Genomic DNA, 93,130 nt, shown 5'->3' on the forward strand with positions numbered 1-93,130 from the left:
CGGGCCGCCGTCTCGCCGACGCCGCGCGTCACCTCTCCGAGCGCTGCCACCGTCTCCTCGAGGCTCGCCGCCTGCTGCTCGGTGCGCTGGGAGAGATCGCCCGCCGCGACCGTGATCTCCGACAGGCCTGAGCGCATCGCGCCGACCGCCTGGACGACGTCGCCGATGGTGGCCTCGAGCTGGGCCACCGACTGGTTGAACTGGGCGCGGATCGGCTCGAACTCCGGCGCCACGGCCTCGCCCATGCGCACCGTCAGGTCGCCCGCCGACAGGCGCGCAAAGCCCGCCTCCACCGCATGGACGAAGGCGCGAAGATCGTCCGCCTTCGCGTTGTCGAGGGCATGCTGGCGTTCGGCGCTGGCGGCCTGCGTCTGGCGCGAGGCGTCGGCGTCGATCTCCAGCTGGCGCTGCGCGATGCGCGCTTCGCGCAGCTTCTCGACCGAGCGGGCGATCCGGCCGATCTCGTCGCCGCGATCCATGCCCGTCACCGTGCCGTCCGTGCGGCCTTCTGCGACGTCGCCGATCGTCTCGATCAGGGGCTTCAGCGGCGCCATCATCCGGCGCACCGTCCAGTAGTAGAGCGCGCCGACGAGAAGCGCCGAGACGATGCTGACCGCGATCAGCGTGCGCTGGAGGGTCTCGAGCGAGGCGAGGAACTCGGCCTGCGGTATGCCGACATAGAGGACGCCGATCGTCTCGCCGTTGGCGTTGCGGATCGGATCGTAGGCGGTGAAATAGGAGGTGCCGAGAATGTCGGCCTCGCCGCGGAAGGAGGTGCCGGCCTTCAGCACCGCGTCGTAGACGGGGCCGGCCGCCAGCGTCGTGCCGACCGCGCGCGAGCCGTCCGGCTTCTTGACGTTGGTCGCCACGCGCTTGTCGCCCATGAAGATCGTCGCCGTGCCGCCGACGAGCGCCTTGATGCGGTCCACCGCGTCGGACGCGTCGTTCAGCGGCGTGTCGTCGGCGTAGAGCACGTCGCCCCGCCGCGCATAGGTCTTGCCGTAGGACGACAGGACGTCCCAGGCGACGCGCATGTTCACCTCCTGGCGATCGCGCGCCCGGCCGACGGCGTCGGAATGGAGAAGGAAGATACCGGAGACGCTGACGAGAACCGTCACCAGCAGAAGGCTGAACGCCAGCATCATGGTCAGCTTGACCGGCAGCGATCGGTTGCGCAGCATTATGGACCCCACACGAAAGGAGGGTCCACGATAGATCGCGTGGGTTGAAGAGCCGCTAATGGCGTCAACTTCGCTGTGTCAGAAACGTACGCTTTCAAGATCCGTCGAACACGAAACAGCGATCGCTCCGGTGCGGCTGTCCCGGCCGGTCACACCAGCCGATAGCCGACGCCCGGCTCGGTGAGGACGCGGCGCGGCGCGCTCGGGTCGTCCTCCAGCTTCTGGCGGAGATGGCCGATATAGACCCGCAGATATTGCGTGTCGTGCTCGTTGGCCTTGCCCCAGACCTCGCGCAAGAGCGTGCGGTGCGTGACGACCTTGCCGAGGTTCTGGAAGAGGACGGTGAGGAGCGCGAGCTCGCGGCGCGTCAGGCGCACCTCGGCCTCGCCCTTGCGCACCACCCGCGCCTCGAGGTCGAGCGACAGGTCGCCGGCCTGGAAGGGCCCGGCGCTCGCGGCCTTCTGCCGGTGGCGCAGCGCGGCGCGCAGGCGCGCCATCAGTTCGCCGATGCCGAACGGCTTCTCGACATAGTCGTCGGCGCCGAGATCCAGCGCCCGGATCTTTTCCGACTCGCGGTCGCGCGCCGACAGGACGACGATCGGCACGTCCGAGACGAGGCGCAGCCGCTCGATCACCACGAGACCGTCGATGTCGGGTAGGCCGAGATCGAGTACCAGGGCGTCGGGTGCGCTCGTCGTTGCAAGCCGCAGCCCTTCCGCGCCGTCCGCGGCCTGGAGGACGGCATAGCCCTCGGCTGTGAGCGAGGGTTTCAGGAAGCGGTGGATCGCCGGCTCGTCGTCCACCACGAGAATCGTCGCACGGCTCATGCGCCCTCCCCGCCCGGCAGCCGGATCTCGAACACGGCGCCCTTCGTTCCCGGCTCCGGCGGCAGGAGCGCCAGCGTGCCGCCCTGGGCTTCCACGATCCCCTTGGCGATGGCAAGGCCGAGCCCCGCGCTGTCGCCGCCGTCGGCGCCTGTCGGCGCGCGGGCCCGCGTGAACTTCTCGAAGACGAAGGGCGCAAGATCCTCCGGCACGCCGGGCCCGTCGTCGGCGATGCGGATCGCGACCGTCGCGCCGTCGCGCCGCGCCGACAGCGTCACCTTCGCTTGCCCCCCCGCGTGGCGCACGGCGTTGCCGACGATGTTGGCAAGCGCCTGGTCGAGGAGGTTCCCGTCGACGAAGGCGAGGATGCGCTCGGCCGTCTCGACGAGCCGGAAATGCTGGGTCGCTCCGCGCCGGCGGGCGAGGTCGACCTGCCGCTCCAACGCCTCGGTGACGTCGATCCAGTCACGACGCACCTCGAGTGCGCCGGCCTCGAGCCGCGTCATCGACAGGAGGTTGCGCACCATCGTGTCGAGCCGGCTCGCCTCATCGCGGATCTCGGCGAGGAGGTCCTGGCGCGCGTCGCGCTCCAGCCGCTCCTCGTATTCGATGAGCGCGGTGGCCGATCCGAGGATCGAGGCGAGCGGGGTGCGGAAGTCGTGGCTGATCGAGGCGAGGAGGATGTTGCGCACGCGCTCGGTCTCGGCCGCCGTGCGGGCACGGCGCACTTCGGTCGACAGGAGCGCGCGGTGGAGCGCGGCGGCGGTCTGCTCGGCAAGGGCGGCAAGCAGCGTGCGCGTCTCGACGTCGAGCGGCCCGAGGTCCGCCGGGTGCTCCAGCCCCAGCGCCCCGACGGTCCCGTCGGGCGCCTGCAGCGGCAGGAACGACCAGCCGCTCGACGGCAGCGTGCCCGTCCCCGCGCCCGCCGGCTCGCCCTTCTCGAAGGCCCAGCGGGCGGCGGTGCGGGCGGGCGTGTCGAGCCGGTCGTCCGGCGGCCAGGCGCTGGCGATCGTAAGGTCCGGCCCCGACGGTCGCAGGATGACGCAGGCGCGCCCCGTCGCCGCGTTGATCTCGCTCGCCGCCGCCTCCATCACGCGCTCCGCATCGGCCAGCGCCGAGAGGGTGCGGGTGAACTCGTAGAGCCGGCGCGCGGCGCGCGTGCGAACGGCCGAGGCCTTCATCTGCTCGCGCGCCTGCCCCGCCACCGCCGAGATCGACACGGCGATGATCAGGAAGATCGCGAGCGCCAGAAGCTCGTGTGGGCGCGCCACCGTGAAGGTGCCGGTCGGATCGATGAAGAAGAAGTTGTAGGCCGCAAACGACAGGAACGAGGCGAGGATCGCCGGCCAGACGCCGCTGCGCAGCGCCGGCAGGAGCACCGCGAGGAGGTAGAGCATCGAGACGTTCGGCAGCGCCACGAAATGGCGCATCACCGAGCCGAGGAGCGTCGCGACGGCAACGCCGACGGCGGCCGTCGCATAGCCCGTGAGCGGCCCGCGATCCGGCATCGGCCGGCGCACCCGAGCCGCGGCCGTTTCCTCCGTCAGGACGTGGATCGCGATCCCCGAGGCCCGGCGCACCAGTGCGTCGGCAAGGTTCGGCCGAAGCGGCCAGGACCAGCGGCCGCGCGCGCGCGCCTGCCCGACCACGATCTGCGTGACGTTCTCGAAGCGCGCGAAGCGCAGGAGCTCGCCGGGAAAGTCGGTGCCGACGAGGCTCTGCGTCGCGGCGCCGAGCGTGCGCGCGAGCTGCAGCGCGGCCTCGACGCGAGCGGCATCCGCCGGCGCCAGCGACAGGCCGGGCCGCTCGATCGTGACCGCGAACCAGGGCGCGTCGAGCCGGTCGGCAAGGCGCTTGGCCTCGCGCACCAGGCGCTCCGGCGTGCCGGTCGCCCCGAGGCAGACGAGGAGCCGCTCGCCCGCCGGCCACGGGCCCTCGATCGCGCCGCCCTGCATGCGCTCCAGAAGGTCGCTGTCGACGCGGGCCGCGACCTGCCGGAGCGCCAGTTCGCGCAGCGCCGTGAGGTTGGACGGCTTGAAGAAGTTCTGCGTGGCGCGGGTGGCCGTGTCCTCGACATAGACCTTGCCCTCGGCGAGCCGCCGGATCAGCTCGTCCGACGGCAGGTCGACGAGCACGATCTCGTCGGCGACCTTCAGCGTCGTGTCGGGCACCGTCTCGCGCACCCGCACGCCCGTGATCCGCTGGACCACCTCGTTGAGGCTCTCGACATGCTGGACGTTCATCGTTGTCCAGACGTCGATGCCCGCCTGGAGAAGCTCGGCGACGTCCTGCCAGCGCTTCGGGTGGCGCGAGCCCGGCACGTTGGAATGGGCGTATTCGTCGACGAGAAGAAGCTGCGGGCGGCGGGCGAGCGCGGCGTCGATGTCGAACTCGGGGACCAATCGCCCCTTGTAGGGGATCGACTTGCGCGGCAGGACCTCGAGCCCCGCCAGCATGGCCTCCGTCTCCGCGCGCCCATGCGTCTCGACGATGCCGACGAGGACGCCGCGCCCGGCGCCCGCCGCGCCGTGGGCGGCCTGCAGCATGGCGAAGGTCTTGCCGACGCCGGGCGCGGCGCCGAGAAACAGGCGAAGACGGCCGCGCCCCTCCCGTTCGGCGCCAGCCAGAAGGGCGTCCGCAGAGGCGCGGGGTCCGTCTCCCTTGATCATCGCATGTCCGTTCCTGTCGGATCCGCCATAGCAGGTCGGGGCCCGGCGGTCTCCCGCCGGGTGCGTTCGCGTCAGCCGGCGGGCCGGTCGGCGGAGGCCGTCGGGGTCGGCGCGGGCGTTGTCGTCGCGGGGGCGAGCGCATCGAGCGCGAGGTTCACCGCCAGGACGTTGACGCGCGGCTCGCCGAGGACGAGGAGCGTGCGACCCGCGGTGTTGTCGGCGATGGCGCGGCGCACGAGGTCGGCGTCGACGCTGCGCGCGCCGGCGATGCGCGCCACCTGAAGCTCGGCGAAGGCCGGCGAGACGTCCGGGTCGAGGCCCGAGCCCGAGGTGGTGACGGCGTCGGCGGGCAAGACGCTCGCGCCGGTCGCCGCCTTCATCGCCTCGCCGTCCGTCTTCAGGCGCTCGGCGAGCTTGGCGCTGGTGGGGCCGAGATTGGTGCCCGACGAGGAGGAGGCATCGTAGCCGGTGCCGGCGGCCGACGGGCGTCCCTGGAGATAGCGGGCGTCCGTGAAGGCCTGACCGATCAGCGACGAGCCGACCGGCCGGCCGTCGCGGTCGACGAGGCTGCCCGACGCCTGCGCCGGGAAGACGGCGCCCGCGACGGCGGTCATCGCCAGCGGATAGGCGACGCCGAGAAGGAGAGTGAGGAGGCCGAGGAGCGTTGCCGCGGCGCGAAGTTGCGAGAGCATGGAAGCTGTCCTTGGACGGGGTTCAGGCGAGGCCGAGGGCGGAGACCGCAAGGTCGATGATCTTGATGCCGACGAAGGGCACCAGGATGCCGCCGAGGCCGTAGATCAGGAGATTGCGGCGCAGCACCGTCGCGGCATCCATCGCCCGATAGGGCACGCCGCGCAGCGCCAGCGGGATCAGCGCGACGATGACGAGGGCGTTGAAGATCACCGCCGAGAGGATCGCGCTCTCGGGCGTGGCGAGCCGCATGACGTTGAGGACGCCGAGCTCGGGGATCGCCGCGATGAACAACGCCGGGATGATGGCGAAGTATTTCGCGACGTCGTTGGCGATCGAGAAGGTGGTCAGGCTCCCGCGCGTCATCAGGAGCTGCTTGCCGATGCCGACGATCTCGATGAGCTTGGTCGGATCCGAATCGAGGTCCACCATGTTGCCGGCCTCGCGCGCGGCCTGCGTGCCGGTCTGCATGGCGACGCCGACATCGGCCTGGGCGAGCGCCGGCGCGTCGTTGGTGCCGTCGCCGCACATGGCGACGAGCCGGCCCTGGCGCTGCTCGTTGCGGATGTAGTTCAGCTTGTCCTGCGGGGTGGCCTCGGCGATGAAGTCGTCGACGCCCGCCTCGCCCGCGATCGCGGCGGCCGTGACCGGGTTGTCGCCCGTCACCATGACGGTGCGGATGCCCATGCGGCGAAGCTCGGCGAAGCGCTCCTTGATGTCGGGCTTGACGACGTCCTTCAGGTGGATGACGCCGATGTAGCGGCCGTTCTCGGCGAGCCCGAGCGGCGTGCCGCCGGATTTCGCGATGCGCTCGACGGCTTGGGTGAAGGCGGCGGGCTCCTCGACCTCGCGGCCGGCCGTCTCTCGCACGAAGCGGCGGATCGCGTCGACAGCGCCCTTGCGGATGGTCTTGCCCCCCATGTCGACGCCCGACAGGCGGGTGGCGGCCGAGAACGGGATGAAGATCGCCCCGTCCCGCGCCGTCTCGGGGACGGCAATGCCGTACTTCTCGCGCGCCAGCACCAGGATCGAGCGCCCCTCCGCCGTCTCGTCGGCGAGCGAGGCCTCGACCGCGATCTGGGCGGCCTCCGTGTCGGTGACGCCCGGCACCGCGACGAACTCGGACGCCATGCGGTTGCCGAAGGTGATCGTGCCGGTCTTGTCGAGGAGCAGCGTATCGACGTCGCCCGACGCCTCGACGGCCTTGCCCGACATGGCGAGCACGTTGTGGCGGATCAGGCGGTCCATGCCGGCGATGCCGATCGCCGACAGGAGGCCGCCGATCGTCGTCGGGATGAGGGTGACGAGGAGCGCGACGAGGATCGGCACGGACACCGCGGCGCCCGCATAGGACGAGAGGCCCGTGAGCGTGACGACGGCGATCAGGAAGATCAGCGTCATGCCGACGAGGAGGATGGTGAGCGCGAGCTCGTTCGGCGTCTTCTGCCGCTCGGCGCCCTCGACCAGCGCGATCATGCGGTCGAGGAAGGAGGAGCCGGGGGCGGCGGTGATGCGCACGACCAGCCAGTCGGAGACGACGGTGGTGCCGCCGGTGACCGCCGAGCGGTCGCCGCCCGCCTCGCGGATCACGGGGGCGGATTCGCCCGTCACGGCCGCCTCGTTCACCGAGGCGATGCCCTCGACGATCTCGCCGTCGCCCGGCACGAGGTCGCCGGTCTCGACGAGGATGTGGTCGCCGACCTTGAGGTCGAGCGCGGAGACGGACTGGATGGCGGTACGGTCTTTCGCCGAGGCCATGCGCTTGGCCATCGTGTCGGTGCGCGCCTTGCGCAAGCTATCCGCCTGCGCCCGGCCGCGCCCTTCCGCGATGGCTTCGGCGAAGTTGGCGAACAGCACCGTGAACCAGAGCCAGGCCATGATCTGGCCGATGAAGAGGAGCGGGTTGCCGGCGAGGAGGTCGCGCACGAAGAGGACGGTGACGACCGCCGCCACGACCTCGGTGACGAAGATCACCGGGTTGCGCATCAGCGCTGCGGGATTGAGCTTTTTGAAGGCGTCGACCGTGGCCCGGCCGACGAGGTCGGGCCGGAAGGTGGACGTTGCGGCCTTGGCAGCCATGGGAAATGTCCTTGTGGTCGGGTCCTCGATGGGGACCGACGAAGAATGGGTGACGGTTCGTGAGGGGCGGCCCGGCGTAGGGGCCGAGCCGCGCCAGGGTGTCGTCAGGACGTCGTCAGAAGGTCTTGCCCGCCAGCATCTGCACCTGCTCGGCGATCGGGCCGAGGGCGAGCGCGGGGAAGAACTGGAGGCCGCCGAGGATCAGGATGATGCCGGCCAAGAGCCCCACGAAGAGCGGCCCGTGCGTCGGGAACGTGCCGGCCGAGGGCGCGAGCTTGGTCTTGGCCACCAGCGAGCCCGCGATCGCCATCATCGGCACGATGTAGGCGAAGCGGCCGAGCAGCATGGCCAGCCCCAGCGTCGTGTTCCACCAGGGCGAGTTCGCTGACAGGCCTCCGAAGGCCGAGCCGTTGTTGCCGGCTGCCGACGTGTAGGCATAGTAAATCTCCGACAGGCCATGCGGCCCGGCGTTGCCGAGGCCCGACAGCGCCGCCGGCAACACCGCCGAGACTGCCGAGAAGCCGAGGATCGTGGCCGGCAGGATGAGGATCGCGAGCACCGCCATCTTCATCTCCTTGGCCTCGATCTTCTTGCCGAGATATTCCGGCGTGCGGCCGACCATGAGGCCCGCCACGAAGACCGAGATGATCGCGATCACGAGGATGCCGTAGAGGCCCGAGCCGACGCCGCCCGGCAGGATCTCGCCGAGCATGATCAAGACCATCGGCACCATGCCGCCGATTGGCGTGAAGGAGCCGTGCATCGAGTTCACCGCGCCGTCCGACAGGCCGGTGGTGACCGCCGCGAACATCGAGGACGCGGACAACCCGAAGCGGACCTCCTTGCCCTCCATGTTGCCGCCGGTCGGGTCGAGGCCGGCGGCGGCCAGAACCGGCGTGCCGGCGCTCTCGGCCCAGTAGCAGATCGCCGTCGCGGAGACGAGGAGAAGGCCCATGACCGAGAGGATGGCCACGGCCTGACGCCGGTCGCCGATCAGCCGGCCGAAGGCGAAGACGAGCGCGGTGGAGACCACCAGCATCTGCCAGATCGTCAGCGCGTTCGAGAGCGGTGTCGGGTTCTCGTAGGGGTGGGCGGCGTTGGCGTTGTAGAAGCCGCCGCCGTTGGTGCCGAGCTGCTTGATCGCGAGCTGCGAGGCGACGGGCCCGAGCGCCAGCGTCTGGGGCTGGCCTTCCAGCGTCTGAACGGTCGCCGAGGCTTCGAGCGTCTGCGGCGTGCCCATCGAGACCTGCCAGAGACCGGTCGCGATCGCGAGCGGCAGGAGGACGTAGAGCGTGGCGCGCGTCATGTCGGTGAAGAAGTTGCCGACGGTCTGGGCGCCCGAGCGCGCGAAGGCGCGCACCAGCGCGACGGCCAGCGCGATGCCGGTCGCCGCCGACAGGAAGTTCTGCACCGTGAGGCCGGCCATCTGCGAGAGATGACTCATGGTCGTCTCGCCGCCGTAGGACTGCCAGTTCGTGTTGGTCACGAAGGACACGGCCGTGTTGAAAGCGAGATGCGGCGACAGGCCCGAAAACCCTTGCGGGTTCAGCGGCAGGAAGGCCTGCGCGCGCAGGATCGCGTAGAGGAGCACGAAGCCGGCCGCGTTGAAGGCGAGCATCGCCAGCGTATAGGCGAGCCAGCCCTGTTCGCGCGCCGGGTCGATGCCGGCGAGGCGATAGAAGCCGCGCTCGACAGGGCCGAGAATGGGGGTGAGAACGGTCCGCTCGCCTGCGAAGACGCGGCCCATGAAGGCGCCGAGCGGAATGGCGAACGCGACAACGGCCGCGAGGATGAGGATGATTTGCAGCCAGCCATTGAGCGTCATGGCATCGGACTTTCAGGACAGGGGATCAGAACCGCTCGGGACGCGCGAGCGCGTAGACGAGGTAGGCGGCAAGGGCGAGGGCGACGGCGCCGCCGAGGACGAGGTCGAACATCGTCAGGCCCGAACGGCCCAGCGCGCGTAGGCGCCCATCAACGCGAAAAAGCCCAGCCCCACGGCCAGGTAGATCAGATCGAACATGCGAACCCTCCTTTCGGGATCGCCCATTCGATTGCGCCCGGTCGGCGTAAAAAATCCATATGAGTTTGCGAAGGCGGTGCGGTGCGCCGCGCCGCGGTCACGCGGCCGGGCGTGGCCAGCGAAAGGCCTCGATCAGGGCGCGCAGCGCCGGCGCGGCCTGCCGGCTCGGATAATAGAGGCGGCATCCGTCGAACGGCGCGCACCACCCGTCCAAAACCTGAACGAGACGTCCGGCGGCGATGTCCTCGGCGACGTCGTCCTCCATCATGTAGCCGAGACCGGCCCCGGCCCGGACGGCTCCTGCCGCCAGCCGCTCGTCGTTGACGATGAGCTGGCCGCCGACCTTGATGCGCACCGCCTGCCCGTCCCGCTCGAACTCCCAGGACAGCAGCCCGCCGCCGCCGACGAGGCGGTAGTTGACGCAGACATGGTCCTTGAGGTCGGCGGGCGTTGCAGGCGCGGGGCGGGCGGCGAAGTAGCCGGGCGTCGCCGCCACCACAGTGCGCAACGGCGGCCCGACCGGAACCGTCACCATGTCGAGTTCGACGCTCTCGCCGAGCCGGATGCCGGCGTCGAAACCGCCAGCCACAAGGTCCACCAGCCGGTCGTCCACCACCACCTCGACGGCGATGTCGGGATGGTCGAGCAGGAACTGCGGCAGACGGGGGCTCAAGATCGTGCGGGCGGCATAGGAGAAGGTGGTGAGGCGGAGCGTGCCGGAGGGCGCGTCGCGCCAGTCGGCGAGCGCCGCGATCCCGCCCTCCACCGCGTCGAGCGCCGGGCGAAGCGCGGCCAGCAGCCGCTCGCCCGCCGCCGTCGGCGCGACGCTGCGCGTCGTGCGCGCCAGAAGGCGGACGCCGAGCCGGGCCTCCAGCTGGCGCATGGCGTGGCTGAGCGCCGAGGGCGACAGGCCGAGCTCGGCGCCCGCGCGGGTGAAGCTGCGCGCCCGCGCGATCGCGGCGAACAGGGCGAGATCGTCGAGGTCGCCACGCCGCATTGATGAACCCCGCTCACAAGCCCTTGGCCGAGACGCATCCTAATCCGGCTCGGCACCGCCCGCTATGTTCGACTCACCTTACGACAGGAGACACAAATGGACCTCACCCATTTTCGCGCGCTCGGGCGCTCCGGCCTTCTCGTCAGCCCGCTGGCGCTCGGCACCATGACCTTCGGCGCGGGGCGCTGGGGCGCCGACGAGGCGGGCGCCGCCGCCATCCTCGACGCCTATCTCGAGCGCGGCGGCAACTTCGTGGATACGGCGGACATCTATTCCGGGGGCGCCAGCGAGACGATGCTCGGCCGCCTCGTCGCGGAGCGGGGGTTACGCGACCGGCTGGTGATCGCGACCAAGTCCGGCTTCCCGGAGAGCGGTGCGCCGCTGATGGGCGGCAACGGGGCGCGCCACATCCGCCGGGCCCTGGAAGGATCGCTGAAGCGTCTCGGCACCGACCGGATCGATCTCTACTGGACCCATGTCTGGGACCGCACGACGCCGCCGGAGGAGGTGCTGCGCGCGCTGACCGACGCCGTGCGGCGCGGCGACATCCTGCACTACGGCTTCTCCAACGCGCCGGCCTGGTATGCCGCCCGCATCGCGACCTTGGCGCGCGCCCACGGCCTGCCCGAGCCGATCGGCCTGCAATACGCCTATTCGCTGATCGACCGGGGCGTGGAACTCGAAATCCTGCCGGCGGGCGAGGCGCTCGGCCTCGGCCTCGTGCCTTGGAGCCCGCTCGCCGCAGGGCTCCTCACCGGCAAGTACGGCCGCGACAAGCTCGACGCTCATGGACCCGCCGGCGCCGTGCCCAACCAGGCCAGCGGCACGAGCGACGGCGGCAACCGGCTCGACGGCGACAACCCGTTCGGCGGGATGCTGTTCACCGAGCGCAACTTCGCTGTGGTGGACGAGGTGCGCAGCATTGCGGGCGAGATCGGCCGCTCGATGGCGGAGGTGGCGCTCGCCTGGGTGACGGGGCAGCCCGGCGTCTCCAGCGTCCTGATCGGCGCAAGCCGCGCCGAACAGGTGCACGCCAACGTCGCCTCGCTTGACGTCGCGCTCTCGGACGACCAACGCGCCCGGCTGGATGCCGTGAGTGCGCTGCCGATGATCAACCCCTACTTCATCTTCCAGATCCCGCGCGAGCAGCTCTTCGGCGGGGTGTCGGTCACGCCCTGGCGCTAGGCCTGCGTCTCACGCCCCGGCCCGCGTGCGCTCGGCCGCCCGGCCGAGCGTCAGCATCACGCCGGCGCCGAGCACCACGGCGGCGGCGGCATAGACGATGACGCCGTGTGGGCCGATGCCGTCGATCAGGAAACCGCCAATCAGCGCGCCGCTGGCGATCGCCACCTGGAACGAGGAGGACAGGAGCGCACCGGAGCTTTCGGCGAGATCGGGCGCCGCGCGCGCATTCCAGATCGAGACGGCCACCGGGAAGCCGCCGAAGGCGAAGCCCCACAGCGCGACGGCGGCGAACGCCACCGCCGGCGTTCCGCCGAACAGCGCCAGCAGGAGCGAGGCCGCGCCGATGAGGAGCGACACGCCGCCGGCCGCCCACGCCGGGCTGCGCGCCGCGATCATTCCGGCCACGGGATTGCCGAGAAAGCCGCCGACGCCGAAGGCGAGAAGCGCCAGCGAGATTGTCGCGACGTCGAGGCGCGGCACCTCTTCCAGGAACGGGCGGATGAAGGTGAAGCCGGCGAAATGGCCGGACACGACGATGATCACCGTGGCAAAGCCGATCAACACCGCGCGCCGCGACAGGGCGGCGCGGAAGCTCGCAAAGCCCGGGGCGCCGACCGAGGGCAGGCGCGGCAGGACGAGAAGCTGGACGAGGAGCGACAGCGCGCCGAGCGCCGCTGCGGCAAGGAACGTCGCGCGCCAGCCCCACAGCGCGCCGAGCGCGGCGCCGAGCGGCGCCGCGACGACGGTCGCGACCGACACGCCCATGACGATGATCGACATGGCGCGCGGCACGTCGGCCGGCGGCACCAGCCGCAGGGCCAAGGCCGTCATCATCGCCCAGAAGCCGCCCAGCGCGAAGCCGAGGAGCCCGCGCGCCACGAGGAGGACGCCAACACTGCCGGCAAAGGCCGTCAGCACGCTGGAGACGACCAGCATCGCCATCAGCGCCCAGACGATGACACGCCGGTCGAGCCGGCCGGAGCCGAGCACCAGAAGCGGCCCGGCGAGCGCCGCGACCACGGCCGTCGCGGTGATCGCCTGCCCCACCGCGCCGTTGGTGACGCCGAGTTCGGCGGCCATCGGCGTCAGGAGGCTGACGGGCAGGAACTCGGCGGTGACGAGACCGAAGACGCCGAAGGACAGGGAGAACACCGCGGGCCAGGCGGCGCCGGGTGTCTTGGTATCGGGCGCGGCGAGCGCCGCTTGGCAGGCGATGTCGGACATGGAGGATCGTCCCGTCATGATGCAGTGCAAAAAATCGAAGGCCGAACCTAGTCTCGCCGCTCTGGCGTTTCCATGCTAGGAACGCCATCATGCTTGATCGTTCGTCCAAACCTGTCGTCGACCCGATCGATCCCCTCACCGACATGCTGCGGGGGCTTCGGCTCGATGGCGTCGAGTACGGCCGGTGCCGCCTCCAGGGCGAGTGGGCCTTTCATTACCCGGCGCAGGACCACGCCCATTTCCATTTCGTGGCCGGTCAGGGCTGCTGGCTGCAGAGCCCCGACGGCGAATGGAGCGAGCTCTCGGCCGGCGACGCGGTGCTGGTGCCGCGCGGCGCCGCCCATACGCTGGCGAGCGCGCCGGGCATCGCGCCTCGCGCCTTTCCGCGCCGCGAGTGCCTCGCCATCTGCGAGAGCGTCTACGACTACGGTGCGGCCGAGCCGGAAGCGGAGGGCGTCTGCATCCTCTTCTGCGGCACCATGCGCTTCAACATCGACGGGCTGCATCCGCTCCTGCGGATGATGCCCGACCTGATGCGCGCCAAGGAACTGATGCAGGCCGAGCCCGCGATCCCGCACCTTCTCGACGCGATGATCGCCGAGTGCAGCCTCAACCGCGTCGGCGCGAGCGGCATCCTGGCGCGGCTCGCCGACGTGATGGCCGCGCAGATCATCCGCTCGTGGGTGGAGCACGGCTGCGGCGACGAGGCGGGATGGCTTGCGGCGGTGCGCGATCCGAAGGTCGGCCGGGTGCTGGCCGCGATCCATGCCGAGCCCGAGCGCGACTGGACGGTGGCGGAGATGGCCGCGCTGATGGGCGTGTCGCGCTCGGGCTTTGCCGCCAAGTTCACTGCGATCGTCGGCGCGACGCCAGCCCATTACGTCACGCAGGTGCGCATGCACCAGGCCCGGCAGTGGATCGCGCGCGACCGCATGCGCATCGCCGATGCCAGCCGCCGGCTCGGCTACGAGTCGGAGGCCTCGTTCGGCCGCGCCTTCAAGCGCGTCATCGGCACAGCGCCGGGCCGCATGCGCGCCGCGGGAACGGACGGCGCAAGGGCCTGAAAAGACGCTCGCGCACCGGCTGGAAGGCCGCCTCAGACGGGCGGCCAGGTCTTCAGCGTCATCGCCACCACGCGGCGCAGATCGTCCGGCGTCGCGCCGCTCGCGGCCTGGACCGACAGTCCCTGCGCCACCGACATGACGTAGCGTGCAAGGTCCTTCGGGTCGGCTTCGGGCGGCAGGTCGCCGACGGCTTTCCATTCCTCGAGGCGGCGGCAGAGGGCGGCCTCGCTTTCGGCCCGGCGCGCGCAGAGCTCCTGCCGGATCGATTCCGATGCTTCGCTGCAGACCAGCGCGCCCTGCACCATCAGGCAGCCCTTGGGTGCTTCCTCGTCCTCGCCAACGCCGGCAAAGGCCAGGAGCATCCGCTCCACCGCCCGGCGCGAGGTCGCCTCGTTGAGGGCGCTGCAGCCGAGGTCCGAGCGGCGCGACGCGTAGCGATCGAGCGCCTTGCGGAACAGCTCCTCCTTGTTGCCGAACACGGCGTAGAGACTGGGCTTGGCGATGCCCATCGCCTGCGTTAGGTCGGACATCGAGGTGCCCTCGTAGCCTTGGCGCCAGAACACATCCAGCGCGCTATCGAGGGCCTCGTCGGGATCGAACTCCCGCGGGCGGCCGGCACCCATGATCGCATCTCCTTGTTTTCGAACGCTCGGGCGAACCGACGTCAGATTTTTATACCTGTCGGTAAATTAGTCCGTTGACAGCCGGAAACCAAGCCCCTAATTCATTCCATACCAAACGGTAATGAACTGCAAAGGTTCAACGCCGGACGGGGCGGACGCGACAGCGACACCCCGTCAACACACGCAACAGCGCCGGATTGCAAGACCTGGCGCGCCGCGGGCGCATGCCATGCGCTCCGACCCAACGCCGCGAGACGCCGTCCGTATCCGCGCCCGCTCCGGGCCGCGGCCGGGCCGACGCGCGCCTCGAAACCCCAAGGAGTTTCTCCCATGACCCGCACGATCCTCTCCGCCACCACCGCCCTTCTCCTCTCGACCGGCCTCGGCCTGGCCGGCGGCCTCGTCCCTGGCTCGGACGTCGGCACCAGGTACGACGACGGCCTTGCCGACCGCTCGGTGGTGACCGGCGAGGCCGCGACCCGCTCGGCCGGCGGACGCGGCGAGGCCGCCACGGCCTTCGGCTACCCCGCCGCCCGCAGCACCCCGGCCGCCGCCGAGGCGCAGCCGGCCGCCAAGTCCCCTCGCGCGGTGGAAACCCGCGGAGCCCTCGTCCCCGGCTCCGACAGTTTCTGACCTCGCGCCCGTCCGCCCGCGAAGGTTGCGGCCTTCGCGGGCGGTTCTTACCGAGCGGCGCCCCCCGTGCCGCCCATCCCGTGGACCGACCGACGAGGAGCACCCCGATGTCCCTGTGCCTATCCCCGGACGACACCCGGATCGAAACTCCCTACACGGCCCTGACCCCGGACACGCTCGGCGCACGCCTGCGCCGCCTGTTCCTGTCGGCGGCCGATCAGGACACGGCCGAGCTGATGCCGGCGCCCCGGGTCGAGCGCTCGGCGTTCCGGAAGCCCACCCCGGGTCGCCCGGCGCGCGAGGAGATCAACGCCCTGTTGCTGTAGTGCGAGCGGCCGCGCCGGCCACGGCGCGGCGTCCATGAAAGGCGCGCTTCGAGCGGTACATGTTGCGGTCGGCGCGGGCGAGGAGCTGGTCCATGCCCTCGCCTGCGCGGCGCCAGGCGAGCCCCGTCGAAAAACTGAGAGGGACCTGCCAGGCTCCGCCCTCGTTCCCGTCCGCCGCACGGGCAAGACGCGCGATCAGGGCGTTGGCGCCGGCCTCGTCGAGCCCGGTGACGATCGCCACGAACTCGTCGCCGCCCATCCGCACCGCCGGACAGGTCGGCGGCAGGTGGTCGCGCAGGAGGCGCCCCATCCGGCGCAGGAGATCGTCGCCCGCCTTGTGCCCGAACCGGTCGTTGGCGCTCTTCAGCCCGTTGAGGTCGAAGACGGCGAGCGCGACCGGGTCGCCGCCGACCTCCAGGCGCTCCAGCGTCTCGGTCAGGAAGGTGCGATTGTGGAGGCCGGTCAGCGGGTCGTGCGTGCGCGCGGCTTCCAGCAGGCGAAGCGCCTGCTGCTGCACCGACACGTCCTCGACGCAGATGAGATAGGCGGCCCAGTCGGCCTCGTGGCCGGGCAGGAGCCGGCCCTTGTATTTCACGTCGAGAAGGCGCCCGCGCGCCGTGTAGTTGCGCGTCACGACGCTGGTGGCGACCTGGCCGCCCCAGAGCTGGCAGATCACCTCGACGAAGGAAGCAATCTGGTCCTCGCCGAAGATCTCGCGGACCTTCGCCATCAGCGCCGCCTCATCGGCGACCTCGTAGAGGCGCAGCGTCTCGCGGTTGACGGCCGTCACCCGGATCAGGGCGACGAGTTCCTCGACGCGCGCAGAATCGGCCGCGAGATGCGTGCGCAGGTCGTCGATCCCCCCAGCGCGCCACCTGTCGAGGCGCTCCTTGAGGAGATGGAGGTCCTGGATCCACATCGAGGTCGGCGCGTGCTCGAAGGCGAGCGCGCTCCGGTCCCGCTGAAGCGGGTCGGCGAAGGCCTGGCCGGGGTGGGCGGGGTCCGTCGGGCGCGCAGGCGCGTTGTCGCTCACGATCACCTTTCAACGCTCCAGATTCGGTCCCACGACCTGTTCTAGCGCGGCTTCGTTAGCGAGATGCCACCACGACGCGGTCAATCCTTGCGATCGAGATCCGGGTCGCAGCTCCGCCCTCGGCCAAACGGTTGGTGGTCGGGGAAGCCCGATGCGTCGCCGACCGGCGGCGGCGGCGGGCCAAGGGGGGCCGCCGGGCGGTCGCGCATGGTGTCCCGCCCGCGGCCCGAGCCCGGCTCAGCCCTTGCGGCTCTGGCGGGCGGCGTAGCGCGCGTCGCGCTTGGCCTTCTGCGCGGCCTGGTCGGCCATTGCCTGGGCGATCAGCTTGTCGCGTTCGGACACGGCGGCCTTCTCGGCGGCTTCCGCGGCGGCGGCGGCTTCGGCGGCGCGCTGCGCCTCGCGGGCCTCGGCCTCGGCCTTCTGCTGCTCACGCTTGGCGGCCTCGCGCTCGGCACGGGCGGCGGCGAGCGCGGCGTGCTCCTCGCGGCGGGCCTGCGCGGCCGGATCGTTCTGTTTGGCCTTCATCTTCTCGAGCAAGGCCGCCTTGGCATCCTTGGCCGCGTTGCGGCGATCGATGAAGTCCGTGCCAGTCTGTTTCAACGTTTCTCTCTTTCGCATCAAAGGGGGCCGCTAACGCTTTGCCGCCCGTCGGATCGGGTCGGATCATAGCATCCCGGCGGAATGTTTCGAAGGGGTCGGCCGGGACCCAAGAAGGTCGCCGGCCGATCGGATCAGGCCTCGCGCGCTGCCATGTAGGAGTCAAGCTTCTTTCGCGAGGGGCCGTAGCGTTTGATGATCGTCTTCGCCTCGCCCGGCGGAATTCCATACTTTCGGGCAAAGGCCTCCGGCTCGTAGGGTTCCTCGGCCGGTCTCGTGCGGGACTTGTCAGCCCCGCTCTTCTGTTCGGACATGGGTGTTCATGCTTTCCCCGCGTCAGTTCGCGGCAGGAGAGGGGTCGCTCGTCTCGTGCGGACCGTCGTCGTCACCGTCCGTCTCGCCGGGGGCGGCCTTGGATGCGGCCTTGGCCGCGGCCTTCTCCGCCTTCTTGGCGGCCTTGGCCTTTTCGCGTTCCCGGCGCTCGAAGTCGAAATTCGGTTTTTTCATGGGCGATCCCTCGGCCGGTGAGTCATCCCCTGCATATGGGGAGCGACCGACGGAAATGCGAACCGCAAAGCGAGCGAACGGGCTCGCGTCAAACAAAGAAGGCGCCGGGTCCGGGCCCGACGCCTTCGATAGTTGGGGCCAACGCAACACGCCTCAACCACTGGCGCGACATTAGCCCGGTCACCCTTAAGATCCGGTTTCGGACGGCGTGACCCGCCCGCCGATCAGCTCTTCTTCGAGGCGGGCGTCGTGCCGCCCTTCAGGCTCGGCGCGGCGGCGATCGTCTTCTCGACGACCTTCTTCGGCTTGCGGGCTTCCTTCCCGCCCTTGTTCTTCTCACCCATGATCTCGTTCCTCCGGTTGACGGCGGCGGAGCATGGCACGAAGCCGGGCCGGGGCGACAATCAATTCTTGAGGGCGCTCAGGCGCCCGCCACGAGCCGCAGCACCTGCCCCGGCCGCTCGTGCTCGACGAGCTCTCCGGCAAAGCGTTCGGCAAGCCCGGCAAAGCCGTCGATGTCGGTAAAGACGAGATCGCGCGGGGCGTGGAAGGGGCCGAGCCGCACGGCGCCCGCCTGGACGGCCAGCACCGGGTCGCCGGTTTCCGGCGCAAGGCACGCGTCGATGCGCGACACGGGCTCGGTGACGCCGCGCGTCGCCAGTTCCGCCTCGATGCGCCCGGCCAGCGCATGGAAGGCGAGCGAGGATGCCGCCTCATGCCAGAACACCGGCTCGTCCAGGCGGAAGGGCAGCGTCGCGGCATAGGTGTCGAGCCAGGACGCGCGGGTCGCGGCCATGGCGAGCTGGCGCGCCTCGACTTCGGCGTCCGGCAGGTCCCAGTCCTCGACCGGCGTCAGGCAGATGCCGAGAAGAAGGCCCTCCACGTCTCCCTCGCCCTCGCCGACCGTCGGCAGGCCGGCGCGCGCCAGCGCCTCGCGCGCCGCCGCCAGCCCCGCCTCGGGTGTATCGGCCTCGACCAGCGCGGCGAGCCCCTCGGTCAGCGCGTGGACCGTTGCCGGGCCGACGGTGTAGAGATCCACGGCATCCGGCGCGAGCACCACGGGCAGGATCGCGACCGCGCCGGCCTCCGGGAAGACGCCGGATTCGCGCAGGGAACGGGCGAGCGCGGCAAGGCTCTCGCCATCGCCGGCAAAGTCCGTGAGGGCGTCCGCCGTCCCGGTCGCCGCAAACAGGATCGGCTGGAGGTCGAACGTCCCTTCGCCGCCGTCCGGCAGGCGGGCCGCCATCCCGGCCCAGGCGGCCTGTGCGAAGACCTCGCGTCGGAAGGCGTCGAAGCCGCCGTCGAGGAGTTCGTCGAGTTCGGGTGAGAGGCGGGCAAAGGCCGCGTCGAAGCCGTCGAGGTCGAAGTCGATCTCGACCGTCTCCTCGGCGAAGAACGCTCCGGCGGCCTGGAAGATCGCCCGCTCCGCCGGCGTCTTGCCGCGCGTCTGCATCTGGCGCGCGAGCTTGGCCGCGAAGCGGCGATCCTGTCGGTTGGTCATGCCGCGGTCCTGAATAGTGTCCGGTCAGTCCCGGCTCGTTAGCATCCGGCGCGCGGCGAAGCATCCCCACGGCGGCCGTCATCAAAGCGCCGGCAAGGGAGGATCCCGTCGGCAGGCCAACACCGCTCAAGGACCGTCCGCCATGCGTCACCTCGCCCTCGCCCTCTTTCTCGCGCTCGCAACCGTCACGGCCGGCGCGGCCCATGCGTCGAGCGACGACGCCTGGGCGGCGTTCGATGCCCGCGTCGCGAAGGCCTGCCGCGAGGCGAGCGGCTTCCAGCGCGCCCGTACCTCGGCGATCGTCGGCTTCGACGACCGGGTCGGCCGCGTCGCCGTGCTGGTCGGCGATCGTGCCGGCAAGATGCCGCCGAAGCTCTGCCTCTACGACAAGCGCGCGCAGAAAGCCTATGTCGACGAGGCGGCGGGCTGGAGCGCGCCGATGACCGGCCGCTGATCCGCTCCGGTCCGGCACGAGAGGAGACGCGACCCCATGGCACGACGCATCGATCACCTCGTCGTCGGCGTCCGCGATCTCGACGCCGCGGCCGCGTTCTACGCGCGGCTCGGCTTCCAGGTCGGCGCCCGCAACCGCCACCCCTGGGGCACCGAGAACCGGCTGATCCAGTTCGGCACCTCGTTTCTCGAGCTCATCACGGTGGGCGACGATCCGGCCGCGATCCCGGCGCACGCACCACGCCGCTTCAGCTTCGGCGCCTTCGTGCGCGACGCGCTGGAGAGGCGAGAGGGCATCTCGATGCTGGTGCTGGACAGCCGGGACGCGGCCGCCGATGCCGAGCGTTTCGGCGCGGCCGACATCGGCGACTTCGAGCCGTTCTTCTTCCAGCGGCGCGGACGGCGGCCGGACGGCGGGGAGATCGAGGTGGCCTTCACGCTCGCCTTTGCCACGGACCCCGCGGCCCCTCAGGCCGGCTTCTTCGTGTGCGAGCAGCACCGGCCGGAAAATTTCTGGAACACCGCGTTCCAGCACCACCCGAACGGCGCCCGCGACATCGCAGCGGTGCGGCTCGCAGCGCCCGAGCCCGCCGCGCATCTCGGCTTCCTCCGGACTTTTGCTGGCGTCGCCGAAACGCCGGGCCACGATACCGCTGTTCCGCTCGACGGCGGGCGCATCGAGCTGGTGGCCGGCCCCGCGCCTGCGCGCTTCGCGGGCTTTGCCATGCGCGTGCCCGATCTCCTTTACGTAGCAGAGCGGCTGCGGTCCGAGGGGATCGCGTTTGACATGGAAGGCGGCCGGCTTCTCGTGGCGGCCGACGCCGCGTTCGGGACGGCGATCCGCTTCGAGACCGCCTGACGCCGCTCAGGCCAGATCGACCGCCGCGCCGCCGATCCAGACGCCCTTGAGAGCGAGAGCGTCGTCGATCCACACCATGTCGGCGCGCGCCCCGGCACGAAGGTGGCCGTGCGTGGCTCCGAGCCCCAGGAACTCGGCCGCATGGGTCGAGCAGAGGCGCAGCGCCGTCTCCAGATCAAGTCCGAGTTCGCGCACGAGATACTGCAGCGCTCCGATCATCGACAGGTCGGAGCCGGCCAGCGTCCCGTCGGCGAGCGTCAGCCGCCCGTTCTCGCGCCGCGCCTCGCGCCCGTTGAGGGTGAATACGTCCTCGCGCGAGCCGACCGTCGGCATGGCGTCGGTGATGGCGACGAGCTTGCGCGGGTCCCGCTTGGCCCGCAGCGCCGCGCCGAGGGTCGCCGGATGGACGTGATGCCCGTCCGGGATGAAGCCGCACCAGACGTCCGGCGAATCGAGCGCCGCGCCGACGAGGCCGGGCTCGCGGTTGCCGAGCTGGCTCATGGCGTTGAAGAGGTGGGTGACGCAGCTCGCGCCCGCCGCGATCGCGCCGTTCGCCGTCTCGTAGCTCGTGTCGGTGTGGCCGAGCGAGACGCGGATGCCGGCGGCGGCGAGCGCCGCGATCTGCGCGTTCGACACGCTCTCCGGCGCCACCGTCAGGAGGAACGGGCGCACGCGTGCCTCGCAGAGCGCGCGCAGGTCCGCATCCTCCATCCGCCGGATCAGCGCCGGGTCGTGCGCGCCCTTGCGCGCCACCGACAGGAACGGGCCCTCGACATGGATGCCGGCGCAGCCGGGCACGCCCGCCGCCATCGCCGCCTCGACGGCCGCGATCGCGGCGAAGGTCACCTCGGGGCGGTCGGTGATCACGGTCGGCAGGAGCGCGGTCGAGCCGGTTCGGGCGTGCGCGGCCGCGATCGCCCGGATGCCCTCGACGCTCGGCGCCTCGTTGAAGAGGACGCCGCCGCCGCCGTTCACCTGGATGTCGATGAAGCCGGGCGCGAGGAGCCCGCCCGGCAGACGCCGGGTCTCGACGCCGGCGCCGATCTCGCCTTCCGGCACCAGCGCCTCGATGCGCCCGTCCGACACGACCAGCGCGTGGCCGCTCCGGCGCGTCTCGCCGTCGAAAATGTCGGCACCGATGAAGGCGTTCGTCATCACAGCGTCTCCGTCACCTTCTTCAACCCGCGCGGCACGTCGGGGTCGAGGCCGCGCGCGCGCGCGACGCCCTCGACGAAGCGATAGAAGGAGACGAGCATCGACAGGGGTTCGGTCAAGGGGTGGCCGGTCGCCGCATGCGGCAGGCGCGTGCCCACCCCGGCATCGCCGACGGTGAAGAGTGCGGCGCCCGAGCCCGCGACGCGCTGGCAGATCTCGACGAGGCCGCCGCGCGCGGCATCCGCCGGCACGAAGGCGAGGACCGGGAAGCCCTCCTCGACCAGCGACACCGGGCCGTGCAGGACCTCGGCCCCGGAATAGGCCTCGGCGTGGAGCATCGAGGTTTCCTTCAGCTTCAGCGCCGATTCGCTGGCGACCGCAAAGCCCGGTCCCCGCCCGAGCACGTAGAGCGAGCGAGCGCCGGCCACGGTGCCGAGCGCCGCCGACCAGTCTGCAGCCAGCGCCTCGGCGAGCCGGTCCGGCAGGGCTTCGATCGCCGCCCCTAGCGCCTCGTCGCCGCTCCAAGCGGCGAGCACGGCGAGCGCGGCGACCACGGAGGTGACGAAGCTCTTGGTGGCGGCGACGCTCCGCTCCGGCCCCGCCTTCAGCGGCAGCTGCCAATGCGCGGCTTGGAGCAGCGGCGAGCCCTCGACATTGCCGATCGCGATCGTCTCCGCGCCGCCCTCGCGCGCCGCCCTGAGGAGCGCGACGATGTCGGGGCTGCGCCCGGACTGCGAGATGGCGAGCGCGGCCTGGCCGGCCAGCTGGAGCCGCGTGCCGTAGACCGAGACGACGGAGGGCCCGAGCGAGGCGACGGGACGTCCGGTGAGGATCTCGCAGGCATACTTGAAATAGGTCGCCGCATGATCGGACGAGCCGCGCGCGACGGTCACGGTGACGGCCGGCGACAGGTCGGCGAGACGCTGGCCGACCTCGGCGACGGCCGGCTTCGAAGCGTCGAGGAAGCGGCGCACGGCGTCCGGGATTTCGGCGATCTCGCGCGCCATCAGGCTGGCTTCGGTCATGGCGTTCCTTGCTCGGACAGGCTGAGTTCGGCGACGAAGTCGTAGGCGTCGCCGCGATACTGCGATTGGGTGAGCTCCACCGGCCGCCCCTCTTCGTCGAAGGACACGCGGGTGATCGACAGCGCCGCGGTGCCGGGCGCCACATCGAGAAGCGCGGCCTCGTCGGCGTCGAGATTGGCGGCGGTGATCCGCTGCAGCGCGCGCACGGGGTGGCGTCCGGCCGCGCGCATGGCGGCATAGAGCGAGGTCTCGACCAGCGCCGGGTCCGGCAGGATGGTGGCGGGCACGCAGGCGCGCTCGATGGCGAGCGGCTTGCCGTCGGCGCGGCGCAGGCGATGGATGCGGCAGACGAGATCGCCGGGCGAGAGGGCGAGCTGCATGGCTTCGACCGGCGTCACGCGCTCCAGCGCGCGCAGGAGCCAGTCGGACGTGGTGCGCCGGCCGCGTGTGGCCATGTCGGCGGAGAACGAGGTGAGGTGCGACAGACCCTGCTGCAGCTTGCGGTGGCCGCCCGACACGAAGGTGCCCGAGCCCTGCCGCTGCTCGACGACCCCTTCCTCGACCAGCCCCGTCAGCGCCTTGCGCACCGTCACACGTGAAACGCTGAAAGCCTCGGCGAGATCGCGCTCCGATGGAAGGGCGTCGGTGGGCCTCAGCTCGCCGCCTTCGACGGCGCCGCGGATGAGCGCCTGGAGCCGGAGGTAGAGCGGCCCCTCGCCCTCCGGCAGCGCGCCGGCCTTCAGGAGCGCGCTCATGCCGACCTGCCAGCCGTGCGGTAGACCTCGCGCGCCAGATCGATGCCGCCCTCCATCGCGTCGCCGGCCGGCTCGACCACGAGCGCGGCCAGATCGGGCGACAGGCGGGGGCGATAGCGCGGCGCCTGGCCCCCGAGAAGCGCGAGCGCCGGGCTTCCAAGCTCCAGCATCCGGCGCAGCATCGGCTCGATGTCGACGAGAGCGGCGGCGACCAATCGTTCGGCGGCCGGATCGCCGCGCTCGGCATGGTCCCAGACGAGGGGCGCGAGGGTGCCGAAGTCGCGCGGCAGCGCGGTGCGGGCGAACTCGACGATCGCCCCGGCGGAGCCGTCGAACCGATCGAGGACCGCCGCGCAGAACGGCGTCAGGGGCCGGGCCCCATCGAGCGCCATCAACGCCTCGGCCAGCGCCCGGCGGCCGAGATCGGCGCCGCTCCCCTGGTCGGAGACGAGCATGCCCCAGCCGCCGAGCAGCGTCTGCGCGCCGCGGGCCCGCACGCAGTAGGCGGTGCCGGTGCCGAGAATCGCGATGCCCCCCTCGCCGCCCGCAAACGCGCCGCGACAGGCGGTGACGGCATCGGTCTCGAGGCCGAAGGCGGCAAACGGCAGAGGACGCGCATGGAGCGCCTCGGCGACCGCGGGCACGTTGGCCCCGGCGAGCCCGAGCCCGACATGGCAGCGGGCGAGGTCGACGGCGCCGAGCCCGCCCGCTCCCAGCGCCCGTTCCGTTGTGGCGACGATGGTGGCGAGCGCGGCGTCGAGGCCGGCGAAGACGTTGGCGGTGCCGCCCTGCGCCTCGCCGACCAGCATCCCGTCCAGGCTGCGGACGCGCACGCGGCAGTTCGTCCCGCCTCCGTCGACCCCCACAAGCAACCCGTCGGCCATGCGATCTCCGCAGCAACCAAAACAATACCAATTGAGCTATACGGCATGAAGGGAGGCCGTGCCAGTCCCCTCCGGACGATTGATGCGAAACCGTGAAAACGGGTCAGAACCCGCGATCGCTGCGGTTTTAGCCGAGAGATTGCCCGCTTTGTTCGCAGCTGCGAAGGCCGTCGCAAAATCTTGCAGAGGTCCGCTGGACAAATGGTTTTACGTTGGTACGATCCCGGCAACAAAAGACAGGGAGGGGTCGGCTGAGGCCGAGCCCGTGATTCGAGGGGCAGGACGCGGGCGTGATCCAACGGGATCGCGACACCCTTGTCGTGTCCGCTTGAGGAACGGCGACCGGCCGGACGGCCCCTCCCCTTCGATCTCTCGACACCCTGTCGTGGCGTCGCGACCAGACGAGGAGAGTGCGACCTTGGCGACCGGTCTCCGCCGCACCGAACAGCGTCATCCCGAATCCCTCGGGCTCGACGCGCGGTCCTCGCAGGAGGTGCTGGCCCGTCTCCTCGACGGCCAGGTGCGGGCGCTCGCCAGCGTCGACGCGGCGCTGCCGGCGATCGCCGAGGCCGTGGCGCTGGCGGCCGATGCGCTCGATCGCGGCGGCCGCCTCGTCTATCTCGCGGCCGGCAGCCCGGCGCTGATCGCGCTCGCCGACGCGCTCGAAATTCCACAGACCTACGGCGAGCCGGCCGAACGATTCGCCGCGATCCTCGCCGGCGGGCTCGACATCGTCCGCGATTTCACCGGCGGGCCGGAAGACGATGCGGCGGCCGGGCGGCGCGACGTCGAGGCGGCCGGCATCGGTGACCGCGACTGCGTCCTCGCCGTCTCGGCCAGCGGCTCGACGCCCTTCGTCGTCGCGGGCCTCGAGGCGGCGCGGGACGCCGGCGCTGCGACGGTGGCCGTCGCCAACAACGCCGACGCGCCGATCTTCGCCGCGGCCGACGTCGCCATCCTTCTCGACACCGGGCCGGAAGTCGTCGCCGGCTCGACGCGCATGGGCGCGGGCACCGCGCAGAAGGCCGTCCTCAACATGATCTCGACCGCGCTCGCCGTGCGCCGCGGCCATGTCCACGACGGCCACATGGTGAGCCTTCGCGCCGACAACGCCAAGCTCCTCGAGCGCGCGGCGCGCATGGTGGCGGACGCCGCCGGCACCCCTCCCGAGATCGCCGCCGCCGCGCTGGAGAAGACCGGCGGCGAGGTGAAACCCGCCGTGCTTCTCGCAGCCGGCGCCTCCGACCTTTCCGACGCGCGGGCACGCCTTGCCCGCACGAAGGGCCACCTGCGCCGGGCCCTCCAGGAGCTCGGCCGATAACAAGACGCCCGAACGCTTCGGGCATGCAACAGGAGACGGGCATGACGACGACCATCCTCAAAGCCTCGGTGGCCCTGGCGGCGCTCGCCGCCCTCTCGGGTTCGGCCCTGGCGCAGACGACGCTGACCATCGAGAGCTGGCGCAACGACGACCTCGCCACCTGGCAGGACAAGATCATCCCAGCCTTCGAGGCGCAGCACCCCGACATCAAGGTGACTTTCGCGCCGACCGCGCCGACCGAGTACAACTCGGCGCTCGCCGCCAAGCTGGATGCCGGCTCGGCCGGCGACCTCGTCGCCTGCCGCCCGTTCGACGCCTCGCTCGGCCTCTTCCAGAAGAAGCAGCTCGCCGACCTGACCAGCCTGCCCGGCATGGAGAACTTCACGCCCGCCGCCCGCACCGCCTGGTCGACCGACGACGGCTCGCAGACGTTCTGCGTGCCGATGGCCGCCGTGCTGCACGGCTTCATGTACAACAAGACGGCCTTCGAGGAGCTGGGCGTCCAGCCGCCGAAGACCGAGGCCGAGTTCTTCGCCCTCCTCGACAAGATCAAGGAGAACGGCACCTACGTGCCGCTGGCCATGGGCACCAAGGACCAGTGGGAAGCCGCGACCATGGGCTACCAGAACATCGGCCCGAACTACTGGAAGGGCGAGGAGGGCCGGAAAGCCCTGATCGCCGGCACCCAGAAGCTGACCGATCCCGACTGGGTGAAGCCCTTCGAGACGCTCGCCAAGTGGGGCCCCTACATGGGCGACGGCTTCCAGGCGCAGACCTATCCCGACAGCCAGAACCTCTTCACGCTCGGGCGCGCGGCGATCTATCCGGCCGGCTCGTGGGAGATCGCGACCTTCGAGGCGCAGGCCGACTTCGAGATCGGCGCCTTCCTGCCGCCGGTCCAGAACGCCGGCGACACCTGCTACGTCTCCGACCATCCGGACATCGCGCTCGGCCTGAACGCCGCCTCCAAGAACGCCGAGGCCGCCAAGACCTTCCTCTCCTGGGTCGCCAGCCCCGAGTTCGCGACGATCTACGCCAACGCCGCGCCCGGCTTCTTCCCGCTGATCGACAAGCCGGTGACGCTCGAGAACGCGCTCGCCAAGGAGATCGTCGGCTGGCGGGGCACCTGCCAGTCCTCGATCCGCTCGACCTACCAGATCCTGTCGCGCGGCACGCCCAACCTCGAGAACGAGACCTGGACGGCGTCCGCCAACGTGATCAACGGCACCGAGACGCCGGCGCAGGCGGCCGAGAAGCTCCAGAAGGGCCTCGACAGCTGGTACAAGCCGGCCGCCGCCAAGTGATCGCCTGACCCGCGCCGGGAGGCGGCGTCCGCGCCGCCTCCCCTCCTTCCCGACCGGCCAGCCTTGAGGCGCCCCCGATGACGCAAGACCCCGAGGCGCCGATCCTCAAGGCCCGCCCGCGCTGGCACATCGCCGTGTTCCTGGCGCCCGCGCTCCTCGTCTACACCGTGGTCATGCTCGTGCCGCTGATGCAGACGCTGCTTCTGGCGCTCGAGAACGTGCGCGACGGAAACCGCGTCTTCGTCGGGCTCGACAACTTCCGCACCCTGTTCGGCGACCCGCGCTTTTCCGACGGGTTCTGGAACGCGCTGCGCAACAACGTCTATTTCTTCGTACTCCACATGCTGATCCAGAACCCGATCGGCATCGCGCTGGCGGCTCTCCTGTCGGTGCCGCGGCTTCGCGGCGTCGCGCTCTACCGCACGGCGCTGTTCCTGCCGACCATCCTGTCCTTCGTGATCGTCGGCTTTCTCTGGAAGCTCCTCCTGTCGCCGCTCTGGGGCGTCGCGCCCAACCTCCTCGGCTCGATCGGCCTGAAGTCGCTCTTCGCGCCCTGGCTCGGCCAGGAGGCCTATGCGCTGACCGCCGTCTCGCTGGTCTCGATCTGGCAGTTCGTTGGCATTCCGATGATGCTGATCTACGCCGCCCTCATCACCATCCCCGCGGAGGTGATCGAAGCCGCCGAATGCGACGGGATCACCGGCCTCAAGCAGTTCTTCAAGATCAAGCTGCCGCTGATCATGCCGACGATCGGTCTCGTCGGCGTGCTCACGTTCGTCGGCAACTTCAATGCCTTCGACCTGATCTACGCGATGCAGGGGGCGCTCGCCGGGCCGAACTTCTCGACCGACATCCTCGGCACCTACCTCTATCGCATCTTCTTCGGCTTCCAGCTCCAGGCGGGCGACCGCTACATGGGCGCGGCGGTGGCGACGGCGATGTTCCTGATCATCCTCCTCGGCGTCTCGTTCTACCTGTTCGTCGTCCAGCGGCGCATGCGCCGCTACCAGATGTGAGGCGGTCGCCGATGACCCCGAAAGCTCCCGCCCAGCGCCTGCGCTTGTGCTTCGTCCACGCAGCGCTCCTCCTCTACTGCCTGATCTCGGTCCTGCCGGTCCTCGTGATCGTCATGAACTCGTTCAAGACGCGCCGGGCGATCTTCGCAGCCCCCCTCGAGCCGCCGCTGCCGACCACGGCGAGCCTTGCCGGCTACCGCACGGTGATCGCGCAAGGCGACTTCCTCCTCTACTTCCAGAACAGCCTGACGGTGACGATCGGCTCCCTGTTCTTCGTGCTCCTCTTCGGGGCGATGGCGGCCTTCGCACTGTCGGAATACCGCTTCCGGCTGAACACCTTCCTCGGCCTGTTCCTCGCGCTCGGCATCATGGTGCCGATCCGGCTCGGCACGGTCGCGATCCTGCAGATGATGGTCTCGGCGGGCCTCGTGAACACCCTGACCGCGCTCGTCCTCGTCTACACCGCGCAAGGGCTGCCGCTCGCCGTGTTCATCCTGTCGGAGTTCATGCGCAACGTCTCGGACGACCTGAAGAACGCCGGGCGCATCGACGGCCTGTCGGAATACCGGATCTTCTTCGTGCTCGTCCTGCCGCTCATCCGGCCGGCGCTCGCGACCGTCGCGGTCTTCACCATGATTCCGATCTGGAACGACCTCTGGTTCCCGCTGATCCTCGCGCCTGGCGAGGCGACGAAGACGGTGACGCTCGGCGCCCAAATCTTCCTCGGCCAGTTCGTCACCAACTGGGAAGCGGTGCTCGCCGCGCTGTCGCTCGCGATCCTGCCCGTTCTCGTCCTCTACCTCCTGTTCTCCCGCCAGCTGATCGCCGGCATCACCGCCGGAGCCGTGAAATGACCGCCCCTCTCAAGGTCTTCGTGATGGGTCTCGGCCAGATGGGCCGCAGCCACGCGCTCGCCTACCATACGGACCCTGGCTTCGAGATCGTCGGCCTCGCCAACCGATCGCCGGTCGATCTGCCGGAGGCGCTTCGCGCCTATCCGATGCTGGCCGATTTCGAGGCGGGGCTGGCGCTGAAGCCCGACCTCGTCTCGATCAACACCTACACCGACAGCCATGCCGACCTTGCGATCCGCGCGATGGAAGCCGGCGCGCATGTCTTCGTCGAGAAGCCGCTCGCCGGCACGGTCGAGGATGCGCAGCGCGTGGTCGATGCGGCCAAACGCACCGGCCGCAAGCTCGTCGTCGGCTATATCCTGCGCCACCATCCGTCCTGGGTGGAGTTCATCGCGCGGGCACGTGCCCTCGGGGGGCCGTACGTCTTCCGCATGAACCTCAACCAGCAGTCCGCCGGGCAGGCCTGGGAGATCCACAAGCGGCTGATGCGGACGACCTCGCCGGTGGTGGACTGCGGCGTCCACTATCTCGACGTCATGCTGCAGATCACCGACGCGGCGCCGGTGGAAGTGCGCGGCATGGGCCTTCGGCTGTCCGATGAAATCGCCGAGACACAAGTCAACTACGGCCATCTCCAGGTGCTCTTCGCCGACGGCTCGCTCGGCTGGTACGAGGCGGGCTGGGGGCCGATGATCTCGGAGACCGCCTTCTTCGTGAAGGACGTGATGAGCCCCAGGGGCTCGGTCTCGATCGTCATGGACGAGGGCGCGAAATCGGCCGACATCGACACCCACACGAAGACCGCGCGCCTGCGCATCCACCATGCCGGGCTTGGGGCCGACGGCCTCTTCGAAAGGCAGGACGAAATGGTCTCGATGGCGGGCGAGCCGGGCCACCAGGCGCTCTGCGACGCCGAGCAGCGCTTCGTGCTCGATGCCATCCATGAGGACAGGGATCTCACCCGACACATGGACGACGCCGTGCGCTCGCTCGCCGTGGTGCTGGCCGCCGACCGGTCGATGCGCGAAGGAAAGGCCGTCCGCCTGTGAACGCTCACACCCCCCAGACCCCCGTGCATTCCCTGAAACTGTCGCGGATCGTGAAGACCTTCGGCCCGATCGAGGTCCTGAAGGGCGTCGATCTCGAGGTGAAGCCGGGCGAGTTCGTCGTCTTCGTCGGCCCGTCGGGCTGCGGTAAGTCGACCCTGATGCGGATCATCGCGGGGCTGGAGACGCAGACCTCCGGCACCGTCGAGATCGGCGGGCGCAACGTCGACGCCACCGTGCCGGCCAAGCGCGGCATCGCCATGGTGTTCCAGTCCTACGCGCTTTATCCGCACCTCACCGTCGCCGGCAACATGACGCTGGCGCTGAAGGAGGACGGGGTGCCGAAGGCGGAGCGCGAGGCGCGCGTCGAGAAGGCCGCCGGGCTCCTCCAGCTGACGCCGCTCCTGAAGCGCCGCCCGGCGGAGCTGTCGGGCGGGCAGCGCCAGCGCGTGGCGATCGGGCGCGCGATCGTGCGCGAGCCGCAGCTCTTCCTGTTCGACGAGCCGCTGTCGAACCTCGATGCGGCGCTGCGCGTCGCCACCCGCCTCGAGATCGCCAAGCTCCACCGCACGCTCAATGCCACGATGATCTACGTCACCCACGATCAGGTCGAGGCGATGACGCTGGCCGACCGGATCGTGATCCTGAACGGCGGGACCGTGCAGCAGGTCGGCCGCCCGATCGACCTCTACAACCGGCCCGACAACCTCTTCGTCGCCGGCTTCATCGGCTCGCCCAAGATGAACTTCCTGACGGGTCGGCTGGCCGAGGAGGCGGGCGCCGCAACGCTCGGGATCCGCCCCGAGCACCTGCGCGTCGACCCTGATGGGCCTTGGCCCGGCACGGTGCGCCATGCCGAGCATCTCGGCTCCGACACCTATCTCTACGTCGTCCTCGGCGACGGGCAGGAGGTGACGGTGCGCATTCCCGATGAAACCGCGATCGCGATCGACGACCGCGTCGCGCTCGGTCCCCTGCCCGGCCGCATCCATCGCTTCGACGCCGCGGGCCTTGCGATCCGCACCCCATGATCGCCTGCTTCGACATCGGCGGCTCGGCGATCAAGTCCGCGCGCGCCGGCTCGCCCGCCGATCTGACGGTGCTCGGCAGCCGCCCGACGCCGCTCCATGACTTCGACGCCTTCGCCGGCATCCTCGCGGAGATGATCGCGGAGGCCGGTCTTCCCGAGGGCGCGCCCGCGGCGCTGTCGATCACCGGGGTCGTCGACCCTGCGACGAGCCGCATCAAGGTCGCCAACATCCCCTGCATCGACGGGCGCGCGCTTGCGGGCGACCTCGCGGTGCGGCTCGCGCGGCCCGTCACCGTCGCCAACGACGCGGACTGCTTCGCGCTGGCGGAGGCCATGGAGGGCGCGGGCGCCGGCCACCGCGTGGTGTTCGGGGCGATCCTCGGCACCGGGGTCGGCGGCGGGCTGGTGATCGAGGGACGCCTTCTCCAGGGCGCGGGCGGCTTTGCCGGCGAATGGGGCCATGGCCCGATCGCCGCCTGGCGGGCGGGGACGCCGCCGGTCGAGGTGCCGCGCTTTCCCTGCGGCTGCGGCCAGACGGGCTGCGTCGACACGGTCGGCGGCGCGCGCGGGCTGGAGCGCCTCCATCGACACCTCCACGGGCGGACGCGCACGAGCCGCGAGATCACGGACGGTTGGATCGCGGGCGACGGGGCGGCGGCGCGCACGATCGACGTCTGGACCGATCTCGTCGCCGATCCGCTGGCGCTGGTCGTCAACTTCGTCGGCGCCGACGTGGTGCCGGTGGGCGGTGGCCTCGCCAATGTCCACGCGCTGATCGAGCGGCTCGACGCGGCCGTGCGCGCGCGCATCCTGCGCCGGACGCACGCTCCCCTCGTGGTGCCGGCCCGGTGTCGCTTTGAGCCCGGCCTCATCGGCGCCGCGATCCTGGCCTTGCGGGAAGATGCCGATGCCGCTGCTTGAGGTCTGCGTCGGCGATCCCGAAAGCCTGGACGCCGCGGTCGCGGGCGGCGCCGACCGGATCGAGCTGTGCTCGGCGCTGGAGATCGGCGGCCTGACGCCGACGCCGGGGCTGATGGCGCTCGCCGCCGCGGCGCCCGTGCCGGTCTATGCGATGGTGCGCCCGCGCGGCGGCGGCTTCGTGTTCTCGCAAGCAGAGCGCCGCGCGATGCTCGCCGACATCGCCGCCATCCGCGCGGCCGGGCTTTCGGGCGTCGTCCTCGGCGCCTCGCGCCCCGACGGCACGCTCGACCGCGACACGCTGGCGGACCTCGTCGGCGCCAGCGCCGGGCTCGGCCTGACGCTCCACCGCGCCTTCGACCTCGTGCCCGCGATCGAGCCAGCGGTGGATCTGGCGGTGGACCTCGGCTTCGAACGCATCCTGACGTCGGGCCGCGCCGTCGCGGCGATGGACGGCCTCGCCGATCTCGCCCGTGCCCACGCGCTGGCGGACGGACGCCTCGCCATCATGGCGGGGTCCGACCTGTCGGCGGACAACGTCGCCGCGCTGCTCGCCCGTGTGCCGCTTGGCGAGGTCCACGGCTCCTGCTCGGCCACCATCGGCCCCGACGACGCCAACGCGCAACGGCTCGGCTTCGGCGGGAGCCGACGCCGGACCGATGCGGGCGAAGTGCGCCGCATGAAGGCGGCGCTCGGCAGTTCCGGCTGAGGCGGACCGTCAGCCGGCCTTGCGCAACTCGGCCGCCGCCGGGTCGTAGGCGCGGCCGAAGCGGTTGGCGAGGAAGTCGGGAAGCGCGATCTCCTCTTGCCGGACGAAGCCGAACCGGGGCAGCCGCCCTTCGGCCAGAAGGTCGAGCACGGCCGTGATGCCGGCCGCCGTGGTGATCTGGATGGCGCTCATGCGCCGCCCGGCGACGACCCCGGCATAGATCTTGTTGGCATAGGTCTCCTGCAGGTAGCGCCCGTCGCGCCAGCCGCAGACGGTGACGAACACCACCACCACGTCCTGCATCGTCGCCGGCAGCGCGTTCTCGAAGAGGTCCTTCAGGACGTCGCGCCGGTTCTTCAGGTTGAAGTCGTTGAGGAGGGCCTTGATGATCGCCTGGTGGCCGGGATAGCGGATCGTGCGGTAGTTCATCGTCCGCACGCGGCCTTCCAGCGTCTTGGCGAGCGTGCCGAGGCCCCCCGACGTGTTGAACGCCTCGTAGGTGACGCCGTCGAGCGAGAACTCCTCGCGCTCCTCCATCGCCGGGACCGCGATCAGCCGCCCCTCGACGATCGCCTCGCAGGGCTCGATGTACTCGTTGATGAGCCCGTCCGTGCTCCAGGTCAGGTTGTAGTTCAGGGCGTTGGACGGATACTGCGGCAGCGCGCCGACCCGCATGCGCACCGAATCCAGGGTCTCGAAGCGCGCGGCGAGATCGTTGGCGACGATCGAGATGAAACCGGGCGCGAGGCCGCATTGCGGGATGAAGGCACTCGTCGCCCCGTCCGCCAGCCGCTCCACCATCCGCGTCGTCGCCACGTCCTCGGTGAGGTCGAGATAGTGGACGCCCGCCTCGCGTGCGGCTTCCGCAATCCGGCCCGTCAGATGGAAGGGCGCGGCGGACAGGACGGCAAAGCGGCCTTTCAGGGCGCTGACGACCTCGCCGTGGTTGAGGATGTCGAGCGCCAGGCCCTCGATCGCCGGGTGCTTTTCCAGCTTGGCGAGCTGCTCTGCGCTGCGGTCGGCGACCGTCACCTGCCAGTCGCCCGTCGCCGCCAGCATCAGGGCAATCGCGCCGCCGATCTTGCCCGCACCGATCACCATCACCTGCTTCGTCATGCCCATCCTCGCCTCTTCGACATCAAGGCAGTGTAAAGGCGAGGCCGGCGGATACGAGCGGCGGATTGCGCGATCCGTCGCAGCATCCTACGCATATCGACGACGGGAATGAACAAGGCGACCAGCTGGATGGATCTGACCGCAAAGGACCGGGACCTTCTCGCCCTCCTGTCCGAGAACGCCCGTCTGCCCGTGGCGACGCTCGCCAAGCGGCTCGCCGTGTCGCGCACCACCGTGCAGGCGCGCCTCGAACGGCTGGAGCGCATCGGCGTCATCGCCGGCTACGGTGTGCGCCTGTCGGACGCCTACGCGTCGAGCCTCGTGCGCGCCCACATCCTGATCACCATCGCGCCGAAATCGCTGACGCAGGTCACCGCCGCGATCGAGCGAGTGGAGGCCGTGACCGAGCTTCACTCGATCAGCGGCGCCTTCGACCTCATCGCGATCGTCGCCTCGCCCTCGATCGCCGAACTCGACCGGCGCATCGACGACATCGGTGCGATCGACGGGGTGGAGCGCACCCAGTCCTCGATCATCCTGTCGACGCGGCTCCGGCGACAGGGCTGACGCGGCATCCGCCTTCGGGGCCCGCGGCCTTCGGCGCCCGTGCCGGGCCGTTCAGGCGGGCCCGGCGTCGATGCGGATGCGAAGGATCGCGTAAGGCGGCTTCTGGAGGTCGGTGCCGCCGTTGTATTCCGGCCGGCGGTTGACCTGCGCCGCCGACACGTAGAGCCACCGGTCCTCGGTGATCACGATCGTATCGGCCCAGATCAGACGCGGGTCCGAGCCGAGCACCTCGACGGTGCCGTCGGGCAGGCGGCGCCCGAGCGCGTTCTGCTCCTGCAGCGTCAGATAGACGCGATCCTCGGCGTCCGCGCCGAGCCCGCCTGTCATCCCCTTCTCGCCGAGGTCCTCGACCCCGGCCGCGACGTTGGCATCGGTCTGCGCGGCGTCGAGAAGGCTGTCGGTGTCGACCGCGTAGAGCCGGCGCCCCATCAGCGGCGCCCAGTAGAGGCGCCGGCCGTCCGGCCCGAGGGCGATGCCGTTCGCCCCGCCCTGCACGGTCTGCGGCTTGCCGCCCCCCCCATCGCGCAGCACCGGCCGGTGCTCGACGAACTTCTGGACGCCCTTCTGCGAGCGCGTCGAGGCATGGGACCCAAGCCGGCGCACGACGCGGCCCGTGTCGAGGTCGACGGCGAGGATCGCCCCCTGCCCGTCCTGCCCCTGGTCGGTGACGAAGGCGCGCGCCCGCCCGTCCGCCGTATCGACGCGCAGATCGTTGAGGGAGGAGGTCGGCTCGACGCCGGGATCGAGCGGCACGACGCGCAGGACCTCGTTGGTCTCGATGTCCATCTGCACGAGTTTGGTGCCGCCGGGCACCGGAGGCCCCGAGCCGTTGGGCAGGCCGGCGTCGAGAAGCCACAGCTTGCCCGCGCGGTCGAAGACGCCGTTCGGCACATGGAAGAGGGTCGCCTGCGGGCGCTGCGGATCGGGCGTGTTGGTGCCTTGGTCGGGATAGGGCGTGACCGAGCCGTCCGGCGCCACCTCGCCGAGCGTGTAGGGCTCCTTGCCGGTGAAGCGCGGCATCATCACGAAGACGCGGCCCTTCGGCGAGATCGCAAGGCCCGTCGGGGTCGAGGGCGCGTCGGCAAGGATCGCGAGCTCCATCGCGCCCGCCTCACGCGCGGCCTCGGCCGCGGCGCCGCCTCGGGCGGCCGGGGCCGGGGACGGCGAGGTCTGGGCCTCGGCACGGCGGATGAGCGGAAGCGTCGCCGCCCCCGCGAGCGCGGAGACGAGGAAGCGTCGGCGGGCGATGGTCATGGCGGATCCTTCCCGTGGGGGCTGTGTCACAGGGCGAGCCCTCGCGCCTTCAGGTCGATGGCGTGGATGGAGGTGCCGGACGCGATGAAGAGCCGGCGGCGCTCCGCACCGCCGAAGGCGACATTGGCGGCGGGGCCCGGCGTCGCGATGCGCCCGAGCCACGTCCCGTCCGGATCGTAGATGCGAACGCCGTCCTCGCAGGCGGCATAGAGGCGGCCGGTGGAATCCACCGCCAACCCGTCCGGCACGCCGCTGTCGAGCGCGGCGAAGACCCGGCCCTCGTCCGGCCGCCCGTCGGCCTGGATCGCGAAGACGCGGATCTCGCGCGGGCCTTCGGGGTTCAGCGCCGCGCCGGATTCGGCGACATAAAGCGTCTGCCCGTCCGGCGAGAGCGCGATGCCGTTCGGCTGGTCGATCGTGTCGATCATGGCGTCGAGACGCCCGCCAGGATCGATGCGATAGACGCGCCGGGCAGTCTGCTCGGGTTCGGCCATCAGCCCCTCGTCGGGCTGGCGGATGCCGTAGACGGGATCGGTGAACCAGATCGCGCCGTCGGGCGCGAGCACGGCGTCGTTGGGCGAATTGAGCGCCTTGTCGTCGAAACGGTCGGCGAGAACCGTCAGGCTGCCGTCGGCCTCGCACCGCACCACGCGCCGCGTGCGATGCTCGCAGGTAACAAGGCGTCCCTCGGCGTCGAGGACGTTGCCGTTGGCGTTGTCGGACGGGTCGCGCAGCGCGTCCACCGTGCCGTCGTCGCGCAGCACCTGGAGCCGGTTGCGCCGGACGTCGCTGAACACGAGGCCGCCAAGCGCCGGCACCCAGCAAGGACCTTCGCACCAGCGCCCTTCGCCGTAGAGTTCGACGAGGCGTGCGTCGGGTTCGACGACGTCGGCAAGGCGCGGATCGCGTGTCAGAACCACCGGCGCCGCGTCGGCACGCCGGCCGAATGCGGCCACCGCCAGCGCCAGCGCCCCCATCTTCAGGACGGCCCGTCTCCCGTGCATGCCCATCCGTCGTCCTCGACCCCCTGGTTTGGCAGGGCAACGACGAAGCCGGGCTCTTCGATCCCGCGGCGGGACGCCGCCCCACCTCAGACGAGGGCGAGGAGGCTCCAGGCGGCGAAACCGAGGTTGACGACGAGGAGGCAGAACACGGCGAACGAGCCGAGGTCCTTCGCCTGTCCCGCAAACGCCGAGAACTCCGGCGACACCCGGTCGACGATGAGTTCGATCGCCGTGTTGAGGGCCTCCGTCGCCGCCAGCGCGAGGAGAAGCCCGCCCTGGATCAGGAGCACCGGCGTCGTGGCCCCGCCGAGCGCGAGGGCCGCGAGGAGAACGAGGCCGAGCACGATCTCGTGACGGAAGGCGGGCTCGGCAAGGAGCCGCAGGAAGCCCGCCAGCGAGTATCGGGTCGAGGCGAAGAGATGGGCGAGCCCGCGGAGCTTCTCGGGCGGCACGGGCGGCGGCGGCTGGACGGGCGCCTCGAGGCTCATCGGGCCTGGCCTCCGAGGTCGGAGACCTGCGACGGCGCGGCCGGCGTCCGGCAGGGCGCGAAGGCGTCGAGCGCCGTGTCGTAGACGCCAGTCTTCACATCCGCGAGGCCGAGCATCGTGTGGAAGAGATTGTCGTGGGAGAGCGGCGCGTCGCGACGGCCGGCGAGGCACCGGGCGTCGATGCCCATGGTCCGCGCGAAACCGTCGGAGAACCAGGCGATCATCGGCACATGCGTCTGCGTCGAGGGGGCGAGGATATAGGGCATCGCGTGGAGGTAGATGCCGTTCTCGCCGAGCGACTCGCCATGATCGGAGAGGTAGAGCATCGTGGTGTCGAGGTCGGTGCGCGCCTTCAGGCGGTCGATCGTCTCGGCGAGGTTGTGGTCGGTGTAGAGGATCGTGTTGTCGTAGGCGTTGACGATCTCCTCGCGCCGGCAGTTGGCGAACTCGGCGGTCTGGCAGGCCGGCGTAAAGCGCTCGAACGCTTGCGGATAGCGCTTGAAATAGGTCGGCCCGTGGCTGCCGAGCTGGTGGAGGACGATCAGCGTGTTGCCGGTAACGGTCTTCAGCTCCGCGTCCAGCCGGTCGGTCAGGATCTCGTCGCGGCACTCGCCGCCCTCGCAGAAGCGCGGGTCGGCCGTATCGGGCAGATAGGTGTAGGGCACGCGGTCGGCCACGTGGTAGGCGCCCGTGTCGTTGTCGATCCAGCGCACGTCGAAGCCGGCGCGCTTGACGACGTCGAGAAGGTTCTCGACCGAGCGGGCCTTCTCGTCGGAATGCCCGGCGCGCGTGAGGTTGGAGAACATGCAGGGCACCGAGACGGCGGTGGAGGTTCCGCAGCTCGACACGTCCGAGAACGACACGACGCCGCGCGCCTTAAGTTCGGGATTGGTGTCCTTCTCGTAGCCGTTCAGCGAGAACTGCTGGCCCCGCGCCGTCTCGCCGACCACGAGGACGGCGACCACGGGCTTCTGCGCCCTAGCGAGGCGGGGGCCGGGAACCGCGTCGGTGCCCAGCGGCGCGACGACATAGACCGTCTCCCCGTCCCAGTGCTGGGCGTACTTGACGAGGGCGGTGACCGGTGCGACCGGATTGAGGCTCGCCATCAGGTCGCGATGGGTGCGGAAGGTCGAGGCGTAGCTCGAATAGAAGGTCAGGACGATCGCCACGGTGAGCGCAAGGCTCGGCAGGATGAGCGCCAGATTGCGCCGCGCCTTCTGCCAGAACGGCCGGTGGCGGACCCGCACGACGGCAACGAGCGCGGCCGGAACGAGCCCGAACAGGACGAGATGGAGGACGAAGCCGGCGGTGAGGAGATGCCCTGCCTCCGCCGTCGTGGTCTCGGCGACGTTGGTGATCATGTCGCGGTCGATCAGGATGCCGTAGCTGTCGACATAGTAGGAGGCAACGGCCGAGATCAGGATCAGCGCGATCACCAGCGGCTTCAGGAGGAAGCGCAACGAGACGGCCGCTAGGATCGAGAACATCAGGAGGAAGAGGCCGATGCCCAGCGCCGCCAGATGCAAGGGGTGGTTGGTGAAGTAGAGAAGGCCCTTGCGCCAGAAGGTGCCGTTCAGCGCAAACAGGAGATAGGCCGTGGCGAGCGCTGCAAGGGTCAGGCTGCCGATGGTGGGTCTGGCAAGGCGCATGTGCGGCGTCCGGGACGGGTGTTGGTCACGGGTGCCCTCATAGACCGGCCGCCCCCGGCGTGACGTCGCCGGGATTATACGCTTTCGTATAGTGGGCAGGACGGGCGTGAAGCGGCGCGCGAAGCCCGCTATGGAACGGGCAGGAAAGGGAGACCGACATTGTGAAGGTGCTTCTGGTCGAGGACGACGCATCCACCGCGGCCTATGTCTGCAACGGCCTGCGCGAGGAGGGCCACGAGGTCGACCACGCGCCGCGCGGGGCACTCGGCCTGGAACTCGCCCTGACGCGTCCCTACGACGCGGCTGTGGTCGACCGCATGCTGCCCGACCTCGACGGCCTGTCGCTCCTGAAGGCGGTGCGCGCAGCGGGAAGGCGCACGCCCGCGATCTTCCTGACCGCCGTCGGCGGCGTCGACGACCGGGTGGAGGGGCTGGAAGCGGGCGCCGACGACTATCTCATGAAACCCTTCGCCTTTTCCGAACTGATGGCGCGGCTGAACGCGCTCGCCCGGCGCACCGCCCCGGAGCGGCGCGAGGAGACGGTGCTGGCGATCGCCGACCTCGAGATGAACCTCATCGCGCGCACCGTGGCGCGCGCCGGCCAGGCGATCGACCTGCAGCCGCGCGAGTTCCGCCTGCTCGAGTTCATGATGCGCAACCGGGGCCGCGTCCTCACCCGCACCATGCTGCTCGAGCGGGTCTGGCAGTTCCATTTCGATCCCAAGACCAACGTCGTCGAGACCCATGTCAGCCGCCTGCGCGCCAAGGTGGACCGGCCCTTCGGCGCCGAGATGATCCGCACGGTGCGCGGATCGGGATATCTCATCGATGCGCCTGCCTGACCGCTTCCGCACCATCTCGTTCCGCCTGTCGGTCGGCTACGGGCTCCTGTTCGGCCTCTCGGCCGTCGCCATCATGGCGGTCACCTACGTCGCGGCCAGCACGCAGATGCAGTCGATCGTACGCGCCTCGATCGCCGAGGATCTCGCGCTGTTCCGCCACGGCTTTCGCGAGGGCGGCGAGGGTGGGCTCGTCCAGGAGGTGAACGAACGCGTCGAGAGCGCGGCCGAGGACCGCTTCTTCCTGCTTCTCGGCCCGGACGGACGGAGGATCGCCGGCAATCTGCCGACCGCGGCCTGGGCCCTCGGCCCCACCACCGAGCGCCTCGCGCCCGCAACGCCCGACCGGGCGGAGGAAACCCGGGGCGACACGCTCTACAGCGAGGGGATCGCGCTCGGTGACTTCCGGGTGATGGCCGCCCGACGGTCCGACATCCTGGAGACGATCCGCTCCATCCTCCTGTCGGCGATCCTCACCGGCTGCATGGTCACGGTGGCGCTGGCGCTGGTCGGCGGGATCGTCGTCGGGCTCGGGCCCAGCCGCCGCGTCGACGCGATCGCGGCGACGACCCGGCGGATCGTCGAGGGACGGCTCGACCTGCGCCTGCCCGTGTCGGGCCGCGGCGACGAGCTCGACCGGTTGGCGACCGACATCAACGTCATGCTGGCCCGCATCGAGACGCTGGTGGAAAGCCTGCGTCAGGTCTCCACCGACATCGCCCACGACCTGCGCACCCCGCTTGCGCGGCTGCGGCAGGGGTTGGAGGGGATCGGGCGCACCCGCGACCGGGCCGGTCTGGAGCGCGCGGTGGACGCCGCGGTCGCCGAGACCGATGCCATTATCGAGACCTTCAACGCGCTCCTGCGCATCGCCCAGATCGACGCGGGCGCGCGCAAGGCGCGGTTTCGCCTGGTCGACCTGTCGGACCTCGCCGAGCGGGTCGCCGACGCCTATGGCGAGGTGGCGGTCGACGCCGGGCATCGCCTCGCGACACGGGTCGAGCCCGGCCGCACGGTCCAGGGCGACGCCGACCTCCTGACGCAGCTCCTTGCCAACCTCGTGGAGAACGCGATCACCCACATCCCCGCCCCCGGCGAGATCACGCTCGCCGTAGGGCGCGAGGCGGAGGAGATCGTCCTGGAAGTCGCCGACGACGGGCCGGGCGTGCCGCCGGCTGAGCGCGACAGGATCTTCCGTCGCCTCTACCGGCTCGACCGCAGCCGGTCGACGCCCGGCCACGGCCTCGGCCTCGCGCTGGTCGCCTCGATCGCCGAGCTGCACGGGGGGCGCATCGAGGTGCGCGACGCCGCGCCCGGCCTCGTGATGCGCGTCGTGTTTTCCGACGCTTCGGTGGAGGCGGCGCCGAAACCCGCACGGCTGGGAATCGGCGCGGCCTGAAGCCCGGCCCACCAACGCAGCTGAAGCGAACCGCAGAGACGAAAAAGCCCGCCGGATCGAACCAAGTATCCAGACACATTGAAAGTGAGTCACGTAAACCGCTGAAATCGTTGAATCGTACCTGGTTAAGTGATTCAAACGCCCTCGAGAACCAGCTTCAAGTGATTCAAGCGGGCGCTGCAGTCTCCTTGACGCTCGGGACCGGCGTTTCAAACGAGTCATTCGATCGTGGAAAATCGACTTCAAACGAGTCGGGCCATCGGCGTAGACGCTCCGAGCGAATCAAACGAGTCATGGCAGGGTGCCGCCCTCGAGGCGCCACCTCGTCCGACATCCGATCGGGAAGCGACCCTCCACCTATCCGGGTCGTACTCGGGCGCCGATCCGGCGCTCTTCGAGTGCCCTCAAGCGCCGATCACATCCTCGACCCGTACCAACTTGACACTTGCCAGATTTCTCCTTTGGGCTTAATTCAGATTTGCGCCACATGATGGCGGACGGTTTCTGGCGTTATCCTAATTCGAACCTGAGCCCTTTGGGTGGAACGTTCACTGGATCAAGGCACTGCCTCAGCCAAGTCGTCGAGGGCCTGTAGGCCTGCCAAACCGGGTGATCGCTCCCTTGAGGCGCGAGACTTTGGGGAAAGTGCAGTTGGCTCCACCAACTGATCGATGGAAAACGAAGATAACGTGTGCATGTATCGGGCGGACCTTCGTGTCCGCCCTTTACTTTTCCAGCTATCCCGTCACGACGTCGCTCGAGAAGACGTTGGCGTGGTCGCCCGAAACGAAATGCTCGCCCTTAAGCGCGCAATCGAAGCGCTCGCGCTGCAATTTCTGATTGTCTGCCTTCTGCACGTCGTGCTGGAACCCCGCGTCGATCAGTGGCGTGCCGAACCGGTAACGACCTTCTAGGACGTGGCGCAGACTTGGGGCGTCTGGCTTTCCGTCCGCATCGAGGTGCACGAGTCCCCCATCTTGACCGACGTTGGCCTTCGCGAACACCAGATTGCGTCTATCGACCGCAAACCGCTTCCTCGTACCGCCGGTACGGATGTAGAACTTAGACAACCGTTCGAACGAGAAACGCTCCGACCGTATTCCTCTTTCCACCTCTTCCAGCGTCGAACGTCCTTCCATGAAAGCACGGAAACGTTCCGACAGGTGTCCACCTTCGTCCAGTTGGAAGTTCCGCCCCGGCAGCAGGAGCGCATCGTCGCAACGGCGCGCCTCCAAGCGAAGTCGCATGGCTTCGGCAGGCCCCTGGGCTATCTCCTCCAGTGCCTGCCGTAGGATACGGTTCACCGCTTCCACGTCGTGACGCCAATGCCTACCACCGCGCCAGCCCCAATCGTCGATACGCAGGGCATGAGGCCATACGGCGTGGCCGAACACATCCCATAGCCGATCGCTTCCGTCGGCATGGACGTAGGCCACGACGATCCGACTGGGCGTCGGCACACCGTTACGATCACGCTCCTCGCGAAGTGCGAAGCGAGAGGACAGGATCCCGAGGTCGAGGATCGGACGTTCAACGTAGATGGCGTTGTCCGACGTCGGAAAGGTGCCGGCGACAGCGCTCCAGCGCGGACCGTCGCGATTTCGTATCGTTGCCGCAGCCACCGAGGCCGTCGACTCTGGAAGACCGGCGATCACGAGCAGAGGCGTAGGCCCTGGTGGCCCGCGCATCTCGCCACGCGAACGCACCCTTTCGGGTTCTCCCTTTCCCATGCCCTACGCGTGAGCCATCAGCACTTGCGCCACGTCGGCGGGAATGACCATGCGGTCCAGTATCTCCTTCGGCTGCGCAGCGATCAGCCGGCCAAGCGCATTCGCATGCGTGGTGGGTACGCGCAGATGTTCGCGGTGATGGAAATGGCTCGATGGGACATCGTTCTCGGTGGACCAGGCGAGAAACCTTCGCCACAACTGCTCACGCTCCTGCGGAGAAGCAGTTCGTAGCGACAGCCCCGGATGTCGGTATGCCTCCCCGATCAAGCGTTGATTGGGACCGAGTTCCGCCATCGATGAGACCTTCGAGTATCGGAATGGCGGGACGAGATCGATCGCCACCTGCTCGCCGGAGGCAATCCTTATGCAGAACGCGAGTTGAACCGACTTCGGCAGTCCGTCGAACTTCTCCGCGCTCTCACGCTGCGATGCTACGTGCTGCTGAAGCTCGAGAAGGATCGTACTGGCGATTGCGGCCGGAGCTACGACTTCACTTCCAGGAGTCGTGCCGACGATGCGAATGTCGTCTTCGCCCAGGGAGAGTATCGCCTCCTTCAAGGAGCCGAAGTCCTTCCGGAGGCTCGCGACGAGATCCTTGTTGCGCTGGCCCAGAGTAGATAGCAGCAGCGGAACCTGATGCCCGTCCGCGTAATGCTGAAGGACGATGGCGACGAGCCTCGCCAGCCCCTCATGATTCGCCTGGTCGCTCACGTTCACCTGCCCCCTCGATACTCCGCCAGACTAGTAGCGTGCGCAGCGCATGCGAAACAATACCGTTGTACAGGTGCGTCGTTCCCGTACGGGCGCTCCAAACGAGTCATCCCGGCCTCCGTGACGAGGGTTCGACCGAGATCCGATCGGCGGAGCGATCAGGTATTCGATCCGCCCGTTCTGAGGATTCGACGGCCGTGGGATCACAAGGGAGGCTTCAAGTTCAGTGGCAGGTCTTCGAGGCGGATGACCGAGAACGGCAAGCGGACCGGCGACGATCGTCGCCGTTCGGCGGATCCATCTTGACAGCCCACATTACTCCTTTAACGTGTACCGCAAGGGAAAGCATAGAAATCGTCATTCTCTTGGGCTGAGGACCATGGAATGGTTCGTTCTGGCTGGATATTGCTACTCTTCTCGACGCTTTTCCTACCGGGATGCGCCATACATCCTGTACCACAGGATTATGCGGGGTTAAGTACTTATGCGATCGTAGCCCAGTTTCGCTGCGAGATGCGAGGCGTCCTAAAAGATCGCGTCGTCAATGCAGTTAGATCTCGAAATCTCGACGCTTATCTCGCAGACGACTATGATAGCGGACGAATAGACATAGACGAGTTACGGCATAAAATTAGGGATCCCGACCTCAAAGGAGTTCTCGAGACCTACGCGAATGCGACCATACTCTACGACTTTGCTCTCAACATGACCGAACTCAACAACGTGAGCGGCTCCATCGAGGTCAAGCGGCCTTTCTCGAGAGGGCTCGATCTTATCGGAATCGGCGCCAACGCGGACCACAAGCGACAGAACACCCGGTCCTTCACGATAGAGGATACGTTCTTCAAGCTCTTGAAATACCCCCCTTCGAAATATTGCAGGGATACACGGAACGCACCGAACTTCGATTATCCAATCGCAGGACGCACGCGACTGGAGGATACGGTCAAGACCTTTCTCGATCTGAATCAGTCCGGCAACCTCGGAGATAAGTTAGGGGGCCCCGCGACTCCGACGCTCAGCGACGACCTGCAGTTCACGACGAAGTACGGAGGGAAGCTGTCACCGGATTTCACGAGGAACCCCGTCGACCTCGCTTGGAAGCTGACGAAGATCGGAGGTTCGTATGAGGCCTCCAGGGAGGACTTCCATCGGGTGACCATCGTCCTCTCGATGCCCGTGGCGGGGGATACGCCACTGACGATCGCGGAGACGAGGCGGAACGCACGACTAGCTCTTGAAAAGGCGAATGCCGAGAGAGCGCAGATCAGCCTCGAGCGCATATCGGATCGCATACCAGGTTTCTGAACTAGGAGGACGTCGAGCGATGCCTACAGACAAGAACGTCCGAAGCCTCTTGCAGGTGATGATGATCGCCAAGAGCATCATCGATGCGGGGAGGGCGGAGGAATTCGTCAAAGCCTGCTCGGGGAGGGATGATCTCTTCGTCTTGGCGACGGAAGCGGCCAGAGAGTTCATGGCAACCTTCTTGAATCAGAATTCTATCGATCCTTCACGCATGGAGATGCGGGGCATTGGATATGGCCAGGATCGATGCAGCTAGCCCCGATCCTTGGTCGGTCGACACGAATGGATTCAAGTTCATATTTCGACGCATTGGTCCTATCGAGGCCGCGACGCGATCCTTCAACTACTTCGTCGCATACCGTCTCCGTCGAAGGACGCGCACGTTCGAAGGCATCTACCCAAGGTCGAACGCCATGCCATCGCGACCAAGCTCATGGCCCCGACGGACTCCGCGAATTCGATCTTCAGGCTATGCTTTCGGATGGCTCCGTCCCTGTCCCACGACGACGAACGGAGCCATCAGAGGACCTTTTTGCGAACCGGTCGCGCACCACCCGTACTAGGAGGCCGACGGAGACACGCGCCGCCAAGCCTCATCGCGCAGACCTACCCATGACTCTCTCGCAGCGAGCTTGCCACCGGGTCGCCATAGACGCGCTCCGGTCTCGCCGACAACCTCGTGCGAGAAGTTGAGCGTCGGGCAGTCGTATTACTCGCACGCCGCAGCAGACCCGCATGTTCCGCCAGTAGATCCGCCAACTTGTTTCGTACACCTCGTTCGGAGGAAGATTGGACGAGCGAGCCATCGATCGTCGGTATGGCGTAGCACTCGTCCGACACGACGTTGTACAGCCCTACCCTGATGCCCTCGACGTGAAACGTCCGATATCCTCCGGGAAGAATGGCGATCTGCCGGGCATTCAAGACGAACATGCGACCTTCGCGAGTGGAAACCGTCGCGGCCCCCAGCAGTCCTTGGGCGCGATCTGCAGCCTTCACGTCGATGGTGATCTCCGTGATCGGGCTTCCCCGGTCCGCGCCGTTCGCGTCGATCTTCTCGTAGTGCTTGCGATAGCGATAGCTGGGGCCTGACCCTAGCCATCCGTGGCTGAAATTCAGGGGGTCACGTCAGACGCGACAAACGTCAACTTCCAGGTGCAGTCCGGCGAGATGGAGTCGGAGGGCTTCGAGATCCAGGCCACCGCCTCGATCGTCGATGGCCTCAGCCTGGTCGCCTCCTACACCTATCTCGATCTGACGTTCCTCGAGGGCGACAACGAGGGCAACCTCGTGACCGGCATTCCGCGCCACCAGTTCTCACTGTGGGGGAACTACGAGGCCGTGTCGGGTCCGCTCGACGGGCTCGGGTTCGGGCTCGGCGCCCGCTTCCTCGGCGCCACCGAGGGCAACGGCGCCAACACGCAGCCCGAGAACGGCGCGCGCATCCTGATCGACGCGTCCGCCTCCTACGACTTCGGCGCGGCGGACCAGAGGCTCGAAGGGGTGCGTGCTCAGGTGAACGTCAACAACCTGTTCGACAAGCGCGATGCCCTCTGCAACAACGGCTGCTTCTATCGCGAACAGGGCCGTCAGGTGATAGGCTCGTTGCGCTACCGCTTCTGAGCCCGAGGCGCGGATGGGAAGACTACCAGTTCTTCGCTGGGGCGCTGCCCCGCGAAGATGCCAAGAGGCAAGACCGCTGCTCGGGGCGGCGCGCCGACGGCTTCCGACAAGCCGTCGGCGCGCACCGTCTTGCCTCCGCTCGAACGACCGAAGCCCGGAGGCCACCTCATACCGGATCGACGACGATCTCGTAGCCGAACGTTACTGGAACGGGATTTCGGCGAGCCACCTAAGCCTCGATACGAACGCGGGAATGCCCGCCCCCCGTTCCTCGTCTGCAGAGTTCAATCGGGTTCGCCAAGTCTATCCTCGGCGAACCGTCGTGCACGGGCGGACCTAGCCACGCCCGATCCACCGGCGGGTCCGACCATAAGCGTATCGTTGATGCGGACGAAGACCGCACCTCCCTCCTCAAGGGCTGCGCGAATGGCCGCAATCTTGGAGCGCTTCGGATGCACCAGGCCATTTTCGAAGTCGTTCAACAGCTTGCGCCCACAGCCGGCAATGGAGCACAATTCGTTCTGAGACAACCCGAGCAACGCTCTAGCGGCTCGACATAGGGGACCGTCCAGAAGCTCGGGTTGATCAACGTGCGACATGCATATACCTCATCAGGAAATTCGGTATATGATACACCATGTATCAATCAATGAAGCATGCTGAATTGGTTTTCCACCGTCAACTCCGTTTCCTACAGTCTCGAAGGTAGCAGCCCGGATCGCTGAGGCGTTTCGCGTCTCGCGATGGTCCCAACGTGGCAACCGGACGCACGGGTCTCGGTGCAGGCTTCGCAAGTGCAGGTGAGGAGCGGCCGATCCGAAATCGGGCCGCCATCATTCCTCCGCTCGTTCAGCCTGATCTATAAAAATACACCATGATCCCCCTAGTTCATCACGTGGCGTCATTCGCCGTTCGACGTGTGTCGTCGGTACGGACATCCGCGTTGGATTTGAAAGTCATGCCTCCACAAGCGCACGATGCCGCAATTACGGACGTCGCGGGTCTTTCACGAATTACTCTCAGATGATCCCATGCTCGGTGCATCGATCGTCCCTTGGTCGGCTAGGCTCGCCTCCATGTCGTCGCACGGCTCCTTAACCATGCAGAAAATAATACACCGTGCATCATTTTTCGAGGCAACTTAGCCGAGGACTCGCTGTTCAAGGACCGTAAGAGCAAGCCAAGGGATGCTCGCGGCCGAGCATTCCCTGGCTCTCGCAACTCCAGCACCCGGAGAATCGAGTCATGGACACCCTGTCCCTCGCCGACTTCCAGACCGATAGCCCGATCCACCCGGACGCCGACGTCGTGTCGGACGAATTTCCCTTTCGGGCCTTCAGTCGCGCGCAGCGCGACCTCCTCGAACTCATCCCGATTCCCGGTGCGGCCATAGCGCTCGACGAGGCGCTCCTCGTCGTGGGGAACGATCATGCGCACCCGTACGGACAGATCATCGTCCTGATGAATCGCGGCGTCATCGACGCCGAATACGACGGCGACGTCATCGATCCCGAGATCATCCTGCGCAGGCTCTAGGCCTCGGTACCATCGACGTCCGGAAGACGCACGCGTCCTACCGCCAAACGGCGATCAACGGGAATTCACCATGTCCAAGATCCGTATGCCGCCGAGCGCGACTCGCTCGGTCGGGGAGTCCTGCGCGCATTCCAGCGTGATCGAACTCGACCTCCCGGTCCTCGTCGGCGCGGCCGTCAGGGCCGGACTTCGAAACGATGCGGACCCGGCGCTCCTCGCCGGCATCGTCACCGCACTGCGACGTCATGCGGTCCGTGGGGATCCCGCGTGCGAACTGCTCGCACCCTGGCTCGAACGCCGGATCGCGAACCGGAGCGACGATCGATGATCCGTACCTTCTACACGTCGCCGGCACTTCCGGCGGTCGGCGATCCCGTCCTCGCGGCCCGGATCCGGAAGCACCTCGTCCCGCCTCGCGACGACGAATATTCATCGGCGCCTCCGACGACGGACGTTCCCGATGGATTCGGCGCAGCGGGCGGTTGGGCGCGCCGGTTTCGCGAGGACATGCGAAACTACCTGGACGGCCGCTTGGCCTGGCGCGACGTCGAAGCCAGGATCGTCCTCGACGACGGGAACGGCGCTGGAGCGCTCGATCTGGTGGAGCGGGTCGCGGCGGGGTCGGGACTGCCGGTCCTGCGTTTCGGGCAACTGGATTTCCCGGATCCGGACCTTCCGTACTTGGACGGTATGGCACGCCTGCGCACGAGACTGTCGATGGCGTTCCTGAGACAGCCGACGTTCATCGTCGTCGAGCTCCCGCGACACCGCGCCGACGAACGCGATCCGCAAAGCGGTAGCGGTTCGCCCTTCGCGGAGATCCTGTTCGAGGTTCTCGAGGCGACGAAGCCCCCGGCGGGCTTTCCCGTCGCGACGGTCGTGCCGTCGGCATCGACGGTCCGTGCGGCGCTTCATCATCCGAGCCGACTGGGTCGGACCGTCATCGTGGGGTATCCGAGCGCACGCGACCTGGCTCGAGCGCTTTCGGACGAACTGGGTGTCCTGCCGGCCGAATTCGTCATGCGCTCGATCAGACACCTTCAGAACCGGGCCACCTTCGCCACGGTCGCACATATGGCGAGGGACATCCGGCGACGGGCTCGCGCGTTCGATAGACCGGTTCGGCCCGAGGACCTACTCCACGTCTCGCGCCGCGACGATCGCCCGGCCTCGGAGCGTCTGCGTATCGCGGCGAACGTCGCCGGGCGCCTGGTCCCGCTCCTGCTCGATGGTTCGATACCCGAGTTGGCGACGGTACTGGGCTCAATATCCCTGAGCAGGGAGGCCGGCGATCCCGATGGGCACGATCCGGCGACCAGCGCCATCGTCGACCAAGGGGAACTGTTCCGTCTCTGGGCGGGACGTGCTGCGGAGGAACTCATGACGGGATCCAATTGGACGACGAGGACGGGAACTCGCTGCCGCTCCGAGATCGACGGCCGCGCCTTCCCGGACATCGAAAGGGACCAGGTGGAGGTGGAATCCGCCTACGCCCACGCGGACGCGATCACTCTGATATCCGGACGGATCGCGGAGGTCGCGGAACTGACCGCGATGCTCCTGGAGCGGCTCTCGCTGGACCGAAACGAACTCGACGACTTCGCCCGCAGGACCGGACTGATCCGAGACGCACCCGCGGATTGAGCATGCGGTCCTCATGGAAACCAAACCATCTACCAGTTCGGTGCCGACAGCGGAGTACGACATGATCGACTATCTGTCCGAGTTCCAGTTCGACGAAGTCCCTGCGAGGGACGGCGGCAGCGCGGTCGACCGCCTCCGTCCATGTGCGCGTCACGTCTTCGAGAGATTATCGGAGGCCTCGCAGGTAGCAAGGGCGCGTCTCGCGGGAGAGCAGACGGCCTTCGTCGTGCTCGTGGTCCACGACCCCACTTGGTTGCCATCCGCTCGGGACGCCGTTGAATCGTTCCTTCGGAACCACGGAAAGGGCGACGGCCGGCATCACAGGAACATGATCCTGGCCGAGAGTACGAACCGTGAGGACCTTCCGATCCGGTCCATCACGCGACACCTTCACGAATGCTCCGTCGCCCTCTGCACGGAGAAGCCGATCTCGGCCATTCCCCAGCCGATCCTGGCTATCGCGGACTTCCTCCACACCGTGAGCCCTATGGAGGCATGCGACATGACGACGGTCCTGCGTCGCCGCTTCCCGAGTTGGTACGGTGAGTGGCCCGAGGATCATGCACCGCGGTCGCTGGATCCCCATTGGATCGATCTCGTCGTCGAACGGTCGTCCGACGCAGAGGTGGCAATAGCGACGCTCACCGGCTCCGACGGGTTCGGATCATCGGAACGGAAGGCGATCGGACCGACGGCGCGGACGATCGTACCGTTCGAGAGCATCGTGGGCTACGGAGCGGCGAAGGATTGGGGCCTGTGCGCCGCAAACGACATGGCGGCGTACGGGGCGGGCGACCTTCCATGGTCCGAGGTGCATGGGGGCGCACTGTTGACCGGCCCACCCGGAACGGGAAAGTCCATGTTCGCCGAGTCCTTGGCCGCACATATCGGCTGCTACTTCAGGGCGACGTCCTTCGCCGAGTGGCAGGCGACGGGTACGGGGCACCTCGGCGACGTGACGAAGAAGATGAGGGCGATATTCCAGGAGGCCGCGGAGAACGTCCCTGCGATGGTCTTCATCGACGAGATCGACAGCCTGCCCAGACGCAGTTCGGGCCATTCCCACTCCGACTACTGGAACGCGGTCGTGAACTGCCTGCTCGAATTGCTCGACGGTGTCGGCCGCAAGGACGGGATCCTGATCGTCGCCGCCTGCAATTCGCCCGATGGGCTGGATCCAGCTCTCGTACGCTCCGGCCGCTTGGATCGCGTATTCCGGATCGGGTTGCCCGACGAGCATGCCCTTCGCGGCATCCTCGCGGCGCAGCTCGGTCCAACGGTCGCGCGCGAGGAGATCGAACCAATATCGACCTCGCTGGCGGGAACCGTCTCCGGGGCCGACGCCTCGCGGATGGCGCGCGAGGCGAGGAGCGTCGCCAGACGCGCCGGAAGATCGGTTACGTCCGCCGATCTCGCTGCCGTCGCGCTGCCGGCCGAGACGCGTCCCGCCCCCATCGTGTGGAGAGTAGCCGTCCATGAGGCCTCGCACGCTGTCGTCGCCATGGCGACCGGCCAGCTTCCGCTCTCCCTCTCGATCGTCGCGAGCGAGGACATGGGTGGCAAGGTGGTATTCCAGCCTCGTTGGGAAGCGAGGACGGTCGATGACTTCCGCCGTGTGCTGATACCGATCCTTGCGGGACGGGCCGGCGAGGCTCTCATCCTCGGAGAACCGTCCGCCGGAGCGGGAGGTGGCGGGGACTCCGATCTGGCCATAGCGACGCGCTATCTCGCTACCCTCGATGGATCGTCGGGCTTGGGCACCTCCCTCGCGACCACCGATGCGGCAGATGGACAGTTCGTCGAACTGCAGCTTCGACGGATCGACGCGGAGGCACGATTCCTTGTCCTGCGGCACCGCGAGAAGATCGTCGAGCTCGCTCGCGAGGCGATGACTCACCGCGTCTTGGGCAGCCGTGCCCTCAAGGCATTCGCCGAGCGTCATGCCTTCGAGGTCTCCACGACACCACCGTCCCCGAACAACCGAGACGAAGACGAGCTGAAGCTATGAACGATCGCAAGCATGCGTCCTTCGACGCCGTACTTCCCTCTCGTCTCGCCGCATCCCAGGCCGGACGCCGTCTGCACGGCCCGCGCCTCGAGAACCAGGCTCGCGAGCTCGAGGCCACTGGCCTCTATCGCATCCTGCGACGCCTACAGCCTCGCCCCGACCTCGGACCGGACGATCGCCCGACGGACGGCATTCGTAGGACCGCCATCGTCCTCGACACCGAGACGACCGGACTGGACCCAGAAACGGACGAGATCGTCGAACTCGCGATGATCGCCGTCACCTACGACGACGACGGCATCCGCGACGTGGTTGAGAGGTTCGAAGGCCTGCAGGAGCCGACCATTCCCTTGTCGGATGAGGTGCGCCTCATCACAGGCCTCGATTCGGATCGGCTGGCAGGGCAGCGGATCGACGTGGCGGGCGCCGAGGCCTTCGCCGAGCGTGCGGACCTCGTGATCGCACACAACGCGGCCTTCGACCTCGGCTTCTGCCGCAGGCTCCTGCCGAATCTGGCCAAGCGCCGCTGGGCATGTTCGGTACGGGACATCGACTGGAAGTCGTTTGGTGCCGAGAGCTCGAAGCTGTCGTCGGTTCTCGCCCGCGTCGGGATGTTTCACGATGCGCATCGGGCGATGGCCGACTGCGATGCGCTCGTAGAGGCACTGGCTGCGGATCGCTGGTCGCGGTCCGAGCGAAAGCCGTTCCGCCAGCTGCTGAGGCAGGCGAGCGAGCAGAAGGTGCAGATCGTAGCCGTCGGACCGACCTTCGACTGGCGCGACCAGCTGAAGTCGCGCGGCTATAGATGGTGTCCCGGCTCTCCGGGAAGGACTAGAGGCTGGACGATCGTCCTGGCTCGGAATGACGCGGAGCGGGAACTGATATGGTTGAACTCCACCGTCTACGCTCGCGACGGCGCTCCCATCGTCACCGGCCTCGAACGGATGGACCGAGCCGATGAAGCATAGTTCGTCACGATGGTAAGGCGCGGCGGCACCTTCGACAGCCCGTTGCTGGATCGATTCGAAAAATTAAGGCAGCATTCGCTCGAGTAGACCAGATGCGCAGGCGCAAGTGATGACGCACCACTGGCTGACCGGTACATTCGTCGTCGTGTCGTTTCCGAGCGTAGCTCAGCTCCGTCGACACGCCGGACCTGGAACACTCCGGATTGGACGTCGCTACCGCCTTCTCAACGCAGCTCCTTCTCGAGCACTGTCTTGACCTCTTCATAGTCTTCTATATCCAGATAATCGTTCAGAACCGCAAGAGTATACTCAAGAAACTCCCTGCGTATGGACATGCGAAATTGCTCGTACTCAGAAGTCTTCGGCTTTTCCAACAGGCTGACGCGTATCTGCGAGATTTCTTTCGCATGCGATTTCAGCCGAAGCTGCTCGGCAGATGGGGCGCCATTCGAAGCCTTTTCGATGTCCTTATGCAGTTTATCTCCGTCGGTGAGGATTTTCCGCGCTTTATTCGCACTGAATTTTTTGCGGTGACTACCGCCAGGTAGTCTTCACGGAGTTTCGTGGCTTTCTGGTCGATGACTTCGATCGAAGTTCTGTACTCCCTTGATACTCGACGCGCCTCCGCCGTGAGCTCCTCGCATATCGCGCTGACCTCTTCTCGGATCGCGAGCCAACGTGGATCCTCCTCGAAGTTGTCCCTTCGGGCGTTGGGCACCACGGCACGCGGGTCGACATGGATCTCGCCCATGAACCAGCGTGACCACCTCGCGAAAGGGTCGCGCACCTGATTCGTCGTCGGCACAGAGGCGATCAGGTCGCTTCCGTCGATCTGGATGTTCCTCAAACGGAATCGAATGCCTCCAACGGCCTCGTCCTGGTATTCTCCGGGTTTGGACTTGTGACCGATCCATCCCCACCAGGCACCGGTCCGACCAGCATGAACGCTCACGTCGTCCAGCGGGACGTCGTCCGTATCATTGACGCCGAGCCTGGATCGGTATGGCTTATGGATCACGTGTTCCGTGACGGGATCACCGCTCCGGACCACGATTCCGACGTGAGGCATCGGCACGCGTTCGAGCATGGTTTGCGCGTCGTCCTGAAGTACCGACCAATCCGCCTTCGGCTCCAGGTCATCCCCGCCATCGAGCAGATCGACGGGATCGTACGACTCCTCGACGAAGGGGGTCTCGGCCTCGTCGGCTTCTCGCAGGATCCGTTCGCGAAAGGCCATGAAGTCGGGGTGGAAGTCGACCGGAGCGACTTGGGACAGGAAGGTTCCGAGCTGGAGCGGGTCCGTTGCCTCGGCGGGTGCGTTGCGCATGCCGAGTAGCGACACCTCGAAGTAGTGGTCCGCCGGTTGAGACGTCGGGTTCTGCTCGAAGGTCGTACAGTCGGTGATCAGATCCGCTGCAGGCTTACGTCCCGCGTCCAGCATACCGCGACGCAGGGCTTCGCAGTCGAATTCGACGACGGTCTCCAGTTCGTCACCTGCAGCCTTCGTCCTGAACCGAAGCGTCGTTGCAAAGGCGATGCCCGCAAGCCGCCCGATACCTCGGAAACCCGCCTGCCTCGCCCGTTCCTTCCGCGATGCACCCACGGCGGTCAACGTGTTGACGGCGATCCGGTGCGGTAGTCCCATCCCGTTGTCGAGGATGATCAGGTCCTTACGGTCGGACGAGATCGTGAGACTAACCCTACCTGCTCCTGCCCGAAGAACCTTCGAGGCAATAGCCTGCTGTATGCCGTCGAAGCTGTTCTGTACGTACTCTCGGATGGCGTTCCTTCGCTCGCCGTACATGCCGGTAGTGATCGACTCCAGCAGGAACGAGCCGATCAGCGGTGACGGGACCGGCCTGCCCTTCCTGCGCTGTCTGGTTCGGACGGGTCGGGTCATTCCAACTCCACTCATCTATCGAGTTCGATGCCGGCGAATTCGGGTACCGCCACGACGACGTCCAGATTCGTCTCTGTTTTGATTAGACGAAGCGGTAGTAGGTGGAAGCGGGCCACGATCTCGAGAAGGGACCCGACGGAAGCTTTCACGATCCCCCCCGGCTCACCCAGCAGCCTCGCGAAACGCAGTTTCTCATCCACCTGCAACGTGGTGATCAGATCGCGTCCGTTCATCTTGATCGCTTGCAGGTCAGCCGGCGCCTTGTTGTCCGCCGATGGTTTCGCGAGCACCTCGATCTCCAGCATACCGACGTCGCCGGGTCTATGGAGCAGACGTCCGTCGTTCAGCAGGTCGCCGAGCGCGGTCGCGGGAGCACGCCCCTCGGGCGTGGTCGCCAACCCGAGCAGCATGAGGCCCAATGCCGATCCCGAGGGTGTCCGCATGTCCAATCGGTCGTCTAGGTAGAGAGCGCTCAGGGCGCCGAAGTAGAGCGGATCCCGAACCGCCGGTGGCAGAGCCGGCGCATCGTCGCGCAATCGCGAAACAAAACCGAGGGCAGCGGCATCCCCTCTCTCCGCCGCATCGAACGTCGCTCGTCCGAGCGCGACCAGCGCGGCAGGATCCCAGCTTTCGAGACGTTCGAGATCCAAGCCTACCAGCATTGCTGTGCGGGTAGCGGCATCGCCCGTCGCCAACCCGGCGACGACGCTCGCTGCCGGCTCCCCGGGAACCGCAGCCGCCTTCAGTAGGTCGATGTCGAGGAGGGCTGGATCGAACTCCTCGTATTCCGCCGCGGCGGTGTCGTCCTCATCGGGCGAGGGAGCGAATTCGGAGACCTCGCCCAGCAGGCGCGCCTCGGCGCCGAAACGCCTCGCCCAACCTAGCACGGCCTTCTGCTTCTTCTCCGATTCCGGAAGATTGATGTCCAAGGCGGCGGACGCGAGGTTGTCGGCCGCCCGGCCACTTCGCTCGACGACGACGGCACAGTACATGGGGTCGAGGAGGACCAAACAGCCCGCTCCCCTGTCGAACGCCTCGCGCGTGAGCAGCGGGTGGGGTGCCGGAATGGGTTTAGGTCTTCCCAACCGCTTGTGGACATCCGGTGGGAGACCCGCATGGCCATGGTGGTTCTCGAACCAGTCGTTCTTTCGGTCCGCCGTCAGGATGACGGTCGCCGCCGCCTCCAATCGTCCGGCATGTCGAAGCACCTCTCGCCAGAACGCGAGGTCGCCGAAGCTGTTGTCGTCGCCGCCCGTCTGCTCCGATCCGCCGCCGTTTCCTCGGCTCGTTCTCTTGTGCGCATCCTTGAAGCCCGGAGGTAGAGAGCCACGGTTCCGGACGATCTCGTCATGGTCGATATCGGCGATCACCTCGTGCAATGGACCGGACAACAGCCGCGCGTCGACGTAGTCCGCCACGTCTTGGACGGAGGCTTCTACGTGCGTCGATCGCTCAACCAGTTTCAACATGGAACGAAGAGGCTGCACGGTGCGACGAAACTCATCGAGAAACATCGATCCGCTACCCTTGAAACCGAACATTTGGTCGGAACGGTACACGCGAAGCTTCTCGTAGACGTTTCCGGCCGCGACGTCGAACGCACGGATCTCACTCTTCAATTCGGTCGATACCGTCCCCTTGATTCGATGCTTGTGGAACTCGTGTGCGGCCCAGAGCGGCACATGGAAGCGCGACGAGCCTACGTGAGCCTGCCAGCCGAAGAATTCGTCCCGCGCCTCCTTCCCCACTTTCGCCATCCACATGAGGAACGAGGCGTCGAGATAGAAGTGCGTCCGCTCGTCCGTCGTCAGATCAGCAATTCGCTTCAGGTAGGCTTCGACCGGTTCGGGCTTGCGTCCGACCAGCGGCCCGCTCCAGATCGGTGCGACGCGTGACCGGTCGATCTGAGGCGGTCTGCGTCCGACCTGTGATGAGCGCATCCTTCGACCTGGCCTTCCCCGACAAGATTCGACGGCGACCTCTCGCCGATGGCCCGGCACGCCGGAGGCGGTACCAAACCGGCGATGCCGCGCATCTACCGATAGCGCGGCGTTCGTTAAGAAGCTTACGCATCGGTTCGTTCGGACACGCTCCGCGCGCATCTCCAACGCCGCCTCGTACCGCGGACGCAGGTCGGTCTGGATGGCGTCCGACAGGGACGAGCATCAGCGAAATGCCGCTCGACGGGTATGCGTACGACTTCGCCGACCGATCCATGAAACCGGCGTTTCCACGAAGGCCACTCGGGCAAGCGCGTTCGGTATGGCGACCCTGCAGTCGGAGAATAGGGTCGCCATGCTCCCCGCGCAGAGCGAAGAAGGGTCGTCCGCCTATCCGGAGATACGCCGGACGATCCGGTCGACGAGCGCCTTGGCGGACGCATGATTGGTCGAGCAGTCGTAGATCAGCCCGATGATCTCCCGATAAGTATCCCGCTTGGTTTCGCCGAGATGCTGGAAGGGATCGTCGGCCTCCATCCCGCGAACGCCGGATAGACGCCCATCGACCTCCTCGAGTGTCTCATTCATACGCTCGCGGTCGGCGGCATGCAGAACGTCCGTAGCGATGGCCCTCCGCATGCGGACGATACCTCCCCTCGCCGCCGCCAACTCACGCGCTCGACGCGCTTCGTCCAGACCGCCCTGCGTGGCCAGATCGAGCCGTTCGCATACTTCGCGCGCCGCCAGCTCGAATTCGCGAAGTCTCGTGCGACGGTTCGAGCTCGTCCGGCATCTGCGAGCGACTTCCCGGCCGATGGGCGACAACTGATTCACGATGTTGGCGTAGTGAGCGTTCGCCTCGAAGTCGTCTCGACGACCGTTCGGCACGATACGACGGTCGAAGACATGGACCTCGCCGACTGTCCATGAATTGAACCGCTCCTCGGGAAAGATCCCCTGTAGTACGGTGTGGTCCCCGATCTGGACGTTTCCCATGCGCACGCGAACGCCCTTGACCAACGCTCCCGTCGGGATCGCCCCCTGGTAGTCGTGGTGCGCAAACCAACCGATGGCGCCGAGGCCACCATCCAGACCGGGCAGCTCGACGATCTGCAGGTCCTCGATGGTTCCATTACCGGCACCCAGCGGAATCCTGTCGCGGTACGGACGCGTGAGTGGGTCTCCCCCGTCGATTCGAACCTTCAACTCCTCGATACCTCCACCTGCGCGCAGCCGGGAGGCGATCTCCTCGGCGTGACGAAAGGAAGGACAGAAGGGAACCGGAGCGACCTGCGACAGGAAGGCCGATACGGTCTCGACGTCGAGTAGGCGATCGCCCCGCTGCCTTGCGATCCTGCCGATCTCGACCTCGAAGAAGCGGTCGGGAAACCCTTCGACGTCCAGGACCCGCACGTCGACGACCGCCGCCACGATGCTCGCGAGGTCATGAGCGGATGGGTCCTGCATCGCACTTCTTATGCGACGCGCATCCCATACGATCTCGCTGATCGAGTCCTCTCCCTGCGCGCGCGTACGAAACGTCAGAGTCTGAGCGTAGCCGAGCGCCGCCAGACGACCGACGCCTCGAAACCCCCTAGCCCTGGTCCCGCGTTTCGCGCTACCGCCGATACCGAGGAGTCGCGCTTGTACTTCGGCCGCCGGTATGCCGGTCCCGTTGTCGCGAATGCGGACCGTCCGCGCCGCCTGATCGATGTCGATGTCGACCTGCCCCTCCTGATCTACGGCCAACAGACCACGCTCGCGTGCCATTTCGATCGCGTCGGCTGCGTTCTGAAGATACTCTCGGTAGGCGGTCAGCGGCTCGACGTACATCGAACTCGAGACGAGTTCGAGGACGTCTGCGCCGATCCGGACCTCCTGGATGTTCGGAGCGCTCCGCGGCGGCGTCGGGTCGGTTCTCATGCGGTCTCCATGGATGTTTCGACGATCGTGCCGGCGGCATCCTCCTCGTAGTCCAATCCGGCATCCTCGACACGTTCGTCGTCGGGCAGCCCGACATCGGCGATGCCTGGTCGATCGGACCGCCATACGCCGGCCCATGTCGTCTTTGGGTGCGGGACGTGGAAGGGCAGGACCGTTCGGACAGCCGTGGAGCTCGTCTGTTCAGGCAGCCGGTCGAAATGCCGAGGATCGCAGCTCGACAGAAGCGAGACCAGCTCAGCGCGGTCGCCATCGGATAGCTTGGCGACCGCCTTGCCGTACTCCTCGAACTCGGCACGCCCAGGTCCGAACTCGTACCAATCTCGATTGAAGATGAAGTCGTGGGGCATGGCGAGGATGCGAAGGTAGTCCTGATAAGTGTCCCCGAAGGCGCGACGGAAGAAGTCGGGCTCGCCGCTGACGACGCCGTGCGTCGCCTGAAGCACGATCTGCATCGAGCGCAATTGATAACGCGACCACTTCTCTCCGATGTGCCCCCGGTCCGGACGGTCGGTTGGCTGGAAGCGCATAGGGAACGACCAGATGCGAACGCCTAGTTCCTCGTTCAACGTCACGTTCAGGCGCATGCGCTCGAACAAGTCGTCCGGTCCATCGTGAAAGTTGTAGAGCATGTAGTTCGACAGCTCCGTCAGCCCGAAGCTGTGCGCGATGCGAACTGCCTGCTCATACGGCTTGCGCACCCCCAGATGATCGAAGGCGATGCGAAGTGGGCGCAGCGCGATGGTCGAAAGCTCGCGTAGGAACATCGGATCCTTGCACAGGATACGGGCGTCGACACCCTGGTTGAAGTCGACGCGGCGGGAGACCGGCACGCGCTGTCCCTCCCGTTGCAGCTTCGCGCCCGGGGTGAACCCGAGGTCCCGGATCTCGGCCATGATGTCCTTGAAGCGCCCCGAAGCGACGACGTTGTTGTCCATCAGGATCAGATCCTTGCGCGGACCGTAGAGCTCGTCGATGGAACGGACGACATCTGTCAGGGAATCGGTGTCGCGCTGCATGCCCTCGAGCTTGGGAACACCACAGAAGTGGCACTTCCGAATGCAGCCGCGCGAGGTGTAGGCGAAGTAGGCGTCGCGCACGGGGTAGCGGTAGTCGATCTGGTCGAGGATCGAGTAGTCCGGAATCAGGTCCTCGATGGGACGCCCCGATACGTCGTCGGAATAGAGTTCCTCGGCGAAGTCATCCAACTGAAGGGACTGCGCGGGCGACGTCGACAGCAGGCCCTTGATGAAGCGCACACCATGCCAGCGCTTCTCGCCCAGGAACCGCCCATGCATCAGGGACGCGGCGATGCCGCCGACGAACACCTTGTCCGCCTGACGATTGGCGACCTCGAGCGCGAAGTCGATCGTCTCGGCGATCTTGGGATACTCGAACGAGAAAAGCGTCGTGACGTAGATGCGGTCCCATGCCTGCGAGAGGACCGAACGGTCCCGCCCCTTCACGAAGCGGACGCGATCCCGCTTTCCTCGCGGCCCATGGTACTGCGCGATCTTCATGAGACCGAGCGGCGGGTACTTGTTCTTGTAGTCCGGCTCGATGAGTAGGATGTTGCGGTCAACCATGAACGAGCCTCAACGCAGGACGCCGACGGGATGACCTGAGTATCTCGGCGGCTTTCTTGGCGCCGCCCTCCCCTCCTAGACCGGCCAACGGTCCGGAGTTCGTCCAGTCGAGGTCGGCGGCGAACTCCGCCAGCGCGACGGCGAAGGAACGAGCATCCATCCTCGCATCCACGCCCCCCTCCGCTACGATGTCCGCCGCGATCTCGGTCAGTGCGTAGACGCCGACGCCCTTCGTCACCAGACTCCTGCGGGGCTTCGAGAACGCCTCCGGCATCACGGTGGCGACGGCGATCCAGAACTCGCGGGAGAGGCGTGCGACCTCCTCGGCCGAACGAGGCTTGAGACGTCGAACGAGGATACGACTCGCCTTCTGCATCGTACGAAGGGAAGCGCAGCGGTCGAGCCCCGACACGCGCACGCCGCCGAGGTCCAGCCTGTTGTACCAAGGCGACGAGGGCTCGTTCTTCAGATGGAGAGCGACCAGGAGTTCCGGCTTCTCCGTCGCGAGATCGGCACAGAGCTGAGCGTCGTGGAAATCCAGCAGACTGTTGGATAGACCCTTCGCCTTACCGTTGATGATGCCGAAGACGACCATCTCTTCGCGCTCGGACAAACCCACGAAGCACATGAACGGCAGCTCTACGTCGATGTCCGCCAAGTGACCCAGTCTGTGCTGGCAGTCCACCTGCGACAGACTTCGCTCACCCTCCTGCAGCACCAGCGAGCAGGAACCGTGTCCCTCGACTATCCGCCATCTTCCGATTGCGTCGTCCCGCAGATTGAAGGTCAACGGAATGGTCGTGCTGCCCGCATCCTGGACGTATCGCCTGAAGTCGAGACTGTGACGAGCGTTGAGACGGCGCTGGTACCCAGTCCCCGAAGCCTCGTCGAGGACATCGGCGAAGCTGTGTCGATACAGAACGCGGCTCGATGCGAACCCCAGCAGCACGGGACGGTCGATCGATCGCCCCGCAACGCAACTCAGCACCGTCGACCGTTCTTGGCCCATGTTCTGCACCGACATATCTGCATCGCTAGGATGCAGATAGCAGGGTCAGGGGCAAATGTGGATCGGGGGGAACAAAGAATTTTCGCCATTAGCCGGAGCCTGTGGCGGCGACCGCAAGCGTCTGGACGATACGGGCGATCGGTGGTTCCGAGTTCGGACCCGGCGAGAGAGCGGCTTCTCCTTCCGTCGATTCACACATCGTCCAGATCGTCCGCATGGGGTGATCGGCATATCGCTCGAGACGAGCGGAAGCTTCGGTACGATCGTCCACCGTGTCATCGATCATCGATAGTCGCGCGTTCGCTGGAGGGTCGACCGCTCCTTCGGGGCATCGAGGGCGTCCATCGGACGTGTCGATCCGGTGCGATCCGTCCTGCCTGGAACAGGACACGATCTCTGGCACCGCACGCTATCAGTCGTCTGATGAGATCTGGAGGATCAGCTGCCAGACCGTCGCGGTGCCTTCCACCGGCTCCGACCGAAGTCGGTCGAGCCGCATCGCCGCGATGGCGGCGACGGCAGCTGCCTCCTTCTCGATACGCAGGGCACGAGCCTCGGAGATCCTCGCCTGTCGGTGATCGTTCGACGCCTCGGCTCGTCTGCGTGCGGCACGAGACCTCGTCTCCGCCTCGGCTCGACGCCACTCCTCCTCCACCAGGACGGTCCTTTGCTTCGTATCGGCGGCACTCGGTGGGTGGACCCGCATGTCAGCAGCCCGATCCCTACGCCGCCTCGCCGCCTCCTGCAGCCTCTTGGTGGAGTTCGATGGCTTGAGGGCCGAGCGAGCCCGAACGCGACCGTTCTCGGCGCGTGGGTCGAGCACTGCCTCGACATGCCGGATCGTTACGCGTTCGAGACCGTCCGTCGCAAGATCGAACACGATACCCTCCACCACGAACCGCAGCGGAGCGATACGGCTGAACCATCTTTCGTCCGCTCGCAACGACGCGCGAGCCCGACGTCTCAGGTAGGGTGCGTCGCGTGGATCCACCCCGGACAGGATGGCGTCGAGCGCACCGACGTTCTCGTACGGTAGCATGGACCGACGGGCTGCGACCGTGACGAGCAACTCGCGCCGGTCCTCCAATGCGCGATGGCCAGGTGGATATCGTACTGACACCACAGGTATGTGGTCCCGTGCGAAAACTCGTTCGGCACATCCGATCATGGCCTCGCAGAGTTGCTCGTGCAGGGGATCCCCGTGGTCGAGGAAGCAGAGGGGATAGGACTTCCCCTCGCGATCCGCCGCCGTTCGCAAGGGCGGGTCCGCGATATGCCGGCGGTGTATCAGGAAGGCCTCCATCCCCGTGTACGGGGTGGCCCGTCGGTCGCCTTCGCGTCGTCGCTCGAACCGTTCGAGAACGAAGGGTCGCTCACCGACACCGTCTGCGGAGGCAAGGTCGCCGTACCACGCGGTACTGTAGCGGGCGTTCTCGACCAAGCTGTCTCTCAGCCCTCTTCTGTAGTCGATCAACCGGGATGCACCCAGCATCTCCAGCCACGCGGCAAGTCCCGCTTCCTCCGCCTCGCGCCCACGGGATATCTCACGAGCAGGTGCAAGAGTACCGGACAAGGGTGCCCGGTACACCATGCGACCATACAGCTCTCTTGCTGCTTCGGGCGTGTAGGGATCGAACGAAGCGAGAAGGGATCTCTCCAACTCACCCGTCCCGTCGTGATTCATGCGAGCCAACTCGGAGAGTGCCTCCGTCTTGCGCCTTCCGGACGCAAGATCCGCGAGTAGCGCGTCGATGGTCCCCGCGCGTTCCACGCTCATCGGAGGCAATGGTCGTTCGAAGATGCCCAGCTGCTCCAATCCATCGACAATGTCCGCCTCCGGCGAGCCAGCCCAGGTGATGACATGAATGCCGATCCGTCCCTGTCCACGACCGGTTTCCGCTGCACGCCCAGAGCCCGAGCGCAGACGGTCGAGACGTCCTACCAGCTGATCGATGCTGCGCACGTTCCATGGGCAGGAGTAGAAGACGAGGTTCTCGCACCCATGGTGCAGATTGAGACCCGACTCCGCCCAATCTCCCAGCAACAGGATATCGTCGTCGCCGCGTACGAAGCCGCCGACCCCGTCCACGTTGCGACGAATCGCTCCCTCGACGTCGCTTGCGTTCTGCTCGCCACGAGATAGACGCCCGACGCGCAGCCGCCTATCTCCCTCGGTGGCTTCCTTGAGATAGCTCGGAAGGATACGCTCGAGGCGGGCCACCGTGTCGTTGTCTCCGGCGACGATGAGGATGCGTGCATCCGAAGCCTCCCCCCGCAGCGACGCCATACGATCCAGCAGAGCGTCGAGTCGTGAATCGCCCACTTCCGGATCGCCATTTTCAGCAGGAGCGTGCAGACCTGCGGGAAGCGAGGCAAGGGCTTCGCGCGCTGCACGGCCTACGCGATGGAGTGCCCGAGCCCTGCTGGTCGCATCGCCGTCATGGACTTTGGAAAGCAATCGACGGGCCGTGTCCGCGAGGGCGGTCTCACGGGCGAAGGGTGGAACGTCCGCCCGGACATAGTCTCGCCTCGGCATGTAGTCCGGCCAGTCCGTGCGCGACCAGCGACAGATGCGACGCCCGAAGGCGTCGCGCTCGAACGCCATCGTCCCGTCGGCCCCAGCCGCGATGTCCGACACCGCTCGGGATTCGTCGTCACGGATCGCCCGTAGCGGATCGATCTGCGTACCCGGACGCAGAGGCTCCAGCATCGACATGAACCACTGCAGCATATCCGGACGTCCCAACTCCGGCGACGCGGTCAAGGCCAGGAACTGGGGGAAGGGTCGAGCACGCGCCAACGCGTCGCGCTGTGCGACCGTGAAGCTCTGCGGCTCATCCAGGACCAGGAGGTCGTAGCGCTCGGGCCCATCCTCCAGATACGCACCCAGCGCAGATGGCTTGATCAGGCGTACCGGATCGTCGACGGGACGATCGCCTGCTTCATCGTCGAGAAAGCTTGCTCTGGAATGCCCGCGAGTCGTCAGTTCCTGCAGCCACTGGTTCGCGAGATGGTCCGGCACGACGAGTAGCGTGCGATGCGATGAATCCTGCAGACGCAAGGCGTTCAGCAACATCAGCGTCTGGATCGTCTTGCCCAGCCCGACGCCATCGGCGAGCAGGTGCCGCAGTTCCGGCGCGTCGAGGAGGCGGCAGACGTTGGCGATCTGGTGTGGAAGAGGATCTGCGGCGACGCCCATCGCACCGAGAAGAGCAAGCTCCCGCTCCACTCTCCGCCGCAACCCCTGCAGTCCGTGCACCATGGCAGCGTAGGGATCGAGCGAACTCACGTCTGCTCGCTCTCGTCGCCGATGCGTAGACTGGCGTAGCGGATGGCTCGGGCCGTCATTCGATCCTCTAGCAGACCGAGCGCGACTTGACGCCACTCGACTGCCGAGAACGCTCGCGGGTCGAGCCAAAGGGATAGGGCAGAGAGGATATCGACTCCCGACAGGCGACGCGACTGATAAACCGCGGATCCTCGATCGATCCGTAGGGCCGAGACGATGCGTGCCACCTCCAGCGACTCGACGGTCGCATACTCGAGCTCACGTAGTGCCGTCGCAAGTCGCGGCGGCAGGATCATCGCGGCAAGAGTGGGCCGTGCCCGAGCGGCCTGCGCACGAGACCACGCTTCGCACCAATCCCCTACGGGGTTGCCGGTATCGGTATCGACCGGTGGAAGGGACCTCGCGGCCCGCGATGCGGTCAGTTTTCCCCATGCTTCGTCGACGCCAGCGTCGAGCGCGGTCGCCTCCCGATCCCCTAGGTCGATCGTCGCAGGACGCCCGAACAGATCGCTGAAGGTCGCGAGCGAACGAGCAAGAGCATAAGGTAGTTCGGAAACGTCCTCCGGCTCTATACGCTGTCCGGCTTTCCGCAAGTCTCGGATCTTGACTAGATCCAATGCGAGGGCGGCTTCGGAGAGGCGCATGGCGAATGGACGCACGGACGGAAGTCGATCTTCCTCCTCCACCCATGCCGGACCGCAGAGCGTGCTCAATACCGCGCGCTCTGCGGCTCTCGCAGCGAGCCGAGCCTCCATCTCCGAGATCGCATGGATCGGACGGGCGCAACGCCAGCCGAGCCAAGCCTCGATCTCGGTCGATAGCCCGCGCGATGCATCGGATGCATGGAACCTGCGATGGATCATCGGGAGGGAGGCGACATGCGACCTATGGAGGCGTCGCGGTCCGGCGACGAGGTAGTGCGGTGCCGTCATCCCCTCTACCATGTGGAGATGGGCGCCTTCGCCGATGGGTGCCGGACTCGGTAAGGCGAGTGGGTCCGCCGCCGGGACGTACCGAATCGGAAGCTCCTCCGAGAAATCGAGGGATGTCGCATGCCATCCGTCCTCGCCCTCGTACCAATTCATCGACGGCTCCGGATCGGCAAGGTCGAGTACATGACGACCGGAGCCCCAACTTACGATCAACGTCGCCGCCCTCGTAACTCCCGTCTCGGCTTCGTATCGACGAAGTCCATCCGAGAGCGTGGCAAGTCCGGATCCGGTCCCGCCGATCCGACCCGGGACGGCGGAAAGTCGGTCGCGTGCGTGGAGGACGGGGTGTCCGGTCAGCCTTAGTTCCAATCGCACCTCGACGTTCCGCAACGACGTTGGCCAACGGGCGGCGCGTCGGTCGTCCGGAGGTGACGACAGCGCGACGAGAATCGCCAGTCGCTCCTCGCGAAGATCGGCGAGCGTCGGCGCACTGGGCTCGGTGCGCGTCGCGATGAGAGCCGGTGGTGGGGCAACGATGTCGAATCGTAGGCTCGTGTTTCGCCTCCCGCCATCCTGGTCGAGGTAGCCGATGGTGATCTGACCGGCTTCGTCGGGAGCCAGGATCGTATGATCGCCCGCGGAGAGCACGTCGCTCCCGCCCCTGGACCGGCCTGGGAAGCCGATGCGTAACGCTGCGTGCGCCACGAGGTCGACAGGAGGACCGAGGGCGTAGGTCCGAGCTCCGAGGCGTACTCCACCTCGAAGCTCGAAGGGAAACTCGATCGATCCGTCGTCCTTCGTTGCGGAAGCATTCGCCTCGCGTGCATCGGCGCCGAGGCCCGATGCGACGTTGCGACGTCGCTTGCGTTCGATCCTGGCGCGGACGAGAGTGTCACGAGCATCCGGGGACGCCATCACGTCCCGTTGGAGGCGCTGGACGATACCCGAGGATAACCGAACGTCGGGCGTGTCCAGCAACGACGTGGCGACGGCGTGGACGCGACCTTCGCTGTCCGCCCAGTCGACCAGTGCTCGACTTCCACTACGTCTGCAGCCCTGCTGCACGGCGCCGAGGAAGGTGCTGTCCACCGCATCCAACACGACCGCTTCGAGGATCGCCACGCATAGACCAGCGTGGATCTGGCGCGGTACTAACGCGTTGCAGAGCGGCCAGGCGATGTGGCGAAACGTACGGGTGAACGGATTGTCGTCCGGACGAGCCAAGCCTACGGCTCGGTGAGCATGCTCGTGATGCCGGCTCAAGTCATCCCGGTCTGCGCCTCGAAGGGGTAGGCCGAGCACCGCCTCGAGTCGTGGCCAGTAACCCGAGAAGAGACCCTCGTACGAGTAGCCGATCTCGGCGGCGAGGGCGATCAGAGGCCAGGCTATCCCGAGCCCGATCCCACGACGAACGCGAATCCGCTCTGCGACTAGCGACTGCAGCTCCGAGACGGCAAGAACGTCCAGTCCGTGTTCGATCGCGTACACCGGCGCACCGTCGCGCTCCTTGGACAAGGCGCGGTATCGTAGCTCCAAGCGTTCGTTGAGCTCGTCGTAACTCGGCATGCTACAAGCGTGTACCATTCCCACGTGTGATTCGCTTGCTCGTGACGACCGTGGAATGAAGAATGCCGATTCCTTGTGTCCGGGGTTCGTTTGGTCGATACGTTCGGTAAGGCAGTGGCCGCGACGCCCTCTCCCCAAGCGTCGGGTGGTGACGACGATGCGATGTCGCTCGCGGGGTCGATCGTGGCGATCTTGCGCCTGACGGGCGCGGCGACCGGTCCCGATCTGGCGGAGATGCTCCGCAGGCAGCCCGACAGGGGTTTTACGGAATGCATCGATGCCTTGACCGCGAGGGGCGATATCGTCCGTCACGATGGCATCGAGCGACCTATCTACGTGGTCGCAGAAACAAGAGTTCACCGACTCGCTGGACAGTCGATCCATATCGGTCCACGCGATGAAGCAAGGGTGCGGGTCGACGACTGGGCGGACGATGTCGAGACCTTGCACGATCTGCTGGGCCCCCCCTCATGGCGATACGCCGCCCCGACGCTGACCGAGTACGTTCGACGATCGGGCGCCTCGTCGTCCGGAGAGAGAGACGGGTGGGTCGCCTTTGCGCAGACCCCCTCGAGCGCATCGATACTCGCTCAACCTTCCGAGAACCCGCCCGAGCAGATCCAACGATTGGCGGCACTGACGGCGGACTGGACGGTCGCGGCTCGGTCCGCCCTGGACGAGCCATTGCGGATCTGGGCCGGTTTCGGCGAGGGCATGCGGGAGGATCCCGCACAGGCACGCATCGCGGTCCTGCCGTCCAACACCCGTGCCATCGTCTCGGCTGGTCCGGGAGCGGGAAAGACCCACACGATCCGCGAGCGCCTGTCGCACCTCGTCGAAGCCGGCGTACCCGCTCCCACGATCACCGTGATCGCCTATTCGCGTGCTGCCGTGGCGGAACTCCACACGCGCGTACCAGCGATGGAGGGCGAGCTGGTCGACATCCGCACCATGGATTCGGTCGCAGGTCTCTTCGTCGCGCATGCGACCGAGGACGTCGGCGATACCGACTACGAGAGTACGATCCAGCAGGCGATCGAACTTCTCTCGCGCGACGACCGCACTGCCCGACGCTGGCTCGAAGCACGGCGGCATCTGATCGTGGACGAGGCACAGGACATCGTCGGCCCGCGCCGCACCTTCCTGACGATGCTCCTGAAAGGCTTGCCCGAGGACTGCGGCGTGACCGTCTTCGCCGATCCCGCGCAAGCTATCCACGGGTATGTCGAACGCCAGGCCGGACGACCCGATCCGGTTCCGATGGACGAGCTCCTGGGCGCGTTAGGGTTCGAGAAGGCCGTTCTCTCCGGGAACCATCGCACCACCCGGCCGACGCTCCGGCGCATCGCCAGCGAAGGACGACGGATCCTGAGTGCGTCCACGGATGGTCATGCGGCATTGAGGGAGATGCGTGACCTCGTCTCGCGGCTCGCTGACGGCGTGCCACCCGGCCCGGCCGAAGCACGCCCTCTCGCCACGTTGGCGCTCTTCCGTAGCAGGGCGGCTGCGGCGCGCCATGCAGCCCGGATGGGCGACATCGGCGTTCGCGTTCATCTTGCGGGAAGTTCGAAGGACGTGGAATTCGCGATGGCGCCTAGCTGGCTGGGTCGAGCGATGACGGATCTGCAGGGGCGCGGCGTCGATGCCCTCGTCGCAGCCGTGGCCGCGGACCCTTCGCTCCCCCCTGCGAGCACCCTCGCGGATGCCCTCGCGGTATCGCTGGTCGCCGGGCGCTACGACACGGCACGCATGGCCGAGGCGCTGCGTACGGGTCGGGCACCACCGGTCCAGCCGTCGTCCACGCCGGTCGCATCGACGATGCATGCAGCGAAGGGTCACGAGGCGGACGAGGTCGAGCTCAATCTACCGGAACCCCGCGAGGACATGTCCCAGGAAGAGGCGGAGGAGGAGGCGCGCGTCCTATACGTCGGCGCCACCCGAGCTCGCCGGCGGCTCTACCTTGCGCCCGAGACGGGCACTATGCGTCGCGAGGGCATGCGGTTCTGGAGGGTACGCGCCAACGGCGTGCAGGTGCAGGTGCGGATGGTCGATGCGGTCGATGCACTCGTCCTCGCGGAACCGGAGGGCCCAATTCGAGCTCCCCTCCTGCGGTGGGCGCGAGAGGGTGGATGGGGGCTGCACGCCGAAGGACGAGACGGCGACCATCGGCTCGCATCCTTCGGCGCGGAGTTCCATCGCGACTTGGCTGCCATCCGCGAACGGATCGGTTCGCCTCGTCTCGCGTCCGCCGCACGAGGTAGCCTCCGGGTCGAGTGGCGTACGCTGGCACGTGGCGACGCGCTCGTCGTGGCACCGGTCGCCGAAGGTTTCGTCTGGATCAATTTCCTTCGCACGAGGACATCGTGAAGAACAATCACGCACCGGGAGAGCCCGACGCTCCCTTCCGTCTGCTGCTCGACAGGCTTGCCGAGGATCTAGTGGGTCCGGTGCCCCTCGAAGGTCCGTTGCCGGATATCCCTTCGGAAGCCTTCATGACGGGCATACTGTTCCCTCGATCCTCCCGAAGACCCGTCGACGACGAGACCGGCCGATCGATCTCCGACATCGTGATCGATGCCAGGGAAGAAGCGACGGAAACCGAACGCCCGGCGCGCATCGAGACGGCAGCGAGACCTGCCGCCGCCGGTCTCTCCTTCGCTCTGGCCACCCGGAGCATGGAGGAACCGGCCGTCGTCGTTCGGATCGAAGGGGCGCGATACGAGAACCTGGGCAAGCCGGACGAGGATGCGGCGGACGGCGCTCCACGGCGAAGCGGTCCATGGTCGCGACGCCCGGTCCGGATCGAGGATTACCTTGTCTCGGTACGAGAGGACGGCGAACTCGATCTCTCCAAGGAGACGGGCATCGCGGAGGCGCGAGGATTAAGGCTTACGATCGTCCAGTCGCCCGGTCATGCAGACGCCGACGAGGTGGTACGGGTCGTCACACTCGTAGTCCACAACCAGGGTGCGGGCTCCGGAAAGAGCCTCGACCGCTTCGAGCAGAACGAGCAAGCGCTCTTCGAGTTTCGCATGACGGTACGCCCGTTCGATGGTTCTCGCTTGGTCGGACGACCGTTGCGCGGACGTGGGGAGGACGGCGAGGAGGACGAGCGTGCGGCGGCGCTTCTCTGGCGGGATGCGGTAGAGTATGCGGTCGGTCACACGTGCGCCGCGACGTGGGACGATTCGAACGGCATCGTCGAGGAGATAGCGACCGCATGGTTGCCGGCGACCCGGGTATCCGACGTCAGCGCCGCTGGCCATCCCTGCTTCTCCGAGGTGAGGGCGCGGCTCGGAGCCGATTCCCTGGCAGGAGACGGTCGCGCCGCGTTGGAGACCTGCGATGCGCTGGTGGACGCCTACGAGAGCTGGATCGAGCAGACGCGGAACCGCATCCCCGAACTGAACCTGACGCAGACGCTCGAGGCGCAGGCGGAAGCCCACCTCGGGACATGCCTATCCGCTGCAAGGCGAATGCGCGACGGCATAGACACTCTTCGAGGGGATCCTGCTCTGCTGAAAGCGTTCCAGCTCGCGAACGCGACCATGGCGAGGCAGCAGGAATGGAAGAACGGAAGGCTCCCGGACACGGAGAGGCGCTCCCTCGTCTGGCGGCCGTTCCAGTTGGGCTTCGTATTGCTCTCCGCGGCCTCCTCGGCACTACCCGACCACGACGACCGCGACACGATGGACCTCATCTGGTTCCCGACCGGCGGCGGCAAGACCGAGGCCTACCTTCTACTGACCGCCTTCGTGATCTTCGCTCGACGGCTGAAGAGAGGGGATGCCGGCGCGGGCGTCTGCGCCATCATGCGCTATACGCTGAGGCTCCTCACGCTCCAGCAGTTCGAACGCGCAGCGGCGATGATCTGCGCCGCGAACCTCGAATGGGCCCGAGAGGGATTCGACGCCAGGCAGACGCCCGTTTCGTTGGGGCTATGGCTTGGAAGCTCGACGACGCCCAACAGTCGAGAGGACGCGGTTAAGCTCCTGAACGGCGGTACGATCGACGATATCGGCCGACCCGATCGTCTCAGGGATTGTCCAGCCTGTCATGAACGGCTGACTTGGCGCACCATCGGAGCTCGCATCGAAATAACGTGCGCGACGGACAGATGCGAGCTCGGTCAAGCGGGTCCCCTCCCCATCCATACCAACGACGAGGACGTCTATGCGGAACAGCCGTCGCTCGTCATCGGTACGGCAGACAAGTTCGCCCAGATCGCGCGCAAACCCAGGACCTCTTCCCTCTTCGGGGACGGCTTCCGCGATCCCCCCGATCTCATCGTGCAGGACGAATTGCACCTCATCTCTGGGCCGCTGGGAACCCTGAGCGGTCTCTACGAGACGGCCGTCGACATTCTAGCGACGAAGGATGGCCGCCCGCCCAAGGTGATCGGTTCCACGGCGACGATCCGAAGAGCGGCCTCGCAGGTTCGCGCGCTGTTCGCTCGAGATACGATGCAGTTCCCTCCCCCCGGCATCGACGCAGGCGATTCCGCCTTCGCGGTCGTCGAGACCGATCCACGAAGACCCGGACGTCTGTACGTGGGTATCTCGACGATCGGTCATTCGAAGCCAGAGATGCTGCAGGCGGTCTGCGCCTCTCTCCTTCAGTCGGCCTCCGTTCTGGAAGGGGCCGAGCGTGACGCGGCCTGGACGCTCCTCGGATACTTCAACTCGCTCAAGGAGCTCGGGGGATCGGTATCGCTGATGCAGGTCATCGCACCCGAGACCATGGAGCGTCTTGCTCGATATCGCAGCGAACCCGTACGGCCCGTCGACGAACAGATCGAGATCACAAGCCGAATCGGATCGGAGAAGATCGGCGAGACGCTCGCATCTCTGGAAAGACGACACGACGAGGATGGTGCGGTCGACGTCGCCCTGGCGACGAACATGATCTCGGTCGGCGTCGACGTCGGTCGTCTCGGCTTGATGGTCGTCGACGGCCAGCCCAAGGGTATCTCGGAATACATCCAGGCCACGAGCCGGGTGGGGCGTGGATCGACGGCAGGCCTCGTCCTCGGGGTCTTCACCGCGTACCGACCCCGCGACCGAAGCCGCTTCGAGACGCATGCGACATGGCACTCGGCACTCTACCGCGACGTAGAGGCGACCTCGGTCACGCCATTCGCTCCGCGAGCTCGCGACCGAGCCCTGCACGCGCCCTTCGTCGCCATCGCGGCGCATCGCCATCCTCAGCTCTGGAGGAGACCTGGTGGTGCCGAGGAGCTACGCGATGCCCTGGAGGAGATCGTGGACGAGATCGTGGCGAGGATCGGCCGGCTAGGCGAACAGGAAGCGGTCGAGGCAGTCGACGCGCGAGCCGATCTGATGCGGTTCCTGGATCGGTGGTGTCGGCGCGACGACCTGTCGGTCTGGTGGCACGATCAACTGGAAGCGGCGTTCCTGATGTCTATGGAGCAATCGGTGAACCGACGGGCAGCGGGTCTGGCGGCAAGAGACGCGACACCCACTCCGAACAGCATGCGGGGCGTCGAAGCAGTTGTGAGAATCGACTTGGAGGGTCATTGAGATGCCTACGGGGAATGGTCCGAAGCTCGGCGAACTGCGCCGAGCGCAGTTGGTCTCGACGCATGGTCCCGGGGCCGTCGTAGACTATCTCGCTGCCGGCAATGCACCAGTCTCGGGCATCACGATGGGGCTCGACGACTGGAACCTGGCCGAGTGCCGCCGTCTGGTGGATCCCGTCCTGGAGAGCCTGCTCGGTGCCGTAGCGCTCTACGAGCCGCCCGTGACCCTCGGGGGCGGCTCGGACAAGCGAGTCCACGCTCTGCCGGCGTCGCGGTTCCCGCGTTGGCAGGAATGCCCCGAATGTGGGCGTCTACGCGATCGGGATCGTTGGCAGACCGTCGTCGGAACGGCAGGGCTCTTCTGTGGCCACTGTAATCCGGGGAAGCATCGTAGGATCGCCGTCGTTCCGGCTCGCCTGATGGTGATCTGCGAACGCGGACATCTCGGGGACTTCCCTTGGCTGGATTGGATCAAGCATGCCGATTCGTGCAAGCGGCACGGCAAGCTGCGTCTGGTCTCTCGAGGGGCTGGACTTCGGAACTTGTGGGTGAACTGCGACCAATGCGGTGAAGGGCGAAACCTTCGCGACGCCTTCAACCACCTCCAACTCCGGGAAGCGGGCGGTGGCTGCAGGGGCGAGCGGCCCTGGTTGGGAGCGGATGCCGCAGAAGGCTGCGATGCCCGATCGGAGGAGATCACCACGGCCCTCAGAGGCGGGAGCAATCTCTATTTCCCCTATATCGCGTCGGTACTGACGATCCCTCCTTGGTCGAGCGAGTTCAAGGGGCTGCTGGAACGACACGATCTGTGGAGCGAGATCCGCAGTGCGATGGAGGACTTGGAGGAGGACGGCGACGAAAAGCACTTCGACGGCTGTCTCGATAGGATCGCTCGCCGCCTGGCACGTGCGTTGGATCCCGATGTAGCGGACATTCCGGCAGCTCGACGGAAATTGGATGCGATGATCGCAATACTGAAGGATCTCCCTGGTCCCGATACGGCTGACGGGGACGTCGCGCTGCGGCGAGAGGAGTGGCGGCAGTTCAGGGACGCGACAGGACCAGGGGACGAGACATTCCAGCTGCGGCGGGAACGCGTACCGGAGGAGCTGAGCCGATGGGTATCGGCAATCGTCCGGGTTCCAAGATTACGCGAGGTGAGAGCGCTTCGTGGCTTCACTCGTCGATATCCCCATGACGGGACGAGTCGACAAGATATCGCCCCCCTCTCCCGCCGAGCCAGATGGCGCCCAGCGATAGCGACTTCCGGCGAAGGGATCTTCGTCGCCCTGAAGGAGGAGGAGGTAGCGAAGTGGGCAGCAGGCGAAGCCGCCCGAGACCGTGCTCTGAGACTCCACGAGGAGTGGGTGGCGTCGTGGCGTCAGCGCTTCGGACATACGGACGAGACGCCGCCGCAGGCCGTCACACCGCGCAGCCTTCTCGTCCACGGCCTGTCGCATGCACTCATGCTAGAGCTGTCGATCACCTCGGGCTACGGCTCCGCCTCCCTTCAGGAACGTCTCTACGTCGGTGAGGGGGAGGAACCGATGGCGGGGTTCCTGATCTACACCGCCACGTCGGACGCGGAGGGTACGCTGGGTGGGTTGGAGCGCGAAGGCATCGGCGAGAGGATCGCCCAGACGATGCTCCAAGCTGTCCAGCGTCTGAAGTGGTGTTCGTCGGATCCCCTGTGCATGAAGGGGGTTAGCACGACCAGCGATCCGCTCAATGGCGCGGCGTGCCACTCCTGTCTGTTCGTCTCCGAGACGTCGTGCGAGTTGTTCAACCGGTCGCTCGACCGCGCGATGTTGGTCGGTGGTGCTGGAATTCCCGGCTACTTCGGAACCCCGATACGGTGCGAACCCGCATGACTGAGACTGCCCCCGACCATCGGGCGCCGACGTGGTCGAGGTGCCATCTACTAGTGCCAACAGCGCCGCAACTCGCTGGTGCGCGCGACGCCGAAGAGACGACGGGGGTATTGCAGACCCTCTTTGCACTCCGGCGTCGGGCGGACATCGCAGTGCATCCTCGGACATCGCACTTGCGATGTGCCAATGCGTGGAGGCGTAGGAGGGATGGTCATCAGCTCTGTATCGAATACCGGCGCGTGTCGAACGGCGTTGGAAAGGGTCCCTTCATCGGCGCGCTAGGAAAGGGCTGATACGTACGTGGAACGGTCTGTTCGGTAAGGTATCCGCCGCTTCATTCGCCATCGGACCGTAGGGCCGTATACTTGGCATGCCGGAGAGACCCTGAAGCGCTGACCTCGACGAGATCCGCGATGCCGATCCCTCGATCGAGTTCAGCGCTCCCTGGCGCTTCGAACCGGACGCCCTTGTCGACATCGATGCATCGTCCATCGTAATCATCGCGCATCGGCACCTCCCCTTCGCGAGGTCACCAGATGAGGCCGCCCGTCGTCATGGCGTTCCAGGAAGAGCCTACTCCCTTTCGCCGAGATCCAAGTACCTACGACGACGGGACTTGCCGCGCTTATCCCCACCAATGGCGCCTATCATCTGGAAGCGACCCATCCAGGGTTCGATTTCGCATCTGAGGTAGAGGTGATGCATCGCTCCAGTAGGATCGGGCCCAAGGACGTGAACAGGACCTATGCCAGCGGCCTCGAGGGCGGGTCGTAGTGTGTGGAAGGCGACGGGCGATCCTGCGACGATCTCCCTGGCGGACGCGTATAGCTGCCTGAAACGCGCGACCCCCTCGAGGTCGATCTGTCCCCTCTCGCCCAGTAGGCCGCTGGAGACGACTAGGTTCGCCAAGGCGTTCGAGACGCCGAGCGCGGCTCGCACACCTTGTAGATCGAGCTTGCCCCTATGGTTCCGTAGAGGTCTGGCGATCGCCTGCAACGCCGTAACCTGGCCGGTGGCGATCTGGAGCCTGCCGACCAGGCTGGAACCCGCCTCGTCCCTTCGCATCACCTCTATCCTACCCTCGGCGATGGCGGCGAAGATCGCTCCCCAGTCGGCCAATCCGCCGACGGCCTCGCGCACCACGAGGGACAGCCTCCTGGAACGCTCCCCTTCTTGCCGTGGGAGCGTGGTGGCGGCCTCGACGTCGCGTACGAGCCGATGCAGGTCCTCACGCGAAACGTACGTAGCTCCTTGCCGCAGCAGCCTCCGCGACGGATCGTCGAACGGCGGCAGGCGGCCGTCTTCGACCAGACCGCGCACCTCCGGCTCGAGGATGCCCAGTATCCCTACGACAACACGCAGCGCGATTGCCTTCTCCCGTCCCGCCACAATCCCCGCCAGTTCGCTACGCTTGAGTAGGATCGGGCTCTTGTGGGCATCCGCTCGCATCGAAAAGACAGTTCGGTCGTCCACGAGCCTCTGGAGGAGCCGATCGCCGACGACGAATTCCCGGGACGCCTGCCGCCTGGGTACGAGATCGACGTCGCTTCGATACTCCACGCGACGAACGAGTCCCTCTGCGACCTCGTCCGAACGCGCGAAGCTAGCGTCCGCGGCCTCTCGCACCACCCTTCGAATCTCGGCCGGCAGCGTCGTGACGGAGCCGAGCATGACATCGAGACCACCGATCTCCTTTCCACGCCCGAACGAGCCCGGACGCGTCGATCGGACCGCTCGAACCTCGTCGACGAGCGCATCGACGGAGTCCGGCCACCGAAGGAGGGAACGAAAGCCCACCGCGACCTCGTCGGGCGTGAATCCTATATCCGAACCGGCCGTCGGCGCCCGGACGCCCTCCTGCGCAGCGTGTTCCCGGCGGACGCGCAGCAGGAAGTGGAGGACGTCGAGGATCCGGGCACGGGCCATAGACGCGAGCGACTGCGGGAGACGCGACATCGCTTCGTCGGCTCGGGGTCCGGCGAAGAGGAGGTCGACCGCCCAGCCGACGGCCTCCTCATCGACGTCCGGGAAGACGTGCAGCGGATAGTCTCGCAGGTCCACCGTGGGCAGGCCAGTCTCGTCGACGCAGAGTTGGCACTTGGTGGGGCCCAGCGACCTTCGGTAGTCCAATCGTCGATCGCAGACCGGGCATCGATCCCGCAGGGGCTCCAGGGATTTCGGACAGAACGACAAGAGACGCGAGTCCCAGATGGCGTGATGCCATGGCTCCCGTCGCAGCGTCAGCGACGAGACCCGGCGTACCTGCACCAGCGACAGTGCCCTGCGGACGACCGACGGATCCCCTCCGCATCCATGTGCGCCTCCAGCGAGAGCATGGAGGATCTCGCGCGTCGTACCCACGAGCCTCGCTACCGCGGCCAGGGCGTCGGGCGAGAGGGACACCACCGCCCCGGCGTAGCGCGTCTCGATACCCGCCAGCGAGAGCGCGAGGGCCGTGTTCGGGTAGACGTTCACGGACATGACGCGCGTGACGTAGCCCATCAGGCTCTCGCCGGGGTGCGGGCTCGCCGTCCAGGAGAATGGACGGATCGATGCGAGGGGCAACGCGGTCGCGGCGCGGAACGGATCGGGACTCATCCGACGCTCCCCGAGGCGTTGACGTTGTCCGCCCTGGCGATCGCGGCCTTGGTGAACGCCGCCAGCGTCAGGCAGGCATCGTCGTCTCGGCTGTAGTGCTCGATGGCCATCTCGATGATCTTCGAGGCAACCCCGACGTAGCCCTTGGTATGCAGGAGGATCGTATCTAGGAAGATGCCCTCGGCCAGTCGGGAGTACGCATCGAAGACGCCCGCTCGGACCATCGCGTCGTCCAGGTTCGCCAGGAAGCCCATGAACTGCTCCCTCTCCTCCTCCCGATCGCCGTCGAAGCGGTCAAATACAATCTTAGGTTGCGCTCGATTCCCGACCTGGATATCCGCCAAGGCGCTGCGGATGTGATGCTTCTCTCCGATGAGCACGATGGCGAACTGACTTCTCTGGACGATCCTCTTCAGCGCGTTGTGCAGCGTTCCCTGATCGAGACGCTTGGAGAGGTGCTGGGTCTCGTCGATGGCGACGATATGCGTACCGTGCTCGGCCGCCAACCTGATCGCCCGATTCTGTAGTCGCTGCTTTGGACCCGATGGCTCCGGATCGCCGAAGGCGCGCAGGATATCGCACCACAAGTCGCGGATCGTGGCTTCCTCCGTGAGGCTGACCACGATCATCGGCAGGCTACCCTTCTCAACGTCCGAGGCGGGGAGGGTATGATAGGCGAAGGCCTTGACGGCGGTACTCTTCCCGCAGTGGGATGCTCCCGTGATCGTCAGGATCGAACACTCCGGCAGTATCGACGGGATGCCCTGCGCCAGGCGCATCTCGTGCATCCGCTTGTCGTTGAGCGTGTGCCGGTAGAGAGCCATGAGGCGCCTGCCCACGTTCGCGACGGCCGGCGTCTCGATCACGATTGGGCGGAAGAGCGCTAGCCTGCGCTCGGTGACGGTCAGGTTCATGCCCTCGACCATCCTACGGAATGCGACCATATCAGCTTCGGTCATGACTCGACTTCCATGCGTGCTTCTTCAGCAGTTCCTCGGTGCTCATGCGTGTCCTGCCAGCTGAGTTGCCGTTGGCCGGCACGGGTGAATCTGCCTCGACGGGCGGGGCGAACGCCTCCTGGATCGCCTCGATGGTGGTCTGCGGCGTCGCGGGCCGAAGGAACCTCTCCGTCCGGGGGCGCTCCTTCGGTCCCTCCTTCCGACTCCTGGCGGACTTCTCGGACGCCTTACGCCCCCCTCTTCGGGCCTGCGGCGGGGTGAAGCCGCCATCCGTCCTGTCGGGCTCGGCCAGCTTGGCCACGACGTCGTACGAGCCCTGCCCCGACGTCGTGGGCCGACCGTGGGCCTCGACGATGGGTCCATCGCCGTAGGACTCGAGAAGGGGCACGACCTTCTGGCGGTCTCGGACGGAGAGATCGGGAAGGTCGCCCTCGATCATGCGACGGACACTGTCGCGGACGGCCCAGCGCTCCGCGTCCGAGACGAAGCTGAGATTCTCCTTCTGGGCGAACGCCCGGAGCATGTCCGCATGGCCGAAGGAGAGGCCTCGGGCATACCGCGGCGACGTATTGGGCAAGGTCACGTAGCGAGGTGGATCGGCTCTGGCGTCGAAGACATGGATCTTGCCGGCATCGAGAGCCGAGTACTTGAACTTCACCTCGGCCTTGCCGCTCGAACGAATCCCGCGGCGCTGCGAAGTCACGGGTTCATGTCGCACGAGGGATTGCAGGAGAGTGCTCGTCGCCTCGGGATCATGGAAGCGATGGCCGCGAAACCTCACCCCCTCGCGCGTGACGGTTCCCGTCTCGTACGTTCCCAGCACCCGCTCCGCCTCGGCCAGATCGCCCACGATGGTCCGGCCGAACTTCTGGATGCCTTCTCTCCAGGCCCGTGCGGGTTGCATGCCGATGCCGTCGTGGACCTCGTGATGGTACATGTCGACGACGGTCGCGATCAGTTCGCGAAGCTTGCCGAGACCGATGCTCGCCTTCACTTCGGGGTCGATGTCGAGGAGCCGCATGACGTCGGGCTTGTAGGGGACACCACCTGGGAGCTTATGGAACAGCATCGAGTTGAGCGTCCCCCAGAATCTCTCGCCGATCGACTTGGCTTCCGGCGTCGTGATCGGAGCGGTGTCGGCGTCGATCCCGATGCCCGTCAGCGCATCCCGCGCGGAAACGCCGACCTGCCGCAAGGCGTTGTCCCACAGGATGCAGTTCATGCGGCCATAGCCGTCGTGCGGCCTGTGAAGGTGTGGATACGTGCTCTGGATCCATGTCTTCGGACGTAGGGCGTCGAGGATGCAGCCCATCAGACCGCCCATCGTCTCGCCCTCGAACGCGACGTGGATGCCCAGGATCATCCGCGTGCACACGTCGACGATGACCGTGATGACGGGGCGACCGAGCGGCATCCTGGTCTCGTCGTCCACGACGAGCCAGGTATCGACCTTCGTCGCGTCGAGGACCGCCGCGTCGAGCGGGGCCTCCGCAGTTATGCCCTCGGTCACGCCGACCAGGCGCGCGCGAGCCGTCTGCAGTCCGAACTTCCTGGCCACGTTCTCGAAGGACGCGGCCCCGCGGATGCGGCGGCGGATCGTCTCGCCGGAAGGCTCCTTCCCTTCGTCGATCGACGCATCGACGGCGAGGCCGAGGGTCTCGCGCAGCCGTACCCTGAAGAACCCTATGGCGTCGTCGATCGTCCGCTGGGCCTTCGCGTAGTAGAAATCCACCGACGCAGCGATCACGACCTCGGCGCCCGCCACCCAACTCCGTCGCGAGGCGCGTCCTCTCGGCGCGTCGAACATCAACTCGAGCGGTCTATCGCCGCGCTCGCCGCGCGAGACGATGTCGCGCCGCAACTGCCCGACCGAGACCCTGACATAGCCCTTCTCGAAGAGCGTCGCGTCGATCGAGGCCAGAAACAGAGCCAACTTCCGGGAGCTGAGGGACGTGCCGGCGCGAGCGTCCCAGGCGCGCAGAACGTACTGGCGTCCCATCGCCTTACGCAGACGCCTGTCGTCCTCGGCGAATGGGGGTGTCACGGAGGAGGACGACGTGATCCTCGCGATGCGGCCTTCGCCATACTGCGCCTCGAAGGCGGGGATCGTGAGGACGACGGGCTCGCCGGTCGCGAGGTTCCGGAAGATCAGTTCTTCGCCGTTCTGCTCCTCGAAGGCCGCCTCGACGATACCGATCCTGCACCGCGACCACTTGCGGAGGGTCAGGGGCCACGTCACGGCGTCACCCCCAGACCGATCGCCGGTTCGTCAGCACGGACGGCACGCACCCTCGCGTCCCCGGGACCGGCGAACGGCGTCCGCGTGGCGATCCGCCGGATCGTCAGGGCGTCCAGTATCCGCTCGGCCCTAGGGCCGTCTCCGAAGAGCGAGAGAGCCTCCGCGAGCGGAATTCCGTTCCGATGCGTCTCGAGACTCCTGCGCAGTCTCAGGAGAGGCATCTCCGGGACGGCGACGTGACGCGACGAGAGGATGCGTTCGATCCTGCGAAGATCCGGACGCGCCTCGATCTCGTCCTCGCTCACTATCGCGAAGCGCCAGCCGAGCCGATCGTAGATCTCGGCCGCACGAGCCACCTTAGCGCCGTAACGGGGATCGCGGAGCCAACGCCTGTCCTTCCGGCTCTTGACCTCCAGGACCTCGTGCGAGCCGTCGGCGAGGCGTCGCTCGACGTCGGGCACATAGACGAGGGCAGGCACAGAGGTCCGTATCTCGAGACGATGCGGCTGCGACATGTACCAGACCACGCCTGGGTCGACCTCGCAGTACGCGATGACCGTCCGCTCGAGAGGGCTCTCCCAGTCGATGGCCCTGCCGACCTTGCTCGAGGAGACGTATCCGGAATGATGTCTGCGGAAGCCGCCCTGGATCGGGCGGATCGGCCCGCCCGACGGATCGCGGACGATCACGGCTCGGGCCGTCGCGGCCCAACGGCGCAGGAGGCGCTCGTCCGGACGCTGCAGGGCCGCAGCCTCCCGAAGGAGGTCGTCGAGCGTGGAGGAAGAGGGGGCGTCGCGACGTCGTACGTCACGCCAGTCTTCGGGCATGCGTTTGTCCCTTCCGGGACGCGCCGGCCGACCGCCCCGCGCTTGACCCCTGGACTGGGATGAGCGACGATGCGATCGACTGGGCATTCCCAGTTCGAGTGATGATGAGCGAACCGTTCTCGTACCGCTGAAGCATTAGAACGGCTCGGATTTCCGACGCGTCGCCTGCCAGGGCGGCGCGTCGTTCGTTTCTAGGGTCCTCTCCTCCTCACGCGTCTCTCTTCGAAGATTCGAGATATATCTTGGTTGAGATTGTGAAACGGGCGCAACCGGGTTGACTCGAAGAGGCGATTAGGATTCAAAATCAAAGGGTTAGTTAACCCGCTGTTAAACTATGCGAATCAGCCTCAAGTGATTCGCGACCATACAAAGCGTTTTCTCCGTAGTGCGACAAAATGCCCGTTCTCGCTGTTGGAATTGGAGGTTGGCGCTGACCTTACGTTCCCTTGTGCGGTGACCGCCGAAGGTCTTCCCGAGATTTCAACAGTCTGTTCGACCCCATACCCGCGCGGGAAACACGAGTCTTTTTCCGCGCGAGCGCTCGAGAAACGCACATCATGTATTTTTGTTCGCCAGCCATCCGACGCTAACTCGATATGGTTGACGACCGGCTGCGACAGCAGCGCGCGACCCGACGCGAGCGTCTCCGTATCGGCGAGCTCCATGTCACTGCCATTACCCCTGCCGCGAGATACCTCCAGCATGTCTCGGGTCGCCCTGCGACTGGCCTACCGGAAGCCCCAGACCGTCGCCCTGATCGCGTCGATGAGGTGCTCGAACGGATCGGCCATCGCCTCGACCGGCGGCATCCGAGGCGGCGGCGCAGTCACCCTCGCCGCTTGTGCACGACCATCGTCCGTTCCCGGTAGCGGATGCCGGCGAATTCGCGGTGCAGGTTCGTCAGCCAATGCGCGATGAGACTGACGATTTCCCCTATCCGCTGGATCCGCCCTCTCACGCCCATCATCTCGGCGCCGAGCATGGTCCGGCGGTTCGCCTGAAATACCTTCGTCCGGACGAACGAGCCGCAACGCCGATCTCGCTCTCGATAAGGATGACGATCAGGCCCCTTGCACGGATCTCGTTGACGGATCCTCAAGCTCTGCGGCCCAGGATCGATCCATGACGACATTCAGCGACTGGTGTTCGCACTTCACGGCATATCTCCTCAGCCTGCCGACAACGGATCGCTCGACCCTAGAGGCACGCTACCGCAACCTACTCGACGAGAAGAGACTTGGAGGGGCTCACCTGCTCTTCACCTCCAGTCTGGTGACTGCCTTCGACGCGGTCGTGACGTCTGGAGTTCATCCTCAGGAGGCTGCGGCCGAGTCGTTGGAATCGACGGTCCAGGAGTACGCGGCAAGCGGAAAGCTCGAATTCCTAATCCACGCAGGTCGCCGTCACGATAGGGTCTACCACTACGCGACCGCACGAAAGATCCTGCAATTCGGCGGCATAGGAGACTTCGACAGGGACGATCCACCAGCGACGTTTCGTGTGACGAGTGGTCTACTCTACGACGGCACCGACAAGCGCGTCATCTGGGTCACTCCGGACGATGTGCCGAATGATCCGGACGAACTGGCGCAACGTCTAGGTCTGCCGCATTTCTCGAACGACTTCGTACTGGAGTTCCAGCTGGACGTATCGGACGTGGATGCCTTCGTTCCCACCTGCTTCGATGCCGGCCTCTACGAAGCCTGGATGATCGGCCCAGTGGCGGAGCAGCGGGTTCATGGAAGGACGCGTCACACGCAGACGGGTCAACGGATGCATAGAGAACTCGTCGTCGATCTCCAGACCGCGCAGGGCGGTTTCTCCGATGCCACCTTCATCCCCAGTGGCGCGACACCGACACGTGTCGCACCGATGAATCCCGACTATATGGTGGGGCGATGACTGGAACGATCTCGGCACCCCCTATCGCGCCTATGCTCTCCGATCTCGCACGTTCGCTACTCGAGCAAGTACAGGACGACGTAGCCGATCGTCCGTTCGAGATGCGGTCGGGCGCCGACGTGCTGATCGAACGCTATGGGACCTCGGTCAAGGATCCAGACGAACGCGATCGTCTTCAGAACGGCTTCGACCAGATCGTCGATTACCTCGTGCGTTGGGGTGGCTCCGAAGCTGGACCGATCCGTCAGCATCCCCTGCGCATCGCTGGGATGCTCTCGTTCGCCGCGGTCGAACTCGGACTTGCCGTGAAGGCCCGGCCGTTGTTGAACCTCGTCGTCTCACATATGGAGTCGGGCGAAGAATACGCCGGCAAGACGAACGATGCCAGATTGGTTCTCAGAGCCGTCGGCAGGTTGGATCCGAAGCCGGAGATGCAACTGGTATGGGCGACCCTAACGCGTCACAAGGACCTCGGCATCCGGACGCTCGCGTACCAGAGCCTGGTACTCATCGACGTCGACTCCGTGCTGGCCGCGTTGCACGTGGTCGATGCCGCCGGCGTCAATAGAGGCCTCGTGGCGCACCGGATCCTTCGGGCCTGCGGTAGTGCGGAGGCGGTGCGCGATCGTCTCGAGTCCTCGTTGGCCGCCTGGGAGCACCGTATGCTCCTGGCCGAGATGCTGGTCGAGACCGGTGAACTCTCGGCTGCCGCAGTGGTCCAACAGGCACAGCCCGTGTACCGACTGGTGGACTCTGCCGTGTCGATCATGAACCTCGTCCGGGACCGTCAGCCGACGAGAGCGAGGCCATTAGCCCGACGCTCCATCGGTCCAGCCCAGAACGTCACATCGGTCCCGAGGATCGACGTCGAGGTGAACTCGTTGGTCATGGTATGACGTTTTCACGTTCGTCCGGTTGGATCTCCGTCTCGTCGCTGAAGGGGGGCGTCGGCTGCACGACCGTTTGCGCGGGTCTTGCGATGGCGATGGCGCGGTTCGGCCTTCGGGTCCTGGCGGTGGATTGGGACACTCGCCAGCCGAGCCTACATCGACTCCTGGGGTTGAGGGACGACGCGATCCACACCCGACGTGGCGCGGTCGACTATCTTCGCGATTGCATGAAACCGCGCAACGACGGCGAGCCCCTCGATCTCGCTCGCTACGTCTACGAAAGCATCCCACTGCCCGATGGTGTCACCGGAACGATCGACGTGATGCCGGCGGGCGCCTTGGATCGAGACTACTGGAAGACGGTACGGGATTTCTCCTGGGACGAATTCTATGCGGAGTCCGGGGGATACGGAGCCATGGAAGCGTTGCGATTGGAGACGACCGACCGCTACGACGTCGTCCTGGCCGATGTCGGAACGATAAGGGAGGACGCCGCGAATGTCGCATTGCTGCAGCTTTCCGACGTGGCAGTGATGATGTTCCAGGCCGACGATACGATGATGGCGGCGACGGTGAATGCCGTTACGCAACTGCGCCACCATAGCGGACGTATGCAATGGGGACGACCGATCCTCAGATGTCTCCTGATCCCGGCGCGTATCGACCGATCAAGCGACCGGTTGCGAGGTTGGCTGTACAAGTCCTCTATCCAGACACTCCTACGTCAGAACGACGATGGTTCGGACGACATTCGGACGGAAGCGATCGAGAAGAACGCAATCGGTCTCGAACCGACTCTCTCCATCGGCGAAACCGACGTGCGTTCGGCAGAGTTCGCCAGCTTGGGAAATCTGCGTGACCAGCTCACCGGGATCGCGACGACCATCCTCTCCGGGAACGGCGTCCTAGACCATCGGGTCGACGATGGCGAGAACTGGGATTGAGGCTGGATGTCCGCAGGCCCGACCGTCGAGAAATCGTGCCCGAAAATTCTCGCTCCGTCCGGACCAGTTCCACGGGTCAGGACCAATCCCGATGCCTGTGAACGCCGATCCGGTCGGTGGCCGAGGTGGCATCCGTGCTGAGATCACCTCTTCCCTAACGCCTTTCAAACGAGTCACCTGCGCCTCTTCAAACGAGTCAGGTTCGGTTTCAAACGAGTCGTGATTCTCTTCAAACGAGTCGCGATCGCCACCAAACGATTCTCGTTCTCGATCAAACGAGTCAGAATCTGCGATGATCGGCGTCGAAGCGAATCGCCGGTGTGATCGACGGCTTCGAGACACCCGACAGCACGACTGAATCGCTCGTTGCCGGCGCTAGGAGAGGCTGGATGCAGATAAGGAACTGATTTTGAAAGAAGATTTGGTGGGGAGATGAACTAGAACGACGAAGTGAGCCATCCCATTTCCAGGGATGGCTCACTTAATCGTGGAAATGACTCACTTTGCGTGTGTCATTGACTCACTCTGCCCGTGGCCGGATACCAAGACGGTTGATCCAGCGGGCTTGAACTTGGTTGCGGGGGCAAGATTTGAACTTGCGACCTTCAGGTTATGAGCCTGACGAGCTACCGGGCTGCTCCACCCCGCGCCATTGCCGAAGCGGCCTGGCCGCCTGCGGTGAAGTCGATATAGGCGAAACCGACGGGCGTGAAAACCCCCACCCGGCGAGTTTTTGACAAAAAGACGACAGTGCTCTCGCAAGCGGGGGCCGCGAGCCGGGCATGTCCTTGATCCCGCCAGACTATCGGGAACGGCGCGCGATGCAAGCGGCGCTCGCTCCCGTCGCCCGGTGTGTCGGTCAGTCCCGCAGCATCCGGCGCAGCACCTTGCCGACATTGGTCTTCGGCAGTTCGTCGCGGAACTCGACGTCGCGCGGCCGCTTGTAGCCGGTCAGGTTCTCGCGGCACCACGCCTTCACCGCCGCCTCGTCGACGTCGGACGCCGTCTTGACGACGAAGAGCTTGACCGCCTCGCCGGAGGTCTCGTCCGGCACGCCGATCGCGGCGGCCTCGGCGACGCCCGGCATGCGGGTCACCACGTCCTCGACCTCGTTCGGATAGACGTTGAAGCCGGACACGTTGATCATGTCCTTCTTCCGGTCGACGATCTTCACCCAGCCGCGCTCGTCCATGATGCCGATGTCGCCGGAACGGAAGAAGCGCTCAGTGGTGAAGACGCGCGCGGTCTCGTCGGGGCGCTGCCAGTAGCCCTGCATCACCTGCGGCCCGCGGATCGCGACCTCGCCGCGCTCGCCGATCGGCAGCTCGGTGCCGTCGTCGTCGAGGATCGCGACCTCGGTGCCGGGCACCGGCAGGCCGATCATGCCGGAATAGTCGCGCGTCATGACCGGGTTGGCACAGGCGACGGGCGAGGTCTCCGACAGGCCGTAGCCCTCGCAGATCGCGCAGCCCGTCACGCTCTTCCAGAGATCGGCCGTCGCCTTCTGCACCGCCATGCCGCCGCCGACCGACAGGCGCAGGTGCGTCCAGTCGACCGAGGCGACGTCCGGGTGGCGCGCGATCGCGCCGAACAGCGTGTTGACCGCCGGGAAGAGATGGAAGCGGTGCGCCTTCAGCTCCTTCAGGAGGGCCGGCAGGTCGCGCGGGTTGGGGATGAGAAGGTTGCAGCCGCCGGTGTGCAGCGACAGCATCATGTTCACGGTGAAGCCGAAGATGTGGTAGAGCGGCAGCGCGCAGACTGTGGTCGGCTGCTCGCCCGCCGGGATGGCGTCGAGCACCGGCTGGTGCCAGAGCCGGGACTGCACCACGTTGGCGACGATGTTGCGGTTGGTCAGCACCGCCCCCTTGGCGACGCCCGTCGTGCCGCCCGTGTACTGGAGGACTGCCGGATCCTCGGCGCCGCGCGGCGCGGCCCGGAAGCCCGAGCCTGTCTTCAGCGCGGCCTTCCAGCGGACCGAGCCCGGCAGGCTGTAGGCCGGCACCGCCTTCTTCACATGGCGAAGCACGAGGTTGACGATGGGACCCTTGAGGCCCGGCAGCATGTCGCCGACGCCGGTCACCACGACATGCTCGACCGGCACTTGGCCCCGGCAGGCGGCCAGCGTCGCCGCCATGTTCTCGAGGATCACGATGGCCCGTGCGCCCGAGTCCGTCAGCTGGTGCGCGAGCTCGCGCGGCGTGTAGAGCGGATTGGTGTTGACCACCACCATGCCGGCCCGCAGCACGCCGGCGAGCGCCACCGGATACTGGAAGACGTTGGGCATCATCAGCGCGACGCGGTCGCCAGGCTGGAGGCCGATCGACTGGAGATAGCCCGCGAACCGCGCCGAGGCGCGGTCGAGCTCGGCATAGGTCATCACCGCACCCATGAAGCGGAAGGCGGGCTTGCCGGCATGGGTCCGGAAGGCGTCCTCCAGAAGGCCGGCGATGCTCTCGAACGGCAGCGGACCGGTCTCGTGCGGAATGCCCGCCGGATAATGGGCGAGCCAGGGCCTTGGCATGCGTTGATCCTCCCCTTTTTCCCGTGAGGCTAGCGCAGGACGTCGCAAAGCGAAACTCCGGCCACTTACGTTAACGTCAATTTTCTGTTTCCGGTCTCCGTCGACAGACCGTCGCAGGCGCGGCGCGCGCTGCGAAAACCGCTGCACGGGGCTCGCGCCGGGCGAGCGCACGGCCTATCTTGGCCTCATCCCATCCGATATCGGACCGCCATGCCCGTTCACGCTCTCGACGACGTCGCCCCCGCCATTCCCGGCACCGCCTTCGTCGCACCCGGCGCCCATGTCGTCGGCGACGTCGTGCTCGGCGACGAGGTCGGCATCTGGTTCAACGCGGTGATCCGCGGGGACGTGGCACCGATCCGGGTGGGCGCGCGCACCAACATCCAGGACGGCGCCGTGCTGCATGCCGATCCGGGCTTTCCGCTCGAGATCGGCGAGGGCTGCACGGTCGGCCACCAGGCGATCGTTCATGGCTGCACGGTCGGCCGCAACACGCTGATCGGCATGGGCGCGACGGTCCTGAACGGCGCGCGGATCGGCGCCAACTGCCTCGTCGGCGCCGGGGCGCTCGTCACCGAGGGCAAGGACTTTCCGGACGGATCGCTGATCGTCGGCGTCCCGGCAAAGGTCGTGCGCGCGCTCGATGCCGCCGCGATCGAGGGCCTGCGCCAGTCGGCCGAGCGCTACGTCGCCAATGCCCGCCGGTTCCGGGCCGGGCTCGCGACCCTTTGAGGCAAGACCCGTCCGCATGACCCCTCCACAAGCCGGCGCGGCCCCGACGCGCGCCCTCTTCGACGGCGGCCTTCCGAGCCCACGCGAGGCGCTCGCCCGCGTCTTCGGCCATGCCGACTTCCGCGGCCGCCAGGGCGAGGTCATCGGCCATGTCGTCGGCGGCGGCGACGCGGTCGTCCTGTTTCCGACCGGCGCCGGCAAGTCGCTGTGCTACCAGATCCCGGCGCTCTGCCGGCAGGGCACGGCGATCGTCGTCTCGCCGCTGATCGCGCTGATGCGCGACCAGGTGCAGGCGCTGACCGAGGCGGGCGTGCGGGCGGCCGCCCTCAACTCCTCGCTGACGGAGGAGGAGCGCACCGAGGTTCGGAGAGAGCTGATGGCCGGCCGCCTCGACCTTCTCTACGTGACGCCCGAGCGCATCGTGACGCCCGGCTTCCGGCAGGCGCTCTCGCGCATCGAGATCGCGCTCTTTGCCATCGACGAGGCGCATTGCGTCAGCGCCTGGGGCCATGACTTCCGGCCCGAATACCGGGCGCTGGAGACGCTCGCCGACGACTATCCGGCCGTGCCGCGCATCGCCCTGACCGCGACGGCCGATCCCGCGACGCGCCGCGACATCGTCGAGCGCCTGCGCCTCGAGCACGCGCCGGTCTTCTCCACTTCCTTCGATCGGCCGAACATCCGCTACGCCATCGTCGAGCGCGACGAGCCGCGACGCCAGCTCCTCGCCTTCCTCGAGGATCATCGCGGCGCCTCGGGCATCGTCTACTGCCTGTCCCGCCGCAAGGTGGAGGAGACGGCCGAATGGCTGAACGGACAGGGCATCCGCGCCCTGCCCTACCATGCCGGCATGGACGCCCGCGTAAAGGACGCGCACCAGGATGCCTTCCTCAAGGAGGAGGGCGTCTGCCTCGTCGCCACCGTCGCCTTCGGCATGGGCATCGACAAGCCGGACGTGCGCTTCGTCGCTCATCTCGACCTGCCCTCCTCCGTCGAGGCCTACTACCAGGAGACGGGGCGCGCGGGCCGCGACGGCCAGCCGTCCGAGGCCTGGATGGCCTACGGCATGCAGGACGTCGTGCAGCGCCGCCGGATGATCGACGAGGGCGGCGCGGAGGAGCAGATCAAGCGCGTCGAGCGCGCCAAGCTCGATGCGCTTCTCGGCATCTGCGAGACCGCGGGCTGCCGGCGTCAGGCGATCCTGTCGCATTTCGGCGAGAACCATCCGGGCGGCTGCAAGAATTGCGACACCTGCCTCGTGCCGGTCGAGACCTTCGACGGCAGCGAGGACGCGATCAAGCTGATGGCCGCCGTCTACCGCACCGGCGAGCGCTACGGGCTCGGCCACGTCATCGAGGTCCTGACCGGCAAGGACACCGAGAAGGTGAAGCGGGCCGGCCACGACGCCATTCCCGTCTTCGGCGCCGGCAAGGGCGTCGAGCCGCGCACCTGGCAGTCGATCGCCCGCCAGCTCGTGGCACAGGGGCTCCTCACCGTCGACCATGCCGCCTTCGGTGCGCTGGTCCTAACCGAGGAGGCGCGGCCGGTGTTTCGCGGCGAGCGCCGCGTGGTGCTGCGCCGCGACCGACGGCGCAAGGCGACGCGCCTTCAGCGCACCGGCCATGTCACCGAGGGGATGGACGAGGAGTCGGCGGCGATCTTCCAGGCGCTGCGCGGCGAGCGCGCGCGCATCGCCCGCGAAAAGTCGGTGCCCGCCTATGTCGTCTTCTCCGACGCGACCTTGCGCGCCATGGCGGAGCGCTGTCCGCACGACGACGACAGCTTCCTCGCGGTTCCGGGGGTCGGCGAGGCCAAGCGCGAGGCCTATGGCGACCTGTTCCTCGCCGTGATCCGCCGCGCGACCGGCGGCGGCTGAGGCTGACCCGAACGGCGCGGGGGGTAGGCAGTGCTTTCCCCATCGCGCATGTCACGTTAAAGGCCATGTACGACGCGCCCTTGCCGCGCCGGCACGCGCCCCCTCGGCGCGCGCGTCCCCGAGACGACGGAGCCGCTTCGTGACCCGCGCCAACCCGCTTCTCACCGGCATCCTCCTCACCATCGTGGCGGGGGCGCTGTTTGCGGGCATGGATTCGCTCGGCAAGCATCTGTCAACCCTCCTGCCGGTGATGCAGGTGATCTGGGGCCGCTATGTCGTCCAGACCGTGGTGATGACGGCCTGGCTCGGCGCGACCACGGGGACGCGCTTCCTGCGCACATCGCATCCCATCCTGCAGCTGACGCGCGGCCTCCTCCTCCTCGCCTGCACCTTCCTGATGTACGAGGCCCTGTCGCGCGTGCCGCTGGCGGACGCGACCGCCGTGCTCTTCTTCAGCCCGATCATGGTGACGGTCCTGTCCGTCGCGCTGCTCGGCGAGCGGATCGGTCTCCATCGCATCGCGGCGGTGCTGGCCGGCTTCTGCGGCATGCTCCTGATCCTGCGGCCGGGGATCGGCAGCTTCCACCCCGCCCTCTTCCTGGTTCTGGCCGCGGCGGTCCTCAACGCGGTCTACCTGATCCTGACGCGGCGCCTTGCGGGACGCGAGGATGCCGCCTCGACGCAGTTCAACACCACCGCCTTCGGCACCGTCGTCATGTCGGCCGTCGTCATTCCGGTTTGGCAGACGCCGGATGCCGCGACGATGGCGCTACTCCTTGCGATCGGCCTCCTCGGTACGGTCGGGCACTTCCTCCTCGTCTCGGCCTTCCGCTACGCCTCCGCCTCGCTGCTCTCCCCCTTCCTTTATACGCAGGTGCTGGTGGCCGCGGGCGTCAGCGTCGTGCTCTTCGGCGATCCCCTGCATGGGGCGACGATCGCGGGCACCGCCGTCCTGGTCGCGAGCGGCCTCTACATCTGGTGGCGCGAGAACCGGACGCGGCGCACGGCGCGTGAGATCGATCCGGCCGTGCGTGCCGACATCCACCCCGGCGACTGAACCCCGTCCGAAACGACGAAGGCCCGGACGCTGTCGCCGCGTCCGGGCCTTTGACCGTCGATCGCGGTTTTCGCGCCTACCAGTTCATGTGCGCCTTGACGACGAACTCGCGACCCTGCCCGTAGGCACAGGTCAAGGCGCCCTGGCAGCCCGACACGTAGCGCTTGTCGAAGAGGTTGTTGACGTTCAGCGACAGGCCGCGGTCGTCCCGCTCGTAGCGAATCGCCGCGTCCACCAGCGTCGCGTCGGGCACGGTCAGCGTGTTCTGGTTGTCGGCATAGGACTCGCCGACATAGCGAAGGCCGAGGCCCGCCGAGAGCCCTTCGAGGGAGCCGCTCGTCACCGTGTAGTCGGCCCAGGCGGAGGCGGTCACGTCCGGGATCAGGAACGGCTGGTTGCCGATGAGGGCCGGATCGATGTCGTCGGTGATCTCGAGGTCAAGCGCAGTGAAGGCGGCCGTCAGCTTCCAGTTCTCGGTCAGGTTGGCCTTCGCCTCGAGCTCGACGCCGCGCGACTGCACCTCGCCGATCGGAACCGGCAGGAAGGTCAGGGGATCGGTCTGAACCACGTTGCGGCGGGTCAGGTCGAACACGGACGCGGTGAACGTGCCGTCGAAGAAGGTCGGGTCGTATTTCACGCCCGCCTCGTATTGCTCACCCTTCTGGTTCTCCACCGGCCGGCCGTCACCCGCGGTGCCGATCTGCGGATTGAAGAAGGTTGCGACCGAGACGTAAGGGGTGATGTCGTTTTCGAACTCGTAGGCGAGGCCCGCGCGGCCGGACAGCGCGCCCTCGTTGCCGTCGTAGTCGGCGTTCCCGGCGAGGCGGTCGTCGCGGTCGATCCAGACCCGGTCGTAGCGCGCGTTCAGCGTCGCGATGACGCCGCCGATCTTGGCCTGCTCCTGCGCATAGAAGCCAAGCTGGTCGAGCGTGATCGTCTCGTCGATATAGGGCGCGAAGAGCGGCGGCAGCGGCGTGCCGTAGCGCGGGCGGATCGGGTCGAGCGGCGCGGCCGAACCCGACGCCTGCACCTGATCGATCCGGTAGTGCTTGTAGTCGAGGCCGGCGAGAAGTGTGTGATCCACCGCGCCCGTCGCGAACGCCATCGTCGCCGAGTTGTCGGTCGTTAGCTGGTCGGCCGTGGTGTCGTGCGCGAAATTCAGACGCCCGAGGATCGAGTTGGCATCGACGGGTTCGGGCAGAAAACCGGTACCGGTCGCCGGATCGTAGAAGCCGAAGGTGTAGGGTCCGAACTCCTCGCGCTCGGTTCGCGCATAGCGCGTCTTCGAGCGCAGGGTGAGGCCGTCCCCCGCCTCCTTCTCGAACTCGTAGCCGAGGAGGGTCTGGCGGCCGACGAACTTGTCGACGTCGGGTTCGCCATAGAACAGGTCGCGGGGGATGCGTCCGAACGGGGCATCGACCACGGTGCCCTCATAGGGGAAGAAGCCGTTGGTGTGGCGCAGGTTGTCGTACTGGAAGAAGCCGTAGAGATCGAGGCGCGTCTCGGCGTCCGGCTCGTAGGCCACCATCGGCGCGATCATGCCGCGAAAGTTTTCAGCATAGTCGGTCTGCGTCTCGCCGCCCTTCACGCGCCCGAGGACGCGGATGCTCCAAGGCCCGTCCTCGGCGCCGAGCTTGTCGCCCATGTCGAAGGCGAAGGAGCCGTTGGGATCGTCGGTGAGCGACCCCTCGACATAGCGGAGCCGCTCGCCCGTCGCGCGCTTCGAGATCTGGTTGACGATGCCGCCGGGGTTCGAGCCGCCGTAGAGGACCGACGCGGGCCCGCGCAGGACCTCGACGCGCTCGAGCAGGAACGGATCGATCGAGAAACCGGCAAAGCCGTATTGGTAGAGATTGAGGCCGTCGAGATAGACACCGGTCTGGGTCGCGTCGAAGCCGCGGATGTAGAACCAGTCGGTGTCGGAATCGAACCCGAAGGGCTGGGTGAAGACGCCCGCCGTATAGCGCAGCGCCTCGTCCACCTTCTGCGTGCCCCGGTCCTCGAACTCCTCGCGCCCGATCACGGAGACCGATTGCGGCAGTTCGGCGAGCGGCGTCGAGGTCTTGGAGCCCGTGGTCGTCGCGCGGGCGACGTATCCCTCGACCGGCGCGGTCCCCGCAGCCTGCGAGCCGGAAATCCCATCGCCCCCCGTGCCGGCGCCCTCGACCACGACGGTGTCGAGCTCGACGGTCGCGGTCTGCGCTTGGGCGCCAACCCCGAGACCGAGGGCGATAGCGGTGGTCGTCAGAAACAGGCGAGAGGAGGGACGCACGGGCAACTTCCAGATGGCAGGATGGCTTCCCCTGCATCCCAAGGAATATATGACTCTTCAAGTCATGATTTTTCCACTAAGTCGCTGAGCGCCTCCCCTGTGGCCTTCGCGCATCAATCACGGTCGGCATGCAAGGGAACCTGACGGCTGCGTTCGGCGTCCCCTTCATAACGAGGGGATGACAGGCAAACGCATGAGCGAGCGAATTTCGAGACTGGGTTTCCCGGTCAAGGTGATGGGGAAGCCGGACCTCAAGAGCAACGACGCGCGGCGTCCGGCGAACAATCCGCATCTGAAGGTGTCGCTGGATTACATCGACCGGATTCTTGACTACTGCGGTCGGAACGATGTTGGGCTGTATCGGATGTCGTCGGACATTGCGCCCTATGCGACGCATCCGGACATGCCGCA

At 67.1% G+C, this 93,130-nt stretch carries 75 protein-coding genes, 1 tRNA gene and 1 pseudogene; 35 read left to right on the top strand and 42 right to left on the bottom strand.

Annotation, left to right across the window (positions count from 1 at the left end):
• From BM175_RS17205 to BM175_RS17240, 8 genes are all read right to left on the bottom strand, one after another.
• Positions 1 to 1,181: methyl-accepting chemotaxis protein (locus BM175_RS17205; protein ID WP_139224676.1), on the bottom strand; the 1,181-nt coding region annotated here is incomplete at its 3' end.
• A 149-nt stretch (positions 1,182 to 1,330) separates the two neighbouring features.
• Entirely contained in the window at positions 1,331 to 2,008 is a 678-nt protein-coding gene (locus BM175_RS17210; RefSeq protein ID WP_090965213.1) for a response regulator, read from the bottom strand.
• On the bottom strand, positions 2,005 to 4,674 hold the full coding sequence (locus BM175_RS17215; protein WP_090965215.1) for a sensor histidine kinase: 2,670 nt from the start codon (positions 4,672 to 4,674) through the stop codon (positions 2,005 to 2,007). The genes BM175_RS17210 and BM175_RS17215 overlap by 4 nt, the downstream gene beginning before the upstream one ends.
• Positions 4,675 to 4,745: 71 nt before the next feature.
• Positions 4,746 to 5,366, bottom strand: coding sequence for a potassium-transporting ATPase subunit KdpC (kdpC, locus tag BM175_RS17220; protein WP_090965217.1), 621 nt, complete (start codon positions 5,364 to 5,366; stop codon positions 4,746 to 4,748).
• A gap of 22 nt (positions 5,367 to 5,388) precedes the next feature.
• A complete protein-coding gene (gene kdpB / locus BM175_RS17225) occupies positions 5,389 to 7,443 on the bottom strand; it encodes a potassium-transporting ATPase subunit KdpB (RefSeq protein WP_090965219.1) in 2,055 nt (684 codons plus the stop codon).
• Positions 7,444 to 7,558: 115 nt separating this feature from the next.
• Complete coding sequence (kdpA, locus tag BM175_RS17230) at positions 7,559 to 9,268, bottom strand: potassium-transporting ATPase subunit KdpA (RefSeq protein ID WP_090965221.1); 1,710 nt, start codon at positions 9,266 to 9,268, stop codon at positions 7,559 to 7,561.
• A 25-nt stretch (positions 9,269 to 9,293) separates the two neighbouring features.
• Entirely contained in the window at positions 9,294 to 9,380 is an 87-nt protein-coding gene (kdpF, locus tag BM175_RS23365; protein WP_082505146.1) for a K(+)-transporting ATPase subunit F, read from the bottom strand.
• A gap of 183 nt (positions 9,381 to 9,563) precedes the next feature.
• Positions 9,564 to 10,463: a LysR family transcriptional regulator gene (locus BM175_RS17240; RefSeq protein ID WP_090965223.1), complete on the bottom strand. Its 900-nt coding sequence runs from the start codon at positions 10,461 to 10,463 to the stop codon at positions 9,564 to 9,566.
• Positions 10,464 to 10,559: 96 nt separating this feature from the next.
• On the opposite strand from BM175_RS17240, the gene BM175_RS17245 reads away from it, so the two are divergent.
• Complete coding sequence (locus tag BM175_RS17245) at positions 10,560 to 11,648, top strand: aldo/keto reductase (RefSeq protein WP_090965225.1); 1,089 nt, start codon at positions 10,560 to 10,562, stop codon at positions 11,646 to 11,648.
• A 9-nt stretch (positions 11,649 to 11,657) separates the two neighbouring features.
• Here BM175_RS17245 and BM175_RS17250 read toward each other — a convergent pair whose 3' ends face one another.
• Positions 11,658 to 12,872 (bottom strand): MFS transporter, encoded by a 1,215-nt coding sequence (locus tag BM175_RS17250; protein ID WP_090965227.1) that lies wholly within the window; start codon positions 12,870 to 12,872, stop codon positions 11,658 to 11,660.
• Positions 12,873 to 12,961: 89 nt separating this feature from the next.
• On the opposite strand from BM175_RS17250, the gene BM175_RS17255 reads away from it, so the two are divergent.
• Complete coding sequence (locus tag BM175_RS17255; RefSeq protein ID WP_090965229.1) at positions 12,962 to 13,936, top strand: AraC family transcriptional regulator; 975 nt, start codon at positions 12,962 to 12,964, stop codon at positions 13,934 to 13,936.
• A gap of 32 nt (positions 13,937 to 13,968) precedes the next feature.
• On the opposite strand, the gene BM175_RS17260 is transcribed toward BM175_RS17255, so the two are convergent.
• A complete protein-coding gene (locus BM175_RS17260) occupies positions 13,969 to 14,559 on the bottom strand; it encodes a TetR/AcrR family transcriptional regulator (protein ID WP_090965231.1) in 591 nt (196 codons plus the stop codon).
• A gap of 330 nt (positions 14,560 to 14,889) precedes the next feature.
• On the opposite strand from BM175_RS17260, the gene BM175_RS17265 reads away from it, so the two are divergent.
• Positions 14,890 to 15,192 carry a hypothetical protein gene (locus tag BM175_RS17265; protein ID WP_090965233.1) on the top strand — a complete coding sequence of 101 codons (303 nt, stop codon included), beginning with the start codon at positions 14,890 to 14,892 and terminating at the stop codon, positions 15,190 to 15,192.
• A 107-nt stretch (positions 15,193 to 15,299) separates the two neighbouring features.
• A complete protein-coding gene (locus tag BM175_RS17270) occupies positions 15,300 to 15,518 on the top strand; it encodes a hypothetical protein (RefSeq protein ID WP_090965235.1) in 219 nt (72 codons plus the stop codon).
• On the opposite strand, the gene BM175_RS17275 is transcribed toward BM175_RS17270, so the two are convergent.
• From BM175_RS17275 to BM175_RS17290, 5 genes are all read right to left on the bottom strand, one after another.
• Positions 15,499 to 16,551, bottom strand: coding sequence for a GGDEF domain-containing protein (locus BM175_RS17275; RefSeq protein ID WP_139224677.1), 1,053 nt, complete (start codon positions 16,549 to 16,551; stop codon positions 15,499 to 15,501). The two genes, BM175_RS17270 and BM175_RS17275, sit on opposite strands and share 20 nt — an antisense overlap.
• A gap of 237 nt (positions 16,552 to 16,788) precedes the next feature.
• A complete protein-coding gene (locus BM175_RS17280; protein ID WP_244546055.1) occupies positions 16,789 to 17,151 on the bottom strand; it encodes a DUF6481 family protein in 363 nt (120 codons plus the stop codon).
• Positions 17,152 to 17,282: 131 nt separating this feature from the next.
• A complete protein-coding gene (locus BM175_RS17285; protein WP_090965241.1) occupies positions 17,283 to 17,462 on the bottom strand; it encodes a DUF3606 domain-containing protein in 180 nt (59 codons plus the stop codon).
• A gap of 22 nt (positions 17,463 to 17,484) precedes the next feature.
• Positions 17,485 to 17,655: a hypothetical protein gene (locus tag BM175_RS22790; RefSeq protein WP_175526890.1), complete on the bottom strand. Its 171-nt coding sequence runs from the start codon at positions 17,653 to 17,655 to the stop codon at positions 17,485 to 17,487.
• Positions 17,656 to 18,076: 421 nt separating this feature from the next.
• Positions 18,077 to 19,156: a hypothetical protein gene (locus BM175_RS17290; RefSeq protein ID WP_090965243.1), complete on the bottom strand. Its 1,080-nt coding sequence runs from the start codon at positions 19,154 to 19,156 to the stop codon at positions 18,077 to 18,079.
• Positions 19,157 to 19,298: 142 nt separating this feature from the next.
• Here BM175_RS17290 and BM175_RS17295 point away from each other — a divergent pair, with 142 nt between their 5' ends.
• Both BM175_RS17295 and BM175_RS17300 read left to right on the top strand, forming a co-directional pair.
• The gene (locus tag BM175_RS17295; protein ID WP_090965245.1) at positions 19,299 to 19,610 is read left to right on the top strand and encodes a hypothetical protein; all 312 of its coding nucleotides are present in this window, start codon (positions 19,299 to 19,301) and stop codon (positions 19,608 to 19,610) included.
• Positions 19,611 to 19,646: 36 nt separating this feature from the next.
• A complete protein-coding gene (locus tag BM175_RS17300; protein ID WP_090965247.1) occupies positions 19,647 to 20,468 on the top strand; it encodes a VOC family protein in 822 nt (273 codons plus the stop codon).
• A gap of 6 nt (positions 20,469 to 20,474) precedes the next feature.
• Here BM175_RS17300 and nagA read toward each other — a convergent pair whose 3' ends face one another.
• The 4 genes from nagA to BM175_RS17320 are packed head-to-tail and all read right to left on the bottom strand — an operon-like array spanning position 20,475 to position 24,287.
• The gene (gene nagA, locus BM175_RS17305; protein WP_090965249.1) at positions 20,475 to 21,623 is read right to left on the bottom strand and encodes an N-acetylglucosamine-6-phosphate deacetylase; all 1,149 of its coding nucleotides are present in this window, start codon (positions 21,621 to 21,623) and stop codon (positions 20,475 to 20,477) included.
• Entirely contained in the window at positions 21,623 to 22,648 is a 1,026-nt protein-coding gene (locus BM175_RS17310) for an SIS domain-containing protein (RefSeq protein ID WP_090965251.1), read from the bottom strand. The genes nagA and BM175_RS17310 overlap by 1 nt, the downstream gene beginning before the upstream one ends.
• Positions 22,645 to 23,403 carry a GntR family transcriptional regulator gene (locus BM175_RS17315; protein ID WP_090965253.1) on the bottom strand — a complete coding sequence of 253 codons (759 nt, stop codon included), beginning with the start codon at positions 23,401 to 23,403 and terminating at the stop codon, positions 22,645 to 22,647. Before BM175_RS17315 ends, BM175_RS17310 begins: the two co-directional genes overlap by 4 nt.
• Positions 23,400 to 24,287: a glucosamine kinase nucleotide-binding domain-containing protein gene (locus BM175_RS17320; RefSeq protein WP_090965255.1), complete on the bottom strand. Its 888-nt coding sequence runs from the start codon at positions 24,285 to 24,287 to the stop codon at positions 23,400 to 23,402. Before BM175_RS17320 ends, BM175_RS17315 begins: the two co-directional genes overlap by 4 nt.
• Before the next feature lie 418 nt (positions 24,288 to 24,705).
• Here BM175_RS17320 and BM175_RS17325 point away from each other — a divergent pair, with 418 nt between their 5' ends.
• The 8 genes from BM175_RS17325 (at position 24,706) to BM175_RS17360 (ending at position 32,485) form a co-directional block, all read left to right on the top strand.
• On the top strand, positions 24,706 to 25,608 hold the full coding sequence (locus BM175_RS17325) for an N-acetylmuramic acid 6-phosphate etherase (protein WP_244546056.1): 903 nt from the start codon (positions 24,706 to 24,708) through the stop codon (positions 25,606 to 25,608).
• A gap of 41 nt (positions 25,609 to 25,649) precedes the next feature.
• On the top strand, positions 25,650 to 26,912 hold the full coding sequence (locus tag BM175_RS17330) for an ABC transporter substrate-binding protein (protein WP_090965344.1): 1,263 nt from the start codon (positions 25,650 to 25,652) through the stop codon (positions 26,910 to 26,912).
• A 77-nt stretch (positions 26,913 to 26,989) separates the two neighbouring features.
• Positions 26,990 to 27,928 (top strand): carbohydrate ABC transporter permease, encoded by a 939-nt coding sequence (locus tag BM175_RS17335; RefSeq protein WP_090965259.1) that lies wholly within the window; start codon positions 26,990 to 26,992, stop codon positions 27,926 to 27,928.
• An 11-nt stretch (positions 27,929 to 27,939) separates the two neighbouring features.
• A complete protein-coding gene (locus BM175_RS17340; RefSeq protein WP_090965261.1) occupies positions 27,940 to 28,782 on the top strand; it encodes a carbohydrate ABC transporter permease in 843 nt (280 codons plus the stop codon).
• The gene (locus BM175_RS17345; protein ID WP_090965263.1) at positions 28,779 to 29,831 is read left to right on the top strand and encodes a Gfo/Idh/MocA family protein; all 1,053 of its coding nucleotides are present in this window, start codon (positions 28,779 to 28,781) and stop codon (positions 29,829 to 29,831) included. The genes BM175_RS17340 and BM175_RS17345 overlap by 4 nt, the downstream gene beginning before the upstream one ends.
• Positions 29,832 to 29,854: 23 nt before the next feature.
• Entirely contained in the window at positions 29,855 to 30,859 is a 1,005-nt protein-coding gene (locus BM175_RS17350; protein ID WP_090965265.1) for an ABC transporter ATP-binding protein, read from the top strand.
• On the top strand, positions 30,856 to 31,779 hold the full coding sequence (locus BM175_RS17355) for an ROK family protein (RefSeq protein ID WP_090965267.1): 924 nt from the start codon (positions 30,856 to 30,858) through the stop codon (positions 31,777 to 31,779). The genes BM175_RS17350 and BM175_RS17355 overlap by 4 nt, the downstream gene beginning before the upstream one ends.
• Positions 31,760 to 32,485 (top strand): copper homeostasis protein CutC, encoded by a 726-nt coding sequence (locus BM175_RS17360; protein WP_090965269.1) that lies wholly within the window; start codon positions 31,760 to 31,762, stop codon positions 32,483 to 32,485. The genes BM175_RS17355 and BM175_RS17360 overlap by 20 nt, the downstream gene beginning before the upstream one ends.
• Positions 32,486 to 32,494: 9 nt before the next feature.
• Here the strand turns inward: BM175_RS17360 and BM175_RS17365 are convergent, their stop codons facing one another.
• Positions 32,495 to 33,601 carry a saccharopine dehydrogenase family protein gene (locus BM175_RS17365; protein WP_090965346.1) on the bottom strand — a complete coding sequence of 369 codons (1,107 nt, stop codon included), beginning with the start codon at positions 33,599 to 33,601 and terminating at the stop codon, positions 32,495 to 32,497.
• 129 nt (positions 33,602 to 33,730) lie between these two features.
• Between BM175_RS17365 and BM175_RS17370 the strand changes: the two genes are divergently transcribed.
• Positions 33,731 to 34,168: an Lrp/AsnC family transcriptional regulator gene (locus BM175_RS17370; RefSeq protein WP_090965348.1), complete on the top strand. Its 438-nt coding sequence runs from the start codon at positions 33,731 to 33,733 to the stop codon at positions 34,166 to 34,168.
• A gap of 51 nt (positions 34,169 to 34,219) precedes the next feature.
• Here the strand turns inward: BM175_RS17370 and BM175_RS17375 are convergent, their stop codons facing one another.
• The 4 genes from BM175_RS17375 to BM175_RS17390 all read right to left on the bottom strand — a co-directional run bounded on the left by BM175_RS17375 (position 34,220) and on the right by BM175_RS17390 (position 38,563).
• Positions 34,220 to 35,422, bottom strand: a complete 1,203-nt coding sequence (locus BM175_RS17375) for an L-dopachrome tautomerase-related protein (RefSeq protein WP_090965271.1) — start codon at positions 35,420 to 35,422, stop codon at positions 34,220 to 34,222.
• A gap of 26 nt (positions 35,423 to 35,448) precedes the next feature.
• A complete protein-coding gene (locus tag BM175_RS17380) occupies positions 35,449 to 36,426 on the bottom strand; it encodes an SMP-30/gluconolactonase/LRE family protein (protein ID WP_244546057.1) in 978 nt (325 codons plus the stop codon).
• Between the two features lie 86 nt (positions 36,427 to 36,512).
• Positions 36,513 to 36,914, bottom strand: coding sequence for a diacylglycerol kinase (locus BM175_RS17385; protein ID WP_090965273.1), 402 nt, complete (start codon positions 36,912 to 36,914; stop codon positions 36,513 to 36,515).
• Positions 36,911 to 38,563, bottom strand: coding sequence for a phosphoethanolamine transferase (locus BM175_RS17390; RefSeq protein ID WP_175526892.1), 1,653 nt, complete (start codon positions 38,561 to 38,563; stop codon positions 36,911 to 36,913). The genes BM175_RS17385 and BM175_RS17390 overlap by 4 nt, the downstream gene beginning before the upstream one ends.
• Positions 38,564 to 38,724: 161 nt before the next feature.
• Between BM175_RS17390 and BM175_RS17395 the strand changes: the two genes are divergently transcribed.
• Both BM175_RS17395 and BM175_RS17400 read left to right on the top strand, forming a co-directional pair.
• Positions 38,725 to 39,405, top strand: coding sequence for a response regulator transcription factor (locus BM175_RS17395; protein WP_090965274.1), 681 nt, complete (start codon positions 38,725 to 38,727; stop codon positions 39,403 to 39,405).
• Positions 39,392 to 40,801, top strand: a complete 1,410-nt coding sequence (locus BM175_RS17400) for a sensor histidine kinase (protein ID WP_090965276.1) — start codon at positions 39,392 to 39,394, stop codon at positions 40,799 to 40,801. The genes BM175_RS17395 and BM175_RS17400 overlap by 14 nt, the downstream gene beginning before the upstream one ends.
• Positions 40,802 to 41,538: 737 nt before the next feature.
• Here the strand turns inward: BM175_RS17400 and BM175_RS17405 are convergent.
• Positions 41,539 to 42,456 (bottom strand): hypothetical protein, encoded by a 918-nt coding sequence (locus tag BM175_RS17405; protein WP_090965278.1) that lies wholly within the window; start codon positions 42,454 to 42,456, stop codon positions 41,539 to 41,541.
• Between the two features lie 78 nt (positions 42,457 to 42,534).
• Positions 42,535 to 43,242, bottom strand: coding sequence for a hypothetical protein (locus BM175_RS17410; RefSeq protein ID WP_175526893.1), 708 nt, complete (start codon positions 43,240 to 43,242; stop codon positions 42,535 to 42,537).
• Between the two features lie 384 nt (positions 43,243 to 43,626).
• Between BM175_RS17410 and BM175_RS17415 the strand changes: the two genes are divergently transcribed.
• The 3 genes from BM175_RS17415 (at position 43,627) to BM175_RS17425 (ending at position 46,173) form a co-directional block, all read left to right on the top strand.
• Complete coding sequence (locus tag BM175_RS17415; protein ID WP_139224679.1) at positions 43,627 to 44,550, top strand: hypothetical protein; 924 nt, start codon at positions 43,627 to 43,629, stop codon at positions 44,548 to 44,550.
• A gap of 19 nt (positions 44,551 to 44,569) precedes the next feature.
• Positions 44,570 to 44,806 carry a hypothetical protein gene (locus BM175_RS17420; RefSeq protein ID WP_090965284.1) on the top strand — a complete coding sequence of 79 codons (237 nt, stop codon included), beginning with the start codon at positions 44,570 to 44,572 and terminating at the stop codon, positions 44,804 to 44,806.
• 848 nt (positions 44,807 to 45,654) lie between these two features.
• Entirely contained in the window at positions 45,655 to 46,173 is a 519-nt protein-coding gene (locus tag BM175_RS17425) for a TonB-dependent receptor domain-containing protein (RefSeq protein ID WP_139224680.1), read from the top strand.
• Positions 46,174 to 46,457: 284 nt separating this feature from the next.
• On the opposite strand, the gene BM175_RS23330 is transcribed toward BM175_RS17425, so the two are convergent.
• Complete coding sequence (locus BM175_RS23330) at positions 46,458 to 46,772, bottom strand: helix-turn-helix domain-containing protein (RefSeq protein ID WP_342029294.1); 315 nt, start codon at positions 46,770 to 46,772, stop codon at positions 46,458 to 46,460.
• A 646-nt stretch (positions 46,773 to 47,418) separates the two neighbouring features.
• Here BM175_RS23330 and BM175_RS17435 point away from each other — a divergent pair.
• The 5 genes from BM175_RS17435 (at position 47,419) to BM175_RS17455 (ending at position 52,329) form a co-directional block, all read left to right on the top strand.
• Entirely contained in the window at positions 47,419 to 47,709 is a 291-nt protein-coding gene (locus BM175_RS17435) for a hypothetical protein (protein WP_090965288.1), read from the top strand.
• Positions 47,710 to 47,779: 70 nt separating this feature from the next.
• A complete protein-coding gene (locus BM175_RS17440; RefSeq protein ID WP_090965290.1) occupies positions 47,780 to 48,037 on the top strand; it encodes a hypothetical protein in 258 nt (85 codons plus the stop codon).
• Entirely contained in the window at positions 48,034 to 49,353 is a 1,320-nt protein-coding gene (locus BM175_RS17445; RefSeq protein ID WP_090965292.1) for a hypothetical protein, read from the top strand. Before BM175_RS17440 ends, BM175_RS17445 begins: the two co-directional genes overlap by 4 nt.
• Positions 49,354 to 49,414: 61 nt before the next feature.
• Positions 49,415 to 51,361 carry an AAA family ATPase gene (locus BM175_RS17450; RefSeq protein WP_175526894.1) on the top strand — a complete coding sequence of 649 codons (1,947 nt, stop codon included), beginning with the start codon at positions 49,415 to 49,417 and terminating at the stop codon, positions 51,359 to 51,361.
• Positions 51,358 to 52,329 (top strand): 3'-5' exonuclease, encoded by a 972-nt coding sequence (locus BM175_RS17455; protein ID WP_090965296.1) that lies wholly within the window; start codon positions 51,358 to 51,360, stop codon positions 52,327 to 52,329. The genes BM175_RS17450 and BM175_RS17455 overlap by 4 nt, the downstream gene beginning before the upstream one ends.
• Before the next feature lie 415 nt (positions 52,330 to 52,744).
• Here BM175_RS17455 and BM175_RS17460 read toward each other — a convergent pair whose 3' ends face one another.
• From BM175_RS17460 to BM175_RS17495, 7 genes are all read right to left on the bottom strand, one after another.
• Positions 52,745 to 54,229, bottom strand: coding sequence for an ATP-binding protein (locus BM175_RS17460; protein ID WP_175526895.1), 1,485 nt, complete (start codon positions 54,227 to 54,229; stop codon positions 52,745 to 52,747).
• A gap of 11 nt (positions 54,230 to 54,240) precedes the next feature.
• On the bottom strand, positions 54,241 to 56,169 hold the full coding sequence (locus tag BM175_RS17465; RefSeq protein WP_090965300.1) for a PIN-like domain-containing protein: 1,929 nt from the start codon (positions 56,167 to 56,169) through the stop codon (positions 54,241 to 54,243).
• Positions 56,170 to 56,559: 390 nt separating this feature from the next.
• Complete coding sequence (locus tag BM175_RS17470) at positions 56,560 to 58,002, bottom strand: ATP-binding protein (RefSeq protein ID WP_175526896.1); 1,443 nt, start codon at positions 58,000 to 58,002, stop codon at positions 56,560 to 56,562.
• An 86-nt stretch (positions 58,003 to 58,088) separates the two neighbouring features.
• Positions 58,089 to 59,696 carry a radical SAM protein gene (locus BM175_RS17475; RefSeq protein ID WP_090965304.1) on the bottom strand — a complete coding sequence of 536 codons (1,608 nt, stop codon included), beginning with the start codon at positions 59,694 to 59,696 and terminating at the stop codon, positions 58,089 to 58,091.
• Positions 59,689 to 60,720, bottom strand: coding sequence for a DGQHR domain-containing protein (locus BM175_RS17480; RefSeq protein ID WP_090965306.1), 1,032 nt, complete (start codon positions 60,718 to 60,720; stop codon positions 59,689 to 59,691). Before BM175_RS17480 ends, BM175_RS17475 begins: the two co-directional genes overlap by 8 nt.
• A 397-nt stretch (positions 60,721 to 61,117) precedes the next feature.
• Positions 61,118 to 63,994 (bottom strand): SNF2-related protein, encoded by a 2,877-nt coding sequence (locus BM175_RS17490; RefSeq protein ID WP_090965311.1) that lies wholly within the window; start codon positions 63,992 to 63,994, stop codon positions 61,118 to 61,120.
• On the bottom strand, positions 63,991 to 66,492 hold the full coding sequence (locus tag BM175_RS17495) for a hypothetical protein (RefSeq protein WP_090965313.1): 2,502 nt from the start codon (positions 66,490 to 66,492) through the stop codon (positions 63,991 to 63,993). Before BM175_RS17495 ends, BM175_RS17490 begins: the two co-directional genes overlap by 4 nt.
• A 627-nt stretch (positions 66,493 to 67,119) precedes the next feature.
• Between BM175_RS17495 and BM175_RS17500 the strand changes: the two genes are divergently transcribed.
• From BM175_RS17500 to drmB, 3 genes are read left to right on the top strand one after another with little or no spacing between them, the layout of a single operon-like run.
• Positions 67,120 to 68,859: a UvrD-helicase domain-containing protein gene (locus BM175_RS17500; RefSeq protein ID WP_175526897.1), complete on the top strand. Its 1,740-nt coding sequence runs from the start codon at positions 67,120 to 67,122 to the stop codon at positions 68,857 to 68,859.
• Complete coding sequence (locus BM175_RS17505) at positions 68,856 to 72,032, top strand: helicase-related protein (protein ID WP_210185807.1); 3,177 nt, start codon at positions 68,856 to 68,858, stop codon at positions 72,030 to 72,032. Before BM175_RS17500 ends, BM175_RS17505 begins: the two co-directional genes overlap by 4 nt.
• 1 nt (position 72,033) lies before the next feature.
• Positions 72,034 to 73,902, top strand: coding sequence for a DUF1998 domain-containing protein (gene drmB, locus BM175_RS17510; protein WP_090965317.1), 1,869 nt, complete (start codon positions 72,034 to 72,036; stop codon positions 73,900 to 73,902).
• A 573-nt stretch (positions 73,903 to 74,475) separates the two neighbouring features.
• Here drmB and BM175_RS17515 read toward each other — a convergent pair.
• The 5 genes from BM175_RS17515 to BM175_RS22795 form a co-directional block, all read right to left on the bottom strand.
• Positions 74,476 to 76,500 carry a hypothetical protein gene (locus BM175_RS17515; RefSeq protein ID WP_090965319.1) on the bottom strand — a complete coding sequence of 675 codons (2,025 nt, stop codon included), beginning with the start codon at positions 76,498 to 76,500 and terminating at the stop codon, positions 74,476 to 74,478.
• A complete protein-coding gene (locus BM175_RS17520; protein WP_090965321.1) occupies positions 76,497 to 77,459 on the bottom strand; it encodes a TniB family NTP-binding protein in 963 nt (320 codons plus the stop codon). Before BM175_RS17520 ends, BM175_RS17515 begins: the two co-directional genes overlap by 4 nt.
• On the bottom strand, positions 77,446 to 79,698 hold the full coding sequence (locus BM175_RS17525; protein ID WP_090965322.1) for a hypothetical protein: 2,253 nt from the start codon (positions 79,696 to 79,698) through the stop codon (positions 77,446 to 77,448). The genes BM175_RS17520 and BM175_RS17525 overlap by 14 nt, the downstream gene beginning before the upstream one ends.
• On the bottom strand, positions 79,695 to 80,525 hold the full coding sequence (locus BM175_RS17530; protein WP_090965324.1) for a hypothetical protein: 831 nt from the start codon (positions 80,523 to 80,525) through the stop codon (positions 79,695 to 79,697). The genes BM175_RS17525 and BM175_RS17530 overlap by 4 nt, the downstream gene beginning before the upstream one ends.
• An 826-nt stretch (positions 80,526 to 81,351) precedes the next feature.
• Complete coding sequence (locus tag BM175_RS22795) at positions 81,352 to 81,507, bottom strand: hypothetical protein (RefSeq protein WP_175526899.1); 156 nt, start codon at positions 81,505 to 81,507, stop codon at positions 81,352 to 81,354.
• 140 nt (positions 81,508 to 81,647) lie between these two features.
• Between BM175_RS22795 and BM175_RS17535 the strand changes: the two genes are divergently transcribed.
• The 3 genes from BM175_RS17535 to BM175_RS17550 are packed head-to-tail and all read left to right on the top strand — an operon-like array spanning position 81,648 to position 84,261.
• On the top strand, positions 81,648 to 82,427 hold the full coding sequence (locus BM175_RS17535; RefSeq protein WP_090965326.1) for a hypothetical protein: 780 nt from the start codon (positions 81,648 to 81,650) through the stop codon (positions 82,425 to 82,427).
• A complete protein-coding gene (locus BM175_RS17545; RefSeq protein WP_139224682.1) occupies positions 82,424 to 83,323 on the top strand; it encodes a hypothetical protein in 900 nt (299 codons plus the stop codon). Before BM175_RS17535 ends, BM175_RS17545 begins: the two co-directional genes overlap by 4 nt.
• Positions 83,320 to 84,261, top strand: a complete 942-nt coding sequence (locus BM175_RS17550; RefSeq protein WP_090965332.1) for a tyrosine-protein kinase family protein — start codon at positions 83,320 to 83,322, stop codon at positions 84,259 to 84,261. Before BM175_RS17545 ends, BM175_RS17550 begins: the two co-directional genes overlap by 4 nt.
• A gap of 572 nt (positions 84,262 to 84,833) precedes the next feature.
• Here the strand turns inward: BM175_RS17550 and BM175_RS17555 are convergent.
• Positions 84,834 to 84,910: transfer RNA gene (locus BM175_RS17555), tRNA-Met, on the bottom strand.
• A gap of 210 nt (positions 84,911 to 85,120) precedes the next feature.
• Positions 85,121 to 86,863, bottom strand: a complete 1,743-nt coding sequence (locus BM175_RS17560) for an AMP-binding protein (protein WP_425285288.1) — start codon at positions 86,861 to 86,863, stop codon at positions 85,121 to 85,123.
• Between the two features lie 129 nt (positions 86,864 to 86,992).
• Between BM175_RS17560 and BM175_RS17565 the strand changes: the two genes are divergently transcribed.
• From BM175_RS17565 to BM175_RS17575, 3 genes are all read left to right on the top strand, one after another.
• On the top strand, positions 86,993 to 87,514 hold the full coding sequence (locus BM175_RS17565; protein ID WP_090965336.1) for a gamma carbonic anhydrase family protein: 522 nt from the start codon (positions 86,993 to 86,995) through the stop codon (positions 87,512 to 87,514).
• 16 nt (positions 87,515 to 87,530) lie between these two features.
• The gene (gene recQ, locus BM175_RS17570; RefSeq protein ID WP_090965338.1) at positions 87,531 to 89,390 is read left to right on the top strand and encodes a DNA helicase RecQ; all 1,860 of its coding nucleotides are present in this window, start codon (positions 87,531 to 87,533) and stop codon (positions 89,388 to 89,390) included.
• Between the two features lie 139 nt (positions 89,391 to 89,529).
• Positions 89,530 to 90,447 carry a DMT family transporter gene (locus BM175_RS17575; protein WP_090965340.1) on the top strand — a complete coding sequence of 306 codons (918 nt, stop codon included), beginning with the start codon at positions 89,530 to 89,532 and terminating at the stop codon, positions 90,445 to 90,447.
• Positions 90,448 to 90,523: 76 nt separating this feature from the next.
• On the opposite strand, the gene BM175_RS17580 is transcribed toward BM175_RS17575, so the two are convergent.
• Entirely contained in the window at positions 90,524 to 92,719 is a 2,196-nt protein-coding gene (locus BM175_RS17580; protein WP_244546059.1) for a TonB-dependent siderophore receptor, read from the bottom strand.
• Between the two features lie 193 nt (positions 92,720 to 92,912).
• Here BM175_RS17580 and BM175_RS17585 point away from each other — a divergent pair.
• Positions 92,913 to 93,130: pseudogene (locus BM175_RS17585) on the top strand (UV DNA damage repair endonuclease UvsE); the annotation flags it as partial.

It is taken from the genome of Aureimonas phyllosphaerae (assembly GCF_900113065.1).
Lineage (GTDB): Bacteria > Pseudomonadota > Alphaproteobacteria > Rhizobiales > Rhizobiaceae > Aureimonas > Aureimonas phyllosphaerae.

Excerpts from the sequence above, each read along its gene's own strand:
- BM175_RS17210 (WP_090965213.1), bottom strand. The coding sequence starts at position 2,008 with ATGAGCCGTGCGACGATTCTCGTGGTGGACGACGAGCCGGCGATCCAC.
- BM175_RS17215 (WP_090965215.1), bottom strand. The coding sequence starts at position 4,674 with ATGATCAAGGGAGACGGACCCCGCGCCTCTGCGGACGCCCTTCTGGCT.
- kdpC (WP_090965217.1), bottom strand. The coding sequence starts at position 5,366 with ATGCTCTCGCAACTTCGCGCCGCGGCAACGCTCCTCGGCCTCCTCACT.
- kdpB (WP_090965219.1), bottom strand. The coding sequence starts at position 7,443 with ATGGCTGCCAAGGCCGCAACGTCCACCTTCCGGCCCGACCTCGTCGGC.
- kdpA (WP_090965221.1), bottom strand. The coding sequence starts at position 9,268 with ATGACGCTCAATGGCTGGCTGCAAATCATCCTCATCCTCGCGGCCGTT.
- kdpF (WP_082505146.1), bottom strand. The coding sequence starts at position 9,380 with ATGTTCGACCTCGTCCTCGGCGGCGCCGTCGCCCTCGCCCTTGCCGCC.
- BM175_RS17240 (WP_090965223.1), bottom strand. The coding sequence starts at position 10,463 with ATGCGGCGTGGCGACCTCGACGATCTCGCCCTGTTCGCCGCGATCGCG.
- BM175_RS17245 (WP_090965225.1), top strand. The coding sequence starts at position 10,560 with ATGGACCTCACCCATTTTCGCGCGCTCGGGCGCTCCGGCCTTCTCGTC.
- BM175_RS17250 (WP_090965227.1), bottom strand. The coding sequence starts at position 12,872 with ATGTCCGACATCGCCTGCCAAGCGGCGCTCGCCGCGCCCGATACCAAG.
- BM175_RS17255 (WP_090965229.1), top strand. The coding sequence starts at position 12,962 with ATGCTTGATCGTTCGTCCAAACCTGTCGTCGACCCGATCGATCCCCTC.
- BM175_RS17260 (WP_090965231.1), bottom strand. The coding sequence starts at position 14,559 with ATGGGTGCCGGCCGCCCGCGGGAGTTCGATCCCGACGAGGCCCTCGAT.
- BM175_RS17265 (WP_090965233.1), top strand. The coding sequence starts at position 14,890 with ATGACCCGCACGATCCTCTCCGCCACCACCGCCCTTCTCCTCTCGACC.
- BM175_RS17270 (WP_090965235.1), top strand. The coding sequence starts at position 15,300 with ATGTCCCTGTGCCTATCCCCGGACGACACCCGGATCGAAACTCCCTAC.
- BM175_RS17285 (WP_090965241.1), bottom strand. The coding sequence starts at position 17,462 with ATGTCCGAACAGAAGAGCGGGGCTGACAAGTCCCGCACGAGACCGGCC.
- BM175_RS22790 (WP_175526890.1), bottom strand. The coding sequence starts at position 17,655 with ATGAAAAAACCGAATTTCGACTTCGAGCGCCGGGAACGCGAAAAGGCC.
- BM175_RS17290 (WP_090965243.1), bottom strand. The coding sequence starts at position 19,156 with ATGACCAACCGACAGGATCGCCGCTTCGCGGCCAAGCTCGCGCGCCAG.
- BM175_RS17295 (WP_090965245.1), top strand. The coding sequence starts at position 19,299 with ATGCGTCACCTCGCCCTCGCCCTCTTTCTCGCGCTCGCAACCGTCACG.
- BM175_RS17300 (WP_090965247.1), top strand. The coding sequence starts at position 19,647 with ATGGCACGACGCATCGATCACCTCGTCGTCGGCGTCCGCGATCTCGAC.
- nagA (WP_090965249.1), bottom strand. The coding sequence starts at position 21,623 with ATGACGAACGCCTTCATCGGTGCCGACATTTTCGACGGCGAGACGCGC.
- BM175_RS17310 (WP_090965251.1), bottom strand. The coding sequence starts at position 22,648 with ATGACCGAAGCCAGCCTGATGGCGCGCGAGATCGCCGAAATCCCGGAC.
- BM175_RS17315 (WP_090965253.1), bottom strand. The coding sequence starts at position 23,403 with ATGAGCGCGCTCCTGAAGGCCGGCGCGCTGCCGGAGGGCGAGGGGCCG.
- BM175_RS17320 (WP_090965255.1), bottom strand. The coding sequence starts at position 24,287 with ATGGCCGACGGGTTGCTTGTGGGGGTCGACGGAGGCGGGACGAACTGC.
- BM175_RS17330 (WP_090965344.1), top strand. The coding sequence starts at position 25,650 with ATGACGACGACCATCCTCAAAGCCTCGGTGGCCCTGGCGGCGCTCGCC.
- BM175_RS17335 (WP_090965259.1), top strand. The coding sequence starts at position 26,990 with ATGACGCAAGACCCCGAGGCGCCGATCCTCAAGGCCCGCCCGCGCTGG.
- BM175_RS17340 (WP_090965261.1), top strand. The coding sequence starts at position 27,940 with ATGACCCCGAAAGCTCCCGCCCAGCGCCTGCGCTTGTGCTTCGTCCAC.
- BM175_RS17345 (WP_090965263.1), top strand. The coding sequence starts at position 28,779 with ATGACCGCCCCTCTCAAGGTCTTCGTGATGGGTCTCGGCCAGATGGGC.
- BM175_RS17355 (WP_090965267.1), top strand. The coding sequence starts at position 30,856 with ATGATCGCCTGCTTCGACATCGGCGGCTCGGCGATCAAGTCCGCGCGC.
- BM175_RS17360 (WP_090965269.1), top strand. The coding sequence starts at position 31,760 with ATGCCGATGCCGCTGCTTGAGGTCTGCGTCGGCGATCCCGAAAGCCTG.
- BM175_RS17365 (WP_090965346.1), bottom strand. The coding sequence starts at position 33,601 with ATGACGAAGCAGGTGATGGTGATCGGTGCGGGCAAGATCGGCGGCGCG.
- BM175_RS17370 (WP_090965348.1), top strand. The coding sequence starts at position 33,731 with ATGGATCTGACCGCAAAGGACCGGGACCTTCTCGCCCTCCTGTCCGAG.
- BM175_RS17375 (WP_090965271.1), bottom strand. The coding sequence starts at position 35,422 with ATGACCATCGCCCGCCGACGCTTCCTCGTCTCCGCGCTCGCGGGGGCG.
- BM175_RS17380 (WP_244546057.1), bottom strand. The coding sequence starts at position 36,426 with ATGCACGGGAGACGGGCCGTCCTGAAGATGGGGGCGCTGGCGCTGGCG.
- BM175_RS17385 (WP_090965273.1), bottom strand. The coding sequence starts at position 36,914 with ATGAGCCTCGAGGCGCCCGTCCAGCCGCCGCCGCCCGTGCCGCCCGAG.
- BM175_RS17390 (WP_175526892.1), bottom strand. The coding sequence starts at position 38,563 with ATGCGCCTTGCCAGACCCACCATCGGCAGCCTGACCCTTGCAGCGCTC.
- BM175_RS17400 (WP_090965276.1), top strand. The coding sequence starts at position 39,392 with ATGCGCCTGCCTGACCGCTTCCGCACCATCTCGTTCCGCCTGTCGGTC.
- BM175_RS17415 (WP_139224679.1), top strand. The coding sequence starts at position 43,627 with ATGGTTCGTTCTGGCTGGATATTGCTACTCTTCTCGACGCTTTTCCTA.
- BM175_RS17420 (WP_090965284.1), top strand. The coding sequence starts at position 44,570 with ATGCCTACAGACAAGAACGTCCGAAGCCTCTTGCAGGTGATGATGATC.
- BM175_RS23330 (WP_342029294.1), bottom strand. The coding sequence starts at position 46,772 with ATGTCGCACGTTGATCAACCCGAGCTTCTGGACGGTCCCCTATGTCGA.
- BM175_RS17435 (WP_090965288.1), top strand. The coding sequence starts at position 47,419 with ATGGACACCCTGTCCCTCGCCGACTTCCAGACCGATAGCCCGATCCAC.
- BM175_RS17440 (WP_090965290.1), top strand. The coding sequence starts at position 47,780 with ATGTCCAAGATCCGTATGCCGCCGAGCGCGACTCGCTCGGTCGGGGAG.
- BM175_RS17445 (WP_090965292.1), top strand. The coding sequence starts at position 48,034 with ATGATCCGTACCTTCTACACGTCGCCGGCACTTCCGGCGGTCGGCGAT.
- BM175_RS17450 (WP_175526894.1), top strand. The coding sequence starts at position 49,415 with ATGATCGACTATCTGTCCGAGTTCCAGTTCGACGAAGTCCCTGCGAGG.
- BM175_RS17455 (WP_090965296.1), top strand. The coding sequence starts at position 51,358 with ATGAACGATCGCAAGCATGCGTCCTTCGACGCCGTACTTCCCTCTCGT.
- BM175_RS17460 (WP_175526895.1), bottom strand. The coding sequence starts at position 54,229 with ATGACCCGACCCGTCCGAACCAGACAGCGCAGGAAGGGCAGGCCGGTC.
- BM175_RS17465 (WP_090965300.1), bottom strand. The coding sequence starts at position 56,169 with ATGCGCTCATCACAGGTCGGACGCAGACCGCCTCAGATCGACCGGTCA.
- BM175_RS17470 (WP_175526896.1), bottom strand. The coding sequence starts at position 58,002 with ATGTACGTCGAGCCGCTGACCGCCTACCGAGAGTATCTTCAGAACGCA.
- BM175_RS17475 (WP_090965304.1), bottom strand. The coding sequence starts at position 59,696 with ATGGTTGACCGCAACATCCTACTCATCGAGCCGGACTACAAGAACAAG.
- BM175_RS17480 (WP_090965306.1), bottom strand. The coding sequence starts at position 60,720 with ATGTCGGTGCAGAACATGGGCCAAGAACGGTCGACGGTGCTGAGTTGC.
- BM175_RS17495 (WP_090965313.1), bottom strand. The coding sequence starts at position 66,492 with ATGCCGAGTTACGACGAGCTCAACGAACGCTTGGAGCTACGATACCGC.
- drmB (WP_090965317.1), top strand. The coding sequence starts at position 72,034 with ATGCCTACGGGGAATGGTCCGAAGCTCGGCGAACTGCGCCGAGCGCAG.
- BM175_RS17515 (WP_090965319.1), bottom strand. The coding sequence starts at position 76,500 with ATGAGTCCCGATCCGTTCCGCGCCGCGACCGCGTTGCCCCTCGCATCG.
- BM175_RS17520 (WP_090965321.1), bottom strand. The coding sequence starts at position 77,459 with ATGACCGAAGCTGATATGGTCGCATTCCGTAGGATGGTCGAGGGCATG.
- BM175_RS17530 (WP_090965324.1), bottom strand. The coding sequence starts at position 80,525 with ATGCCCGAAGACTGGCGTGACGTACGACGTCGCGACGCCCCCTCTTCC.
- BM175_RS22795 (WP_175526899.1), bottom strand. The coding sequence starts at position 81,507 with ATGCTCGGCGCCGAGATGATGGGCGTGAGAGGGCGGATCCAGCGGATA.
- BM175_RS17535 (WP_090965326.1), top strand. The coding sequence starts at position 81,648 with ATGACGACATTCAGCGACTGGTGTTCGCACTTCACGGCATATCTCCTC.
- BM175_RS17545 (WP_139224682.1), top strand. The coding sequence starts at position 82,424 with ATGACTGGAACGATCTCGGCACCCCCTATCGCGCCTATGCTCTCCGAT.
- BM175_RS17550 (WP_090965332.1), top strand. The coding sequence starts at position 83,320 with ATGACGTTTTCACGTTCGTCCGGTTGGATCTCCGTCTCGTCGCTGAAG.
- BM175_RS17565 (WP_090965336.1), top strand. The coding sequence starts at position 86,993 with ATGCCCGTTCACGCTCTCGACGACGTCGCCCCCGCCATTCCCGGCACC.
- recQ (WP_090965338.1), top strand. The coding sequence starts at position 87,531 with ATGACCCCTCCACAAGCCGGCGCGGCCCCGACGCGCGCCCTCTTCGAC.